The organism is Streptomyces marianii, assembly GCF_005795905.1.
In the GTDB taxonomy this organism is placed as follows: Bacteria; Actinomycetota; Actinomycetes; order Streptomycetales; family Streptomycetaceae; genus Streptomyces; species Streptomyces marianii.
Window position 1 is genome coordinate 4,323,936 of sequence record NZ_VAWE01000001.1, and the last position, 112,968, is coordinate 4,436,903.

Genomic DNA, 112,968 nt, shown 5'->3' on the forward strand with positions numbered 1-112,968 from the left:
TTGCGGACATCACCAGGGCGGAGCTCGTCGAAGTCGTTGGCCGACTCCTCGCGGGTGACCTGGAGAGTGACTACTACCTGCGTCTCCTTGAAGTGAACGTGACGCATCCCGGAGTCAGCGGCTCGGTCTTCCGCCCCTCGGCCGACGGTGTATCGGCGGAGGAGATCGTCGACGAGGCCCTGCGGTACGGCCGATCGCGCTCTGAGTGGTCCCTACTTCGGCTTCGCGTAGTCCTTCGCCGTCTGACCGGCGAAGTCGTAGGCCACACACGGCTCGTCGCCGACCGTCCAGGCATCGTGCCCGGGGGAACACACGAAGACCTCCCCGGGACCGACCTCGGTCTCCGCTCCGTCGTCCATGCGGATGTGCAGCCGCCCCTGCACCACCATCCCGTTGTGATGGAACTGGCAGCTCTCGGTCCCGGCGATCGGTGCGACGTCCTGTGACCACCGCCAGCCGGGATCGAAGGTCGCCACCGAGAAGTCCAGCCCCGACAGGTGAACGGCCTCGAGGTGGCCATGGGGGAATTCCCGCTTCTCGTCCGGCCTACTGGGGGCCTTGACCTCCAACATGACGATGCCTCCTTCACTGGGCCGCATCTCCATCGTGCGCCGTCCATCACCTGTTGCGCCACACAGACGGTCGCCTCGGCCACTGCCCGCCTGGAAGTCCCGGACTCGGCGATGGACGGGCACAGGCGCCGGTCTGGCCGGCACGGTCGTAGGGACCCTGTGACCAAAGGTGATCGCGGTCGGCCGGTGCAGAATCGGCGCTCCACCGGTGACGACACGCGGGAACCGGTGCCGGGCGGCCGGAGCCGGACGTACGGAGGGGTCAGACGCCCGATGAGCGCGCGGCGGCCTCCTTGTGCCAGTCCGAGGTGCCGCCGAGGAGGTGAGCCAGGACCAGTCCGTCGTCGTCGGCTTCGGCGGAGACGTCGTTGTACGTCGCCTCCCAGAACGGGGCGAGCTGCAGGGGCCACGGCAGTGGTACCGATGTGTGAACCGATCCTTGCCGGTCTGCTCGACGGTGAGCGTCATCCACGGCGCATGCTGCTTGTGCCGCACCGCAGCAGCGGGGCCGATCACGGTCTCCCAGCCGCCGACGGTGAGCAGATCTCTCCCGTCGGCCCGGACCAGGGAGCACGGAGTGCGGCCCAGACGCCCCTTCCAGCAAACCTCCCACCGAAGCGTCCCGGAGGTCTCCGGGACATCGGCAGCAGCGGCCGCATCGGTGCCGCGGGAGGAGGTGAGGCCGGGCGGAGAAGCCGTGGCGTCCACGAGGTCCGGCCCGACCGCCGGCTCCCCCTGTGACGCCGGTCAGGCCGGCGCCCTGCCTTCCCCGCGCCGGAGACTCCACACCCGACACAGCGCCGCGGCACGGGGCGCCTGCCGGCGACGCCGTCTCCTGCCCGTCGGCGAGAGGGCGCCTTTACGGCTTTCCGCTCCGGACGCACATGGCGGCGGTGCGCTGCTGAGGGCGGCGCGGCACGGGATCGCCGTGCCGGTGGCGACCGGTCTGGTGGACGAGCTGACAACCAGCTGACGGTCGAGAAGTCGCACGGGGAACGACGGCGGTTGCGCGACGGCGGACGATCAAGGACGGGCGTCCCGCCGGCGGCACGGGGCGGGAGGAGCCGCCCCCGGCGCGCCGGCCGTCCCGCTGCGGCGGTGCTCCGGGCCCGCCGCCACGGGGCGCGGCGCGCCCCGTACCCGGCCGACGGGTACGGGCACGGCGCGGGGACGCGGCGTTGCGCCCGGGATCGCCGAACCCCAAGGTGGAGGGGTCAGGAGGGCGGCGCGGCCCGCGGGCCGGAGGGCGCCGTACCGGCCGCAGGACGCGGTACCGAGCGGAGGATGAGGCCATGGCCGTACCCGGGAGCACGTCCGGGACCGCACCGGTGGTCCGGCGCCGTCCCGACCCGGCGGACAGTCTGGTCTGGGAGCCCAGTGAACGCTGGGTCCGGGGGACGAAGGGCGGCGTCACCGTCGTCGACAGCCGCCGGCCGGTGCTGGTGTGGGAGCCGGGCGTTCCCGTGCCGGTCTACGCGTTCCCGGTCGGGGACGTCCGGATGGATCTGCTGCGGAGGTTCGAGCGGCCCCCCGGGCGGAGGCACGCCGGGGCGACCGACTTCTACGACCTCGTGGTGGGCGACGAGGTCGTGCGTTCCGCGGCCTGGGGCTGCCCCGGCGAGGAGCTGGCCGGGTATGTCTGCTTCGCCTGGTTCGGCCGCGAGGTCCTCGACCACTGGTACGAAGAGGAGGAGGAGATCTTCGTGCACCCACGTGATCCCCACAAGCGCGTCGACGCACTGCCCAGCACTCGCCGTGTCCAGGTCGAGATCGAGGGCACGGTCGTCGCGGACACGCGGTCCCCGGTGCTGCTGTTCGAGACGGATCTGCCGGTGCGCTACTACTTCCCGCGCGAGGACGTGCGCCTCGACCTGTTCACCCCGACCGACTCGAGCACCCGATGCCCGTACAAGGGCGTGGCGACCGAGTACTGGTCGTGGGCGGGGCAGGGCGACGTGCCGCCCGACATCGCCTGGAGCTATCCCGATCCGCTGCCGGCGGTGAGCGTCATCAAGGACCGTGTCGCCTTCTACGACGAGTACGTCGACGTCATCGTCGACGGCGAGCGGCAGGAGCGCCCGGTCAGCGTCTTCAGCAGGCGCTGACGGCACGCCCGGAAGGGCGCCCCCTGGAGACCGTCCGGCGGGAGCGCCCCTCCGCCGTGTCCGCGTCGCCCGAGGGCTGTCCGCAGTCCCTGGGGACCGGCGTGCGGCGGAGGATTCGACAACGCGGCGAGGTGCCGTAGCTGTCGTCGCGCGCCCGCCGGGGATTGCGGGGACAGCCCTTGGGGTCAGGACGCGGAGTCCGCCTTCCGGCGGCGCGTCGCGAAGACCGCGCCGGCGCCGAGCGCCACGGCCGCGCCGGCCGCGGCGAGCTGCGGCAGGGCCGCGGAGGAGCCGGTGCTGGCGAGGCTGGCGCTCGTGGTGGTGAGCGGCTGCGTGGTCGTGGTCTGGGTCTGCGTGCCCGTGGTGGCGCCCGGCGACGGGGAGGCGGACGGGGCGGGCTTGGCGGTGACCTCGAAGTCGTACGGGGTCAGCTTCGGTGAACCGCCGCAGGTGCCGTCCTCGTTCACGTAGTCGGCGGCGATGAACGCGGCGCCTGCGGCGTCGGGCGTGCCGGCGTCGACCGTCAGTCGCAGCTTGATGTCGGCGTGGCCACCGGCCTTCAGCGAGGCGACGGAACCGGCGGTGTAGTCGTCGCCCGCGTCCGTCCAGGTCTGGGTGGGCGTCGACCACTGCAGGTGCATGCGGTCGTTGACCGGTTCGTAGCCGCCCTTCTCGATCCCGTGGACGTAGACGAAGGGCCAGACCTCGTCGAGCGTCCTGTCCGTGCCGTTGGTGATGCGGAGCTTCGTCTCGACGGTCGAACCGGCGGCGATCCTGGTGGGCAGACCGGAGAGGGTCGCGGTGAGCTCGCTCTCGGGCCGGCACGGGACCGGCTCCGGCTCCTTCAGGGCGTCCTCGAGGGCCTTGTCGGCGGCCTTCTTGGCCTCCAGGGCCTTCTTCACGGCCTCCTGGGCCTTGCCCAACTCCCGTACGGACGCGACGCGGGCGTCGCCCAGGTCGGTGGCGGCCCGCTTCGCCTTCTCGTCGGCTGCGGTCTTGGCGTCCGCGGCGGTCCCGGCCGCGGTGGCGGCGTCCGCGACGGCCTTCTCGGCGGCGTCCTTCTCCTCCGGGCCGGCGGTCTCGGGCAGCGCGGCGAGGGCGGCCTCGGCATCGGCCAGGGCCTTGTCGGCGCTGGTCTTGGCGGTGGCCGCCTCGGCCGCCGCCTTCGCCGCCGCCTCGGCCACGACGGCGAGCGGGAAGTCGTCGGAGTGCGCGGCCTCCACGGCGGCCAGCGCGGCCTTCTCCGCGGCGACGGCGTCGTCGTACGCCTTCCGGGCCTGTGCGGCGGCCTTCTCGAGCTCCTCGACGGAGGGCTCGGCGGCCTGCGGCCCGGTGGCGTTCTCACCGGCGTCGATCCTGCCGGCCAGTGCGCCGCCGCGCAGCACGCCGGCGCGCTGCGCGGCGTCCTCGGCGGCGACCGGGGTGGTGACGGAGGCGGTCGGAGTGTCGTCGGCGAACGCGGGAGTGGCGCCGAACAGTACGGCGGGCGTGGTCACGGCAGCGGCGACGGCCGTTGCCACGGTTCGGCGGAGTGTCACGAGCACCCTTCTCTGGGGTCCGGTGTCTGGGCTACGGGAGCACGGGCAGCCGCTGCGGTTTCCCTCGCGCAGGGCGACTGGTCGCTGGTGATCGTATGACCGCCGCCGGTGCCGCGGAAGCAAGTTGTGCGGGCCGTAAGGCGACTGACGACGCCTCATACGGCGGGTGAATCACCCAAGCCGGACAGGTGCCCTCGATTGGCGGCATTCTCATGTGAGGCATATCACGGCCGATCCAGGGCCGGGGCGTCCCGGTCCGGTGCCGCCGGACGCCCGGATCCGACGCACCGGAGGTCGCGGCGCTCCGGCGGTCCCGGTGTGCCGGTGGCTCAACGGCTCGTCAGTCGTGCGGCCGACGCGATCGTCGCCCGGGCCTCGCGCTCGGTCAGTCCTGCACGCACGGCGGCTTCCGTCAGTGCGTCCGCGAGGCTCTCGCCGATGCCGTTCTCGTACGCCCGGCAGGCGGCCCAGAACAGCCGGGTGTTGCGCTGTCCCTCGTGGGCGGCGAGCACGAAGTGGATCAGGCCCTGGCCGTGCGGGGCCCGGGCGGGCGCGGGGTGGCGGGTGGCTGCGGGGGGTGCGATCAGAGTCAGCAGGGCGTCGGGGCACGGGGCGGGCGGCAGTTCCGCCGAGCCCGGTGCGAGCCGGTACGCGCCGTGCGCCGACACCGATCCCGGGCCGACGAGGTAGCCGCCGGCGCCGCGGATGTCGATTCCGGGGGCGAGGCGGCTCGCCGAGTTCGGCACCACCACGTCGGGTGGGCCGGTCAGCCACAGATGGCGGCCGCCGCTCGGGGTGATGACGGTGACCGTCTCCGGGATCGTGAACAGGTGCCGGAGCGCCAGCTGCCGCAGGGCCGCGGCCGAGTCCGTGGCGCCGCCGGCGGCCGTCCTGGTGTCCAGGTCGACGCCGATCAGATGGTGCGGCGGGCGTCCGCAGGCGATGCCGTACCCGGTGGCCCAGGGTGCGGCGGAGAAGAGTGCGCGGACGGCGGCGGGGTCGGCCGTCGCGTCGTGCACGCCGTGCCCTGGCAGGCCGCACTCGCCCCGGCAGCGGGCCGGCTCCGGGTCCAGGCGGTGCGGTGACGGCAGGGCGGGGAGCTTCGTGGGGGACAAGGGGAGCACGGGGAGTCCGCGCTCGGCGGCGGAGAGCGCGTGGGCTAGGGCCAGAGTGGCGGTGTGCCCGTCTGTGGTGGCCATGGCTCCATGTTCGTACGAATGTTCGAGTAAGGGAAGGGGGGGGAATGGTCGAGAATGCGCCGTAATGCTTTTCCTTCCGGGGTCGACGGACCCAGCCCTGCTCGAGCTGTGAGGTTCGCGGCCGGGTGGGGGTTTATCGACATGTCCTCACGCTTGAGGGCGAATCACCCCCTCCGGGGTGGTTCGCCGGAGAACCGCTGGGCAACTCTGGATGCGCGACGTCGTGAAGATCGACCGGAGCGGTCGGCCAACCGCTCTGTTTCCAGCCGTAGTTCCGCACGTTCGGTGCGCCGCTGCCCGGTGCACTTCCAGTACTTCGGAGGAATCGACATGGCAAGCATCCGTACCGCCCGCGCCCTGGCCGCCGTCGCCGCGCTGCCCCTGGCCGCCGCCCTCTTCGCCGGTGTGGCGCACGCCGGCAACGGAGCCTTCGCGGGCGACGGATCCAACGCCGCCGTGGCCACCATCAGCGGCAGTGGCGTGGGTGGTCACAACCTCGGCAACTCGACGACCACCCAGCAGGTGGCCACCGGTGCCGGTGCGTCCAACCAGAACAACACGGCCTCCGTGGACGGCTCGGCCTTCACGGCGATCGACCAGTCGAACGAGAACATCGCGATCACCTTCCTTCCGCTCTGGTAGGGGTGCCGCCCGGGGAGGGGTGAGCGGGGGGAGGGCGACGGTCTGTGCGGCGGTGCTCCGGCATCGGCGCACAGACCGTTCGCCGTTGCGGGGTGGGGGTGTGTTCCTGTGCGGCGCCGGAAGGGGCGTGGCGCGTGGTCCCAAGCGGCCGCGGTGATGCCCTTGTCCTTGACAGGGAAAGCTATCTGACGGACAGTCAGAAACCTTGCACCTGCGCCAGATCCCACCCTGCGCCGCCCGGGAGGACGCCGCCGTGCACCTCGCCCCGACAGAGCGCCAGCAGCGGCTGCGCGCCGAACTCCGCGCGTACTTCCGCGCTCTCATGCCGGACGGTCCCCCGGCCGCCGACGACCCCGCCGAACGGCGCAGGCTGCTCCGACGCATCGGTAGCGACGGACTCCTCGGCCTCGGATGGCCCGTCGAGTACGGAGGGCAGGGCCGTGGCGCGGACGAGCAGTTCGTCTTCTTCGACGAGGCGTACCGCGCGGGTGCGCCCGTCTCCATGGTCACGCTGAACACGGTCGGCCCGACGCTGATGGCCCACGGGACGGACGAGCAGAAGGCGTTCTTCCTCCCCGGGATCCTGCGCGGCGAGCTCGTCTTCGCCATCGGCTACAGCGAGCCCGGGGCCGGGACCGATCTCGCGGCGCTGCGCACGAAGGCGGTGCGCGACGGCGGCGACTGGGTCGTCAGCGGTCAGAAGGTCTTCACCTCCAACGCCCAGAACGCCGACTGGATCTGGCTCGCCTGCCGCACCGGTCCCGAGGCGCCCCGGCACCGGGGCATCTCGGTCGTCCTGGTGCCCACCGACGCGCCGGGCTTCTCCTGGACCCCGATCAGGACGGTCGGCGGGCTCATGTCGACGGCGACGTACTACGACGGCATCCGGGTGCCCGCGACGAACCTGGTCGGCGAGGAGAACGGCGGCTGGGGGCTGATCACCAGCCAGCTCAACCACGAGCGGGTGGCACTCGCCGCGATGGGCATGCAGGCGGAGGACTTCGCGGCGGCGGCCCTGCGACGGGCCCGCACACCCGATCCGGTGACGGGTGTGCGCGCGATCGACGAGCCCTGGGTGCGTTCGAGGCTGGCCGAGGTGCATGCCCGGCTCGCGGCCACGCGTCTGCTCAGCTGGCGCCTGGTGGGGGACGTGGGGAGCGGCCGGCTCGCCCCCGGGGACGCGAGCGGCGTGAAGTTCACGGGAACCGAGTCGGCCGTCGAGGTGTATCGGATGTGCCAGGAGATCACGGGCGAGGCGGGGCTGGTGAGGGCCGGTTCACCGGGCGCCGTGGGGGACGGGGAGCTGGAGCGGATGAACCGTGCGGCACAGATCAACACGTTCGGGGGCGGGGTGAGCGAGGTGCAGCGGGAGATCGTCGCGACGATGCGGCTCGGCATGCGGAGGGGGAAGCGGTGAGCGAGGACGAGCTGTATCCGCTGCTGAAGGTGTACGAGGGGCGCGGCGCCTCGGCCTCCGGCGTCGGCAAGGACCTGGTGAACACGCCGATGATCAGGCATTGGTGCGAGGCGATGGGCGACCGGAACCCGGCCTACGAGGGACCGGACGCGATCGCTCCGCCGACGATGCTCCAGGCGTGGACGATGGGCGGCCTGTCCGGGCACACCGGCCGCACCGGAGCACACGACGAGTTGTTCGCGCTGCTCGACGGCGCCGGGTTCGCCGCGGTGGTGGCGACCGACTGCGAGCAGGAGTATCTGCGCCCGCTGCGGCCCGGGCACCGGATCACCTACGACTCCGTGATCGAGACGGTCTCGCCGCGCAAGACGACCAAACTGGGCGCGGGCTACTTCGTCACGACCAGGATGGACGTCCGGGCGGACGGGGAACCTGCCGGGACGCACCGCTTCCGCATCCTCAAGTACGCGCCGGCGGCCGCGCGGCGGCCCCGGCGCCCCCGCCCGGTGGTCAACCGGGACAACGCGGCGTTCTGGGAAGGCGTCGCCCGGCACAGGCTGCTGATCCAGCGCTGTGCGTCCTGCGCGACGCTGCGCTTCCCGTGGCTGCCGGGGTGCGGGGCGTGCGGCTCCGCGGAGTGGGACGCGGTCGAGGCCGACGGCGCGGGGACGGTCTACTCGTACGTGGTGGTGCACCACCCGCGCTTTCCCGCCTTCGGCGGCTTTGACGGCGCCTCCCGGGAGGCGCCGGACGCGGAAGGACCGGGTCCGTACGCGGTGGGACTGATCGAGCTGGCCGAGGGCGTGCGCATGGTCAGCAATGTGATCGGGGTGCCGTACGACGAGGTGCGCATCGGGATGCCCGTTCGGCTGGAGTTCATGCGGGCCGACGAGGAACTGGAACTGCCGGTGTTCCGGGCCCTCGAGGAAGGGGCGGGATGACATGGACTTCACTCCGACCGACGGGCAGACGGCGGCCCGTGATCTGGCCGCGCGGATCTTCACCGACCTCTCCACGCCGGAACGGCTCGCCGCGGCCGGGGCGGGCACGGACGCCGAGCTGTGGAAGGCCCTGGGCGAGGCCGGACTCATCGCGGCGGTGGAGGACGTCGGACTGCTCGGTCTGGTCCTGCTGCTGGAGGAACAGGGCCGCACGACCGCGCAGGTGCCGTTCGCGGTGAGCTGTGTCTACGGCCTGCTGGCTCTGGGCCGGCACGGCACGGAGGAGCAGCGGGCACGCCTGCTGCCGGCGCTCGGGGACGGCTCGGCCGTGGCGACCGGCGCCTTTCCGGAGGGAGGCGCGGTGCGGGCCGACGCCCTGCGGGGCGGGGGAGCGGTGCGGGCCGGTGGCGACGGCCGGCTGACCGGGACGACGGGGTGGGTGCCGTGGCTACGGGACGCCACGCACGTCCTGGTGCCGGACTCGGACCGGAGCCTCTGGCTGGTCCGGGTGGCGGACGCGGAGACCGTCCCGGTGGAGACGACCGCCCCCTGGTCCGCGGCCGTGCTCCGGCTGGACGGCACACCCGCCGAACGGATCGGGAGCGGTGGGGCGTACCGGGATGTGCTCGCCGCGGCCAGAGTCGCCTTCGCCGGTCTCCAGGCCGGGGTCTGCGCGGGCTCGCTCGCCCGGGCGGTCGCCCACACGTCCGTGCGGGAGCAGTTCGGGCGCCCGCTCTCCACCCGGCAGGCGGTCCAGCTCCGGGCGGCCGACGCCCATATGGACACGGAGGCGATCCGGGTCACCGCGTACGAGGCGGCATGGCGGTTCGACGAAGGGCTGTCCTGCGCCGCCCAGGCGCTCACGGCGGGGTGGTGGGCGTCCGAGGCCGGACGAAGGGTCGTCCACACCGGTCAGCATCTGCACGGCGGTGTCGGCGCCGATCTGGACCACCCCGTCCACCGGCACTTCCTGTGGGGCCGCCAGATCGACGCCCATCTGGGCTGCGGCGCCCGGCTGCTGGACGAACTCGGCGCGTTGCTCGCCGGTCGGGAGCGAGTGCGGTGCGAGGGGCGCGGGGAGCGAGCGGCACACGAGGAGAAGGAGACCACGGCATGAGCGCGAGCGGTACCGCGGCCCGCGGCCCGCGTGCGGGCGACGAACTGTCCCCGCTGACCGTTCCGATCACCCGCACGCTGATCGTCGCGGGGGCCATCGCCTCCCGGGACTACCAGGACGTGCACCATGACGCTGAGCTCGCCCGGGAGAAGGGCTCGCCGGACATCTTCATGAACATCCTGACGACCAACGGTCTCGTCGGGCGGTACATCACGGACCGCTTCGGTCCGGAGGCCGTGCTCCGGAAAGTGGTGATACGCCTCGGTGCGCCCAACCACCCTGGCGACACGATGACGTTGACCGGGACGGTCACCGAAGTCGACGGGAACACGGCCGTGGTGCGGGTGGTCGGGTCGAACGGGCTCGGCCATCACGTCACCGGCACGGTGACCGTCGGCCTGCCCGGAGAGGAGGCGGCATGAGCCTGCACCGGGCCGACTCGCTCGGCGGCCGTGCCGCCGTCGTCGGTATCGGCGCGACGGAGTTCTCCAAGGACTCCGGGCGCAGTGAGCTGAGGCTGGCCGCCGAGGCGGTGCGGGCCGCGCTCGACGACGCCGGCCTCTCCCCCGCCGACGTGGACGGCATGGTCACGTTCACCATGGACACCAGTCCCGAGATCACCGTCGCCCAGGCGGCCGGGATCGGTGAGCTGTCGTTCTTCTCCCGCGTCCACTACGGCGGCGGCGCGGCGTGTGCGACCGTGCAGCAGGCGGCCCTCGCCGTGGCCGCAGGGGTCGCCGAAGTCGTCGTCTGCTACCGGGCGTTCAACGAGCGGTCGGGCCGCAGGTTCGGATCGGGGGTGCAGCGGCGTGAGCCCTCTGCGGAGGGGGCGGCCCTCGGCTGGAACCTCCCGTTCGGGCTGCTGACGCCTGCGTCCTGGGTGGCCATGACGGCCCAGCGCTACCTCCACGCCCACGGGCTGACGCCGGAGGCGTTCGGGCCGGTGGCCGTGACCGGTCGGCGGTACGCGGCCCGCAACCCGGCGGCGTACTTCCACGGAAGGCCCATCACCCTCGAGGACCACGCGGCCTCGCGCTGGATCGTCGAGCCGCTGCGGCTGCTGGACTGCTGCCAGGAGACCGACGGCGGCCAGGCTCTCGTCGTGACCTCCGTCGAGCGGGCGAGGGACCTTCCGCACCCGCCCGCGGTCGTGGTCGCCGCGGCCCAGGGCGCGGGCCGCGCCCAGGAGCAGATGACCAGCTACTACCGCGACGATCTCACCGGACTCCCCGAGATGGGCGTCGTCGCCCGGCAGCTCTGGCGGACCACGGGAATGGGACCCGCCGACATCGACGTGGCCATCCTCTATGACCATTTCACCCCTTATGTACTGATGCAGTTGGAGGAGTTCGGCTTCTGTGGACGAGGTGAGGCGGCGGCGTTCGTCGCGGCGGACGCGCTCCCCCTCAACACGCACGGGGGCCAGTTGGGTGAGGCGTATCTGCACGGCATGAACGGCATCGCGGAAGCGGTCAGGCAGCTGCGGGGCACGTCCGTGAACCAGATCGCCGGCGCGGCCCGCGCCCTGGTCACGGCCGGTACGGGCGTCCCGACCTCGGCACTGGTACTCGAGACGGACGGTTGAGCCGGTGACCCGCGGGACCCTGAGGCGGAGCAGCGATCTCCTCCACCCACAGGAGGTGGGGCCCGCTTCACCGCTACAACCTGAGGCGGATCCGGGTTCGGGACCTGGGGCCGATCCGGGTGGGAGGCCCCGCTCCTAGCGTGGAGCCATGACCACGCCAGTCTGCACGAACGCTTCCAGCGCCGCCGTGCCACCGACCTCCTACACGTCGTTCTCGTCGTACGTACGGGCGCGGGGGCCCGTGCTGCTGCGGACCGCCCGCTCCCTCACGGCCAACCCGAGCGACGCCGAGGACCTGTTGCAGACCGCGCTCGCCAAGACCTACGTCGCCTGGGAGCGCATCGAGGACCACCGCGCCCTCGACGGATACGTCCGCCGCGCGCTCCTCAACACCCGCACGTCGCAGTGGCGCAAGCGCAAGGTGGACGAGTTCCCCTGCGACGAGCTGCCCGAGCCCTCCGGGGCGTCCCCGGTCGACCCGGCAGAACGGCAGGTGCTGCACGACGCGATGTGGCGTGCGGTGATGCGCCTCCCGGACCGGCAGCGCGCGATGGTCGTCCTCAGGTACTACGAGGATCTCAGCGAGGCACAGACCGCCGAGGTGCTCGGTGTCTCCGTGGGCACGGTCAAGAGCGCGGTCTCCCGCGCGCTCGGGAAGCTCCGTGAAGACCCGGAGCTGTCCCCGGTCCGCTGAGCTTTCTTACCCGGGGGTAGTGACATACCGATCGGTATGTGCGCAGAATCTGCACACACCTAGGAGCTGTGCGCCCACCGGGAGGACGCCGTGCTGAGCACCATGCAGGACGTACCACTGACCGTCACCCGCATCCTGAAGCACGGGATGACGATCCACGGAAGTTCACAGGTCACCACATGGACGGGCGAGAGCGAGCCGCAGCGCCGCAGCTACCGTGAGATCGGCGAGCGCTCGGCCCGGCTGGCCCATGCCCTGCGCGACGACCTGGGCGTCACCGGCGACGAGCGGGTCGCGACCCTCATGTGGAACAACGCCGAGCACGTCGAGGCCTACTACGCGATTCCCTGTATGGGCGCGGTCCTCCACACGCTCAACCTGCGACTGCCCGTCGAGCAGCTGGTGTTCATCGTCAACCACGCCGCGGACCGGGTCGTGATCGTCAACGGTTCGCTGCTTCCCCTGCTCGCACCCCTGCTGCCGCATCTGCCGACCGTCGAGCACGTGGTGGTCTCGGGCCCCGGCGACCGCTCGGTCCTGGACGGCGCCACCGCCCGGGTCCACGAGTACGAGGAACTGCTCGCCGGGAAGCCGGCCACGTACGACTGGCCGGAGCTGGACGAGCGCTCGGCGGCCGCCATGTGCTACACCTCCGGCACCACCGGCGACCCCAAGGGCGTGTTGTACTCGCACCGCTCGATCTATCTGCACTCCATGCAGGTCAACATGGCCGAGTCGATGGGTGTGACGGACGCCGACACGAGCCTCGTCGTCGTCCCCCAGTTCCATGTGAACGCCTGGGGCCTGCCGCACGCGGTGCTGATGACCGGTGTGAACATGCTGATGCCGGACCGCTTCCTGCAGCCGGGCCCGCTCGCCGAGATGATCGAGTCCGAGCGCCCCACCCACGCCGCGGCCGTACCCACCATCTGGCAGGGCCTCCTCGCCGAGCTCACCGCCAAGCCGCGGGACGTGAGCTCCCTCACCCAGGTCACCATCGGCGGCTCGGCCTGCCCGCCGTCGCTGATGGAGGCGTTCGACGCGCTCGGCATGCGCGTCTGCCACGCCTGGGGCATGACCGAGACCTCGCCGCTGGGCACCGTCGCCCGGCCGCCTGCCCACGCGGTCGGCACGGAGGCCGAGTTCGGCTACCGGCTCACCCAGGGCCGCTTCCCGGCGGGCGTCGAGGCGCGGCTGCGCGGGCCGGGCGGGGAGTTCCTGCCGTGGGACGGCGAGTCCGCGGGCGAGCTGGAGGTGCGCGGTCCGTGGATCGCGGGCGCCTACTACGGCGGCGCGGCCGGCGAGCCGCTCCGGCCGGCCGACAAGTTCAGCGAGGACGGCTGGCTGAAGACCGGTGACGTCGGTGTCATCGGCCCGGACGGCTTCCTCACGCTCACCGACCGGGCCAAGGACGTCATCAAGTCCGGCGGCGAGTGGATCTCGTCAGTCGAGCTGGAGAACGCGCTGATGGCGCACCCGGAGGTGGCCGAGGCCGCCGTCGTGGCCGTACCGGACGAGAAGTGGGGCGAGCGCCCGCTGGCGACGGTGGTGCTGAAGGACGGCTCGACCGCCGACTACGCGTCGCTGAAGGAGTTCCTGGCCGGGCGCGTCGCGAAGTGGCAGTTGCCGGAGCGCTGGGCGATCATCCCGTCCGTGCCGAAGACCAGCGTCGGCAAGTTCGACAAGAAGGTCATCCGCCGGCAGTACGCGGACGGCGAGTTGCAGGTCACCGAAGTGCGCTAGGCGTACTGTCCCGGTTGGTCGCGAAAGCAGCTCCGTCCGCCCGCAGGTCAGGAGGGACTTTCGGAACACGTCCCGGGCCGTCACGGTGTTCGGGCACGGCCCGGTGCGCGACGCGTACCGGGCCGTGCCGCGTCCGCTCCGTGTGGTGTGTCCACCCGGTGCTCCGGCGGGTCCGCGCGCGAGCGGATCGGTGCGGAACCCGGGCGTCTCCGGTTCCGCGGCGGTCGCGAAGCCCCTGCCCCGGGCGACGAGATCGGCGACCGCCGCGCCGCGTCGGACGGTGGTCAGGTCACCGCACTGGTTCCAGAGGCGTCCTGAAGATCTTGAAACTGCGCCCGGTCTGCTCCGGTCTGCTCCGGTTCGCAGCGGTTGACATTTACGGGCAACCGGGGTGAGCCGGGCGGCCAGAGCAAGATCTTCAGCGGTCTTCTAGTTCAACACCGTTGCGTTAGCGCTGTGAGCGGCTGTTGAGGCCGTGGGCGAAGAACGCGACGGTGGTGTGGACGGTGTAGTTCTGGGCCTTCTGGGGGTGCTGTCCGGCGTTCGGTCCGTACTTGCTGGTGGGGTTCTTGCGGGTGCGGGCCTTCACTCGTTGCCGTCGGTGGGCGGGCAGGAGGTCGCTCAGGGCGGCGTGGCCGATCGTGCCGACCAGGTCGATGGGGGTGCCGGGGAAGATTCCATGGCCGGCGGTGACGGTGTCGGTTGCGGCGGCCAGCAGGACGGTGAAACTGATCCGTTCCCTGGGTACTTCCGGCCGCCTGGTCAGGGCGTCGTCGCCGGCGCGGATCAGAGCCTGGTAGGCGGTGAGCAGGGCGTAGACCTCCTGGTCGAGGCCGTCGGTGCTGCGGGAGCGCAGGACACGGCCGTCGAGCATCGTGGCCTTGATCGAAAAATACGTGGTTTCCGCCTGCCACCTGCGGTGATAGAGCTCAACGAGCTCGGCGGACGGATAACGGACGGGGTCCAGCAGGTTGGTGATCAGCCGCCATTGCTCGGTGCGGACGGTGCCATCGGCCAGGGTGACGGTGAGGGCCGCCTCGATTATGCGCACCGGCAGCAGCACCGGCAGGACGCCGTAGCCGATGCGGGCGATGTAGGAGCCGTCGCCCAGGTGCTCGGCGGGGGTGGGGACGCGGCGGGCCCCGGAGCGCACCAGGAACCGGGCCCCGCTCTGATGGACGGCATCAAGGAACTCGTTGCCGTCGAAGGCCGTGTCGGCGAGTAGGAGCATTGTCTGGTCCAGGGAGGTCAGAAGCCGCTTGGCGTAGGGGAGTTCGCCCTGGGACTCCGGTCCGAAGGCGGCGGCTATGAGCGCGCGGGTGCCGCACTCGACCAGGGTCAGCAGCCGCAGGAGCGGATAGCCGAACTCCAGACCCTCCCCGGCCCGTTTGGGGTAGTGCCAGGTGAGCGTCTCGTCGTCGGGGGTGTGCAGCAGGGTCCCGTCGACGGCCACCGTGCGCAGGCCCCGGTAGAAGGACCCCTCCTGCCCGGGGCGGGCGACGGGCCCGGCAAGCGTCTCGAACAGACGCCGCAGAGGTGCGGCCCCCACCCTGCGCCTGGCCCGCGTCAGCGAGGAGACCGCAGGACGCACCAGGGCCAGCGGGGTCAGGGCGGCAGTCAGTTGGGACCACACCGTGCGGTACGAGCGGTGTTCGAACAGCGCGAGAGCGAGCACGAAGTACACCACCACCCGAGAAGGCAGCAGCCGCAGGCGCTTCTCGCGCCGGCCGGTCTCCTCCAGCACCGCGTCCACCAGCGCGAAGTCCACGACCTGGGTCAACTCCCCCAGATGACCCGGCGCGAACACACCCCGGGCTGTCTCGATCGTGGACGTGATGACAGACTTCTCCTGCAACGGGACCCCTGACCTTGATCGACTCTCTTCGCCGATCGTTGATCTATCAGGTGGTCCCGTCGCGCTGTTCAGCAGGGCTTGACTTACAACTCAAAGACCAAACGCAACGGTGTTGTCTTCTAGTTGGTTCCGATCTTCGCCAGCAGGTCGACGATCCGGCCCTGGACCTCGGGGTTCGTGGAACGCTCGGCCAGGAAGAGCACGGTCTCGCCCGAGGAGAGCTTCGGCAGCTCCGCCTGGTCGAGTCCGGCCGAGGTGTAGACGACGAGCGGGGTGCGGTTCAACTGCCCGTTCGCGCGCAGCCAGTCGATGATCCCGGCGCGGCGGCGGCGCACCTGCATCAGGTCCATCACCACCAGGTTCGGCCGCGTCTGCTGGGCGAGCGCCACCGCGTCCGCGTCGGTCGCGGCCCGCGCGACCTGCATCCCACGCCGCTCCAGCGTGGTCGTCAGGGCGGCCGCGATGTCGGCGTGCTGTTCGATCAGCAGCACCCGGGACGGATGCTGTTCGCTGTCGCGCGGCGCCAGGGCCTTCAGCAACACGGCAGGGTCCGCTCCGTACGCGGCCTCGCGCGTGGCCTGGCCCAGTCCGGCGGCCAGCAGCACGGGGACCTCGGCGGCCACCGCGGCCTGGCGGAGCGACTGCAGCGCGGTACGGGTGATCGGCCCGGTCAGCGGATCGACGAAGAGCGCGGCCGGGAAGGCGGCGATCTGTGCGTCGACCTCCTCCCGCGAGTACACGATCACCGGCCGGTAGCCGCGGTCGCTCAGCGCCTGCTGCGTGGCGACGTCGGGCGCCGGCCACACCAGCAGCCGACGCGGGTTGTCCAGCGGCTCGGGGGGAAGCTCGTCGTCCTGGGGCAGCGGTGCCGGCCGGTTGGCGACCTCGACCGCGCCTCCGGGGCCGTCCAGCGGTTCCGGGCCCTCCGCACCCTCGTCCGGGGCGCCGATCGCGTACGCCCGCCCCTCGGTGGGCGCACCGAGCCGCTGCGACGGGCCCGGGGCGGTGGCGGGTCCCGGCAGCGGCTGCTGCGGATGGGGTCGCGCGCCCGTCTCGGACACCTGGTGCTCGGCCTCCTGCCGGGTGGCCAGCTTGCGGCGTCGGCCCGAGCCCGGCGTCTGGTTCTGGGCCGCGGCCTGCGGCAGCGCCGCGGCCGGCGCGGCCTGCCGGTTCTGCTGCTGTGCGATCTTCTGGGCGAACGGCACGCCCTGACCGAGCGTACGCACGCTGAACGCCCTGCCCTGCGAGGCGTCGGGGTCGACCGGCTCGGCAACGGGTGCCGGTGCGGCGGTCCCCTGCGCCGGTGTCGCCGTTCCGGCCACCGGAGCCTCGGCGGGCAGCGGCTGGGCGGCCCGACGGGACTGGGCGGGCGGCTCGGCCGGGGTCGCCGGGGGCAGCGGTACGGAACCGGTGTCACCGGAGGGCGCGGCGTTCGCGGCGGGATCCTGGTCGGCGCCGGGCGGTACCGGTACCGGGCCTGGTGCGGCGGGTACGACGGGACCCGTGGGCGGGGTCGTGGGACCGGTCTGTGCGGGGAGGGCGGGCGGTACTGGTACCGGGCCTGGTGCGGTGGGTGCCATGGGACCCGTGGGCGGGGTCGTGGGACCGGTCTGTGTGGGGAGGGCGGGCGGTACTGGTACCGGGCCTGGTGCGGTGGGTGCCATGGGACCCGTGGGCGGGGTCGTGGGACCGGTCTGTGTGGGGAGGGCGGGCGGTACTGGTACCGGGCCTGGTGCGGCGGGTACCACGGGACCCGTGGGCGGGGTCGCGGGAACGCCCTGCCCGGCCGTCTCGCCCTCGGCCGGGCGCGCAGCACGCCGACGTCCGGTCGGTACGGGATGCGGCTGCGGGGGGGTGTGGTCGGCGTCCGGCTCGGGACGCCCCTGGTCGTGGCGGCCCTCGTCCGCGGGTGCGGCCACGGGTGCGGCCGCGGGAGCGCGGTCGGCCTCGGCGGGCGGCAGCGCGAACGGGCCTCGCGGCTCCTCGGCGGGTGCCGGCCGGTCGTTGCCGGTCGCGAGCGCCCGCCGCGCCCGCCGGCCGCCCTGCTGCGCTCCGGACGCGGTTCCCGTGGCGGCGGGTTCCAGTGCTGCGACGCCCTGACCGGCGGACTGGCCGCCGTGCGAATCCGCGGTCTGCCCCGTGGCCGCCGGGCCGTCCGGGGCCGTGCCGCCCGTCGGCAGCGCGGGAAGCGCCGCCCGGGCCCGCCGGGCCCGCCGACCGGTGCCCTGCTGGGCCGCGGCTTCGGGGCTCACCCCCTGGGGCGGAACGGTGTCGCCCAGCGCGGGGCGGCCCGCACCGGCCTCCGCCGCGGTCACGACGGAGCCGCCCTGCGCGTCCGGGAGGGCCGCCAGCTCGGCCTCGGCCGGGCTCGGCCGACCACGACGACGGCCCGTGCCGCCGCCCGCCGCCGTGGGCTCGCGGCCGGTGCCCGCGCCCGTGTCGCCTTCCGCACGTGCCCGGCGCCGCCCGGAGGGCTCGGCGGGGGTGGGTGCGCCGTCGGGGCCCACCGGGCTCTCCAGGAAAGCGTCCGTCGAGGCCCGGCGCGCGCGCCGCCGCCCGCCACCGGACGTGGCCTGTGCCGGGAGGGCGGACGGCGCCTGCTCCGGGGCCGCCGCGGGGGCCACCGTTCCGGCCCCCTTGCCGAGCGGCACCTCCAGGACGTAGGCGCTGCCGCTCATGCCCGGTACCTCGTGCGTCTGCAGCACGCCGCCGTGCGCGGTCACGATGCCGCGGACGATGGGCTCGTGCACCGGATCGCCGCCGGAGTACGGACCGCGCACCTCGATCCGTACGACGTCGCCGCGTTGCGCCGCCGCGACCACGATGGTCGAGTCGACGTGACCGGCGCCCGGCACCACCCTGGCCTTGCCCGTCGAGTCGATGCCCGCGACGTCGGCGACCAGATGGGCCAGCGCCGTCGCCAGCCGTGCGCCGTCCACCTCGGCCTCGATCGGCGGGGCGTGGACCGCGAACTGCGCCCGCCCGGGGCCGATCAGCTCGACCGCGCCCTCGACACCGGCTGCCACGACCGCGTCGAGCAGGACGACGGCCTTGTCCAGCCGTTCCGCGCCGGCGTCCAGCCGCTGGAAGCCCAGGACGTTGTCGACCAGGGTCGTCATCCGTGCGTAGCCCGCGGACAGGTGGTGCAGGATCTGGTTGGCCTCCGGCCACAGCTGGCCCGCCGGGTCGGCGGCCAGCTTCCCGAGCTCGCCGCGCAGCTCCTCCAGAGGACCGCGCAGTGCCTCGCCGAGGACCGCGGCCAGCTGGGCGTGCCGGGCGGCCAGTGCGGCCTCCCGCTCGTCCCGGCTCTCGATCTCCGCGGCGTACTGCTCGGTCCTGTCCGCGATCTCCGCGGTGTGCTTCTCGGTCAGCTCCGCCAGTTCGGCGGCGTGCCGCTCGTCCCGCTGGGCCATGTCGGTCGCGTACTTCTCGTCGCGCTCCGCGATGTCCGTGCTGTACTTCTCGTCCCGTTCGGCGAGCTCCGCGGCGTGCCGCTCCGCCTGCTCCTCGTAGGGCCGCCGGTCGGTGAAGGTCATGACCGCGCCGACCAGCTGCTCGCCGTCCCGCACCGGCGCGGTGGTCAGGTCGACGGGCACGCGCTTGCCGTCCTTGGCCCACAGCGTCTGGCCGCGGACCCGGTGCTTGCGCCCGGACTTGAGAGTGTCGGCGAGCGGGGACTCCTCGTACGGGAACGGCTCGCCGTCCGGGCGGGAGTGCAGGATCAGCGGGTGCAGTTCCTTGCCGCCGAGGTCGCTGGCGCGGAAGCCGAGGATCTGGGCGGCGGCCGGGTTGACGAGGACGACGCGGCCGTCGGTGTCCGTGCCGACGACGCCCTCGGCGGCGGCGCGCAGGATCATCTCGGTCTGCCGCTGGGAGCGCGCGAGTTCGGCCTCGGTGTCGACCGTGCCGGAGAGATCGCGGACGACGAGCATCAGCAGTTCGTCGCCGGTGTAGCCGCCTCCGACGCCGGGAGAGTCGTACGCCTCACGGCCGTCCTCGAGGCTGGCGCTGGTCACCTCCACCGGGAACTCGCTGCCGTCCGTGCGGCGCGCGACCATCCGGGTCGGCTTCGTGCGGCCGAGTTCGTCGGCGGAGTCGGGGCGGCGCATCGAGCCGGGGATGAGCTTGGAGTCGAACGCCGGCAGCAGGTCCAGGAGCCCGCGACCGACGAGCGCGGTGCCGGGGGTCTCGAACATCTCGAGGGCGATGGTGTTGGCGTTGACGACCGTGCCGTTGCAGTTGACGAGGACGAGCCCGTCCGGGAGGGCGTCGAGTATGGCGGCGAGGCGAGCAGCGCCTCGGGATGGCCTGCTGCTCACGACGACGCTTCCTCCCTGACCTACAGCATCTTGCGGCGGACGGCCGGGGTCATCTTGCCCTCGCGGCCGCAGCCTGTCACTGGAGGGAGTCTAAGGGCTGGGCATGCGGCCGCGGCGGTGGATGAGGGGGAGCTCTCACTAAGGTTCTGTGTACACACAGTCGGCCTGGGCCCTCTCGGGCACGCCCTGACCTGCGCATGGCGTGACCGCCCCGGGCACTGGGCGCCACCGTGGGGCGTCAAGCGGGCGTGGGCGGGGGCGCTGGTCGAAACCCCGGGACGGGTTACGCCGGGACTCGGGACGGAGGCCCGTCCGGGTGGGGCGGGGCGTCATACCGGGGTGGTGCGGGCTTCGTCCTGGCGGGCGGTCGGCAGAACCGGTTCGAGGGTCTCCCAGCGGCGGATCTCGCAGCCGTTGGTGCGATCGAAGGTGGCGTCGACGTCGTGGCCGTGCCAGGTCCCGGTGATCCGCGCGGTGGCGGGGCCGCCGTGCTGCATCGTGCACATGGTGTCCGCGCCGACCGGACCGAACGGGTCCTGCTGGTCCGTCGCGAACTCGGCCAGCCGCTCGCAGGCGGCCTCCGCCTCGGGGTGCGAGCCGCCCGCCGGACCGCCCGCCGCGCCGCACCTCAGCTGGTACGTGCCGTCGGCCTGGGGGTTCCCGGTCTCCGAAGTGGTCACGGTGAGGCGGTCACCGGGCGCGGACCGGTCCGCCGGCTCCTGCTGACCGGGTTCGAGCAACGGCAGCGGGATCGGCGTGTGCGGGACGGCGCCGGCGGGGGGCGCGGCGGCGGTCAGCGCGGCGACGGAGGCTGTGGCCGTCGCGGCGACGGTGAGGACGAGGCGGCGCAGCATGGCGTACTCCTGGAAGCGATGGTCAGGGGGCGGAGCCCCGCTTCGGGGGACGGCGTCCCGGCATCTCTAACGCTCCGCGCGCCGGGGCGTTGCGCAACCCTGGCGGGGCCGATCGGGGTGTGAGCGCGTCTTTGCCCAGGAGCCCACGCGCCTAGTACCGTGGGAGCGATTGGTGACACCCCACCCGGCTGTGTCATCATCTGCACGCACCACCCGCGACCGCGCGGGTGTGCTGGAGGCGTCGCCTAGTCCGGTCTATGGCGCCGCACTGCTAATGCGGTTTGGGTCTTAAAGCCCATCGAGGGTTCAAATCCCTCCGCCTCCGCACCATCACCGAAGCCCCGGCCCGACGGCCGGGGCTTCGGTCGTTCCCGGTGTGTGTCCGGCGGTACCGCGAACGTCCCGGCCGTGGTCCCTGAGTCCGGTGTCCCCTGCTCCTCCGTGTCGCACCGGGCTCGCGCGATCTCCCGCTCCCGGCACCCGTGGGTCCGCCTCGGAGGCTCCGGGGCGGCACCCGGGTGATCCGCGCGCTTCCGCGTCGCTGCGGACGGCGGTCCCCAGCGGTGGGCGTCCGTACGGCCGTCCGGGTGTTTACGCAGGTCAGGTGGGGTGCGGCTAATGGATTTCGCCTGACGGCGCAGGTCATGTAATGTTGTTCCCGCAACGCCGACCGGGCCGAAGAGCCTAGGCAGACAAGCACTCGTAGCTTAACGGATAGAGCATCTGACTACGGATCAGAAGGTTGCAGGTTCGAATCCTGCCGAGTGCACACAGATCAGAAGCCCCGGATCATTCCGGGGTTTCTGGCGTTTCATGGGCGTACAGCAGCGAAGTACAGCAACCGCGTCAGTCCTAGGGGACCCGTGACCGAGAGCGCCATCATCCGCTTGGACGACGGTGTGCAGAGCGTCGCCGTCCGAGTGCTCTCCCGGGAGGAGGGGAACTACTACGACGCGGAGATCGTCATCGAGAGTGACTCGTCAACGCCACCGTCTGGACGGGATTCGACGCCGACGACATCCGGGCATGGGGTTCGCTACTGGAGCGCCGTCGAGGAAGACGAATACGACGAAGAAGACGACTCGGTGTTCGCCGGAGACTGGCCGCAGGAAGGCCGTACCGCGTACCCCGCCTTCGTGGCCGATGACCCGTACGTTGTCGAGGTTCGCGATGCGCCCAGCACCCAGATATGTGTCCGCGTGCCCTTGGATCTCGATGGTGACCGGATCACCGAGGCGCGAGAGCGGCACGCGGCCGCCAGGCAGGCGCTCGGCATGTAGTCGATCTGTCACACGTGGCCCATCGCGTCGGACAGCTTGCCGATCGGGGCGCCCATCTCTTCCTCGCTCGCCTCGGCATAGCCCTCCATCGTCATGGCGATCTGGGAGTTCCGGAGGATCCGCTGCGCCACCTCCGGATGGACCTTGAGAGCGACCAGGAGCGAGCTGCAGGTGTGCCGGATGTTCCGGAGCGGGATGGACCGGAGGCCGGCCGGCGAGCCCGCAGCGCGAACATGCGGGTGAGGTCGCCCGGCTTGATCGGGGTGCCGTACTTCGTGGTGAAGATCAAGTCATGACCGTCCTGCCAGAGGCCCCAGGCGGCCTTCCGGTCGCCGAGCTGCTGGGCAGGGCGCATGCGCAGGGCCTTGAGGCAGAGTGTCGGCAGAGACAGGAAGTCGTCCGAGTCCTCGGTCTTCGTCTCGCGGTGGAGGATCCGGCGCCCGGCCGTTGGATCTGGTGATCCACCTACAGCTCGCCGGTCTCGAAGCCGACGGACTTCCACGTCAGGCCGAGGACCTCGCCGAGGCGCAGGCCGAGGCAGAGGACGAAGACCCAGGCCGCGAAAAGATGGTCATCGCGGGCGGCAGTGTCAGCGAGGAACTGGCCTGCCTCGGCGACGGACCACGGCTCGATCCGGTGGCGCCGGGGCTTGGCACCTTCACGAGCGAGGCGACGTTCTTGCTGATCTCCTCCTCGGTGACGGCGTGGGTGAGAGCAGCCCGCAGGGCATCGCGGGAACCCTGGATCACCCGGCGCGATGGGAACGACTCGCAGCACTCCCCGACCGCGCAGTACTTTCGGCGGCCTTGCTCGCGCTTGGCGTCCTTGCCTTGGGCGCAGCACTGGCAGGTGGTCGTCAGCCTGGTCAGCCACTCCCGCACGTCCCGGACCGTCAGCTTGTCAAACCGCTTCGTGCCCAGATGCGCCCCCTGGTAGATGGGTTCTCGACCAAGAGAACCGTCTCCACCAGAGGCTCCGCATGCTCGTTTACCCTTCGGGCGTCGACGTGTCCAGCTCTGATTCGGCGTTCGGTGCGGGTCGGTGTCCGCCGTGGGCTGTGGTGCGGGCGGGAGGAGCGGTCGCTCATGCCGGCCTCGCCCAGGGCCCGGTAGCGGCGGCCCACCGCTGGGCGGTTGTTGGCGAGACCTGGAAGCGTTCGGCGACCCGGCGAAGCGGCCAGCCGTCCTCGACCACGCAGCGGGCCAGGCGCAGCCGTCCGGTCTCGGTCAGGGGTGCATTACGGTGGGGCACGAGGGCCTTTCTGGTCGCCGGCACAGATGTCGCAATCCACACCAGGCCAGAAGGCCCTCACCCATTTCAAGATCCCTCAGCCGAGATCCGCCTCACGGTTCACAACCTCCCGGGACAGCCCTTAGGTCGTGGCGCCCTGTGCAGCAAGTTCGATAGTCGCTTTGGGGCTGAATTAGAAAGATGGATCGTCTGTCGCGGCTTCACGTAGCAGTGTCTCAAAATGCGAGCCTCCGGTCTGAGTGAATAGCGAGATGTAAGCCTCGCGGTTCTCGCTGCTGACCGCCCGAGCAATTTTGGTGAGTGTTTCGGTCGAGGCCGAGTGCTCTTCGAAATCTGACACTATTAGCAGTAGTTTATTTTCATCGCATTTCTCTCCGATTGCCTTGAGTACTATATCGGCGTCCGAAGTTCGTGAATTGGTTTGGAGAAAGTCTACAACCTCGAAAATTCGGTCGCTACTGCGGTCGGAAGTCGCGGTGAGGACGTCTTTCGCATCTCGATAAAGTGATGCTGAGCGCAGATGGTCTACCGCCTTGGCGATTTTTTCTGCCAGGAACCAAGTTCCAACCCTTGATAGAAATGATTCTGCGTAGAAGCCCAGACTGGCCCTTCTGAGAGCCACAACGACGGCAGGCGAAGCATCAGCCCCATGCTTCCTCGCCGCGAATTCTATAAGCAATCCTACTGTGGCTTCGTTTGCGGCACTTCGGCGTCGGTCCCATCCACTCTGGAACGGATCTTCCGTATCTACATATGGAAACTCGGCATCGAGTGCTTTAAGGGTCTGAGCGATCGCTTGCGGGGTGTCCTCTGCGGCTTGACGCAGAAAATTGGTGGTTGCCATTTGTGCCTGCATGATGCCCGCAAGGAATTTGGGGAGCCAGTCCGCAACGGCATTGAAGCGGTTCTCCTGGATCATTTCTACGAGATCATCCATTTGCGCTGCGTGTAGTGGCGCAATGTCCCACTTGATCTCGCTTGGTGCTGAGGTTGTTTCCTTGCGGTGTGAAGTGTTCGGCTGGGTTTTTGTGTACGCCGCAACCCTGTCCTGCCACACCTCTCTATTGATTTCCTTGTCCGGGAGAGGGGTGCCGTTGCTCTGGGCGTATTCTGCAAGGGCGTCAACGATGGAGAGCGCTTGAGTGAGATTTACCTTACTCTTTCCGCGCAGTTTTTCCTGAATTGTGGAGCGCGCCATATTTTGTGGCCTTCGCTGTTGCCCGATGAGTCGCTCCAGCACGCGATATGACGGGTCGCCTGCACGTGCGCGGAGCTCTCGAAGGTGACTCGCTAGGTCCATTGGCCCCCCTGGGGTGCTCTTGCGTGCGAGCGTCCGTGTCTGTCTGGAAGCGTCTGCGGGTGTCCGGGCATGGCTGAGTGATTCTAGGTCAACTGGGCGTATGCCGTCCGGTAGTTGCCGGGTACTGCCGGGACGACGATGGTGCGTTGATCGGACAGGTTGCATGGGTGCAGAAGAAGGCATGCCCTGCTCCTCACGGAACGAGGAGCAGGGCGTGGTCGATCGAGCCTGATGGTGGCTACCCAACGGGCCCGTCCGGATTGGAGAACGCAGCAGATGCCAACCCAACGTCCCCCAGGAGGGGAGCCTAGTGAAGTCCAGCCCCCCGCCGTAGAGGATTCCAGGGAAGTCAGTACGCGATGGAGTAGCCGCGTCTTGGTAGTCCTGACGCCCGTTGCCACCTTGATCGGGGCTGTGGCGGCCCTGATCACGGCCATCCGTTCGTAGCGCAAGCTCAGTCTGACCGAGCACCGCTGACATCAACGGTTGACATCAACGTTGGCGCACACGAGGTGACAACGGCTGCTGTAGGCGCGATGCCACGCGTGGCGGACTGTGGCTCGGGACTGGGGCAAGGCGGTCAGGTTGAGCTACTGCACCCGCCTACCGACCGGAAGGTTGCAGGATCGAATCCTGCCGAGTGCACAGCAGACCAGAGGCCCTGTGGAGTCATCCACAGGGCCTCTGGCTTGTGCCTTGACGGCAGTGTTGGCAGCAACCGTCGCAGGAGGCGAGTAGTGCTCCAGCCGGGCGTTGTCTGAAGAAGCGGGACCATTGCGCCCGGCCGAGCGTGTGCGTCAGACGGTCGCGGCGAGCCAACCGATGGTTTCGGTGGTGTGCTTGCCGTCGCTCTTGGTGGCGCCGGCGTACACCTCGTTCAGGCGGATGAGGAAGCCCGTGTTGGTGACGTCATGGACGCGGATGCCCGGCGTCTCCGGACCGTTGAAGGTCTGAGTCAGCGGGAAGACGACGACGTTGGCACCCGGCGGGAACGGGCTGGGGAACGTGACGCGTGTGAACGTCGAAGTGTTGCCGCCGCTCGTCTCGATAGGGTTGTCAGACCGCAGGTCGATCTTGCCGGTCTGGATGAAGCTCATGGTCGAATTCCTCCGTGTGAGGGGTGGGATTGCCTGCCGTCTGCGACGGCCGACGGGAGGCTTGTCACCGAATCGACCCTTTATGCCGGAGTCCCGCGAACGAGTGATCGCATTTCGGACAGCAGCAGGCTGTGCGTTTCCTCGCCGGCCCACGGACCCGAGGCGGCTGGACAGCTACGAGGGCACCGGCCGCGCCGTCGTCATCGTCCGGATCTTTGCCATCGCTTCTCAGTGCGTCCCCGACACGGTCGAAGGCGGACCGCTGGGGGTCGAGCCGGACGGAGGCGCAACGGAGGTGTAGATGTCCATGGTCACTCGGATCGAGCTGTGGCCGAGGACTTCCGTGATCATGCGAGTGTCGGCGCCCCGCTCGTGGAGGAGGGACGCGCAGGTCCTTCACTCCTTCGGTCGCCACGCGCACGGGCCCGTCGGGGGGCGGTGGCCCGCCCGGGGAAGCCGGCCAGGCCCAGGTCGGCATCCCCCCGTCCGGTAGCGTCCCCGTGGGGTTTCGAGGCGGCCGGTGCGGACGTTGACGACCGACCGGGCCCGATACGGATCGGAAGGCCGCAGGTGCGAATCCTGCCGAGTGCACACCGCCGGGGGGCCCCGCGAGATGGCGAATTCGGGGGCCTCTCGCGTGGGACGTGCTGGAGGAGTGCGGGGCATGGGCGGCGAGCGGTGGCGGTGCCGGGGGTTGAGCTGGGGGCGGGGGATCCCCGAGCTGCGGTGGGTGCGCGGTGCGGAGACGCGGACGAGCCGGCTCGCCCCCGGACGGGAGATCGGCTTCCGGGCCGTCGGAGTGCGGCACTGCGCCGGGGCGCGGGGCCATGTCTGCCCGCTCGGGGCCGTGGTGCCCGGCAGGAGCACCGGCGGGCAGTGCCCGGAGTGTGCGCGCCTGGACCGGGCGCATTCGGTGGCCGCCGACACCGTCGCCGACGATCCGCAGACGTTCCGGGTCTATCTGGCCTGGTTCGGACCCGGGGTGGCGAAGGTCGGGATCACCGCCGAGGAGCGCGGCACGACGCGCCTGCTGGAGCAGGGCGCGGTGGCGTTCTGCTGGCTGGGCCGCGGGCCCCTGATGGCCGCGCGGCGCACGGAGGAACTGCTGCGGGCGGCGCTCGGCGTGCCGGACCGGGTGCCCTACGCCCGGAAGCGGGCGATGCGTCCCCTGCTTCCGGCTGCCACGGACGAGCGGGCCGCCGAGGTCGTGGAACTGTACACGCGGGCCGTGTCGCTTCCGGGGTGGCCCGAGGCGCTGGAACGGACCGGGTTCGAGGTGGTCGACCACGCCCGGGAGTTCGGGTTGGAGCACATGGTGCCGCCCGGCGCGGCGGCCGGGGGTCCGGCGGTCCTGCGGGTGGTGCGGGAGCTGGCGGACGGCGGGGGCGTGGCCGGGCGGCTCGTCGCGGCCGCGGGTCCCGATCTGCACCTGGGCACCGACGACGGTCGGGTGACGGTCCTCGACACCCGGTTGATGTCCGGCTGGGAGCTCGTCGCGGCCGATCCCCGCTCCGTGGCGTCCGTGCCCGTGGACGAGCTGCCGACGGGTGTCCAGGACGGGCTCTTCTGAGCGGTCCGGGTCCCGGTGCCGGTCCGGTGCGGATCCGATGGGATCCGGCCGGAGCCGACGGGGGATCCGGTCCGGCCCCAGGCACGTCCGCCCGGTGCGGGGATCCGGTCCGGGCCCGGCACGCGGCGTCCGCCGGCGATCGCGTCCGGAACCGGGGCCTGGACAGTCCCTCGGTGCACGTCGGAGGGTGTGCGCATGAGCGATCACCCGGTGACGGAACGGAACCGCCCCGCCTCCCCCTGCTGTTCGCCGGATGCGGAGGGAGCGGCCGGGGGCGCGGCGGCCTCCGGCAGCCCGGGCCCGGACGGGACCGAGGCCCTGGCGGTACGGGCGTTCTGGCAGCGGCTGGGGCTGCCCGGACTCATCGACGTGCACACCCACTTCATGCCCGAGCGGGTCCTGGACAAGGTGTGGGCGTACTTCGATTCCGCCGGACCGCTGACGGGCATGGCATGGCCCATCACCTACCGCGCGGAGGAAGGCCGACGGCTCGCGCTGCTCCGGGAGTTCGGGGTGAAGCACTTCACGTCCATGCTGTACCCCCACAAGCCGGACATGGCGGAGTGGCTGAACGGGTGGGCCGCGGGTTTCGCCGCCCGGACACCCGACTGTCTGCGGACGGCGACGCTGTACCCAGAGGAGGGCGTCGAGCGCTATGCCCGGGCGGCCGTGGAGAGCGGGGCCCGGGTGTTCAAGGCACACGTCCAGGTCGGTGCGTACGACCCCAACGACGCCCTCCTCGACCCGGTGTGGGGCCTGCTCGCCGAGACGTGCGTGCCGGTGGTGATGCACTGCGGGTCCGGGCCGGCGCCCGGCAAGTACACCGGGCCGGAGCCGGTGGGCCGCCTCCTCGCCCGCCATCCCCGACTGCGGCTGATCGTCGCCCACATGGGGATGCCGGAGTACACGGACTTCCTGGACCTCGCCGAGCGCCACCAGGAGGTGCGCCTGGACACGACGATGGCGTTCACCGACTTCAGCGAGCGGTTGAGCCCGTTCCCGGCGGCCGAGCGCGTGCGGCTCGCGGACCTGGGGGACCGCGTGCTGCTCGGGACGGACTTCCCCAACATCCCGTACCCCTACCTCCACCAGCTCCGTGCGCTCGAGCGGCTGGATCTCGGCGACGACTGGCTGCGCGCGGTCTGCCACGGGAACGCCGCCGCGCTGTTCTCCGTCGGGCCGTGACCCCGGTCGGGCCGTGATCCCCGTTGGTCCCGTCCCCGCCCGTCCCCGTCCGTCCCGTCCCCGTTGGTCCCGTCCTGCCCCCGTCCCCGCCCGTCCCGTCCCCGTCGGTCCCGTCCTGCCCCCGTCGGTCCGCGGCGTCGTGGACCCGTGGCGCCGTCCGTGGCGGTCTTCGTCGTCGCCCACCCGTGAGCCGCGCATCGGTGCCGATCGCCCACCCCGGTCCGTGACGGTTCTCAGGGAATTCACAGGGAAGCGCAAGGTCCCTCTCACCGCGGCGCTCCAGAGTGACCGTATGACGACGACCACGGCCCGGGGACGGTCCGGACTGCGCAGGACCGACGGCGGCCCCGTACGGGTCCTTGTCGTGGACGACGAGTCCTCCCTCACCGAGCTGCTCTCGATGGCCCTGCGCTACGAGGGGTGGGAGGTGCGCAGCGCGGGCGACGGGGCCGGCGCGGTGCGCGCGGCCCGCGCCTTCCGGCCCGACGCCGTCGTCCTCGACGTGATGCTGCCCGACATGGACGGGCTGACCGTCCTCGGCAGGCTCCGGAGCGAACTCCCCGACGTACCGGTGCTGTTCCTGACGGCCCGGGACGCCGTCGAGGACCGGATCGCAGGCCTCACGGCAGGTGGTGACGACTACGTGACCAAGCCGTTCAGTCTGGAGGAGGTCGTGGCACGGCTTCGCGGGCTGATCCGGCGGTCCGCGACGGCGGCCGCCGCGCGGGACGAGTCGCTGCTCGTCGTCGGTGACCTGACGCTCGACGAGGACAGCCACGAGGTGACCCGTGGCGGTACGCCGATCCACCTCACGGCGACGGAGTTCGAGCTGCTGCGCTATCTGATGCGCAACCCCCGGCGGGTGCTCAGCAAGGCGCAGATCCTGGACCGGGTGTGGTCGTACGACTTCGGCGGCCAGGCCAACGTGGTCGAGCTCTACATCTCCTATCTGCGGCGCAAGATCGACGCGGGACGCACCCCGATGATCCACACCCGGCGCGGTGCGGGATATCTGATCAAGTCCGGTGACTAGATGAGCGGTGGCTCGCGCGGCGGATGGTCGCTGCGGACCCGGCTCGTGGTGTCCGCGGTGGCGCTCATCGCGGTGGTCGCGGCGGTCATCGGCACCGTGACGACGCTCGCGCTGCGCACATACCTGTACGGGCAGAAGGACGAGCAGCTCCACGGTGTCGTACTGCGGGCGGCCGGTCCGCCTCCGGGTTCCAAGGGCGGCGGCCCGCGGGGGCAGAAGCCGCTTGGATTCGTCACCGGCGGCGGCGCGCCGCTCGGGACCGTCGGCGCGCAGGTCGCGGCGGACGGTGTCCTCGGCGGCGGGGTCGTCTCCACCCAGCAGAACTCGGACGTACTGGGCCCACGGGTAACGGCCCGGGCCCTGACCGGGGCGGAGAAGGCCGTGCTCACGGCCGTACCGCGGGACGAACGGCCGCACACCGTGGAACTGCCGGGTCTCGGCGACTACCGCGTCGAGTACCGTGCGGGCGGCAACGGCGCGTTCCTCGTCGGCGTCCCCCTGTCCGAGGTCCACAGCACCCTGGCCACGCTCGTCGTCGTCGAGATCTGTGTGACCGCCGCCGGACTGGCTGCCGCCGGACTGGCCGGCGGCGCTCTCGTCGGGGTCGCGCTCCGCCCGCTGCGGAGGGTCGCGGCGACCGCCACCCGGGTCTCCGAACTGCCCCTGCACAGAGGCGAGGTGGCGCTGCACGAGCGGGTGCCCGAGGCGGAGGCCGACCCAGGCACCGAGGTCGGCCGGGTCGGCGCCGCGCTCAACCGGATGCTCGACCACGTTCACTCCGCCCTGCACGCGCGGCAGGAGAGCGAGACGCGGGTGCGGCAGTTCGTGGCGGACGCCGGCCATGAGCTGCGCACCCCGCTCGCTTCCATCCGCGGTTACGCCGAGCTGACCCGGCGCGGCCGCGAGCGGCCCGGGCCCGACACCCGGCACGCGCTCGCCCGGATCGAGTCGGAGGCCACCCGGATGACGGGGCTGGTGGAGGATCTCCTGTTGCTGGCACGGCTCGACGCGGGGCGGCCCCTGGCGTACCGGAGCACCGATCTGTCGCCGCTCGTCGTCGACGCGGTGAGCGACGCCCGGGCCGCCGGACCGGAGCACGTCTGGCGTCTGGACCTGCCGGACGACCCCGCCGTGGTGTGGGCCGATCCGGAGCGGCTGCAGCAGGTGCTGGTCAATCTGCTGGCCAACGCGCGTACGCACACTCCGCCGGGCACCACCGTCACCGCGGCCGTGCGGCCGCTGGAGTGCCGGACGGCGGTGGCGCTGGAGGTCCGGGACGACGGTCCGGGCATTCCGCCCGCCCTGCTTCCGCACGTCTTCGAGCGCTTCGCGCGCGGCGACGCCTCCCGTTCCCGGCACGCGGGCAGCACCGGCCTCGGGCTCGCGATCGTGCACGCCGTGGCCACGGCGCACGGGGGAACGGTCGCCGCGGCGAGCGCGCCGGGACGTACCGTCTTCACCGTGCGGCTGCCGCTCGCACGGGAATCCGGGCACTCACAGACGGCGCACAGCCTCGGCACACGGCGGTGACAGCGGCTCCGTCGAGAGTCGGACCATGCGAACCGACACCCCGGCGGGCACCACCGCCATGGGCACCCTGCCGGCACGGGAGCATCTGCCCGTGGGCGCGGCGGGCCCGCCCGTGCTCGATGTGGTCATCCCCGTCTTCAACGAGGAGAAGGACCTGGAGCGGTGCGTACGCCGGCTCCACGACCATCTCGCCGGCACCTTTCCGTACGGCTTCCGGATCACCGTCGCGGACAACGCCAGCACCGACCGCACCCCCCTGGTGGCGGTGGCGCTCGCGGCCTCGGTCCCGGAAGTCCGGTCCCTCCGACTGGAGCAGAAGGGACGCGGCCGTGCGCTGCGGGCCGTGTGGGCGGCGTCCGACGCGCCCGTGCTGGCGTACATGGACGTCGATCTGTCCACCGACCTCAACGCGCTGCTGCCCCTGGTCGCCCCGCTGATCTCCGGGCACTCGGACCTGGCGATCGGCTCGCGGCTCACGCGGTCGTCGCGGGTGGTGCGCGGGGCGAAGCGGGAGTTCGTCTCCCGTACGTACAACCTGATCCTGCGCGGTTCGCTGGCCGCACGGTTCTCCGACGCGCAGTGCGGGTTCAAGGCGATACGGCGCGAGGTGGCCGAGCGCCTGCTGCCGATGGTCGAGGACACCGGCTGGTTCTTCGACACGGAGCTGCTGGTGCTTGCCGAGCGAGCGGGACTGCGGATCCACGAGGTACCCGTGGACTGGGTCGACGACCCGGACTCCACCGTGCACATCGTGCGCACGGCCGTCGACGACCTGAAGGGCGTGCTGCGGGTCGGACGGGCGCTGGCGGTCGGGGCGCTCCCCCTGGACCGGCTCGCACGCCCGTTCGGCGACGACCCGAGGGACGGCCGGATCGACGGAGTCCCCGGTGGGCTGGCCCGGCAACTGGTCGGCTTCTGCGCGGTCGGCGCGCTCTCGACGCTCTGCTACCTCCTGCTGTACTCGGTGTTCCGCGCCGGTGCGGGGCCGCAGACGGCGAACGCCGCCGCGCTGCTGCTCTCGGCCGTCGCCAACACGGCGGCGAACCGGCGACTGACCTTCGGTGTGCGCGGGCGCGAGCGGGTGGTGCGCCACCAGGCCCAGGGGCTGGTGGTCTTCGGTATCGGACTCGCCCTCACCAGCGGTTCCCTCGCCGCGCTGGACGCCGCGGCCGGCAGTCCCTCCCACGGCACCGAGCTGGCCGTCCTGGTCGTGGCGAACCTCGCGGCCACCGTGCTGCGCTTCCTGCTCTTCCGCGCCTGGGTCTTTCCCGACCGCCGTGCCCTGCCGCGCCCGCGCCCGACGTCCGTCATGGCTCCGGATGCCCCCACGCCCGTCACAGCGCCCGCTGCCCGTACCGCCGGCACGACCACGGGAGGTCGACGATGAAGCCCGCACCGCACGACGCGTACGCGGCCACCGCGAGCGCGGCTCCGGGACCGCGCCGGACCTCGCCGCGACCCGGCCGGGCCGCCCGTCTGTGGCGCGGCCGTGCCGAGGACCCGGTCTGGGCGCGGCCCGCCCTGCTCGCCCTGCTGGCGCTGACCGGCGCGCTGTACCTGTACAACCTGAGCGCCTCCGGCTACGCCAACTCCTTCTACTCCGCCGCCGTCCAGGCGGGCGGCGAGAGCTGGAAGGCGTTCTTCTTCGGCTCGTCCGACGCCGCCAACTCCATCACCGTCGACAAACCGCCCGCCGCACTCTGGCCGATGGCGCTGTCGGTCCGGCTGTTCGGGCTCGGGTCATGGCAGATCCTGGTGCCCGAGGTGCTGATGGGCGTGGCGGCGGTGGCCGTCGTCCATGCGGCCGTCCGCCGGCGCTTCAGCGCGGCGGCGGGGCTGATCGCGGGCGCGGTGCTGGCACTGACGCCGGTCGCCGCGCTGATGTTCCGCTTCAACAACCCCGACGCGCTGCTGGCGCTGCTGACGACCGTGGCCGTGTACTGCGTGCTGCGCGCACTGGAGGCCGCCCGTACCGGATGGCTGGTCTGGGCGGGCGTCGCGGTCGGGCTCGCGTTCCTCACCAAGACCCTGCAGGCGTTCCTCGTCCTGCCGCCGCTCGCGCTCGTGTACGCGGTGTGCGCACCCGCTCCCGTGCGGCGCAGGATCGGCCAACTCGCTCTCGCGGGAGTGGCGCTGATCGTCTCCGGAGGCTGGTGGGTGGCGATCGTCGAGCTGTGGCCGGCGTCCTCGCGCCCGTACATCGGTGGTTCCCAGAACAACAGCTTCCTCGAACTCACCTTCGGCTACAACGGTCTCGGCCGCATCAGCGGAAACGAGGTCGGCAGCGTCGGCGGCGGTGGAGGGGGTGGCCGACCGGGCGGCTGGGGGGAGACCGGCATCGGGCGGATGTTCGGCGACAGCGTCGGAGGCCAGATCTCCTGGCTGCTGCCCGCCGCACTCGTCCTGCTCGTCGCGGGCCTCGTCGTGACCCGGCGCGGCGGTAGGACCGACACCGCGAGGGCGGCCTTCCTCGCCTGGGGCGGGGCGCTGCTGACGACCCTCCTGGTCTTCAGTTTCATGGCCGGGATCTTCCACGAGTACTACACGGTGGCGCTCGCCCCGTACATCGCGGCGCTCGTGGGCATGGGCACCACCGTGCTGTGGGAGGAGCGCGGGCACCCCGCGGCCCGTGCGGCGCTGGCCGGTGCGCTGGCGGTGACGGCGGTGTGGGCCTGGGTCCTGCTCGGCCGCACCGCGGACTTCGTGCCGTGGCTGCGCACGGCGGTGCTGGTGGGCGGTCTCCTGGCCGCGGCGGGACTGCTCTTCGCCGGGCGGCTCGGGCGCGCGCTCGCGCTGGGCGCGGCGGGCCTCGGACTCGCGGCGTCGCTGGCCGGGCCGGTGGCGTACACGCTGTCCACTCTGGGCAGCGGCCACCAGGGATCGATCGTGATGGCGGGGCCGGCGTCCGCGCGTGGCGGGCCCGGGGGCGGCCCCGGCGCCCGCGGATACGGCGGTCCCGCGGCGGACGGCGGCGGGATGCCGCTGGGTGCGGCGGACGGAGGGGGCCGCGGTCAGGGACCGGGCCAGGGCGCGCCGCCCGGCCCCGGCCCCGGCCCCGGCCAGGGCCAGAACCAGGGCCAGAACCAGAACCAGGGCAAGGGCCAGAACCAGGGCCAGAACCAGAACCAGGGCAAGGGCCAGCACCAGGGCCGTCAGGCGTGGGGCGAAGGGCGCGCCGGTGCCGGCAGGGCGGGCGGTCTGCTCGACGGGCCGGACGTCGGTTCCGCCGTCGTCGCCAGGCTGACGGAGAACGCCTCCGCCCACACCTGGGTGGCTGCCGCGGTCGGCTCCCAGAACGCGGCCGCGTACCAACTCGCCACCGAGGAGCCGGTCATGGCGATCGGAGGCTTCAACGGCAGCGATCCGTCGCCGACGCTCGCGCGATTCCAGCAGTACGTGGCCGCCGGCAGCATCCACTGGTTCATCGACGGCGGAGCCCGGGGCGGCGCCAGGGGAGGAGGCCCGGGCGGCGGAAGCAGCGCCGAGATCCAGGAGTGGGTCCAGGCGAACTTCCCGCAGATCACCGTAGGGGGCACCACCCTGTACGACCTCACCTCGGCGCAGTAGCGCAGTACGGCGTCAGGGAACACCTCGCGCGGTGTACGGGAAGCCGTCTCGTGCACCGCGCAGGGAGCAGCCGCGACCGTCACGGCCACGGAATCGCCGACGGACCGGCCGGCCGTGCAGCGCGGACGCCTTCGCGTCGAGCCTGCGCGGGCGCCGCGGGTCCGGCGGGCCGCGCCACCGGGCGCCGCCGGCCCAGACCAGCCGGCTCGTCGGAGCGGTGGCGGTGCCGGCGGGCGGCCTGCTCGCCGGCACCGCCGCGGTCCCGGGGGCCGACTCCGCTGGGAGCGCCGCCCGGAGGTCCGGTCACTCGCCCGCGTGGGCGAGTGCGATGTCGTGGCCGTCCGCACCTCCGCCGGTCACGGTGACCGTGCGCGCCACCGGCGGGTAGCCGGTCGCGATGACCGTGTACTCGCCCGTGTCGAGGTCGGCGAAGGCATACGCGCCGTCGTCGGCGGTGGTCGCGGTCGCGACCATGTTCCCCGCCGCGTCGATGAGCGTCACCCGGGCGTCGGTCAGCGGGCTCCCGGCGTCCCCGGCCCGGACGGTACCGCGGACCACAGCGCCCGCGTGCAGGGCCACCTCGAGCCGGGTGACGCCCTGGCCGCCGATCTCCACGGGAAGGGCCAGCGGCCGGAAGCCGGGGGCGCTCACGGCGACGGTCACCCCGCCCGGAACCAGCTCGGTGAAGGCGAAGCCCCCGTCCGGGCCGGAGGCGCCGGTGGCCAGCACATCTCCCCGCACATCGGTGACGACGACCATGGCGCCCTCGACCGCCGCGCCACCCTCGGCCGCGACCACGGCGCCGTTCAGCCCGCTCGTACCGGCGAGGAGGATGTCGTGGGCCAGGGGCTCGTCCCCGACGACCACCGTGGACGCCTGCGGCTGGAAACCGTCGGCCGAGGTGATCAGGACGTACGGGCCGGAGCCCGGCGCGTCCAGGGCGTACGAGCCGTCCGCCTGCGCCACCGCGCGGCCCAACTGGCGGCCCGCAGGCGAGATCAGTGTGACGGCGGCCCGTCCGACGGGTGCGCCCTCCGAGCCGCGCACCACACCGCGCACGGCGGTCCCGGCGGCCACGGCGACGGGCATGTCCACGGGGGTGCTGTCACCGGTGTCCCGTGAGGCCGCGTCCGGGGTGGCGGCCGAGGCGCCCCTGAGCGCCACCTCCTTGATGAACAGGGTCACCAGGAACGCCAGCAGTGCGAACGGGGCCGAGTACAGGAACACGTCCGCGACACCGTGCCCGTACGCGCTCTCGATCACGGTGCGGACCGGGGCGGGAAGCGCGTCCAGGTCGGGGATGCCCCCGCCGCCGGTGCCGCCGTGGCCCATCGACGCGCCGCGCGGGCCGAGTTCGGCGAGGCCGTCCTCGACGTAGTGGGTGACGCGGTTGGCGAGCACCGCGCCCAGTGCGGAGACACCGACGGCACCGCCCAGCGACCGGAAGAAGGTGACGACCGACGAGGCCGCGCCCAGGTCCTGCGGGGCCACCTGGTTCTGGGTGCACAGCACCAGGTTCTGCATCATCATGCCGAGGCCGAGGCCCATCACGGCCATGAAGACCGCGATGCGCCAGTACTCGGTGTCGTAGCGGATCAGGCCCAGCAGGCCGAGGCCACCGGTGACCAGGACACCGCCGCTGACCAGCCATGCCTTCCACTTGCCGGTCTTGGTGATGATCAGGCCGCTGACCGTCGAGGAGACGAACAGACCCGCGATCATCGGGATGGTCATGACGCCGGACATCGTGGGCGACTCGCCCCGGGCCAGCTGGAAGTACTGGCTGAAGAAGACCGTGCCGGCGAACATCGCGACACCCACGAAGAGCGACGCGAGGGAGGCCAGCGTGATGGTCCGGTTGCGGAACAGCCGCAGCGGGACGATCGGGTCGCCCGCCCGGGACTCGACGAGCAGGAAGACCAGGCCCAGGGCCACCGCGCCGCCGGTCATGGCGTACGTCTGCCAGGACAGCCACGCGTACTTGTCACCTGCGAAGGTGACCCAGATCAGCAGCAGCGAGACCGCGGCGCTGACGAAGAGGGCGCCCGCCCAGTCGACCTCGACGTCCCGCTTCACCACGGGAAGCTTGAGGGTCTTCTGCAGCACGAGCAGCGCGATGAGCGCGAACGGTACACCGACGTAGAAGCACCAGCGCCAGCCGAGCCACTCGGTGTCGGTGATGACGCCGCCGAGCAGCGGGCCGCCGACCGTTGCGACGGCGAACGTCGCTCCGAGGTAGCCGCTGTAGCGGCCGCGCTCCCGTGGGGAGATCATCGCGGCCATGATCACCTGTGCCAGGGCGGTGAGGCCGCCTACGCCGATGCCCTGCACCACGCGGCAGGCGATGAGCGTGCCGGTGTTCTGCGCGAGCCCGGCGACCACCGAGCCCGCCACATAGATGATCAGGGCTATCTGGACCAGCAGCTTCTTGCTGAAGAGGTCGGCGAGCTTGCCCCAGAGCGGGGTGGTCGCTGTCATCGCCAGCAGGGCCGCCGTGACCACCCACGTGTAGGCGGACTGGCCGCCGCCCAGGTCGTTGATGATCTCGGGCAGGGCGTTGGAGACGATGGTCGAGGACAGGATGGCGACGAACATGCCGAGCAGCAGCCCGGACAGCGCCTCCATGATCTGCCGGTGCGTCATCGGCGCGCCGCCCTCGGAGGCAGAGGTCCCCCCATGCTTGGCGTGGCCGCCCCGCACACCGGTCGGTGTGGTCGTAGCCATGTACTTCCTTGTCTCTTACGTGGGTGTGCGGGCGGTCCGGCAGTCCCCGACGGATGCGCGGAGGCGGGCCAGCAGCGCGTTGAGCCGTCCGACGTCGTCGTCGGACCAGTCCTCGAGGTAGTGGGCGAACAGATCGGTCGTGCGCCGGCCGAGGTCGTCGAGCCGGGCCACCCCCGCGGGGGTGAGCCGCAGGATGCGCGAGCGACCGTCGTCCGGGTCGGGCGACCGCTCTATCCAGCCGCGTTCGGCGACGTGAGCCACATGGCGGCTGGTGACGGACATGTCGACGGCGAGGAGTTCCGCGAGTCGGCTGATCCGCATCTCCCCGTACCGGTCGAGGAGGGCCAGCACGGCGGCGGACCCGGAGGGGCACTCCGCGGGCAGCAGGCGCGCGATGCTCCTCTTCACGGCGCCCATGGCGCTGATCTGGCGGGCCAGCTCCTCGTACTGACTCCGTTCGGCCACGGATGCCCCTCCCATCTTGTTGCTTAAGGCAACCATAAAACGGTTGGTAGTTGCAGGCAAATGAAAAGGGGCCCTTCGGGGTAAAGGAACACCAAAGCCTTTGCATGTGCGAGGTCATGGTCCGGCCGTTTCGACGGGCAACGTGCGGACGACGTGCGGGTATACCGCAGGGCGGCCGACCGGGGTTGGGTGGGTCACCCGCGTTCGCTAGGGTCCTGACCCATGGCACACAACCCCCAAGCGCCCCAGGGTCCCGAGGGCTACGACCCCGCGGGCAGCACGCAGATGTTCCGCGCCTTCGTCGACGAGGGCGGTCCGCAGCAGGGCGGCCGCGCTGCGGCGGCGCCCGCGCAGGCCGGTCCGCGGGTAGGACTGATCGTCGGGATCGTGGCGGCCGTCGCGATCGTCGGCGCGGTCGTCTGGCTCGCGCTCGGCTGATTCCGCCGGAACGGACCTCCGTGAGGTCCGGCCGCTCAGGACGGATGCTCCGTGCGTACGTCCTGCGTCTCCACGCGCATGCCCAACGGCACGCGCCAGGAGTCCACGCACACCCGGTACGCCGTCGTCCTGGCCGCGCCCGCGGCGATGGGCGTCGGCAGCGCCTGGGCCGAATCGATCGTCGCCCAGTCGACGCCGAGCGCTCCGATGATGTGCGTGCCGAACACGACGGTGCCCGAACGCACCGCTGAGCCACCGGTGTTGCGGAACTCCACGGTGACGTCCTCGCACCACCGCCTGTCCGCGGGTGCCCTCCGCACCTCCGCGACCACCAGCACGGCCGGCCCCGGCGGCGAAGGCGGCGGTTCCGTTGGCGGGGGAGCCGGCGGGCTGGTGCCCGGGGCCGGGGGAGAGCTCGCCGGTTCCGACGGCCCAGGCCCTGAGTCGCCGCCCGATTCCCCTCCCGCAGGCCGTTCGGCCGGCGCCCCGGGCGCGGCGTGGCCGCCCGAGGCATCCGGTGCCGCCCCCGCAAGCGACGCGCCCGCGCTCGGGGCCGTTCTCCCGGCGGGTCCGCCTCCCGGTCCGGGTGCCGCACCGGGAGGCCGGGCGGGAGATCGGCCGTCGAGGGGCACGAGTACGACGTCTCCGGACGGCGGCACGGCGCCTTCCGGCCCGTTCCCGCCGGCTCCGACAGCGGCGTACCCGTCGTGTCGGCCGTCGGCCCCGGAGGCGGCGAGCACCCCGCCGAGGCAGAGTGCGACCACTGCCAGACCGTATCCGACCCGTCGCCGCCGCATCGGCCCAGTTTGTCTGACGCACCGTCAAAGAAAAACCCCGCGCCGGGAAGTGATGCCCGACCGTTCGGCACGCCATGGAGGCGTTGCGACCGGCCGGGCGGCGTCAGTCGGCGATCAGGCCCTCGCGCAGCTGCGCCAACGTCCGTGTGAGCAGCCGCGAGACGTGCATCTGGGAGATGCCGACCTCCTCACCGATCTGCGACTGCGTCATGTTGGCGAAGAACCGCAGCATGATGATCTGTCGCTCGCGTGGCGGGAGTTTGGCCAGCAGCGGCTTCAGGGACTCGCGGTACTCGACGCCCTCCAGCGCACCGTCCTCGTAGCCGAGCCGGTCCGCGAGGGAGCCCTCGCCGCCGTCGTCCTCCGGCGACGGGGAGTCCAGCGAGGACGCCGTGTACGCGTTGCCCACGGCGAGGCCGTCGACCACGTCCTCCTCCGACACGCCCAGTACCGCGGCGAGTTCGGGCACCGTCGGGGAGCGGTCCAGCTTCTGGGCCAGCTCGTCGCTCGCCTTCGTCAGCGCGAGGCGCAGTTCCTGGAGCCGTCGCGGAACCCGCACCGACCAACTCGTGTCCCGGAAGAAGCGCTTGATCTCGCCGACGACGGTCGGCATGGCGAACGTCGGGAACTCCACGCCCCGTTCGCAGTCGAAGCGGTCGATGGCCTTGATGAGGCCGATCGTGCCGACCTGGACGATGTCCTCCATCGGCTCGTTGCGGCTGCGGAAGCGGGCCGCCGCGTAGCGCACCAGCGGCAGGTTGAGCTCGATGAGGGTGTCGCGCACGTACGTGCGTTCGGGGCTGTCCTGATCGAGCGTCGCCAGCCGCAGGAAGAGCGAGCGCGAGAGCGTGCGGGTGTCGAGGGCTTCGGGGGCCTCGGTCGGCAGATCCACGGCCACGTCCACGGACATGGATGCGGACATGGGTGCGGATACCGGGTCGGGCGCCGGGGGCGCGTCGGGCGAGGGAGCGCTCTGCGTGAGCGTGAGCACCTTCGAGCTGCCCTGTTCTGCGGACATGCCACCCCCTGGAGGTCGCGGACGGTCGCGTCGGCCACGACCATCGGAGGAACGCAGCCTCCACCTGAATACCGGAGGCGGGGCCGCGGCAAACGCGGTTTCCGCAGAATGTCACATGTCGGCAACGCGCTGTAGTGACATGTCGACAACGGAGCGTCAGATGAGCGCAGGAAAAGAGGTGTATGTGGCTTTCGTGTCGCTCGAAATGGGCTGAAAGGGGTCTACCCGATTCGGTTACGCCTCGATTCTGTTTGCGGATCTCAGTCGTGCGAAGCTTCGGGCGAGGAGCCTTGACACATGCATCTGAGAGACCCCCAGTTCGGCGCTGATCTGGGACTGCGTCAGATTGTTGTAGTAGCGCAGCAGCAGGATCCGCTGTTCGCGCTCGGGCAGTTGTACGAGGAGATGGCGTACGAGGTCGCGGTGTTCGACTCCGGCGAGCGCGGGGTCCTCGTAGCCCAGCCGGTCCAGCAGCCCGGGCAGTCCGTCGCCCTCCTGTGCGGCCTCCAGTGACGTCGCGTGGTACGACCGGCCCGCCTCGATGCAGGCGAGGACCTCGTCCTCGGAGATCTTCAGCCGCTCCGCGATCTCGGCCGTCGTCGGGGACCGCCCGTGTGCCGTCGTCAGGTCCTCCGTGGCGCCGTTGACCTGTACCCACAACTCGTGCAGCCGGCGCGGCACGTGCACGGTCCGCACGTTGTCGCGGAAGTATCGTTTGATCTCGCCGACCACGGTGGGCATGGCGAACGTCGGGAACTGCACGCCCCGCTCGGGGTCGAAGCGGTCGATCGCGTTGATCAGGCCGATCGTGCCGACCTGGACCACGTCCTCCATCGGCTCGTTGCGGCTGCGGAAACGTGCCGCCGCGTAGCGGACCAGGGGCAGGTTCGCCTCGATGAGCGCGGCCCGGACGCGGGTGTGCTCGGGTGTGCCGGGCTCCAGGTCCTTCAGCTGGGCGAAGAGTACCTGGGTCAGCGCCCTGGTGTCCGCACCCCGGCTCTGCTTGGCCCGGCCCTCGCTCTCGTTCTGGGGCGGCACTTGAGGTGCAGTACTGGCCGGCACGGTCACGCCACCCCTTCACGGGTCGAACGGCGTCAACCCCAGGCGTCAACGCCGGGTCAACTCATCCATCAAAAGCGGTCATAGCATCACAACACAGATCCACCGTGTTCAAGCACTCCATGACGCCGTGTTGAGGGCAAGTTGGTGCATAAGTGAAGAAAGCCCCGCACCTCTACGGTGGGGGCTGAAGGGCGTGGGCGGGCGGGCGGCTCGGTGGTCGCGTTCGGTGATCACCCGCGTGGTGACACCTCGCACCGCCGACCGGCTGCGTCCGGGCGGGGCACCACGTCCGGGGGGTCTAGTCGACGAGCTCCGTCATGAACTCGCCGACGCCCTGTGCGGCACTCGATATGCCCTCGAAGCCCACCTCGACGAGCTCGGCGGCCCGGGCCGGCGAATTGATGATCGTGTACAGCACGAAGACGACGACCACATAGAGAGCGATCTTCTTCGTTTGCACCACTGGTCCCTGCCTCCCCTGTGGCCCCTGTGCGGACGCGTGAGTCTAACCGAGCGTTCAGGGGCCGAGGACCCTGCCGTCGGGGTCCTCCCTCCGGCCGGGAAGGTCCTCCCCACCAGCGGTATCGGGGGTGAACCCGGAGGATCCGGCAGGAATCCGATGGGTGGGGGAACCGTCCCACGCTGCGGGTCCGCGAGCCGCGTGCTCCTCCCGGGCGGCGGGTCGGCGGGCGCGTACCCCTCGGGGAAGCGGTGAGTCCCCCGACCCCGCCTCCCCCGACCGGACGGAAGCCCCGGCCCGATCCCCCGAACGGCCGGGGCCTCCCCCTGCGTGCGCCGTGCCCGCGCCGTGGGGTCGCCCGCGTCCGGGCGCCCGTACGCGGGGCGCACGCGTACATGATGAAGGGCCCCGGGCTAGAACAAGCACGGGGCCCTTCACAGGAGCGGTAGCGGAGGGATTTGAACCCTCGGTGACTTGCGCCACACTCGCTTTCGAGGCGAGCTCCTTCGGCCGCTCGGACACGCTACCGGGAGAGAGCTTAGCCCAAGGTGGGCCGTGCTCTGAAATCGATATCGATCAGCGGCCGGAAAGGCCGTCCCGCAGCCCCTCCCCGGCATCCCCGCGAGGGCCCCGGAAGAACGCCGTGAGCTGCTGGGCGCACTCGGCCTCCAGCACTCCGTGGATCACCTCCGGGCGGTGGTTGAGCCGCCGGTCCCGTACGACGTCCCAGAGCGAGCCCGCCGCACCCGCCTTCTCGTCGCGGGCGCCGTAGACCACCCGGTCCACCCTGGAGAGCACCAGGGCGCCCGCGCACATCGTGCACGGCTCCAGCGTGACGACGAGCGTGCAGCCGGTCAGCCGCCAGCTCCCGCGCACCGCGGCCGCCCGCCGGAGCGCGAGGACCTCGGCGTGCCCGGTGGGGTCGCCGGTCAGCTCGCGTTCGTTGTGGCCCGCCGCCAGGACCGTGCCGTCCTCGGCCAGCACGACGGCGCCGACCGGGACGTCCCCGGCCAGCGGCGCACGCGCGGCCTCGTCGAGCGCGAGCCGCATGGGCGCCTCCCACGGCGCCCTGACGGGGTCCGTCACTAGCGGACGGCCTCCAGCATCTCGGAGGTGCCGAGCGTGTCGGCGATCTCGGTCAGCGCGTCCGAGTTGAGCGCACAGAGCTCCTTGGCGGACATCCCGAGGTCGGCGAGCAGACCGGAGTCGCCGAGCGGCCCGACCGGGACCGCGTCGGAGTCGTCGGCCGTGTCCTCCTCGGCCTCCGGTTCGCCGTCCTCCGTGCCGTCGAGGTCGAGCGAGTCCAGCTCGTCATCCTCCTCGTCCTTGCCGAGCAGCTCGTCCGTGAGCATCGCCCCGTAGGAGGAGCGTGCTGCCGAGGCAGCGTCCGAGACGAAGACACGAGGATCGTCCTCGCCGTCCACCCGAACGATGCCGAACCATGTGTCTTCCTGCTCGATGAAGGCGAGCACCGTGTCCTCGTTCACCGAGGCATCGCGGGCAAGGTCGGCCAGATCCGACAGGGTCTCCACATCGTCGAGCTCTGTGTCGCTCGCTACCCACCCGTCTTCGGTGCGCGCGAGCAGTGCGGCGAAGTACACCGTGACTCTCCCACTGATCAGAGTTGTGACGACCGGCGGAGCGCTGCTCGTGCCCCGCCCACTCGGAATCGTGGCAGAAACAACGGCTTCGCGAGAGGTCTTCCGGCGTTGCGTCGTGCACGCGTTCAGCGAGAGGGCCCGCCGAACGGCGGCGCAGGGGGGCCGTCCAGGGGACACCGAGGCTCACCAGCGGAAGGAGCGCATGCGCATCGCCTGGCGCATCCGCGCCGAGCGGGCACGCCGGGGCTGGACGCGGTCGCGCAAGGCCTTCGCCTCGTGCAGGTCGCGGAGGAACTGGGCACGCCGGCGCCTGCGCTCGGCGTCGGTCTCCTCCTGTTCCTGCCGCGGTTCCCGCCGCTGCTCCCGGTCTTGCAGATCCCGCTCCGGCATCGGCCACACCACCTCGGCGCTGGAAGGCTATGTCCCACCTTCCCGCCGGAGGCCGCGCCCACGCCAGCCCCGGCTACTGTTGGGTCCATGCGGATCCACGTCGTCGACCACCCCCTGGTGGCGCACAAACTCACCACCCTGCGCGACCGGCGCACCGACTCCCCCACCTTCCGGCGCCTCGCCGACGAGCTGGTGACCCTGCTCGCGTACGAGGCCACGCGTGATGTGCGCACCGAGCAGATCGACATCGAAACGCCGGTGTCGGCGACCACGGGAGTGAAACTCTCCCGTCCGCGGCCCCTGGTGGTGCCGATCCTGCGGGCCGGCCTCGGCATGCTCGACGGCATGGTGCGGTTGCTGCCGACCGCAGAGGTGGGATTCCTCGGCATGATCCGCAACGAGGAGACCCTGGAGGCGTCGACGTACGCGACGCGCATGCCGGAGGACCTCTCCGGCCGCCAGGTGTACGTCCTCGACCCCATGCTGGCCACGGGCGGCACCCTGGTCGCGGCGATCCAGGAGCTGATCAAGCGCGGTGCCGACGACGTGACGGCTGTCGTGCTGCTGGCGGCGCCGGAGGGCGTCGAGGTGATGGAGCGCGAACTCGCGGGCACGCCGGTGACGGTCGTGACGGCCTCCGTCGACGAGCGGCTCAACGAGCACGGCTACATCGTTCCGGGCCTGGGCGACGCGGGCGACCGGATGTACGGCGCGGCCGAGTAGCACTCGCCGTCCGGGCCCCGGACCGCCGGGACTCCCGGCCCGTCGGGCTCCCGGCGCCGGTCCTCGCGCGCCCCGGAGCGGGCGCACGAGGCGCGCGGCGGGCCGGACGGCCGCGGGGGAGCGAGGCGTTCAGCCGCACTCGCCCGGCGCGGGCTCGGGCTCGGCCAGTGCGGCCAGCGCCCTGTCCGCGACGGGTTTGGCGTTCAGCGTCTTGAAGGCCGTGCCGATGATCAGGTCGACGTCCGCGGAGGTGCGGGCGTCGGCCTTGACCTGGGCGCCGGCGAGCTGGGTGCCCAGCACTCCGAACGACCCGTCGTAGGCGCCCGGTGCGCCCAGCAGCAGTCCGGCGCCGGGCACCCTCTTGTCGTACTCCGCCGGGGCGTTGCCCACCTTGCCGATGTTGAAGCCGCGCTTCTGCAGCTCGTCGGCGGTGGCCTTGGCCAGTCCGCTGCGCGGCGTGGCGTTGTAGACGTTGACGGTGATCTGGGCCGGCCTCGGCGGTGTCGGCGCGGCGGACGGCGCGGACCGGGGCTTGCACGCCGCGGACCGGCTCTTGGCGCCGGTCTTCTTCGCGTCGTCCGAGAAGGCGTCGATGAGCTGCAGCGTTCCCCACCCGCCGAGGCCGATGACGGCCACGGCTGCGACGACTGCGAGCACGACCTTGCGGCGGCGACGGGGGCGGCGCATACGTGGATAGGCGTTGCCCGTAATGCGGTACTTTCCGCCCATGCCTGGGGGAGTGAGCATGCTCATGGGCGCAGCGTAATGCGGTCCGGTGGCTATGCCTACTTAACGATCATCTGCTTGCGTCCGTTTGGACGCGAAGCTGCGCCTTACGGGTCGCGAGGCTGCGCCCGACGGGGGCACGGGGGGCGGCCGTCGGCGGCGCGGCGGGCGGCCCGGGTCAGTCCAGTTCGAGCACGCGGGCGTGCAGCACCTGGCGCTGCTGGAGCGCCGCGCGCACGGCGCGGTGCAGCCCGTCCTCGAGGTAGAGGTCGCCCTGCCACTTCACGACATGCGCGAAGAGGTCGCCGTAGAAGGTCGAATCCTCGGCGAGGAGGGTCTCGAGGTCCAGCTGGCCCTTGGTGGTCACGAGCTGATCGAGGCGGACCGGGCGCGGCGCGACATCCGCCCACTGCCGGGTGCTTTCCCGGCCGTGGTCGGGATACGGCCGCCCGTTTCCGATGCGCTTGAAGATCACACGGAAAGCCTACCGGGCGAGCGGCGGTCGGCGCAGCCAGGCAGCGCCGGTGGGATGCTGAGCAAAAACCCCGCGAAAGCCTCGCAAACCAGGAAGTAGGGGCCGTGTCATGACTGGGCCCGGGCAACCGATCTCGTCCGCGGGCCCGTCCGGGGTGGCGGATCTCTCCGCCGAGGCGCGAAAGATCGCCTCCGGCTCACGCCCTTTCCGGGGTGCCCCCGAACCGGGCGCCCCGCTCCACGACGGCCGGTGCCTGCCCGGGGCGCCCGCCCGGATCCCAGCGCCCTGCGGGCCTTCACCGCGGACGGCGCCAAGGCGCCGCAGACGACGGTGCGGACGTTCCCGGACTCCCCCGACGACCTGGAGGCGGTCCTTCACCGCGCCGGGCACGGGGAGGCGGTCGTCACCGTGCTGAGCGAGCCGCGCGCGCCGACCACCGCCGCGGCGCGGTTACGGGCGCCCCGGTCGCTGATGGGCCCGGTCGGTGAAACGCGGCTCGGCGGTCGGAGGCCCGCGGTGGCGGCGCGGCGGGCCGGCGCTTCGGGTCAGCGCCGCCGGCGTCGGGAGCGAGGACCCGTCCCGCGGTTCGCACGGGACGGGTCCGGGAGCTCGGTCCCCGCTGCTACTCGGTGATCTCGTGGTCGTCGTGCAGACCGCCGCCGCTGCCCGTGTCGCCGTCCGTCGGAACGGTGACGATCGGCTTGCGCAGCGAGCTCAGGTCGTGCGCGTACGTGCCGGCGGCGTTGGCGATGACGTCGATGTTGACGTCGAACGCCTTCATGCTGACGTTCTTGATGTCGTCGCACTTGGCGTGGTAGCACGCGTCGTACGCGACGCCCGCCGTGCCGCCGAACTTCTCGGCCTGCGCGGCGGACTTGATGCCCTCGGCGCCGGTGAAGGTGCCGCCGGACGGGATGCCGGCCTCGACGAACGGGCCGTAGTCGGAGCGGCCCGTGAAGTCCGTCCCCTCGTGGGGCGCGCCGACGCGGTCCATGAACTCGTTGATGTCGCGCTCCAGCTGGGCCGAGCCCGCCGGACCCGCCGGCGCGCCGACACCGTCGGAGTTGTCGCCGTCGTACACGAACAGGCCGTAGTTCGGGGACGCGATCATGTCGAAGTTCAGGTAGAGCTTGATCTCCTTCTTGCCCAGGTCGCTCAGGTTCGCGACGTAGTGCTCGGAGCCCAGCAGACCGTTCTCCTCGGCGCCCCACCAGGCGAACCGCAGCTTGTTGGCGGGCCGCTTCTCCGCCTTGGCGAGCTCCAGTGCGACCTCGAGCAGTCCGGCCGAGCCGGAGCCGTTGTCGTTGATGCCGGGGCCGGCGGTCACGGAGTCGAGGTGGGAGCCCAGCATCACGGTGTTGGCGGCGTTCCCGTGCCGCGTCTCCGCGATGACGTTGCGAGTGGTCCGCTTCTCCTGGAGCTGGCGGATCTCGAAGTCGATGCTCACGGGGCCCTTGGCCAGGTCCTCGGCGAGCTTGGTGCCCTCGGCCTGGGTGATGCCGCCGGTCGGGATCTTCCCGGACTCGGGGCCGCCGAGAGTGCCGGAGAGGGCCCCCTCGGTGTTGTTGTAGATGACCGCGCCGATCGCGCCGGCGGCGGCGGCGTTCTCCTGCTTGGCGGCGAACGTGCAGCCGCCGCGCTTGATCAGCGCCACCTTGCCGGTGAAGGTCCCGGAGCCGAAGTCCGCGGGCTCGCAGCCCGTGGTGCCGTCGGCGTCGACGGGGACGGCGGCCAGATCGGCCTTCACCCCGCCCACGGGGGTCGACTTGGTGTACGTCATCGCCGATATCGCGATGTCGCGCGGCGCGGGGGAGACCACCGACAGCTTCTCGGCCTGGGTCTCGGTGTAGATGAAGTCGAAGTTCTGGTAGGAGACTTCGTACCCGGCCTTCTTCAGCTGCTGGTAGACGTACGCGGCGGAGGCGTCGTAACCCAGCGAACCGGCGGCACGGTGACCGCCGGTGCTGTCGGCTATCTGCTGGAACTTCTGCAAGTGCTTGAAGGCGTCCTCGGCGGACGACTTGCGGACCAGCTTCTTGGAGAGCTTGGCCGCTTCCTTCGCCGCTCTCTCGGCGGGGTCGTGCCGGTGAGCGGTTGCGGGCGAGGCGGATGCCAGCAGGAGCGGGGTCGCGAGTGCGGCTGCGGCCACGGTGGCCACTGCTCTGCGATGGGTTGCGTTCACAGAGGTCCTTCCCGGTGCGAACGAGGTTGAGGGGAAGCTAGCGATCTCTGATGTGTTCTGTGAACACATGTGCCGCAACTCACGCGTTATTTAGCGACATTGACATCAACTGGTACGTCTTCGGGCGTACTTATGGGTCATTTGGCCGCCTTCGCCGCGCGCTTCAGCTCCTGCTTGTGCGCACGGACCTTGGCCAGCGACTCCGGACCGGTGATGTCCGCAGCCGAGCGGTGGGCGCGCTCCTCGCCGTACGGCCCCGCGGCCTCCCGCCAGCCCTCCGGGGTCACCCCGCACTGCTTGCCCAGCAGGGCGAGGAAGATCTGAGCCTTCTGCTTGCCGAAGCCGGGCAGGGCCAGGAGCCGGCCGAGCACCTCCTTGCCCGGCGGAGCGTCCTTCCACAGCGCCGTCGGGTCGCCGTCGTACTCGTCCACCAGGTACTGGCACAGCTGGTGGATCCGTTTCGCCATCGACCCCGGATAACGGTGCACCGCGGGCTTCCGCGACAGCAGCGCGGCGAACGCCTCTGGGTCCTGGGCGGCGATCTCGTGGGCGTCGAGATCGTCCCTTCCGAGGCGCTCGGCGATCGTGAAGGGGCCCGTGAAGGCCCATTCCATCGGGACCTGCTGGTCCAGCAGCATGCCGATCATCAGGGCGAGCGGGCTGCGCCCGAGCAGCTCGTCGGCCTCGGGCTGCTGGGCGAGGTGGATCTCGGGACTCATTCCCCGATGATCCCTCCCGTGCGAACGCGACGCACCCCCGACGCGGCCCTTCGGGGCGTCGCGGGGGCCTGTCGCCGGATCCCGGCGGGTGCCGTCAGCCGGGCTTCGGCGCCTCGATCGGGAAGCGCGTCGTCCGGGCCACGAACGGGCCCTCCGCCTCGATGCCTTCGTTCGGCTCGCGGAGCGGAGGCCCGCCGCCCTTTCCCCGGGTGCCGGCCGTGCGTGGTCCGAGGTCCCGCGCCGAGGCGGCCGCGGGCGGGGACTACCCGCGCGCGGCCGACGGGCCCGTCCAGTCCGCCGCCACCTTGCCGAGCCGTACGCGCTGGGGATGGTCCCCGACCGGCACGCTCGCCACCTTACGGCCGGTGGCGAAGTCGATCGCGGTGACCGAGTCCGATCCGCTCTCGGAGACCACACAGGACTTCCCGTCCCCGCTCACCGTGGCCCAGTACGGCTTCGAGGCCGTGATCAGCGGACCCTCCTCGAGGGTGGCCCGGTCGACGACCGTGGCGTAGTCGTCCATCGTCCCCGCGACGCAGATCTTGTCGCCCGCGGGGCTCATCGAGATCCCGTGGTGGCGGGAGTCGTTGACCCAGGTGGTGCGGTCCTCGCTGGTCGCCGGATTCTTCGGGAGGGTCTTCCCGCGGGTGATGCGGTCGGCGGCGACGTCGTACTCCAGGAAGCCGTTGAAGAACGACACCTGGAAGTAGAGCTTCGACTCGTCGGGGGTGAAGGCCACGGGCCGGACCGCGTCCGAGAGGTCCTTGCGGCCGAAGTCGTCCAGCCGCTGACGCATGTCGACGACCTTCACCGTGCGGTAGGTCTCGGCGTCGACTACGGTGATCTTGCGGTCGCCCTTGGTGAAGTCCCAGAAGGGGTCGTCCAGCGCGGTGTTGACCTCGCCGATCGCGCTGTTCCAGATCCGCTTGCCGCCGTCGGTGAAGACGTTCTCGTGCGGCTTGTCCCCAGTGGTGAACGAGCCCGTCTCCCGGCCGGTCCGGATGTCGAGGACGTGCACGGTGTCGGACGTCGACGCGGAGACCGCGACACGGGCTCCGTCCGGAGAGACGGCCATGTGGTCGGAGCGGTAACCCGACACCGGGAAGCGCCAGTTGAGCTTGCCGGTGGCCACGTCGACGGAGACGACGTCGGCGAAGCTCGGGCGGGACACCACGACGGCCGACCCGTCCGGCGTCGAGTACATGTCGTCGACGAACTGGTCGTGCCCCTCGCCGACGGACATCCGGATGCCGAGGAAGTAGGCGAGCTTCACCGGGTTGAGGTAGATCTCCAGCATCCGCTGGTCCTTGTCCGGGATCACGTTGATCCGGCCGATCCTGGCGAGGGACCCGGAGGCTTCGAGGACGTCGGCGGTGCCGTCCCAGTTGTTGCCGACGAACAGCACCTCGCGCAGGCCGCCGGTGCCGGAGGCGGCGGTGGTCGTGGCCGCCGCGGCCGCCGGGGCGGAGGCGGCGGTGACCGCGAGGGCGACGGCGAGACCGGTCAGAGCCGGGGGAAGTGCTGTCTTCACGGTGCGCTCCTGGGGTGTGGGACAGGAGGGAGGCAGGGGATTACCGGCGGTAAGGTACTGGTGGGGCACATGAAAGACCAGAGGTCCGGCAGGACTTCCCGCGGCGGCCGCCGGGAACCACCCCGGGAGCACGCGCCACACGTTCCCTGCCCGGGATCCCCGCGCCCGGCCCCGCGCGTCCGCGTGTCGAGCGGGACCAGCTCTCCGTGCGGACCGGTGCGCGACGCGCTGCGGGCGTCGGTGAGCAGCATCAGCGCCAGCAGTCCGGTCGCCCGCCCCTCCCGAGACAGCAGCCGGCGCACCGCGCGAGTCAGCCGGATCGCCTCCCGGGCGAAGTCGGCGCGGTGCAGCGCGGCGCCGGAGGTCGCGGTGCAACCCTCGTTGAAGATCAGGAGAGCACCTGGAGGACGGCCGACAGCCGCTTGTCACGGTCCTCGGGCACCGGCGGGCGGAAGGGCACACCCGTGATCCTCGCCTTGGCGCGGCTGATCCGCTGTGCCGTCGTCGCCTCCGGGACCAGCAGGGCACGGGCGATCTCCGCCGTGGTCAGACCGCCGACCTCCCGCAGGGTCAGCGCGATCTGCGCTGTCGGCGTGAGCACCGGGTGGCAGTACAGGAACGGCAGGGTGGCAGCACAGGAACAGCAGGGTGAGTGTGTCGTCCTCGGACGGGGCGCGGCCCTGAGAACACCGCCCGCAGGCCCTTCTCGCTCCATGCGGGGCGGTGGGAGGACGCCCGCCCGGTCATCGCCTCGTAGTCGGCCTGCGAGCCCTGGACCATCACCAGATACTTCAGGACTTCGCTCCTCGGCTGCGCCGTCGTCGCCCCTCGCGGGCAACTCTCACAGGGGACGTCGGAGCCCGTCACGCGCTTCTCGACACCTCGCGCGGATTGTCCTCGGCCCTCGCTCTCCTGCCGTTCCCCCGCTGCCGCTCATCGCCGGCGCCCGCCCTCCGCCGACCCCGGGGCCGGGTACGGCGAAGGCCCCGACCGAGCACGGCGGTTTCTAGCGGTCGGGGCCCTTTCGCAGGCCGCGGTGGGGGTCCGTTCGCGGGGGCGGCGAACGGCCGCGGTCATGGTCAGCGGGCGGTGCCGAAGTCCTGGGTCCAGTAGTTCCCGGGCTGCGCGAGGCCGACGCCGATCTCCTTGAACTCGCAGTTCAGGATGTTCTTCTTGTGGCCCGGGCTGGACATCCAGCCCGCCATGACCTTCTCGGGCGTCTCGTAGCCGTAGGCGACGTTCTCGCCGTACGTGCTCCAGTTGTACCCGGCACGGGTGATCCGGGTGCCCGGGTCGGAGCCGTCGGAGCCCGTGTGGGACATGTTGCGGTGGGCGGCCATGTCCTGGCTGTGGTCCTGGGCGGCCTTGGTCAGCTTCGCGTTGACCGTAACCGGGGAGCATCCGGCCTTGCTGCGCTCGCTGTTGACGAGCTGCACGACGCGCGCCACGGCGCCGGAGGCGGGAGAGGAGGACGCTGGCGTGCTCGGGGAGGCGGTGGGCTTCGGCGCCGAGGGCTCGGCGGGTGCGGGAGCCTGCGGCGCCGGCTCGGCCGGGGCGGAACCACCGGGCTCGGCCGCACCCGGCTCCGAACCGGGCCGCTCGGCGCCGCCGGGCTCACCGCCGTACTTCTTCTTCCAGTCCCAGCCGCCCTGCTGCCAGGGATTCCCCGACGAGGTGTTCTTCCAGTTCCCCCAGGACCGGCTGTCCCGGCTTTCCGGGCGGTTCTGACCGTCAGGCTGGTCCATACAGGCCATGGCGACGGAAGGCACAGCCACGGCGCCCAGGGCGACGGCGGCGATCGTTATCTTCCGGTAGTGCGTCTTTCTGCGGTGCTTCCTCATGCATGACCTCACTCGGTTTTCGCGGAGCGCCCCCGGGGAACGGTCGACCCGGCACTGGTCCTGTGCTGAGCTGCGGAGACGCCTTGCGGGCCGCCATTCTTAGAAGCGCCGCGCGGGGTGAGCAATGAGCGCTGTTACTACCTCGGCTCGTAGGGCGGGACGCCTCTTGAAATGGGCTCCCAGGCGTGCTGGCCCCGATTCCGGACCGGGCGCGCGCTTCTGCTGATCCGTCAGAAACCCCTGGGTAACCCACAAACGGGCGGAACCGGCGAGCCGGTCGAATAGCCCCATGATGACCGCGGGACGTGTCTCCCTTAAAATGGACAAGTCTCATTTGTCCACTCCTGGGCTCTCTACTATTCGGCCGCCCTAGTGGCGAAATCGGCGTGACGGATGTCACGGAATGGCTTGGGAGTTCGTGGAACCGCGACGATCCGGGCGGGGTGGACGCGGGGTCGAGGCGCTCGGTGCGGCCGGTGCCGGCCGTGGAGGAACCGACCCGCGTCACGAACTGGATCCGCTCCCTCCGCTTCGCGCACGGGGAGATGACCCAGGCGGAGCTGGCCGACCGGATCGGGGTGACCCGCCGGACCGGCATCGCCATCGAGAAGGGCCGGTACTCGCCCTCGCTCGAGATGGCGTTCCGGATCGCCCATGTCTTCGGAGTCCCGTTCGAGCGGGTCTTCCAGCACCCGGTCGGCGAACCCGGCAGCGGGAGTGGCGGGAGTGAGGGGGAAGCACGTGAAAGCAGTCGCACACGACACCTACGGCTCCGTCGAGGCGCTGGAGCTGAGGGACGTCCCCGGGCCCGTGGCGGGGGACGGCGAGGCGCTCGTACGAGTACGCGCGGCCGGCGTGGACGCGGGCGTCTGGCGTCTGGCGTCTGATGACGGGGCTGCCGTACCTCCTGCGCCTCATGGGCTACGGCCTCCGGGCGCCCAAGGTCCCCGTCCGCGGCCGGGAGTTTTGGCGGGCCGGGTGGAGGCGACCGGCGCCGGTGTGACCCCGCTTCCGGCCCGGAGGCGAGGTGCTCGGCTTCTGCGAGGGGGCCTTCGCCGAGTACGCGACCGCCGGAGAGGACCGGTTCGTGTCGCGGCCCGGCCCGCGAACCTCACGGTCGACCAGGCGGCGGCCGTGCCCCTCTCCGCGGTCACCGCACTCCAGGCGCTGCGCGACACGGGCCGGGTGCGGGCCGGGCAGCGCGTGCTGGTCATCGGGGCCGCGGGCGGGGCCGGGACGTTCGCCGTACAGCTCGGCAAGGCCCTCGGAGCGCATGTCACGGGCGTCTGCAGTACGACGAAGACGGACCTGGTCCGCGCCCTCGGCACCGACGAGGTCCTCGACTGCACCCGTGAGGACTACGCGGACGGCTCCCGTCGCTTCGACCTCGTCGTCGACACCGCGGGCAACGCTCCGCTCGCACGGCTCCGGCGGGCGCTGACCCGGAGGGGAACACTGGTCCTCGACGGCGAGGAGGGCGGGGGACGCTGGTTCGGCGGCACGGACCGGGTGCTGCGGGCGCTGCTGCTGTCCCCGTTCGTAGGGCAGCGGCTGTGCGGGCTGATCTCGGCGGAGCGGGGAGAGGACCTGGAATCGCTGAAGGAGCTGATCGAGGCCGGCGGCGTCACCCCGGTCGTCGACAGGGCCTATCGGCTGAGCGAGCTGCCCGAGGCCATCCGGTACCTCAGGGAGAGCGGGGCCCGCGGCAAGGTCGTGGTCACGATGTGACGCGACGACCCGCCTTTTCCCTCCCCTGCCCCTTACCGCCTCGTCTTCGGCCTCCGACCCGCTCAGGGCGGAGGTCGAAGACATGTGCACACGCCCGTACCCGGGCGCCCTGACCTGTCAAGTCCCGAAATGCAGCGGCATGACGTGCATGCGGCGACCGGGCTTTCCTGGGACCGGGTCGGCGGAAAGCACCGCGCTTCCGCGTCGAACGCGCCGCTTGCACTGCGGGACGGCAGGCGCAGCGGGAGATTTCCAAGATCCACAATTCCCGGACCAGAAGCCCATAATGACGATAGGGAGGGCAAATGAGGACCACTGCCATTTCCCCGATGTCCCCGATGTCCCCGATTCTGGGGAGAATGCCGTGACGTCAGAGCTTCCTCCGTCCGAGCGCCCCACACGCCCCACGGGCCCCCCGTCCGGTCCGCTGACCGGCCGGTCCTCCGACGAGCGGGAACAACCCCCGCCCCCGCCTGGGCCTCCGCCCCCGCCTGGCCCTCCGCCCCCGCCTGGGCCTCCGCAGGAGCCGCCCGCCGCGGGCGGATCCGGAGAGCCGGGCCCTGGCCACGGAAAGCCGCCGCTCTGGCGGCGGAGCCGACTCACATTGGTGAGTGCCGGCACGGCCGTCGTGGTGGCGTTGGCGGTGATCCTCGCGTTCTCCGTCATGGGCGGGGGATCCCAGCCGGGCGGGGAGATCTTCCTCCAGACCGCCTCGGCGGCCGGCCGTGACCCGTTCACCCCGTCTGTCGCCACGGACACCCGGGACGCCGAGGCTCCGTCCGGTTCCGACACGTCGAGGATCGGCTCACGCACCGTCGCCGTCAGCGGCGCGCATCCCGGTCTGTACGGGGGTACGCAGAACGTCGCGAGCTGCGATGTCGAGAAACAGATCACGTATCTCGTGCAGAACGAGAACAAGGGCAGCGCCTTCGCGGGAGCCCTGCGCATCCAGAAGGCCGAAGTGCCCGCCTACCTGCGGTCGCTGACACCGGTTCGGCTGACCTGGGACACCCGGGTCACCAATCACGGATACCGGGACGGCAGCGCCACCGAGTACCAGGCGGTCCTTCAGGCCGGTACGGCAGTGCTCGTCGACGACCGCGGCGTCCCGCGCGTGCGCTGCGCGTGCGGCAACCCGCTGGCCCCTGCCGTCGCGGTCCAGGGCGAGCAGAAGTACTCGGGCAAGAAGTGGGCGTCCTTCCGCTCGTCCACCGTCGTCGCGGTCGTCCCGGCGCCCAAGCCGATGAAGGCCGTCACGATGTTCGACCCGGATTCCAAGGCATGGTTCGAGCGCCCGAGCGGAGACGCCCGGGGCCGGAGCGACCACCGGATTCCCGCTCCGAAGGGCCAGCCGCCGGACGCGGCATTCCCGGTCCTGCCCGAGCCTTCGAAGGACTCCACGGACGTGTTCCCGGAAGGCGAGCCCGAGAGGGAGGACCAGGACACGCCGGACGGCGGGACGGACGAGGACAAGGACACGGACAAGGAGAAGGGCAAGGACGAGAAGAAGGAGAAGGAAGACAAACAGCAGAAGGAGGACGAGCCGTCGCGCAAGGACGAGGAGACGGGCAAGCCGTCGGACGAGGAGCAGAAGAAGAAGGAGGAGAAGCAGAAGAAGGACGAGGAGGAGAAGGACGACCAGCGGCAGAAGGACGATGAGAAGAAGAAGGAGGACGAGAAGAAGAAGGAACAGCCCGTGGCGCCGGACTCGGAAGAGCCGCCATCGCCGGATGAGCCTGAGAAGCCCGTGGCGCCGGAGACGGAACGGGAGCAGCCCCCGCAGGAACAGGACCAGCCGGTCGCGCCCGAGCAGCCACAGCCCCCCTCGCCTCAGGAGCCAGCCGAGCCACAGCGGCCGGAACAGTCGGAGCAGCAGCTTCCCGAGTCACCCCCGGCGGAGCAGCCGCAGCAGCCCGACCAGCAGGAGCAACCGCAGCAGCCTGCTGAGGGACAGCCTCGACAGGAGCCGCAGTACTCGTAGCGCCGTGGTCCCGAGCCCTCGGTCCAAGGGCTCGGGATTCCCGTAGCCCGTAGCCCGTAGCCCGTCGATGCGCGGATTGCGCCCACTCCATGTCGTTGGCCACGTTCGCATCCTGTGCATCGGCGTGCGGACTCGGCGCTGGCGACCGACCCTGGAGAAGGGCGCGGCGGAGGAGGAGGCATCCGTCCGTGTCCCAGTGACCACGCCCGAACGAGCCCGGACCCAACTGGAAGGTGGACGTCGCCATGGAGAAGCCCCCGGTCGTCTCAGCGCAGGAGTGGGAGTCCGCGCGGCAGGAACTGCTCTTGGAGGAGAAGCGGTTGACCCGCGCTCGTGACGAACTGGCCGCCAAGCGCCGCAGGATGCCGTGGCTGGCGGTGGAGAAGGACTACGCATTCGAGGGTCCGGAGGGCAAGGTGAGCCTGCCCGACCTGTTCGAGGGTCGTCGGCAGCTGGTCGTGTACCGCGCCTTCTTCGAGCCCGGTGTCTTCGGCTGGCCCGCCCACGCCTGCCGTGGCTGCTCCATGGTGGCCGACCACGTCGGCGACCTCGCTCATCTGAACGCTCGCGACACGACTCTCGTCTTCGTCTCGCGTGCGCCGCAGCCGGACATCGAGCGGGTGAAGGCCCGGATGGGCTGGACGATGCCCTGGTACACGATCGCAGGCGACTTCGACGCCGACTTCGGGGTGGACGAGTGGCACGGCACGAACGCTTTCATCCGCGACGGCGACAGCGTGTTCCGCACCTACTTCATCAACAACCGCGGTGACGAGGCGCTGGGGAGCACCTGGAGCTACCTCGACATGACCGCTCTCGGGCGGCAGGAGACGTGGGAGGACTCGCCCGAGGGCTATCCCCAGACCCCGCCGTACGAATGGTGGAACTGGCACGACGAGTACGGCGACGACGTCGAACCGGCGCCGGAGTGGCTGGCCAAGACCCGCGAGGCCGGCTGAGCCCCTCCTCATCCGGGCGGGGGCGTCTCACCGGCTCAGTCCGCGGCGGTACAGCCGCGAGCGGTCGCCGGGCACGCCGCCCGGCCGCCTACCCCGCGATCGCCGCGCATCACATACGTCTCGTTCTGCCTGTTCAGGCAGCTGCGGGGATACGGGACTCGAACTTGTGAAGGGTTTCCCCCAACATGCTTTCCCCATGTTCGTACGGGGTCCGGTGGGAGCCGTACCCGTCCTGAACCGCGGCGGAGCGTTCTGATGGCCTCGGTCCGGATGGCCCCGAACAGAGGCGGAACGCAACCAGAACCGCGACCACAGGAGTCCGCGCTTGATCACACCCGGCGCCAGGCGCCGAGTAGTTCTCCGGGCCCGTAAGCCGCTCGGAGCCCGGAACAGGTGATCCCGTTGCGCGAGACCGCCACGAGCGGTACCGGCTCGTCTGTGATCGCGGCCCGGTGCTTCTGCAACGCGGCCAGATCGTGGCCGTCGAACGCGGAGTTCTCCAGCCACTCGACCGAACCGAGGAAGAGCAGTTCCTTGGCCACCGGCTGTCGGTCGGCGCCCACCAGGTCGATTTCGACGTCATTGCTGCGCGTCCAGTATCCGCCGATCGCGGGGGCGGCGGGCAGGAGCCCGTCCGGCAGGAGGCGGGCGAGGGATTCCCTGACGAGAGGTTCGATCGCACGCCCCCGCCAGCTCGTCCACTGCTCCTGGATCCGGCTCAGGGTGAGATCCCCCGCATCCGCTCGATCTCCGCCATGTGCGGCCCCAGGAACTTTTTGTTCCACACCTCAGCGGAGCTGCTCAAGGCCTGTCTCGAAGTCGGGTGGGAGCTTGTGACAAGATCGCGCGATGCTGCGACTCACCGATTTCATTATCGACTGTCCGGACACGATGAAGCTGGCGGCCTTCTACTCCGAGGTGACGGGCCGTCCGATCAAGAAAGGCAGCTCCGAGGACTGGGCCGGCATCCAGTTCGGCGAGATCGAGCTGGCATTCATCCGGGTGGACGACTACCGCGCTCCGCAGTGGCCCGACAGCAAGCACCCCAAGCAGTTCCACCTCGACTTCGAAGTGGACGAGATCGAGTCCGAGCAGCGCCGCGTCCTCGACCTCGGCGCGACGCTGAGGCAGGACTTCATCGGCCCCAACGGCTACGGCTGGCAGGTCTACACCGATCCGATCGGCCACCCCTTCTGCCTGTGCCGCAACAAGGGCGTCACCTGGACCGACCAGGGCCCGATCTGGCCCAAGCGCGACTAATGAGCCGCCCACTTCCTCCCCCAGCACTCTCCCCAGCTCCCGCCCCGTCCGCCGTCGCCCCACACGCATGTGGACCGTGTCTGCTCGGCTTCGCCTGGGTCGACGGTGGACGGGACGGGAGCCCCCCGCGCACGCCCCTGCAGACCCGCGGGCGGAAACGGCGCCCCCTCCATCCCGGTGCCGGCCGGTTCCCCGCCGGTCACCTCCTGGTCCGCTGCAACAACCGCCGCGCCCCCGCTGCCCGGCCTGCGCAGAGGTCTACCGCCGCGACACGTTCCACCTGATCACCGCCGGACTCCGCGGCGGCAAGAACACCCCGGACCGCGTCGCCACACACCCCCTCGCCTTCGCCACCTCCGCCGCCCCCGGCTTCGGCTCCGTCCACAACCGCCGCACCGACAGCCGCCCCTGCCGCTGCGGCACCGACCACGACTCCGCCGACTTCGACAACGACCAGGAACCGAGCGAGCGGGCCGTAGCCTCCTACACCGCCAAGTACGCCACCGAGGGTGCCGAAACCGCGACCGGCACCCGGGGCCGTCCGCTCCTGGAAGCGGCTCCTGCGGGACGCGGGCGTACGGGGCGGTCGTCTCCATGACGCTCGCCACACGGCCGCGACCGTGCTTCTGATCCTCGGTGTCCCGGACGTCGTGGTCGACGCGATCATGGGCTGGGAGCGCGGGGAGCGGCACGTATGCGGGCCCGGTGCGTGCACGTGACCGGGACGCTGCTGCGGAAGGTCGCGCGGCAGGTCGGGGACGCCCTCTGGGAGCCGCCCGGAGACGACGGGAAACCCGACTGAGACGGAAACCGAGACGGACGAACGCCAGAGGGCCGGACCGCTTTCGCGATCCGGCCCTCTGAGCTGGCGGAGGATACGAGATTCGAACTCGTGAGGGGTTGCCCCCCACACGCTTTCCACATGTTCGCCTGAGGGTTCGGAGGTGGTCGTGGGTGTCCTGACCGGCCGTGGAGCGGACTGTCCAGTGGCGTCCGGACATAGCTGAACGTAACGGTGAATGAGACCAGAACTGAGGCCACGAGGTGACCGGTGGGCGGCCCGCGTCGTTCGGCGTGTGCTGCATCCCGGTCGGATTCCTACTTGTTTGATAATCTTGGCCCCATGAGCGAGATTCCTTACAGCGTCGGCGAAGGGCCGGCCACCAGGGTCAGCCTCTCCCTCCCCGAAGGGACGGCGGAGGCGATCCGCCGACGGGTCGGCAAGCGTGAGTTCTCCGCGTTCATCACCGAAGCGGTGGAGCGCGAGCTGCGCGGCCAGATCTTGGATGAGTACCTGGCCGACTACGAACGCCGCCAGGGGCCGATCTCCGAGCACGAGCAGGAGCGGGCACGCCGGGTCTTCGACGAGGTGTTCGCCGAGGGGGGGCAGTGGCCCGCCGCAAGCTGAGCCACGAAGGCACCCTCGTTCTCGACTGCGAGGGTCTGTCGAAGTTCGCCAGTGATCAGGAGCCCGTCGTCGCTCTCATCGCCGAAGCCCGCAGTCGGGGCATGGAGGTGGTCATCAGCGCACTCACCATCATCGAAGCTGTGCATCGCCGGACCGACAGGGCGCGGCTCGCGTGGGTCCTGTCCGGCGTGCGGATCGTGCACATCGGCGATGAGGAGGCCAAGGCCGCCTCAGCCATGCTGATCAACGCCGGGCTGCATGGTCACAAATACGCCATCGACGCCGCCGTGGCCGAGATGGCTCTGCGTCAGCGCCGCCCGGTCGTCATGCTCACCTCGGACATCGACGACATGACGAAGCTCTGCGGCGACAGAGTGCGCCTCGTCGCCGTGTAGTCGACGCCCGAGACCCGAACGCCGGGGATGTGAGGTCGGCCCGTACGTCCTTGTCCGAGCGGGGCGGGGCCGGTGGACCAGTCGTGGCATCCAGGGCCGTGAACGGCTGCATGGCCTGACGGCTCGTCTTCATGGTGCCGTGAGGCGCAGCAGCCGCGCGTTGGCCTCGTCCGGTGTGAAACGGTCAGGGGCGAATTCCGCGGCGGACCGAAGTCCGAGCCACACCAGCATGGCGTGGTGTTCCTCATGCGCCGGGTCGGCGAGGATCAGTTTGAGATCGCTGTAGCCGGGGGCGCCGCCGCAGTCCTCGGGCGGGCATGTCCCGGCACCGCCCACGCAGTGCGGATAGTGAAGCCCGGCTGAGGCTGTCTGGAACTCCTCCACGGTGATGAGGTGTTCCCAGGAGTCCCCGAAGTCGTACGTGTACAGGAAGTGGGCACCGGGTTCGAGCAGGGCGGCCAGTGTGGCTGTGCGCTCGTCGCGGAATCCGAGTTCGCCGTCGGGACGACCGTACTGGACGCCGTCGATGGTGAACGCGTGCATGTGGCAGTTCTGCCAGCCCATCGCGTCCTGGATCACGGAGTGAAGCCGGTCCAGGCGGATCGAGGCGGGCACCAGCAGCTGCCGCCAAACCCGGGGGTCGTCCACGTCGGTGAGCTCGACGAGGATCTGCATCACCGCGTCGCCGGGCTCGGGCTCGCCGCGCATCCGGGCCGTCTCGATGTGGCCGCCGGCCGTCAACTCGGCGGTGTGCTCCGTGAGATGGACAGCGCCCAGGGAGGCGAGGGCCTTCAGGACCCGTCGGACGTCGTGGTCGTTGGCGGTGCGCAGATGCCCCAGACGGTCGGGGGACAGGTCGTCGAGCACGTACAGCGGGCTGACCGCCTCCCATGCCACCTCGTACAGGTCACCGAGCGGCACCGGGGCCGTGGCCGTGTGCAGCCGCTGCAGCAGCGCATGCAGACCACGCTCGTACTCGTGCGAGAAGAGCGACTCCAGCCAGCCGGACGCCGTTACGGCCGGCCCGATGCGCGGCAGCGCGGCGAACAGGGCGCCACGCAGTTCGTCGGGGTGGTCCAGCAGCCTGGCGTTCTTCTTCACCGGCAGCAGGCGCCCGCCCGCGACTCGTAGCAGCCGCGCTGCCTTCGCCCACTCGACCAGCAGCGTGAGGTGGTACAGCTCCTCACTGGACTTCGTCTTGAACGTACGGTCCCCGATCACCGGGTCCATCCGGTCGCCGGTGTCCAGAGCCTCCACCAGTGCTCGCGCGTCGGCGAGCGTCACACGGCCGGTCTGTGTGAGCCTGCGGCCCGCGCCGACCCAACCGACCAGCGCTCGTACCTTCTCGACGGTCCTGCCCACTGTCTCGCCCATGCCGACCTGCCCGTTCCGGTTCGTCTCCCGTATCACCCGAACCCAGGATGGCAGCACCACCGGCGCACCCTGTGCCTGGCACGGGGCGACACGGAAGCGGCAGACTGTGACGGTGACAACGCGCGACGAGGAACTACTGGCCCGGGTCCGGGAGATGAGAGAGCGCGGCAGCGCGCCGAAGCAGATCGCGAAGGCGCTGGGGCTGCGCCCGGCCCAGGCCACCGCGCTGATCAGACGGGCCGCCGAGGCGGCACAGGCGAATATCGCGCCGGATCAGCGACCGGTGGTGGGCTGCTGGGTCAACGCCGGCTGGAGCGCGGGGCTGGACATGGCCAAAGCCCCCGGCTGGGCGGCGACCGACCCCCTCGGCCAGGAGCCGGACCCGGGCACGGGCGGCTTCGCCCAGATTCTCCTGGCCCGCCAGGAACGTGCCAGCAGGGTGACCGTCACCGGGTTCCTGGTGGACGTGTACTGCCTGGGAGTCAAGAACGTCACCGACCCCGAGGTGATGGGGTCCGGATCCCTGACCACTTACGTACCGATGTACTACTCGGCCTTCGATCATCGGCCGCTGCCGATCGGCGTGGAGCAGGCACAGACGATCGTGCACGATGCGGTCGCCTACGCCCGCCGCCTCGGCTTCGAACCCGCGGACGGCTTCGCCGACGGCGCAGTGCACCTGGGTGCCCCGCCCGGCGACCGGCCCGTCATCGGCTTCGGCCGGGACGGCAAGCCGTTCTACTTCTCCGGCCCCTACGACGACCCGCGCAAGGTGGTCGAGAATCTAGAGCGCACCTGCGGTCCGGGCAACTACGACTACGTTGCCCAGCTGTAGGAACGGGACGCGAGCGGCACGAAGCGGGGAACACGAGCAGTGATACCGGTCGAACAGCAGCAGGAGCCCAATGGCGCCCCACGGGTCCGGTACACCGAGCACGAGGCGCAGGCCAACCTGCTGACGGTGCTGCGCCTGTGCATGACGGGGAAGCTGCGGTGCAGCGAGAAGACCCGCCGCCCCAGCACCGCCACCGTCGCGGCGATCGCCGAGGTCCTGGACGGCGGCGACTTCTATCCGCACGACGCCATCGCCGCCTTCGCCTGGCCGATGCTGCTCCAGGCAGGCGGCCTCGCCCAGCTCACCGGCGGTCGGCTGACGCTGACCACACGCGGACGGGCCGCGCTGACCCGGCCACCGCACCTGACCATTGCTCAGCTGTGGCAACGCTGGTTGAACAACGGCCTCCTGGACGAGTTCTCCCGCGTCGAGGAGATCAAGGGTCAGCGCTCGGCGAACGTCCTGACCGCGGCCAAACCGCGCCGCAAGCTTGTCGGCCAGGCGCTGGCGGGCCTCACCCCGAGTGAGTGGACGTCCATCGACGGCCTGTTCACCGACATGCGCGCGGCCCGTCTTGATCCAGTCGTCCACCGCAGTGAACGCGCCCTGTGGAAGCTGTACCTGGAGGATCCGCAATACGGCAGCCTCGGCTACGACGGCCACCACGGCTGGTCCCTCCTCCAGGGTCGGTACACCCTGGCGGTGTTCTTCGAGTACGCGGCCACGCTCGGCCTCATCGACATCGCGTACGTCCCCCCGGTGGGCGCCCGCGACGACTACCAGGCCAACTGGGGTGCCGACTACCTCGACCAGCTCAGCCGCTACGACGGCCTGTCCGCACTGCGGCTCAATCCCCTGGGCGCCCACGCTGTCGGCCTCACGGACGACTACACGCCCGCCCAGGCCCCCGCATCGGCGGTCCCGACGGGCAGGGTCACCGTCCTGGCGAACTTCGACATCGTCGCCCTCGACGGGCTGCCCTCCGCCGACACACTCCTCCTGGACGCCTTCTGCGACCGGAAAACCGACCGGGTCTGGACCCTCACCACCGCTTCTCTTCTGCACGCCATCGACCGCGGGCACACCCCCGACGAGCTCCGCGGCTACCTGAACCAGGCCGCCTCGCACTCCGTGCCCCAGACCGTCACCACCCTGCTCGACGACACCGGCCGCCGCGTCGGCCGGCTCCGCGATACAGGGCAGACCCATCTCATCGAGTGCGCGGACGGGGCACTGGCGGCCCTCGTCATCAGCGACCGCCGCCTGCGCCTGCTGTGTACCCGAATCGGCGAGCGCCACCTCGCGGTCTCCCCCGACCGTCTGCCGGCGTTCCGCAAGGCCGCCCTGGCCCTGGGCTACCCGCTGGCCTGATGGCACGAGGGGAGCCGCCTCGGGGCATCTCGGGCCGGGGCCGGGGCGCACTCGATGCGTGACCTCTGAGGACCGGCAGAGGGCACGTTCGCCGTATGCCTGAAATGTATTGAATGTCGGAAATGAATGAGACCAAAACCGAGACCAGAGCACGCCAGGGCGTCGGACCGCGATCAGCGGTCCGACGCCCTGTTTCGCCTGTTCAGGCGGCTGCGGAGGATACGAGATTCGAACTCGTGAGGGGTTGCCCCCAACACGCTCTCCACATGTTCGTACGCCCGTCCGGCGGGGGTCGTACCCGTTCTGACCTGTGGCGGAGTGGTCGGGCTGGCCCCGTCCGAACGTCCTCGGACGGGGGTGAATGAGACCAGAACTGAGACCAGGCGGGGGCGCGAGCCGGGCGCCCACGCGCTCCACGCCGTCAGTCGGCGCTCAGAACCGTCGCCACCGCCTGGAACCACGCTCCGTACGAGAACGGCTCGGGCGGGTTGACCTCCATGCCGAGTTCCGCGGCGGCCAGGGCGTAGTCGCCCTCGTCCAGCGGGAGGGCGATCAGTTCGTGGAGCTCACCGACGAGGCGGGCGACGAGCTGGGGGTCGGTGGTGGCGGCGTAGTCCGCGACCGCCGCCTCGTGATCGGGGAACTCGTCGACGATGTCCTGCGAGAACCAGCCGCCCAGCAGCTGCGCGGTCTCCGGGAACCGTGCGTGCCACTCCCAGTGCGTCTGCGGGTTCGCCGGCGGCGGCACCTCGCCGTCCTCGATGCTCTGCTTGAGGTGGTCGGCGAGCAGGAGCAGCCAGTCGCCGATCGCGGACTGGGGGATCCCCACGTCGGGGACGGCGTAGAACTCGCCGAGGTCGATCCGCAGGCGCCCTGGGGGGTTGCGGCCGTACTCGCGCAGCTGGCGCTCCGCCTCCGCGATGGCCCAGGGGCGGGTGTGCCAGGTGTGGCGCAGATAGGCGTCCAGCGCGCGGCTGCGCTGCTCCGCTGTGTCGTCGGCGCTCTGGCCGAGGTAGGCGCGCAGCACCTGATCGAGCTCTCCGTAGCGCCGGTCGTGTTCGAGGGGCTTCATGGACACGGTCGGTTGCCTCTACGGGTAGAACGGGACGGTGGTCAGGACGACGAATCCGTGCGGGCTGGCGGGCTCGCGGCGCAGGATGACCCGGGCGGCGCGGACGTCGACGGGTTCCTGTCCGGCGAGCAGCATCGCCTCGAGCTGCACCCGGCCGACGGGCTCCTCACGGGATGGCCAGGCGGCCTCGATGGTGAGGCGGGCCCGCGTTCCCTGGGCGAGCCAGCGGTGGATGACCTGCTCATTGGCGGTCACCACCTGCTGCGTGGCCCACTGGGCGGTCTCCCGGTTGGGGTAGGTGGCGGATCGGGTCAGCATGGATTCATCCTCTCAGGGCTCAGATGTCGCCGAATGCCCAGAACAGCCCGACCTCGGTGTCGGAGACGACGACCAGGCCGCAGTCCTCCCCGTAGAAGGTCATCGGCGTCCAGCCCGGGGAACTCCCCCGGAAGTCCAGCGTGCCGTCGTGCGGGCCCGTGCTGACGTTGGTGTGGCAGGTGAACGTGTCCCCGTAGCGGGCGAGGACGGTGCGGGCCATCTTCTGCAGCTCCTCGAAGCTCTCGGTGAACCGTTCGAGGTTCCGCAGGGTGCAGCCGTCGTCGGTGAGTGCGAGCAGGAGGTTCTCGGCGCTCGCACGGTCGATCTCCCAGAGCCGCTCCCCGACGTCGGCCGGGGTGATCGGACGGAGGGGATCGGCCTTGAAGGGCGGGCGGAAGGGATAGGCGGGCCGTTCCTCCCGACCGGGGTCGTCCGCGTCGTCGTCGAGCCCGGCCCAACCGCGGGGGTCGGGGACGGCGCGTTCCATGACGGCGACCACGTCGATCCGCCAGTCCTCGTGCGTGCGCGGACCGGTGGCGGTGTACCCGTACGCGTCTTCGTACAGGTGACGTACCGCCGCTTCCCAGGACGCCTGGTCGATGGACATCTTCGAAGGGCCTTTCTCACTTGCTGGGCATGGACGTCATGACGGTGAACGGAGGGTTGCGGCTGCTGTCGTACTTGATCCTTGTGTCGATGCCCTTCACATCCTGCGCCTCGGCCCTGATACCGCCGGTCTTGTATCCGGACAGCGGATCCTTCAGGTCGGTCGGCTGCTTGCTCACGCTGCGGCCGCTGACCTCACCATTGGGCGCCGTCCCCTTGAGGTCCTTCACGTCACCTTCACCCGGTGGCGGTGGGCCCTTGATCCAGGCCTCGATCACCGCGGCGTTCTCGTTGAGGTTGTGTTGGGTGAGTTCCTGCGCCCGCTGGTAGTTCGGGAAGGCCGAGGAGGCGCTCGGCTTCGGTTTGCCGAACGGCCAGGCCTGGGTCGGGCCGTTCGCCTGCTGGTCGCGCAGGCGCTGCGCTAGCTGCTCGTCCGTCTTGCCCACGTGCTTGTCCAGCGTGTGGCCGTCCGCCATGTACTCGTTGGCGGCCAGGTCCAGCGTGTACTTGCCGGTGACCGAGTCGATCTTCAGCCAGGTCTGCGAGGTGCTCTTGAAGTCCTCCAGGGACCGCGCGCCGAAGCCGTGGGCGCGGGCGACACCGGCCTCGAACTTCGGGGCGCTCCGGTGCGCTTCGTCCAGGACGTCCTTGAGCGCTTCCATGCGCGTGGTGAGGCCGTCCACGATGCCGGTGTACTTGTCCACGATCCGGTTGAGCTTGGCCTTGTCCAGCTTCAGGACCGTGTTGACGTCGAACTTCAGGAGGAGACCGGTGGCCCCGCCGATCCCGCTGGCCACGCTGGTGACCGCGCCGGCGATTGACTTGAGGCTGGGCTTGTCCTTGGCCTTCTCCAGGTCGTCGAGGATGCTCGTGGCGGCCTCCTTCATCGCCCGCTTGAGCTCTTCGAAGACGTCGTGGTTCAGCTCGACGGCGGCTTCCGCGTACTCGCGCAGGCAGTCGCTGATCTTGATCGCCACGGTGTTCAGGACGGTCATCACCGGCTGACTGCCCGTGGCCGCCTGCGCCCCGTACGGACCCGTGGTGTGCGCCCACTGGACGCCGTGCCGGGTCTGGCCCCATGCCGTACCACCCCACAGCGCACTGCAGAACGTGCGCATGGCGTTCTCCCAGTCGGCCTTCTGGTGGTTGGTGATGGTGGCGATGATCATCGTCAGCTCGGCCGCCGTGTTGCTCGGGACGACCGAGGCGTTCATCCAGCTGTGGCAGTGCGAGTTGAGGTAGTGCTGCTGCGGGAAGGGGTGTACGTCCGCCACCTTGCCGACCCGGAAGACGTGCTTCGCGACGGGCTGAAGGACGTCCCGGACGATCTCCGGTATGCCCTCCATCGCACCGCGGATCAGGTCATCTCCGCCGTCGTCGTCACCCCACTTGATGTCGGGGACGCTGGCGAACCTGGGGTCCTTGTCGATGACCGTCGGCAGCGGGCGCTGCTCCGGGGCCTGTCCGGGCTTGGGGTGGGCCGCCGCATCGGCCTTGGTGTAGGCGTTGGCGGTCTCCGTGAATCCAACGGCGACACCGCCGATGCTGACCACGCTCTTGCCCAGCACCTCCAGCCAGCGGTTGCCGATCTTCTTGTAGGCCTTGGCGAAAGCCTCGGCGCTCGTGCCCGCCCCGCCGGCGTCCGGGTACTTCTGCAGCTCCTGCAGGAGCGTGTTCGCACCGCGCATCATGGGGTCCTGCTCCTTGGCGATCCGGCCCGAGACGCTCCAGAGCTGCGGCGGCTTGACGTCGATGTTGCCGCCCCCCGGCGGGCGGCTGCGCCGGGCCGGGGCCCGGGGTGGGTCCGGCCATCAGGCACCGCCTCCCCAGCCCTGGAGCACGGACTTGTTCGCCGCGGCGTAGTTGAGGTGGCCCTTGACCACGACCTCATGGAGCCAGGCCTGCGCGGCCCTGAGGTCCTGGGCCGAGCGGTCCCACTTGTCCAGCTCGTCGATGAAGGCCTCCCGGGCCTCGCCGTCCCAGCTCAGAACGGCCTTCTTGGCGCGCTCGTAGAGCAGGTCCAGCTTCTCGTTGAGGGCCTTGAGGATCTCCTCCAGGGCTCCCGACAGGCGCTGCAGGGTGGCGAAATCGACGGTTATCCGGTCGTCGTCCGACATGGGGTTGTTGTTCCTCGCTGCTCTCAGATGCCCTGCAGGCGGCTGTGCGGAGCCGCCGGAGCCTGGTCGGGCACGGTCAACGCCTCGGCGGACGCGCCCACGTCCTCCTGGCTCTGTACGCGCTTGAACGCGGCCAGGATCTCCAGTTCCTGGGCCGTGAAGCCGTCACGGGAGGCCCGGGTGGCCTGTTCGAGGAGGGAGAGCACCTGCCGGATCCGCACGGCGTCCTCGGCGGCGCCCCGGTGCAGGGCGCGGTACGCCGCGGCCGTGGGCCCCTGCCAGCCCGCCGCGATACTGTCGACCACCCGGTCCATGTCGCGGATCTGACGCTCCAGATGACCCTGCATCTGATCGAGGTCGTCCGCGAGCTTCGTGAGGTTGTCCTCCGAAACATTGAGATCGCCGTCCGTCATGTCCACCCCCTCTTCGGCGCCGCCGCACCACATACGTACGTACGCCTAGGAGTTTCGCAGGTCAGCAAGGCGGTCACATGAGTGCGCGCACTCATGTTCCAGCTCTTTCCCCGGACACCTCGCCCCCGTGCGTTCTTCGCGCCACTCGTCTCCACCCTGAGGACCATCCCGCCCTCTCCGACCGCCTCGGGGATGCCGCCCCGGGACGAGTCGATCGTGGGGACGCCGGGGAGCCCGGCTTCCACGATCAACGGGCCCTAATCAACCCGATCTGGCCAGCGACTTCCGGACTGCTTCGGTCAGCAAAGCCGCGCGCGCATCGTCCGCGCCGCTGACGATGTGGTTCATGACGTAGCCGAAGGCGATGCCTGTGCGGGGTCGGCGAAGCCGAGCGAGCCACCGCGGCCGGTGTGGCCGAAGGCATTCGGGCCGGTCATGAGTGAACCGCCCCTGGTTCCGTAGAGAGCTCAGACTGTGGTTGTGACCTGGGGTTTCGTGAGTTCCGTGTAGGTCGTGCCGTCGACGCCTACCAAGCCTCGGTCACATCGTTCATCGAGGCAGCCCGGAACGCTTCTCGGCCGGCGTCCAAGCCTGCACCCCGTAACCAGACGGACGTTCGGCAGGGTCGTCGCGGGCGCTGGGAACGGACTTGTTGTCGTGCTGCTGCAGGTCGGCGAGGGCTGACGGGAACGACTGGCAGCATGACCACCGCTTTGTAAGCCTGGCGACGATTATCAGTGCGTCTCCGCAGACCACGACGCATGTACCAGTGCGGCGGCTTCTGGCAGTTCGCCAGGCTGTCGGTCATTCTCATTGCCCGTGGATGCCCCCTAGTTCTGGCAGGGATCTGGCACGCTCCGTGCGCCGGTGTCCTCGTGCGCACCACACAGACTCAACGCACGGTCTTGCGTGTTGTGCTCGGCGCTTCGGTGCCCATCAGGGGGAGGCGGTATCCGTGAGGTCAGCCAGCGGGTGGGCACGTGCAATCTTCTGCGTTGCTGACGAGTTGGTGGACATGATCCTCGGTCGATCCGCCAGGACTTTAGATATGGCATGCCGCGTTCGACGAGTGCGCGGGGGATAGCAGCACCCGGTTGACCGTTAACCGAGTCGCGGATAGTTCGCCGCCAGACCATCGTCTGCGTCCGGGATCGCGCGAACGGGAGGGGGGCACGCCGACGCGATAGGTAAATCCGACCGTTAGGTATTGGTCAACCTTCAGCACTGAAGGCGACGGATGACTGAGGTGTCGGATTGGATGGCTTTATCGAGATTATCGCCTTAAGGTAGGCGGCGAGAAATGTTGAAATGTCCAGATGGTGACACAAGGGTCGATCAAGGGAGTCTTGAGCCAGGAGGCTCGATTTACCTTTGCCGGCGGGTGTGGATCTATGAAGGATCTCCCCCGTTCCCAACAAGGGGAATCAGGGGAGGGAATCTCGTGAAGATTGCCGGAAGATCCGTCGCTTTCGCCATCGTGGGGGCAGCCATTGCGGGTGTAGGCCTCGCGGCGCCAGCCGCCGCGGACGCGTCTACAACCGCCAGCGCCTCCGGAGCCATCGTAACCGTTCACCACCGCGGGGACGGCACCCAGCCTCCTGCAGATCTGGGCAACCCCTCTGAATGGGGTGTGGTGACGTTCAAGATGGACGCTTCGGCGGATTCCGTTGGTGCGCTGTCGGAGGCGTGCGTCAACCCGTCCAGCGGTGGCACCTGGTGTTACGGCTGGTACACAACAGAGGTCAGCCCCGGGGTATTCAATAAGCGCTGCTACTCGAATTATTACCACCTGACGAAGGGGCACTCGTCCACGGTGAAGATCGCGGGCGGTACACATCGCGCTTGGGCTGCAGCCCGCAGCACCTCTCAGGCGAGCCTCACTGGGGGGCACGGATACACCTGCTACACCTACTACAGCGTCGACTAGGTTCTGGCTGCCGAACCGAGCGGTGGATCCTCGGAAGGTGAGATAGGTTGGTGAGTCGTTCTTGGGCTGTTCGGCGGCCCGCACAGCCCAAGAACGGCACCACCTTCAACTCGGACTTTCGTCACTGAACGGGGAAGAGACATCATACGCTTTACGTGTGCTCGCGTTGTGTCGGCCACCGTGTCTCTCGCGGCGGGTGTGTTACTTGGTCTAGTGGGTCCCGTTGCCGGAAAATGGGATAATCCCGTTTGTGTCGCCCTGAGTATTGTTTTTTCTAGCGGTTGGCCATGGGCCTGCTATGCATTACTGGTGGGCTATTTTAGCCGATCCAAAATCGAGTCGGCATTGCTCGCATCTTTGGGATTGACTGTCGGCGTAGTCGCGTACTACCTGTTCAAGGATGCGAGCCCCTCTATTCCGGCCGGAACGGAGTTCGCCACCTCCATTCCGGAGGGAATGGAATCTGGTTCCTCCAGTGGGGGGCAAATACTCGTGTGGGGAATAGCGGCTTTCGTATTTGGTGCGCCTGTGGGGCTCGTGGGGAAAGTGGCACGAACACCCGGAGTTGGCGGCCTTTTGTTCCGTCTGCTTGTCCCGTTAATCGCCTTTTTTGAAGCGACTCAGCGATTGAGTGTAGAGGCGGACTCGCAGGGTCCGGTTTTCGCCATGACCTGGAACGCAACTCGCGCCGCAGCATGCGTCGTCGCCGTGGCACTCATAGGACACACGGTGTGGAGTTGGCACCTTCGGCGTAGCCGAACTGACGGGCGAACGGAAGCTCCCGCGTCTGCACGGCGTCGCTGACGCCTCGTTCTGACGCTATCCATAGAGTCCGAAAATTCAGTGCTGATACGTCGCACGTTTCTGCCCTCACAAGCACGAAGCGTACGGGCATCGAGGTCGGTGGAGCGGCTTTGGTGGCTGCGTAAAGCCGTGGAGCCGACCGCCCCAGCCCCGTGCCAGGGATCCTCTCTTCGTTGGCTCGCGTCGCGCGCGTCCGGCGGCCGGGCGGAGCGGGGCGGAGACAAGAGCGTCGCCCGGCGCCGAGCCGGGCGCGCGGCGAGCGGAGCGAGCCCTTGAACCCGTGAAGAAGATTGTTACTCAGCGGCTATTGGGATGCGCCACAGTGGCGCGTCGTACTGCCCCGGCCGGCCGTTGATGAGGAGCCGTCGCAGGTCATCGAGTTGAGAGCCGCTGAGGTTTAGGGCCTCGGTGATGCGGCGGAATGTCGTGTGGGTGATGCCGCGGGCGCGGGCTTCGGCCTCGAACTGGTCGAGCTGGGGCCAGATGGCGGACGGGTCCAGAGTCGCGGGCTGCTGATCCTTGAGCCACAGGGCCTTGTTGCGCTCGTAGTCGATTTCCGAGTAGCCGCAGATTTCGCGGCTGTAGGCCTCGGCCTCGTCCAGGTGCTCTGTCGCCATGATGGCTCGGGCCAACTGGTTGCGGCTGACGGCGTCGTCCAGGTCGACCTCGTGCACTGTGGGGCTGTCGTCCGTGAGCGGTACGGGGAGCCCTGCGTCTCGGATCTCGCAGGTGCCTCGTGCACCCCTGGCCGTTGCCGCGAGGACCCCGGTCGCTTCGGACGGGTGCCACTCCAGGACCGAGCTGATTGCCTCCGCGTCGCTGGCGGTGAAGGTGTGGACGGCGGAGCCAAGCATGTCGCTCAGGTCGGCCGGCAGGAGTTCGCCGTCCAAGCCTGGCCCTGCGACCAGCAGTCGGACAGGTGCGTTCACCTGGCAGCAGGCTGCCAGGGCGAGGGAGTCGGCGAGTGGGCTCCTCAGCGTCGCTTCGTCGCCGCGAGCGAGGATGTCGCCACCCACGTCCAAGAGATCGATTGACTCGGGCTCCAAACGACTGACCAGATCCTCGAGTTGGTGGGTGAGTCCTTCGGTTCCCTGGTAAGGGTCGAGCAGGGCGAAGGTGTGCGGGAGCTCCGCTGCCAGTCGGGGGAGTGTGGAACCTGCCGGTGCGATCGGCTGGGCCTGCGCTGGCACTCTCCACACGGCCGGGGTGAGGCGCTCCAGGCCGGTGAAGTCGGCGGGGCGCCGCGGACCCGGTAGCGGGTCGATCAGGAGGCGGTCCCATGCGTACGTGAGGATTACCGCTTGGTCCCGGTCGCCGTAGAGGGCGGCGTGGAGCATGGCGGCGGCGACTGCGTCGCCCCCTCCTCCTGCTGCGACGATCAACCGCGTCATGCGATCAGACTACGGGTTCGCAGGTTGGCCACTCACCCTATAGTGGCCAAAGGCCATAGCCACTTGGACAAGGAGGGGAGATGCCTCAGATCGAAGAGGCTCAGCCGAAGTATCTCCAGATCGCTCACCACATCCGTGATCAGATCCTTCGGGGAGACCTGCGGCCGGGGGACGAGGTTCCTTCGGAACGGCAGCTCGCCGCGGACTGGAAGGTGTCCCGACCCACGGCTGCACGGTCGCTGGAAGCGCTGAGCCATCAGGGCCTGGTCGAGAAGCGTCAGGGCTCGGGGACGTACGTGCGCAGCCTCGAAGTGAACCGGCGGGCGCGGGAGTTGTACGGGCGTGCTCGGCAGACCGGGAAGATCTACACGCCCGGCGAGTACGCGGTGATCACTTCCGCCGGCTGGCTGGAGGCTCCGGACCACGTCGCCGAGGCGCTGGGCCTGGTGAAGGATCGTCGAGCCGTGCACCGCCGGCGCGTGACCAACAACCAGGACGGCCCGATCACGCTGTCCACCTCGTGGTTCGCGCCGGACGTCGGCGAGCGGGCGCCCAAGCTGACGGATCCCGAGCGGATCCAGGAAGGGACGCTGATGTACGTCGAGCGGATGACGGGGCGTCAAGGGAGCTACTCGGAGGATCGCATGTGCGCTCGGGACGCCTCCGACGAGGAGGCCACCGACCTGCGGCTGGAGCGGGGATCCGCGGTCCTCATCGTCCATCACGTGGTCTTCGACCTCCAGGACCGGCCTCTGGAGTTCGCCGAAGCCACCTACCCGCCGCACCGTTGGGCCTTCGAGCAGGGTTACCCGCTGACCTGACGACTCGCCAATTACGCCGAACCGCTTGCGCCTTCGAAGTGGCTAATGCCACTATCCAGAAAGTGGCTAAGGCCACTTGGAGGAGAAGGGGGCACGACGTGGTGAGTCGGCGGCCGGAGCCGGATGCGCGGTTAGCTTGCCGGGGGTGTCGGGGGCGTGGCTGGAAGCGCGTTGGCTCCCGGACGGTGCTGGCGCTCTCCACGGCCAATGACGGCGACCGTGCCATGTCGAAGCGGCGCTGCCTCGACTGCGACGGCAGCGGCAAGGAGTGAGCGCGCATGGCGTACACGATCGACCGCTACCCATGCCAGGACTCGCCGCGGCTCGGAGCGATGACCCTGCATCCGGAACCCGAGTCGGTGCCCCGTGCCCGGCGCTGGTTCCGGAAGTTCATCGCTCCGTACAACCCGGCCTGCTCCGTCGACGACTGCACTCTGATGATCTCGGAGTTGGTGACCAACGCCATCCTCTACGGGCAGGCGGACGACCCCTGGCTGGTGCGGGTCGAGTGGTACCGCGAGGGAACCGCGCTCCGCGTCGACGTGCACAACCCGGGCTTCCCCGTGAACGTGCGGGTGCGGCACCCCGAAGCGAACGACGCTCACGGACGGGGACTGCTCCTTGTCGACTCCATCGCCGACTCCTGGCGCTCCGGTCCCAGCCGGCACGGCGGCACGGTCGTCTCCTTCGTGGTCGCCGATGCCTGGCCGGCGTGACGGGACGGTCCACCCCTTCTACTGCCGGTGTGAAAGTGTCGCTAGGCTGGTTGACCAGTTGACTTGGCCAATCTCGACAGGCGGCGCTCGTGACCTATGAAGTGGAGCCACCGAAGTACGTGCGCCTTGCGCAGACGCTTCAGCGTCGCATCGAAGACGGCACGTACGCGCCCGGCACCCGAGTGCCCAGCGAGAACCAGCTGGTGCAGACGTTCGGGATGTCCCGTCCGACCGTCGTCCGGGCCCTGGAGCTCCTGAAGCGGGACGGCTGGCTGGAGTCCCGGCAGGGATACGGGACGACCGTCCGGGGTCGCCCGGAAGTCGTCGAGCAGAAGGACCGGCGGGGGCGTGGGGCGCTTGAGCGCGACGAGTCGCACGCCGCGGGCCGCCTGATCGAAGTCGGGTATGTGCCTGTCCCACCGCGAGTCGCCTCGGCGCTCGGCCTGCCGAAGAGGACCGAGGTCCTCCTGCGCCGCTTCCTGGTGGAAGAGGACGGCGAGGCGGTTGAGCTGGTCTCGTCGTACTTTCCCGCCGGCCTGGCGGAAGGCACTGAGCTGGGGTCCGGCGAACCCCTGAGCGGGAGTGCGCGCGAACACCTCGAAGCCCGGAAGAAGATCCGCTTCGACCATGTCGTCGAGCGCGTGTCCGCTCGGCTGCCCGACGCGGGTGAGGCCGCCGTACTGGATCTGCCGGACGGTGTTCCCGTGCTGAGCGTGCTGGTCGTGGCGTGCGACGCGTCGGGTCGGTCGTTGCAGGTCTCCGAGCTTCTGCTGCCGGCTGACCGGCAGGAACTCGAAGACACGTACCGCCTGAACTGACCGCGGTCGAAAGCGAGTTGCCAGCGATTGCGACTTGACAAGTCAACCTGTCAGGTAGGCGGGTTGATCGACTCTCAGAAGGAGCAATCCCTGTGCGTGTGATCCGTGTTGACGCCTCGACCGCCACCATCCTGCTCACCGAGGCTCCGGCGCCGAAGGTGGTGACCGGCAGACCGGTGAGATCGCCAAGGACGCGGTGTCCGGCGAGGTGCTGATGACGGTCGGCGTCGTCTACATCGACGAGGGGGAGTCGTCGCTGATCCAGGTGGCGGTCCCGGAGAGCGGCGTGACCGAGGGCCTGACCGTCGGCGCCCCGGTGTCCCTTCCGGGCCTGGTGGCACGGCCGTGGCAGAGCGTGTTCAACGGTCAGGAGCGCCACGGCATCGCCTACCGGGCGACCGCCGTCGCGCCGGGAGCCTTCCCCATGGCTGAAGCGGGCTGATCGCCGTGACGGACCTGGTGACGTGGGCCGAGCTGGGCGGTTCGCTCGCTGTGATAGGCGGCGCCGCCTAGGCGGCCGAGCTGCTTCCCGTGCTGGTGAAGGAGATGGAAGACCGGTACGACCTGATCAAGGCCCGGCAGGGCATCGCACCCGGCACGCCCGAGGAGCTGATCACCTCGGACATCTGGGGCCTGCCGGAAAACGAACGCCCCTCCCCAATAGTGCTGTTCATCGACGAGGTGGCCGAACTCTTCCTCGTGGCCACCAGGAAGGAGGAGGAACGGCGGGACGAGATGGTCACCCAGCTCATCCGGCTCGCCCAACTCGGCCGAGTCGCCGGGATCTACCTCGAAGTCTGCGGGCAGCGCTTCGGCGCCGAGCTGGGCAAGGGCGCGACTATGCTCCGCGCCCAGCTCACCGGCCGCGTCTGCCACCGCGTGAACGACGAAGCCTCGGCGAAGATGGCGCTCGGCGACATCGCCCCGGAAGCCGTCCTCGAGGCGTGCGCCATCGCACCCGAACTGCCCGGCCTCGCCGTCGTCGGCGACACCTCCGGCGGCTGGTCCCGCATCCGCACCCCCTATCTCTCGCTCGCCGACACCGCGGCCATCTGCCGCGCTACGGCCGACCTCGCCCCCGACGTACCGGCCCTCGATCCCTTCCGCCCGTACCTACCGCCGATGCCGGTCGATGCGTCCGGGCCCGCGGCCGCTCCTCGCCCGGTCACCGAATAGGCGCACCCGCCCATGGCCGGCACGGCCGATCCGTGCCACACCCCTACCCCTCCATGCCCGGAACCGGAAGGAGCTGTCCCGTGCGTGCCCTGCCCGTCCGTATCGACGCCGTACTCGTCCAGGCACTGATCGCCGCTGCACTGTCCTTCGCCCACCTGCACGATCTGGCGCTGGCTGCGGGACAGGACGGCTGGAAGGCCTGGGCCTACCCGGTGTCCGTCGACCTGCTGTTGGTCGCGGCCTGGCGGCGGCTTCGCACCGGCGGACCGAAAGCGGCTGGATGGTGCTGGTTCCTCGTCGCACTGACCGCCTCGCTCGGCGCCAACGTCGCCACAGCCGGGCTGCTCGACCTCGACGACGTACCGGACTGGCTGCGGATCCTCGTCGCCGGCTGGCCCGCAGTCGCGTTCCTCGGCGGGACGCTCCTCGCTCACGGAGCAACCGCAGATGCCCGAGCGGACGAGCACGAGTCGGCCCCGGCGCCGGACGCGTCCGAAGAACCTATCCCGGTAGCCGAGTTGACCGCTGCGGAGTCGACATCGGCTCCGCCCTCCACGCCCCCGGTGCCACCGGCGCTCGTCACGCTCGCGCGCAAGATCGCCGACGAGCACCGCGCCCGGACCGGAACGTCCATCGACACCTCGACCCTTCGCGCCCGGCTCGGCGTGCCGCTGCCCCTGGCCGAAGCCATCTCCACCCACCTGACCTGACCCGGAGGACATCCCCTCGTGCGCCCGTCCACGCTCCGCGCGCTCAAGCGCGCCGCAGAGCTGACCCGACAGAACCGCCTGACCGAAGCCGTGCTCGTCGCCGAGCCCGTGATCCTCACCGCCGACAGCTACGAGGGCGACGAGATCTTGCGCTGGCTCGCCGACCACGTCACCGACTTCACCGGCGAAGACCCGAAGGAGACCCGCCGTTGACCACCAACCGCCGCTTCCGCCGCGTCGTCCGCATCGGCCCCGTCCAAGTCGCCACCTACTACGACGGCCGGGGCCGGGAGAAGCACACCGCCGCCTGCACGGCCCCGCGCTGCGGCTTCGCCACGGACTACGACAGCCGCGCCGCCGCCGAGCTGGCCGCCCGTACCCACCGCTGCGCCGTCCGCTGAAGGAGCTCCCGTGACCGTCTCGCTGCCGCTCGTCGCCGTCCTGGGCGTCATCGCCTGGGCCGCGATCAAGTTCCTCGGCGTCCGGCTCTGGATCGCCGTGGTGATCGCCCTGTTCGGCTTCTGGCTCTCCCACACCTTCCTCGCCCCCGCCATCGAGTCCGGCACCCGTACCGGTGTCGACGTCGTCAACGGCAACCACGAGTGACAAGGAGGACCACCGTGTTCCGCCCCAAACTGCCCGACATCCCGACTCCGCCGCCGACGGTCGCGCCTCAGCAGCCGCAGGTTTCGGCCGCCGCGGGAGGCCGATCGGTCGCCCCGTACCTGGGCGTCGGTGCCGGTGCGGTCGCCGCCGTGGTCGTCGTCGGAGTCGTGCTCACCGCGCTCCTGGCGGCGGTCGCCGTCTCGGCCGTGTCCGTGGCCATCGCCGCCGTGGTCCTGCGCTCCCTCGTCACCAGCGCGCACAAGCGCTGACCGGCCGCCGGGGCGGCAAACGCCGCCAAGCATCCCGCCGTCCCGCCGACCGCCCCTCCCAACCGTCGCAACAGCCGAAAGGAACTCCCATCATCACCCGGCAGACTCCGCCCCCGCTGGCGGAACTCTCCACGTTGGCCTCTCTCGGCACTCTGTCCGAGTTGGCCCGCCAGCTGTCCGGCCTGGGCGGCTGCACCCGCCCCGTACGTCTCGACGGCCACCGCACCGAGCTCGCGGTGGACCGGACGACCGGCGAGATCGGCCGTGTCCTGCACCACCTGGACTCGTCGGCCCTGCCCGCCGGTCAGCTCCTCGTCCGCTGCAACAACCGCCGTGCAACCCGGTGCGCGGCCTGCGCCGAGACCTACCGCCGCGACACCTACCACCTGATCACCGCCGGACTCCGCGGCGGCAAGGGCACTCCCGAACAGGTCTCCACACACCCGCGCGTCTTCGCCACCTTCACCGCCCCCGGCTTCGGCCCGGTCCACAACCAACCCTCCAGCGGCCGGCCCTGCCGCTGCGGTGTCCGGCACGATGACGCAGACCCCGCCCTGGGCACGCCCCTCGACCCCGACACCTACGACTACGAAGCGGCCGTGCTGTGGAACGCGCACGCCGGTGCCCTGTGGCGGCGCTTCACGATCTACCTCCGCCGGGAGGTCGCCAAGCGCGTCGGCCTCACTCAGCGCGCCTTCCGGGACCATGCCCGGATCTCCTTCGCGAAAGTCGCCGAGTAACCAGAAGCGAGGCGCGGTCCACTTCCACGCCGTGATCCGCCTCGACGGCCCGGAGGGCGGTGACTCACCGGCGCCCACCTGGGCCACCGCCGAGCTGCTGACAGATGCCATCCGGGCCGCGGCAGCCACCGCTCGCGTCAACGGCCCGACGGTCGACGGCCGGTCGCACACCTTCGTCTTCGGCCGACAGCTCGACGTCCGCACGGTCCGCACCGCCGACTTCGACGGCGGCCAGGAGCTGACCGAGCGAGCCGTGGCGGCGTACATCGCCAAGTACGCCACCAAGGGCGCCGAGACGGCGACCGGAACCCTGGATCGACCGCTGAAGTTCCTCGCCGAGCTGGCCCAAGCCCAGATCACCGACCACGCCCGGCGCGTGATCCGCACCGCCTGGTCCCTCGGCGCCCGCCCCGCACTGGCAGACCTCCGGCTGCGGTCCTGGGCCCACATGCTCGGCTTCCGCGGCCACTTCTCCACCAAGTCCCGCCGCTACTCCACCACTCTCGGCGCGCTGCGCGACGCTCGCGCCGAATGGCGCCGTGCCCAAGCGGCTGCGCCTGCCACGCAGGACGGCGAATCCACGCTCGTCCTCGCTCACTGGGTGTTCGCCGGTACCGGCCTGTCCCACGGCGAAGCCTGGCTCGCCGCATCCCTCGAACCCGCCCCCGGAACGGAAGGAGAACCAACCCATGGCTGAGCCCCGGGACGCTGACGCGCCCGAGTCCTTCGACCCGTCCTTAGTCCTTCTGACCGTCGAGGAGGCGGCCCGGCGGCTCCGTATCGGCCGTACGACGTGCTTCCGGCTCGTCCTCGCCGGAGGGATCGAGTCGGTCACGGTCGGGCGGTTGCGCCGAGTCCCCGCCGACGCCGTGCCTGCCTACGTGGCCAGGTTGCGCCATCGACCCGTCGAAGCGGCCTGAGGGGGAGGGTATGACGGAGAAGAAGCGCACGCGACAGCCCAACGGGGCTTCGTCCATCTACCTTGGCAAGGACGGGAAGTGGCACGGGCGGGTGACGGTCGGTGTCCGCGACGACGGCAAGCCGGACCGCCGCCACATCGAGCGAAAGACCAAAGCCGAGGTGACCAAGGCCGTCCGCGAGATGGAGCGGGCGCGCGACGAGAAGAAGCTCAGGAAGCCGGGGCAGAGCTGGACTGTGCAAGCGTGGCTTGAGCACTGGGTCGAGAACATCGCCAAGCCGTACGTGTCGGAGAACACGTACGACGGCTACGAGGTGGACGTACGCGTCCACCTGGTGCCCGGCCTCGGCGCCCACAAGCTCGCTCGCCTGGAGCCGGAACACCTGGAGCGCTTCTACCGGAATATGCAGGACTCCGGCAGCTCCGCCGGCACCGCCCACCACGTCCACCGCACGGTCCGGGTCGCCCTCGGCGAGGCGGTACGGCGCGGGCACGTCCCCACCAACGCGGCCGAGATCGCCAAGGCGCCCCGGCTCGAAGAGGCGGACATCGAGCCGTACACGATCGAGGAGGTTCAGAGTCTCCTCGTCAAAGCGGCCAACCTCCGCAACAGCGCGCGCTGGGTCGTCGCCTTGGCGCTCGGGCTGCGCCAGGGCGAAGCGCTCGGGCTCCACTGGGAGGACCTCGACCTCGACGCGGGATACGTCCGCATCCGCAAGAACCGGCTCCGGCCGAAGTACGCCCATGGCTGCGGAGACGATCCCTGCGGCCGGAAGGCGGGTTACTGCCCTAAGCGGGAGCAGATCCGTCGCGAGCACAAGTTCACCAAGTCCCGAGCCGGGCGCCGCACGGTCGACCTCCCTGGTCCTTTGATCAAGTTCCTGCGCCAGCACCGGGAGGAGCAGGAGCGGGAGAGGATCGCCGCCGGCATCGACTGGGAGGACAAGGGATACGTCTTCGCCTCGCCGACCGGCGGGCCGCTCAGCCTGAACACCGACTTCCACGTCTGGAAGCGACTGCTGCGGGACGCGGGCGTGCGAGACGGTCGTCTCCGTGACGCTCGCCACACCGCCGCGACCGTCCTTCTGATCCTCGGTGTCCCGGACGTCGTGGTCGACGCGATCATGGGCTGGGAACCCGGGGGAGCGGAACGTGTGCGCGCTCGGTACATGCACGTCACCGGAACGATGCTGCGGAAGGTCGCCCAGCAAGTCGGCGATGCGCTCTGGGAGCCGCCGAAGACCAACTGAGACGGAAACTGAGACGGACAACGTCGAAGGGCCCCACCGCGAACGGTGGGGCCCTTCGACATCGTGCCCGGTGAGGCACTGGCGGAGGATACGAGATTCGAACTCGTGAGGGGTTGCCCCCAACACGCTTTCCAAGCGTGCGCCCTAGGCCTCTAGGCGAATCCTCCGCCGGAAACATTACATGACGCGGAGGAGTGCTCGCGAACTCGTTCCCCGCCCCCACCATCGGGTACTCTGTGCGCAGCCCCTCACGTGGCGCTATCTGACTGAACTCCCCCAGGGCCGGAAGGCAGCAAGGGTAGGTCGGCTCTGGCGGGTGCGTGGGGGGCCCTTGCGTTTGCGGTTGTCGCCGTCGGGCGCGACGTCCGGATCCCGGCCCGGTCCTCAGTCCGGATCCGGTCCGTCGTCCGGGCTCCGGTCCGGCGGCGCGGTCGCGGATCCTCCGGGCCCGGCCGCGCCTGCTGCCCGCTGCCCCGGACGCCCGATCCCCGGTGGCCGCCGTGATTGTCGGTGCGCCCCGATAACCTCGTATGCGTGTCGTCCCTTGCGCTGTACCGCCGCTACCGACCCGAGTCCTTCGCCGAGGTCATCGGGCAGGAGCATGTCACCGACCCGCTGCAGCAGGCGCTGCGGAACAACCGGGTCAATCACGCGTACCTGTTCAGCGGGCCGCGCGGATGTGGAAAGACGACCAGTGCCCGCATCCTCGCGCGGTGTCTGAACTGTGAGCAGGGTCCCACTCCCACCCCCTGCGGCGAGTGCCAGTCCTGCCGGGACCTCGCGCGCAACGGGCCCGGGTCGATCGACGTCATCGAGATCGACGCCGCGTCGCACGGCGGTGTGGACGACGCCCGCGAGCTGCGGGAGAAGGCGTTCTTCGGGCCCGCGTCCAGCCGTTACAAGATCTACATCATCGACGAGGCCCACATGGTCACCTCGGCGGGCTTCAACGCCCTGCTGAAGGTGGTCGAGGAGCCGCCGGAGCACCTCAAGTTCATCTTCGCGACGACCGAACCCGAGAAGGTCATCGGGACGATCCGGTCGCGCACGCACCACTATCCGTTCCGCCTCGTGCCGCCCGGGACCCTCAGGGAGTATCTGGGAGAGGTGTGCGGCAGGGAGCGGATCCCCGTCGAGGACGGGGTCCTCCCCCTGGTCGTCCGGGCCGGGGCGGGTTCGGTCCGCGACTCGATGTCGGTCATGGACCAGCTGCTGGCCGGCGCCGCGGACGACGGTGTGACGTACGCCATGGCGACGGCCCTCCTGGGCTACACCGACGGATCATTGCTGGACTTGGTCGTGGACGCCTTCGCGTCGGGCGACGGTGCCGCGGCGTTCGAGGTCGTCGACCGGGTGATCGAGGGCGGCAACGACCCGCGCCGTTTCGTCGCGGATCTGCTGGAGCGGCTGCGGGACCTGGTGATCCTCGCCGCGGTGCCGGACGCGGCCGAGAAGGGGCTCATCGACGGGCCCGCGGACGTGGTCGAGCGCATGCAGGCGCAGGCCCAGGTGTTCGGGGCAGCCGAGCTCAGCCGGGCCGCCGACCTGGTCAACACAGGGCTGACGGAGATGCGGGGTGCCACCTCGCCCCGGCTGCAGCTGGAGTTGATCTGCGCCCGGGTGCTGCTGCCCGCCGCCTTCGACGACGAGCGGTCCCTGCAGGCCAGGCTCGACCGGCTGGAGCGCGGTGCCGCCGCGTTCACGGCGCAGGGTTCCGGGCCGGCGATGGGATACGTACCGGGGCCGGAGGCGCATGCGCCGATGGTTCCGGGTGGTGGGCCCGCCGCCGCGCGTGCGGCGGTACGGGGCGGGGGAGCGGCACCCGACCAGGCCCAGCCGCAAGCGGCCCCGCCGCGCCCCGCCCCGCCCGAGCCGGCCCAGCCCGCCCGGCCTGAAACCCTGGAGCCCGGGCCGGCGCAGGCCCCCCGGCAGTCCGTCGAGGAGGAACCCGCCGGGTCCGCGGTCCCGCAGTCCCGGACGGACCCGTCCCCGGCTCCCGCCGAGGAGTCCACCGCACCGCGCCCCGGCGCGTGGCCGGGTGCCGCGGCACCCGGATCCGGTGGTGGTGCCGCCGCACGTCCGGGCGCCTGGCCTTCGGCCACGGCGCCCGGCCAGGGCGCCCGCCCTCCGGCGGTCCCCGCGGCCCCCGCCCCCGCACAGGCTCCCGCCGCTCCCGCCCAGCCGCCACCGGTCGCGCCCGCCGCGGCCCAGGGAGCCGCCCAGGTGCGCAACATGTGGCCGGGCATCCTGGAGGCGGTGAAGAACCGCCGCCGCTTCACCTGGATCCTTCTCAGCCAGAACGCCCAGGTGGCCGGCTTCGACGGCACCACCCTCCAGCTCGGTTTCATCAACGCCGGAGCACGTGACAACTTCGCGAGCAGCGGCAGTGAGGACGTGCTGCGGCAGGCGCTCGCCGAGCAGTTCAACGTCCAGTGGAAGATCGAGGCGATCATCGACCCGTCGGGCGGTACGGGTCAGCCCCCGTCCGGCCCTGGCGGATCGTCCGGCGGCTACGGGGGATACGGCGGTCGGCCCGCCCAGTCCCCGCCCGCCTCGCCCTCACCGCAGCCTTCGCAGGCACCGCGGGCGCCCCAGCAGCCGGCGGCGCCTTCCTCACCGTCACCGGGTGGGGGAGGCGGTCCGGCTCCGCAGCCGGGCCCGTCCGCTGCGGAGCCGGCAGGGGCCGCGGCTCTGCAGGCCCCGCCGCGGCAGCCCGTCGCGCTCGAGGACGATATCCCGGAAGAGGACGATCCGGATCTCGTGGACTCGGCCCTGTCCGGTCACGACCTGATCGTGAGGGAGCTCGGTGCCACCGTTGTGGAGGAATACACAAACGAGTAGGCGGTGCCGCTTCGGCGGCCCGCACAAGATCACCGGTGGCGAGCGGGCTACCCTGGCTGCCGTGAAGGTCCTCGTCATCGGCGGCGGCGCCCGCGAACATGCCCTGTGCCGCGCTCTCTCCCTCGACCCCGACGTATCCGCTCTGCACTGCGCGCCCGGCAACGCCGGAATCGCGGACGTCGCCGAGCTGCACACGGTGGACGCCCTCGATGGCGACGCCGTGGCCGCACTTGCCGGGAGGCTCGAGGCCGATCTGGTCGTCGTCGGCCCCGAGGCGCCGCTCGTGGCCGGTGTCGCCGACGCCGTACGGGCCGCGGGCATCCCCTGCTTCGGCCCCTCCCGTGAGGCGGCCCGGCTCGAGGGCTCCAAGGCCTTCGCCAAGGAAGTGATGGCCGCGGCGAACGTCCCCACGGCGCGCAGCTACGTCTGCACCACCCCGGAGGAGGTCGACGAGGCCCTGGACGCCTTCGGCGCGCCGTACGTCGTCAAGGACGACGGGCTCGCCGCTGGCAAGGGCGTCGTCGTGACCGCCGATCTGGAGCAGGCCCGGGAGCACGCGCTGGCCTGCGGCCGCGTGGTCATCGAGGAGTACCTCGACGGACCCGAGGTCTCGCTCTTCGCCATCACCGACGGCGAGACGGTGCTTCCGCTTCAGCCGGCGCAGGACTTCAAGCGTGCGCTGGACGGCGACGAGGGGCCGAACACGGGTGGCATGGGCGCGTACTCGCCACTTCCGTGGGCCGATCCGAAGCTGGTCGACGAGGTCGTGGAGACCGTGCTCCAGCCCACCGTGGACGAGCTCCGCCGCCGTGGCACACCGTTCGCGGGCCTGCTGTACGCAGGTCTCGCGATCACCGGCCGCGGCGTGCGCGTGATCGAGTTCAACGCCCGTTTCGGCGACCCCGAGACCCAGGTGGTGCTCGCCAGGCTCAAGACCCCGCTCGCGGGTGTCCTCCTGCACGCGGCCCGCGGCACTCTCGCCGACGAGGCGCCGCTGACCTGGCGCGGCGACTCCGCCGTGACCGTCGTCATCGCCTCCCACAACTATCCGGCCAAGCCCCGCACCGGCGACCCGATCGGCGGCCTTGACGAGATCGCCGTGCAGGACGCGCCGCACGCCTACGTCCTGCACGCCGGGACCAGGCGGGAGGGCGAGGCGATCGTCAGCGCGGGCGGCCGGGTGCTGTCGGTGACCGCGACCGGCGAGGACCTGACCGAGGCCCGCGAGCGCGCGTACGCCGCGGTGGAGCGCATCCACCTGGACGGTTCGCACCACCGCAGGGACATCGCCGAGAAGGCAGCGTCCCACCCCTGACGCCCACCGGGCTCCACCGCCCCCGCCCACCGGGCTCCACCACCCACGGACGGGCGGGGGCGGCAGCCGCTCCCCGGTCCGGTGAGCGGGTTCCCCTGCCCGCTCCCCCAGAGCCTCGGGGCGGGGCACCCGGGCCCGCTCGTGGCGGGTTCGGAGACCCGTCCGGCCCACCGCCCCCTCCGGCCTGTTCGTCTGACCGCCGCGCGGCCGTCCCCCAGAGGACGGCGCCCTGGCCCGCGTACGGCTGCGGCCCGCCCGTTCGGCGAGGTCCGAGGGTCTGCGAGGCCCCGGTCACAATGTCAGCAGCTTTGCCCAAAGGCATTCCATCGAGTGACCGCTGCCCCATCCGGATGACGGCCGGGAAAGGCCCAACTAGGGTGCGGCGCAAGCGTTCCGGCACTTGGCCCACCGACATTGCGATGTCTGTGACGGGTGCCACAGTGGGGGAGTGAGCAACACCGCCGCAGGGCAGAGGGGGTGAGTCCGGCCGTGTCCGGAACCGTCGTCGGTGAGGAGGCGGGCGCGCTGACCGCGCGTTCCCGTGCCCTCGCCGTGCTGCGGGTGCGCAGCAGGGCGCTGGCCCTGGTGCTGCTGCCCGCCGCCGTCGCCGTCGTGCTGTTCGTCGGCGGGGTCACCGGCCGGATCGGCGGCGCCCACTGGGACCTCGCGCGCTGGGTGGTCACCTGCGCCGCCGTCCTCGTGCTGCTGGCCGCCGCCGTGGTCGCCGCCGTCATAGCCCGCGCCAGGCCCGCCGTCAGTCCGACGGTGCCGCTGGCCCCGGCCGCGGCCCCCGATCTGTACCGGCTGGTCGAGGACCTGGCCGAACGGATGGACGTGCCCGCCCCGTCGGCCATAGCCCTCACCCCGGACTGCGACAGCTGGCTGGAGGACCGCACGCACCGGGCGCACGGCCCTCGCCGCGCGTCCCGGGACGCGCCCCGGGGCGACGCACCCGTCCTGGTCATCGGCTCCCCGTTCCTGTGGTGGATGCGGGTCGCCGAGCTGCGCGCGGTGCTCGCGCCGGTCGTCGCCGGCACGGGCCCCTCGGCGCATCCCGACATAGCGGCTGCGCGCCGCTTCGTGCGCGGCCTGGACGCCGCGGCCGGGCTCGCGGCCCGTCCAGGCCTCGGGCCGGTGCGAAGGCTCGCGTGCGGTGCCGTGGGCCGGGTCGCCCGGGTGCTGCTGCGCGGTTGCCGCGGTCATGCAACGGAGATGGAGCGCGGAGTCGCCGCAGCCGCCTCCGAGCGTGCGCAGGCGGTGGACTACGGGCTGAGGATCGTGGCCCAGGAGCAGGTCGGCCTCGCGTACGCGGGATGGGACCGCCTGCTGACCCGCGTGGCGCTGCCCGCCTGGCGGATGGGTCGGTGGCCGAGCCGCCTCGACGCGGGAGTGGTCTCGGCGCTCACCGAGCTCTCCCGCCGCGACCGGCTGGCGGAGGGCTTCGCCTCCCGGCTCGGGGAGCGTCCGGCCTGCGATCTGCTGGAGGAGCCGGGGGCGGTGGACGAGGCCGCGTCGCTACTGGCCGCTCGGCTGTTCCACGGCGGGCCCGCCGAGATCGGGCCGGACTGGTCGCCGGTGGACTGGCAGCAGTACCCGGAAGAGGTCGTCGACCGGAAGTGGCGCACGGAGGCCGCCCGGCTGCACCGGGTCCTCGACGCGATGGGCGTGCGGCCGTCCGCGGGTGTTCCCGCGGGCCCCACGCTGGCCCGCGTCATGGAGCACCTCGCCGGCCGCTCCGAGCCGCCGCCGGCCGACGGCCCGGCCCAGGTCCCGCCCGTGCCCGGGGCGCCGGACACCGAGGGGCCCGGCGCCGCGCTCGCCGCCGGGATCAGCGCCGACGTGGCCCGTGAGGAGGCCGCGCGCGAGCGTTCGGCCACACCACCGGGGGCCGCGGACCGCACGGGCGACGCCCCGGACCCCTGGGGCAACGACCCGCTGCCCCTCGTCCCCCTCCAGCCGCCGCGCACCGCACGGGAGCTGCTCGCCGACCATGTGACGGCCATGGTGTGCTGCGCGGCCGTGGACACCGCCGGCGCCGCTCCCGGCATGGACTGGCTGGACGGACCGGCCCTGCTCATCAACGGTGAGCGCCGTGCGGACGTGGGTACCCGGGTGCTCAGCCTGGTCGAGGACGGGGACCCGGAGCCGCTGCGTTCCTGGCTGGCGACGGCAGGCGTCCGGGTCGAGAAGCCGGTCCGGCTGGTGTGAGGGAAGCCCGGTCGGTTTCCGCCACCCTCGGCGGGAATGTTGCGTTCCGTTCACGTCAATTCACGACGAACGGTGACGGAGTGCGTGCGTTATGTGATGTGCTGGGATCGGCGCTGACGGTCAGCGCGCCGGCACCGGTCTCGGGGGACGAGGGAGGGGCGCACGATGGGGGCGGAGGAGATTCGTAGGGCGGAGCCGATCCGGCGCTGGGAATCGGGTGCCCTCGCCCATGCCGTCACGGATCCGTTCGGCCAGGGGCCGCTGCCCTGGCTGCGCGGCAGCGAGTACTACCTCGACGACACCGGTCAGGTCGTGCCCTGGTACGCGGACCCGGACGCGGCGGTCGGCCGCGGCGGGCGCTCACGCGGTCTGCGCACCGCCGACGACGTGCACCGCCAGATCAAGGGCTTCGCGTCCAACGGCGCGGTCGCCCCCGGTGAGGCGATCGACTTCCACGTGACGGTCGACCCGCCCCAGCGGTTCTCGGTCGACGTGTACCGCATCGGCCACTACGGCGGCGACGGAGCCTCCAAGATCATCACCAGCCCCCGTCTCGCCGGGATCGTCCAGCCGCCGCCGCTCGCCGCCGACCGCACGGTCTCCTGCCACCACTGGTGGCTCTCCTGGCGGCTGCAGGTGCCGTCGTTCTGGTCCGTCGGGGCCCATGTAGCCGTCCTCACCACCGAGGACGGCTACCGCTCGCACATCCCCTTCACGGTCCGCGACAGCCGCCCCGCCGATCTGCTGCTGTTCATGCCCGACATCACGTGGCAGGCGTACAACCTCTACCCGGAGGACGGGCGGACCGGCGCCAGCCTCTATCACGCCTGGGACGACCACGGCCGGCTACTCGGGGAGAACGACGCCGCGACCACGGTCTCCTTCGACCGCCCCTACGCCGGGGCGGGCCTGCCGCTGCACGTCGGGCATGCGTACGACTTCATCCGCTGGGCCGAGCGGTACGGCTACGACCTCGCGTACGCCGACACCCGTGATCTGCACGCCGGGCGGGTCGACCCGGGCCGCTACCGCGGCCTGGTCTTCCCCGGCCACGACGAGTACTGGTCGGCGCCCATGCGCCGGAACGCCGAACTGGCCCGCGAGCAGGGCACGTCCCTCGTGTTCCTGTCGGCCAACACCCTGTACTGGCGGGTGGAGCTCGGCCCGTCCCCGTCCGGCGTCGCCGACCGGCTGCTGACCTGCCGCAAGCGACGCGGCCCCGGCCGCTCCGCCCTCTGGCGCGAGATCGACCGCGCCGAGCAGCAGCTGCTCGGCATCCAGTACGCGGGCCGGGTGCCCGAGCCCCACCCGATGGTGGTGCGCAACGCCGACCACTGGCTGTGGGAGGCGACGGGCGCCGGGGACGGCGACGAGATCCCCGGGCTGGTCGCGGGGGAGGCCGACCGCTACTTCCCCCGGACCCCGCTGCCCGACCACGAGGGCAGGATCCTGCTGGCCCACTCCCCGTACACCGACGGTGACGGCGCCACCCGTCATCAGGAGACCTCGCTCTACCGGGCCCCGTCCGGCGCGCTCGTCTTCGCCTCCGGCACCTTCGCCTGGTCGCCGGCGCTCGACCGGCCGGGCCATGTGGACGAGCGGATCCAGCGCGCCACCGCCAACCTCCTCGACCGGATCTGCAAACGCGACTGAGTCCCCCGGCCGTGCCCCGGGCCGAGTCCCTCCGGAGCGGGCCCGGGAAGGGGAGTCCCCCACGGAGGGGACGGACGCACGGACCCTCCGGCCCCCGCGGTCCCCGGGTGCGAGAGAATCGGAAGCGCTCCTGGATCAACCTACGCGGAGGAACCGTGTCCGGATTCGTAGAAAAGCCCGAGCCGATTCAGGTCACGGGCCTCACCCACCTCCACACGGGCAAGGTGCGCGATCTCTACGAGAACGAGGCCGGGGACCTCGTGATGGTGGCGAGCGACCGCATCTCCGCGTACGACTGGGTGCTGCCCACCGAGATCCCGGACAAGGGGCGGGTGCTCACCCGGCTCTCCCTCTGGTGGTTCGACCGTCTGTCGGACCTCGTCCCCAACCATGTGATCTCCACCGACCTCCCGGCCGGCGCCCCAGCCGACTGGGCCGGTCGCACGCTCATCTGCAAAGCCCTCGACATGGTCCCGGTCGAGTGCGTCGCCCGCGGCTACCTCACCGGCTCCGGCCTCGCCGAGTACGACGAGAGCCGTACGGTCTGCGGGCTGGCCCTGCCCGAGGGGCTCGTGGACGGTTCCGAGCTGCCCGCCCCGATCTTCACCCCCGCCACCAAGGCCGCCGTCGGCGACCACGACGAGAACGTGCCGTTCGAGGAGGTCGCCCGCCAGGTCGGTGCGGAGACGGCCGCGCTGCTGCGCCGGACGACGCTCGACGTCTATGCCCGCGCCCGGGACATCGCCCGTGAGCGCGGCATCATCCTCGCCGACACCAAGTTCGAGTTCGGCTTCGACGGCGAGCGGCTGGTCATCGCGGACGAGGTGCTGACCCCGGACTCCTCGCGCTTCTGGCCCGCCGACCAGTGGCGGCCGGGCCGCGCCCAGCCGTCGTACGACAAGCAGTACGTGCGCGACTGGCTGACCTCGCCGGCCTCCGGCTGGGACCGCAGGAGCGAGCAGCCCCCGCCGGCCCTTCCGCAGGAAGTCGTGGCGGCGACCCGCGCCCGGTACCTGGAGGCGTATGAGCTGCTGACCGGTGTCGCCTGGTCGTGACGCGAAGAAGCCCCCGGCCTCAGGGCCGGGGGCTTCTCGACTGGAGCGGACGACGAGGCTCGAACTCGCGACCTCAACCTTGGCAAGGTTGCGCTCTACCAACTGAGCTACGTCCGCATGCGCCGTGGCGCGGAGCCCACTATACCCAACCTCGCTCGCGTGCGAGGCGCACTGCGGTGTGCCGGTTCTCCGCACCCAGTTTCGCCGCCGCCGCCGAGAGGTAGTTGCGGACCGTGCCCGGTGACAGCGAGGCCCGCTCGGCGATCTCCGCGACCGGTGCCCCGTCCTCGGCGAGTTCCAGCACCTCCGCCTCGCGCGCGGTGAGCGGGGAGTCCCCGGCGGAGATGGCGTCGGCGGCCAACTCGGGGTCGACGTAACGGTTTCCCTCGTGCACCGTACGGATGATCTCGGCGAGGCGCCGGGCGCTGACCGTCTTGGGCACGAAGCCGCGCACCCCGGCGGCGAGCGCTCGCTTGAGATGGCCGGGACGGCCGTGACTGGTCACGATCATCGTCCGGCAGCCGGGCAACTCGGCCGTCAGTGATGTGGCGACCTTCACACCGTCGCCGCCGGGCATCCGGAGATCCAGGACGGCCACGTCCGGCCGGTGCGAGCGGGCCATCGCCAGCGCCTCCGTACCGGATGCGGCCTCCGCGACGACGAGCAGATCGTCCTCGAGCGCGAGCAGCGCGGCGAGCGCGCCACGGATCAGATGCTCGTCGTCGGCCAGCAGCACCCGTACGCGATCCTGCGTCACGCCCAGTCCCTCCTCGCGTTCTCGCTCTCCGTTCCGCTTGTCCCGTACGTCACACCACGGCGCCCCGTTCCGTTCCGCCGGGTTCCCCGCCAGGCGCGCGTTCGTCCGTCGTGCTCCCGCCCGTGGCGGGTTCGTCCGCCGCGCCTCCGGCCTCCGCGGGTTCGTCCGTCCCGCCGGGCGGTGCGGGCGGCTCCTGCCTCGGCACGTCGGGCGTGCCCCCCGCTGGGACCGGCACCCGTGCGGTGAGGCGGAAGCGGGCGCCCGGGGCGGGGCCCGCGGTCAGCGTGCCGCCCAGTGCGGCCAGACGCTCCCGCAGCCCGGTGAGACCGGTCCCGGGGGCGCCGGGGGCGGCCGGAGCCCGGACACCGTCGTTCTCCACGGTCAGGACCGCGGCGCCGAACGTCGTCGTGAGCCCGATGGCGCACTGCGCGGCGTCCCCGTGGCGCAGTACGTTCGTCGTGGCCTCGCGGACGACCCAGGCGAGCGCGGACTGGATCTCCACCGGAAGGTCGTCGGCCGTCCGCCCGTCCTCCGGCGATCCGATCGTGCAGCTGATTCCCGCGGCACCCAACACCCCTCGGGCCCCGTCCAGTTCGGTCCGCAGATCCGCGCCCCGGTAGCCGCGTACGACGTCCCGGACCTCGCGCTGGGACTCCCGGGCGATGCGCTGCACTTCGGTCATCTGCTCCAGCGCCCGGTGCTCGCCGCCGCGTTGCGCGAGCTGTACGGCGAGTTCGCTCTTCAGCGCGATCACCGCGAGACTGCGGCCCAGTACGTCGTGCAGGTCCCGGCCGAACCGCAGCCGCTCCTCCGCGACCGCGAGTCGCGCCTGCACGTCGCGGGCCTCGCGCAGCTCCCACATCACCCCGAGGACCCACATCGAGACCCGGGCGGTGAAGGCGAGCCAGCCGATGGTGAAGGCTACGGTCCCGAGGGTGACCAGGGACTCCGCGGCGCCCCGGCCGGTCAGCGGCACCAGCACGCCCAGCAGGGCCAGCACGCCCCCGTGGATCAGTACCGTGGTGCGTCGCCGCACGATCAGGCAGTGCGCCGTCGCGAACGGGACGAGGGCGGTCGACAGCGCCATGGGCAGCATCCCCTTCATCCCGACCGTCGCCGCCAGCCACAGCACCGTGCCGGTCGCCAGGGCCGTCATGAACGCGGCCCGGCCCACCAGCCTCCGGGGGACCGGCCCCTGTCCCAGATAGGCGTCCATCGCCTGACGCGCCAGCAGGGTGGAGACCACGCCGTTCGCCACCGCGAGCAGCGGGGCGCCGACGGCCGCCACGGGGTGTGCGCCGGTGCGGACGGGCCGGGTCAGCATGAGCAGCGTCAGCGCGAGCAGCGCCACCCAGACGAGGAGGTACACGGTGCCGCGTGTGTAGAGGTCCACCTTGGCGAGCCCGCTGCGCCCGCTCCAGTCCCGTACCCGCACCCGGGACACCCCCGATCTTCCCGTCCTCAGCGCCGCGGCTCCCAGCGGAACCACCGTCGCACAGCAAACACCGAGATCGCGGTCCAGGCCAGCGCGTTGAGCGCCGCCCCGGTGAGCTGTGCCGCGTCCGCACCGCCGCCGACGCCGGCCTCCACCAGGCGCATCACTCCGGTCATCGGCAGCAGTTCGCACACCGAGGCGACCCGGTCCGGCAGCACGTCGAGCGGGATGAACAGCCCGGAGCCGCCCGCCGAGACCATGAACAGCGGAAGGGTGGTGATCTGCGCACTCTCCACGGTCCGGGTGATCGCGGAGGTCGCGGCGGCCAGGGCCGTCATCACGACGGTGCCCAGCAGCGCTCCGACGACGAGGAGTTCGGGCCGCCGGGGGGCGTCCGCGCCGAGGAGCACGACCCCGGCGGCGACCACCAGGACGCTCTGCGCAAGTGCGAGCGCGGCCGCGGGCAGCGCCGTCCCGGCCAGGATCTCCGTGTCGGACACCTCGCCGGTCCGCAGCCGCTTGAGCACCAGCTCCTCGCGCCGGGCGACGAAGGCCGAGGTGAGATTGAGGTACACGACCAGGATCAGCACCATGCCGACTCCCCCGGTCATGAGGGCTTCCGCGATGCTCAGGCCGGCTCCCGCGAGATCCATCCCGCCGAGCGTCCCGCGCAGGGCGCCCACCATCGCGACGGGCATGAGCAGTGCGACGAACAGGGCGGTCCGGTTCCTCACGAGGAGTATCAGCTCGGCCCGGCCCAGGGCGCCCAGCCGTCCGGCGGCCGTGGTCCCGGCTCCGGACCCGCCCGGGGCCCTCGTCCCCCGACTCGCCCTGCTCTGGCCCGCCGTCTTGGTCGGTGCGGTGTCCGCATGCGTGGTGTTCGTGTGCGTGGTGTTCGTGTTCACAGGGCACCTGCCAGTTCCGTGTCCGTGCCCGGCCGGGCGATCTCCAGGAACGCCTCCTCGAGCGAGGCGGAGCGGGCGTCGAGGCGGTCGAGTCGTACGCCGGACTCGTCCGCCCAGCGCAGCAGTTCGCCGAGCGAGCGCTGCAGTTCACGGGTGCGGATCTCGACCCGCTGCCCGTCCGCGGCGGCCCGCAGTGTGAGCGGCAGCCGGGAGGCGGGCACCTCCCGCGGCAGGACGAAGCGGATGCGCGACGGCCGCGAGGCGGTCACCTCGTCCGGGGTGCCGGTGGCGACGATCCGCCCGGCGTGCATGATCGCCAGCCGGTCGGCCAGGCTTTCCGCCTCCTCCAGGTAGTGCGTGGTCAGCACCACGGTCGTGCCGGCGTCCCGCAGTTCCCGCACCAACTGCCAGGTGTCGCGGCGCCCTTCGGCGTCGAGGCCGGTCGTCGGCTCGTCGAGGAAGAGGACCTCGGGCCGGCCGAGCAGGGCCAGCGCGAGGTCGAGCCTGCGCCGTTCGCCGCCGGACAGTTGCTTGACCCGGACGCCGGACCGCCGCCCGAGACCCACGAGCTCCAGCGCCTCCCCCGCGGGGCGGGCATGGCTGGTGCAGCCGGCCCACATCCGCACCGTCTCGGCGGCCGTCAGGTCGGAGGGGAATCCACCCTCCTGGAGCATGACCCCGATCCGGGGCCGTACGGCGGCCCGTTCGCGGTACGGATCGCGGCCGAGGACGTGCACGGTGCCGGCGCTCGGGAGGGCGAGTCCCTCCAGCAGTTCGACCGTGGAGGTCTTGCCGGCGCCGTTCGTCCCGAGCAGCGCGAACAGTTCGCCGCGCCCCACTGAGAAGGTGATTCCGCTCACGGCCTCGAACCCACCGCGGTAACCGCGGCGCAGTCCGGCTGCCTCGATCACGTGCCCATCGCTGTTCATGGATCCAGCGTTCCGCCGGACCCCGGCCGTCGGCAGTGCGCCCTGTCATCGGCGCGCATGACAAATGTCAGAACCGGTGGGCGGCACGGGGAAGGAAAGAGGCGGAGGGGGATACGACGAAGGCCCCGGTCGAGATGACCGGGGCCTTCTTACTGGAGCGGACGACGAGATTCGAACTCGCGACCCTCACCTTGGCAAGGTGATGCTCTACCAACTGAGCCACGTCCGCATGCTCCCGCTCAGCTCTCACTGGCGGTGCGTCCACCACTCTACCTGATCCACCGAGGTGGTCGGTACGTGATGCGGAGCGGGTGACAGGAATTGCACACTGCGCCTTCCCTCTGGAAGAGGGCTGTTCTACTACTGAACTACACCCGCACGCTCCGTGAGGTCCGGCCCTCCGGCCTCGCCCCTCGGCGTGATCCAGACTCTAGCCCACCTGCGGGGGTGCGGCGCAACTCGGTTCTCGCCGGTGCCGGTCCGGGGTGTCTTCTCCCGCCGTGCGGGCGGGTGTTCAGCTCGCCTCCCGGAAGGCCTCGTACACGCGCTTGGGGATCCGGCCGCGCGCCGGCACGTCCATCTTGTTGGACTGCGCCCAGGCCCGGACCGCGGCCGGGGCGGGGGCGAGGTCGGTGCGCCGGTACTCCCTGCGCGTCCGACCGGCGTGCCGGGCCGCCTTGCGTCCCGCCGCCATGTAGGGCGCGAGGGCGGTGCGAAGTTTCTCTGCATTGGCGGGATTGAGGTCGATCTCGTACGACTTCCCGTCCAGTCCGAACGAAACCGTTTCCGCCGCTGCTCCGCCGTCGATGTCGTCGAAGAGCGTCACCACTACGCGCTGCGCCACGGATATCGGTCCTTTCCTGCGGTCCGCCGTGCGGGTCAGTACAGGTCAGTGCTGACACGGGGCGAATCCGGTATTCCGGCTGTTGCGGGGCAATGCTGCTTTCCGCTGTATTCCTTTGTACAGCGGGCGGCATCGCATTGGGAAGCCCAGCCAATTGCATCCGCGTGTCCTCCGCAATGGGCCGGCTCGGTTTTTCCCCGGATTTTTCCTTGGCGTTCTCCGCATATCTATGCGCGTAGATTTTTCGGGCGGGTACGCTGAGGGAACCGCCTTCAGCACCACACCACCGGGAGTGCCAGTGGCACGCGTCGTAGTCGACGTCATGCTCAAGCCGGAGATCCTCGACCCGCAGGGCCAGGCGGTGCAGCGCGCACTGCCCCGCCTGGGCTTCGAGGGGATCGCGGACGTACGTCAGGGAAAGCGCTTCGAACTCGAGGTCGACGGGCCGGTCGACGAGGCCGCCCTCGCCCGTATCCATGAGATGGCGGAAACGTTCCTCGCGAACACCGTCATCGAGGACTTCGTCGTCAAGGTGGAGTCGTGACGGCTCGTATCGGCGTCGTCACATTTCCTGGGACGCTCGACGACCAGGACGCACTGCGCGCCGTCCGCCTCGCGGGCGCCGAGCCCGTTTCGCTGTGGCACCGCGACAAGGACCTCAGGCAGGTGGACGCGGTCGTCCTCGCGGGCGGCTTCTCCTACGGCGACTATCTCCGGGCGGGCGCCATCTCCCGCTTCTCACCGGTGATGGAAACGATCATCGACCAGGCGAAGTCCGGGATGCCGGTCCTCGGTATCTGCAACGGCTTCCAGATCCTCACCGAAGCCCATCTGCTGCCGGGCGCGATGCTCCAGAACAACCATCTGCACTTCATCTGCCGCGACCAGAAGCTGCGGGTGGAGAACGCGGAGACGGCCTGGACCGCCGACTACGAGCAGGGCCGGGAGATCTCCGTTCCGCTGAAGAACATGGACGGCCGCTACGTCGCCGACGAGCGCGTCCTCGACGAGCTCGAGGCCGAGGGCCGGGTCGCGTTCCGCTATCTGGACCTGAACCCGAACGGCTCGCTGCGCGACATCGCCGGCATCACCAACGCCGCGGGCAACGTCGTCGGGCTGATGCCCCACCCCGAGCACGCCGTGGAGCCGCTCGTCGGCACCGGCGGCACGGACGGCCTCGGGTTCTTCACCTCGATCGTCAAGAGGCTGGTCGCCGCATGAGACTCGACACCGGAGCAGTCGAGGGAGTCACCGAGCGCCCCGCCCGCGTCTGCAGCACCGTCCGCACGCGAAGGAGCGACCGAGGGTGACCCTCGACACCGTCAAGCACGCCACCGAGACCCCCGAGACCGAGCAGCCCTGGAAGGACCTCGGCCTCAAGGAGGACGAGTACGCGCGCATCCGCGAGATCCTCGGCCGCCGCCCGACCGGCGCCGAGCTCGCCATGTACTCCGTCATGTGGTCCGAGCACTGCTCGTACAAGAGCAGCAAGGTCCATCTGAAGCAGTTCGGCGAGAAGGCCCCCGAGAACGACGCCCTGCTCGTCGGCATCGGCGAGAACGCGGGCGTCGTCGACGTCGGCCAGGGCTACGCGGTCACCTTCAAGGTCGAGTCGCACAACCACCCCAGCTACATCGAGCCCTACCAGGGCGCGGCCACCGGTGTCGGCGGCATCGTCCGGGACATCCTCGCGATGGGCGCCCGGCCGGTGGCGGTCATGGACCCGCTGCGCTTCGGGGCCGCGGACCACCCCGACACCAAGCGCGTGCTGCCCGGTGTCGTGGCGGGCATCGGCGGCTACGGCAACTGCCTTGGCTTGCCCAACATCGGCGGCGAGGTCGTCTTCGACTCCTGCTACCAGGGCAACCCGCTGGTCAACGCGCTGTGTGTGGGCGTCATGAAGCACGAGGACATCCACCTGGCCAAGGCGTCCGGCGCGGGCAACAAGGTCATCCTGTACGGCGCCCGTACCGGCGGGGACGGCATCGGCGGCGTCTCCGTGCTCGCCTCCGAGACCTTCGACGACACGAAGCCCGCCAAGCGGCCCGCAGTCCAGGTCGGCGACCCTTTCCAGGAGAAGCTCCTCATCGAGTGCACCCTGGAGGTCTTCCGGGAGAAGCTGGTCGCCGGCATCCAGGACCTCGGTGGCGCCGGTCTCTCCTGTGCCACCTCCGAGCTGGCCTCCGCGGGCTCCGGCGGTATGCGCGTCGAGCTCGACACCGTGCCGCTGCGCGACGCGACCCTCTCGCCCGAGGAGATCCTCATGAGCGAGTCGCAGGAGCGGATGTGCGCGATCGTCGAGCCGCGGCACGTCGACCGTTTCATGGAGATCTGCGAGAAGTGGGACGTCATCGCCACCGTGATCGGTGAGGTGACGGAAGGCGAGCGGCTGGAGATCTTCTGGCACGGCGAGCAGATCGTGGACGTGCCGCCGGGCACCGTCGCGCACGAGGGCCCGACGTACCACCGCCCGTACGCCCGTCCCGAGTGGCAGGACGCGCTCCAGGCGGACGACGCGGGCGAGCTGCCCCGTCCGGCCTCGTCCGAGGAACTGCGCGAGCAGGTCCTGAAGCTGGTCGCGTCGCCGAACCAGGCCGCCAAGTCCTGGATCACGGACCAGTACGACCGCTTCGTGCAGGGCAACACCGTGCTCGCCCAGCCCGAGGACGCCGGCATGGTCCGCATCGACCCGGACACCAACCTGGGTGTGGCGGTCGCGACGGACGGCAACGGCCGCTACGCGAAGCTCGACCCGTACACGGGCGCGCAGCTCGCGTTGGCCGAGGCGTACCGCAACGTCGCCGCGTCGGGTGCCAGGCCGCTCGCCATCTCCGACTGCCTGAACTTCGGTTCGCCCGAGGACCCGGCCGTCATGTGGCAGTTCGCCGAGGCCACCCGAGGCCTGGCGGACGGCTGCCGGCTGCTCGGCACCCCGGTGACCGGCGGCAACGTCTCGCTCTACAACCAGACGGGCGAGACGGCGATCCACCCGACACCGGTCGTGGCCGTGCTCGGTGTGATCGACGACGTGACGCGCCGTACGCCCATCGCGTTCGCCGAGGAGGGCCAGCTGCTCTACCTGCTGGGCGACACGCGCGAGGAGTTCGGCGGTTCGGCCTGGTCCCAGGTGGTCCACGACCACCTGGGCGGTCTGCCGCCGAAGGTGGACCTGGAACGGGAGAAGCTGCTCGCCGAGATCCTGATCTCGGGTTCCCGCGACGGGATGATCGACGCGGCGCACGACCTCAGCGACGGCGGTCTGATCCAGGCGGTCACCGAGTCCTGCCTGCGCGGCGGGCGGGGCGCCCGGCTGGTCGTGCCGGACGGTCTCGACGCCTTCACGTTCCTCTTCTCCGAGTCCGCGGGCCGCGCGGTCGTCGCGGTGCCGCGCAGCGAGGAGCTCCGCTTCACCGACATGTGCGGTGCGCGGGGGCTCCCGGCCCGCCGCATCGGCGTGGTCGACGGGGACGCGGTGGAGGTGCAGGGGGAGTTCACCGTCCCGCTGAGCGAGCTGCGCACCGCACACGAGGAGACCGTGCCGGCCCTGTTCGCCTGAGTCGCCGCACACGACGGAGTCCCCGCCCGGGCCTGGTCCGGGCGGGGACTCCGTCGTGTCCGGGGAGGGACTCGGTTGCCAAGAATTACGTAACTACGTACTTTGTGAGGCATGGGTCTGGAGGAGCGGGTCGCCGAGCTGGAACGGCGGATGGCGGCGCTGGAGCGGTCGGAGCCCCGTGCGCCGGTGGCCGCCGAAGGCGACTTCTGGGCCCTCGAAGGACTCAGGGGCCGGCTCGCGCGGGCGGGCGCGGAGGCCGGCGGGGTGCTGTTCACCGGCGCCGTGAGGCAGCCGACGGGGGAGCGGTACGAGTGGCAGATCGGCGCGCTCACCGAGGAACTGCTGGCCGGCGACTGGTCGGACCTGGCCGACTCCTTCGCGGCCCTGGGCAATCCGGTGCGGCTGCGCCTGCTGCGCGAGATCGTCGGCGGCCGCCGCACCGCGGCCGAGCTCGCCGAGCTCGAAGGGCTCGGCACGACCGGGCAGATCTACCACCATCTGCGCCAGCTGACCGCCGCGGGCTGGCTGCACACCGCGGGCCGCGGCCGGTACGAGGTGCCGGGCGTCCGCGTGGTCCCGCTGCTGGTGGCACTCTCCGCGGCACGTCCCTAGAAGAGGAACGGTCATATGTCCGTACGGAAGACGGCGACGGTCGGCGTCCGCGTGCTGTGGGCGGCCTTCTTCGCCCTGGCCGTCCTGACCCGCTTACTGGATCTGCGGTACCCCGACTGGCTGCGCTTCCTGCCGGCGGCCGCCGCGATCGCGCTGAGCGTCGCCCTGGGACGGGCCGCCCGGCGCCGCATCGACGCCCGGGGCGCGGCTCCCGTGGAGACCGCCTCCCCGGTCGCCGGGCGCTGGACCGCGCTGAACAGCCCGGCCGACAAGGTACCCAGCCACGGCACCCACGAAGCCGCCCAGAGCTTCGCGATCGACATCGTCGCCGAGTGCGAGGAGCACCCGCGGCCGCGTTTCGCCTCGCTGTGGCCGCTCACTCGCCGGAACCGGGAGTTCCCCGCCTTCAACGCCCCGCTGTACGCGGTCGCCGACGCCACCGTCGTCCGCGCCACCGACCGTCAGCGCGACCACATGAGCCGGAACTCGCTGCCCGCGCTGCTCTGGCTCCTTGCGGAGGGCGTGGTCAGGATGCTCGGCGGCACGGACCGGATCTTCGGCAACCACCTCGTGCTCGACCTCGGGGACGGCACCTGGGCGGTCTACGCCCATCTCCGGCGGGGTTCGCTCGCTGTGCGCGAGGGCGAGCAGGTGACTGCGGGGCAGCTCCTCGCCCGCTGCGGGAACTCGGGCAACTCCACCGAGCCGCATCTGCACTTCCAGCTGATGGACGGGCCCGACCTGGAGGCGGCGCACGGCGTCCCGTTCACCTGGCGCGGGGTCGGCGTACCGCGCAACAAGGAGACGTTCACCGCTCAGCCGGCGGCGCCCCAGAACGCGTCCGCCTCGTCGACGTCCTGAACGCACTCGTCGATGTCGGAGATCTTGCCGCCGACGATCGTGAACCAGAGCCCGCCGGGCATCTCGATCCCGCGGTCGCCGCGGTCGGCGTAGTACGTGTGGACGGCCATCACATGCCCGCGGCCGTCGGGGTAGGCGCCCCTGAGCTCGACCCGGAGGGTGCCGCCCGTGAGCTCGCCGAGCTCCCGGTACAGATCCAGGACGTTGTCCTGGCCCTTGTAGTGCCCCGAGATCCGGCTGCCACCGGGCACGTGGCGCACGCAGTCCGCCGTCAGCAGGGAGCGGAGGGTCTCCATGTCACCCCTGCCGAACGCCTCGTAGCCCCGGCGGACCAGGGCGCTGTGCGGGTGCTCGGACATGTCCGCCACACTCCTTTTCCTCGCCGTCGCGGCCCCCCTCCATCGTCCGCCGGGCTCGGGCCGGTCGCCAGGCAGCGGCAGCGGCCTCGGCGCGGTTCGGTGTCCGTGGGGCGCGTTACCCTCGGCCCCATGCCACCGGCCAGGAAGCGCGCCCGCAGTTACGACCCCGCCAGGATCCGCACCGCCGTCCTCGCGCAGTTCGGACATGTCCGGGGGGCCGTGGGGGGCCTGACGGCCGAGCAGTTGGCACTGCCGACCCGGCTCGGGGACTGGACCGTCCGCGAACTGGCGGCGCACATCGCGCAGTCGTTCGGCTCCGTCGCCAGGGCCCTCGACCATCCGGAGCCGGCGAAGGCCGATGTGGCCCTCCCGGACTGGCTTCTCTCGACCGCCGGGTGTGCCTGCGCCGTCGACGGGGGTACGCGCGTGGCGGCGGCAGCCGCCGAGGAACTCCCGGCCCTCTACGGGCGGACGGCCGGGGAGGTCGAGTCCGCGCTGGCGGGGGTCTCCGGCGAGCGGCTCGTCCAGACCGGGTCCGGTGCCATGCGGCTCGCCGACCACCTCGTCACCCGCGCCGTGGCGCTGGTCGTCCACACCGACGACCTGGCCGACGCCACCGGCCTCGACCTCCCGTACGAACGCCAGGCGCTCGCCGCCTGTGTGCGGCTGCTCGCCGACGCGCTCGCGGTGAAGGCCCCCGGCGGCTCGGTGGAGCTGAGGATCCCGCCGTACGCCGTGGTGCAGTGCGTCGAGGGGCCCCGGCACACCCGCGGCACGCCCCCGAACGTCGTCGAGACCGACCCGCTGACCTGGGTCCGGCTCGCCACGGGACGCGAGGACTGGGCGGCGGCGTGGGAGGCGGCGAGGGTGAGCGCGAGCGGTGAGCGTTCCGACCTCTCGGCGCTGCTGCCCGTGACGGCCTGACTGCTCCCGGGGAACCGCAGCCCCGCCCGCACCGTCAGAACGGCATGCGTACTCAACTGATCGTTCCCGCGGTGGCCACGCTGGCGGCCACGATCACGCTGACGGCCTGCGGCTCCGAGAAGGGCCCGGGCCAGGGTGCGGGGGACGACGCGGGCGGCTCCGTGCGGCCCGTGGCCCCCGTCACCGGCGTGCACTGGACCGTCCAGAACGTGACCGTCGACGGCAAGCGGACCGATGCCCCGGCCGGAGCCCATGTGGAGTTCACGACCGGGGAAGCGGGCGAGGACGGCGCGAAGGGCCGCGCCGAGGGCAACTACGGCTGCAACCACTTCGGAGCCGATGTGACCATCAAGGGCGACACCATCACCGTCGGGCGCGGCCAGATGACGGAGATGGGCTGCCCGCAGGGCGTCGCGGGCTTCGAGGAGGCCCTGCGCACGGCCTTCTCCGGTGAGCTGAAGGCGAAGGTGTCGGAGAAGAACCTGACCCTGGCCACCGCCGAGGGCGACTCCATCGCGCTGAGCGCGCAGCCCGCCGCCCCGCTCACGGGCACCAAGTGGACCGTCACCTCCCTGCTCGACGGGGAGACGGCAGCCTCGCTGCCGCCCGGCACCGAGGGCAAGGCCCACTTCGTCATCGGCAAGGACGGCTCGCTGAGCGGCAACCTCGGCTGCAACGACTTCCGCGCCGAGGCGAAGACGTCCGGGTCGACGCTCACCGTCGGCCGGCTGTCCAGCACCCGCAAGATGTGCGCGGGCACCGCCGGAATGCTCGAGAAGGCCGTGGCCGAGGCCCTCAGGGGCACGGTGTCGTACGAGCTGGACCACCGCAGCCTGACCCTCACCTCCGCGGACAGCGGCAAGGGAGTGGCGGCGACGGCCGGGTGACGCGGACGGGAGGACCGAGCCGGTGAGGTGACCCCGCAGGGTGACGGCCGCGGCCCGGCCCGGCCCCGCTCGGGTGGTGCGGAGAGTGATGTGCGGCACGCCGCCCCGCCGCCCTTACCAGCCCGTAGGACCCCCCAAAGGCTTGATTACGCGGCTTTTGTGTGAACCTCTGACCCGGTGGGGGCGGTTCTGCGCCGCATCCCCAATTCGGACCAGTGGTCGATCTCGCCTACACTCGGTGCCGTGCCACGTGGTGACGGACGACTCAGCCACGACCTGCTCCCCGGCGAGAAGGGCCCCCAGGACGCTTGCGGCGTCTTCGGTGTCTGGGCTCCGGGTGAAGAGGTCGCCAAGCTCACTTACTTCGGGCTCTACGCCCTCCAACACCGGGGTCAGGAATCCGCGGGCATCGCGGTCAGCAACGGCTCCCAGATCCTCGTCTTCAAGGACATGGGCCTCGTGTCCCAGGTCTTCGACGAGACCTCACTCGGTTCCCTGCAGGGTCATATCGCGGTCGGTCACGCCCGCTACTCGACCACGGGCGCCTCCGTGTGGGAGAACGCGCAGCCGACCTTCCGGGCGACCGCCCACGGCTCCATCGCGCTCGGCCACAACGGCAACCTGGTGAACACGGCCCGGCTCGCCGAGATGGTCGCCGACCTGCCCCGCCAGGACGGCCGCGCCACCCAGGTCGCCGCCACCAACGACACCGACCTCGTCACCGCGCTGCTCGCCGGGCAGACCGACGACGACGGCAAGCCCCTCACGGTCGAGCAGGCGGCCGCCAAGGTCCTCCCCGACGTCCGGGGCGCCTTCTCGCTCGTCTTCATGGACGAGGACACGCTCTACGCCGCGCGCGACCCCCAGGGCATCCGCCCGCTGGTCCTCGGCCGGCTCGAGCGTGGCTGGGTGGTCGCCTCCGAGTCCGCCGCCCTGGACATCTGCGGTGCGAGCTTCGTCCGCGAGATCGAGCCGGGCGAGCTCATCGCGATCGACGAGAACGGCATCCGCACCTCACGCTTCGCAGAAGCGAAGCCCAAGGGCTGTGTCTTCGAGTACGTCTACCTCGCCCGCCCCGACACCGACATCGCCGGCCGGAACGTCTACCTCTCCCGCGTGGAGATGGGCCGCCGCCTGGCGAAGGAAGCTCCCGTCGAGGCCGATCTCGTCATAGCGACGCCGGAGTCCGGCACCCCCGCGGCCATCGGCTACGCGGAGGCGTCGGGCATCCCCTACGGCTCGGGCCTGGTCAAGAACGCCTACGTGGGCCGGACCTTCATCCAGCCGTCCCAGACGATCCGCCAGCTGGGCATCCGCCTCAAGCTGAACCCCCTCAAGGAAGTCATCAAGGGCAAGCGGCTCGTGGTGGTCGACGACTCGATCGTCCGCGGCAACACCCAGCGCGCCCTGGTGAGGATGCTCCGCGAGGCCGGCGCCGCCGAGGTCCACATCCGGATCTCGTCCCCGCCCGTGAAGTGGCCGTGCTTCTTCGGCATCGACTTCGCGACCCGTGCCGAGCTGATCGCCAACGGCATGACGATCGACGAGATCGGTACTTCGCTGGGCGCCGACTCGCTCGCGTACATCTCCATCGACGGCATGATCGAGGCCACGACCATCGACAAGCCGAACCTGTGCCGCGCCTGCTTCGACGGCGAGTACCCGATGGAACTGCCCGACCCCGAGCTGCTCGGCAAGCAGCTGCTGGAGACCGAGCTTGCGGGCGGCGCGGACGCCGCCGACGCGCTCCGTCGTCCGTGACCAGGTCCCGTCATCCCAACCGAAAGATCCCAGGCAATGTCTGAGACAGGTGCTTCCTACGCTGCCGCGGGCGTCGACATCGAGGCGGGCGACCGCGCCGTCGAACTGATGAAGGAGTGGGTGAAGAAGACCCGCCGCCCCGAGGTACTCGGCGGCATCGGCGGCTTCGCCGGCCTCTTCGACGCCTCCGCCCTCAAGCGGTACGAGCGCCCGCTGCTCGCCTCCGCCACCGACGGCGTCGGCACCAAAGTCGACCTCGCGCGCCAGATGGGCGTGTACGACTCGATCGGCCACGACCTCGTCGCGATGGTCATGGACGACATCGTCGTGTGCGGCGCCGAACCGCTGTTCATGACCGACTACATCTGCGTCGGCAAGGTGCACCCGGAGCGGGTGGCCGCGATCGTCAAGGGCATCGCCGAGGGCTGCGTCCTCGCCGGCTGCGCCCTGGTGGGCGGCGAGACGGCCGAACACCCGGGTCTGCTGGGCCCGGACGACTTCGACGTCGCCGGCGCCGGTACGGGCGTCGTGGAGGCCGACCGGCTGCTGGGTGCCGATCGCATCCGTACGGGGGACGCGGTGATCGCGATGGCGTCCTCGGGCCTTCACTCGAACGGGTACTCGCTTGTGCGGCACGTGGTCTTCGACCGGGCGGGCTGGACGCTCGACCGGGAGATCCCGGAGTTCGGCCGCACCCTCGGTGAGGAACTGCTCGAGCCCACCAGGATCTACTCGCTGGACTGCCTGGCCCTGACCCGGACCACCGAGGTGCACGCCTTCAGCCACATCACCGGCGGCGGACTCGCCGCCAACCTGGCGCGCGTGGTGCCGGACGGCCTGCACGCGGTCGTCGACCGGTCGACATGGACGCCGGGCGCGGTCTTCGACCTCGTCGGCAGCGCCGGCCGGGTGGAGCGCGCCGAGTTGGAGAAGACCCTCAACATGGGCGTGGGGATGATGGCGGTCGTTCCGCAGGAGTCGGTCGACGTCGCCCTGGCGACCCTCGCCGACCGCGGTGTCGACGCGTGGATCGCCGGTGGGATCACCGAGCGCGGGGAGCACACCGACGGCGCCGGGATGGTCGGCGACTACGCGAGCTGAACAGCACAGAACCCGGTCCGGGGATGGGCCCCGGACCGGGTCTGAAGAATGCAGGTGCAGGCGTCAAGCACCGCGACGCTGTGACGACGGACCGGACTCCTCGTCCTCGTCCTCGTCGTCGTTGTACATATCCGCGTAGCGGGCGTACGGGTCGTCGTCCTCGTCGTCCTCGAACGGCTCCGCGTTCGGCGGTTGACTCGAAGTCGATGCGCCCAGCTCGCTGGCCAGACGTGAGAGATCCGTCCCACCGCTGTTGTACTTCAGCTGGCGGGCGACCTTCGTCTGCTTGGCCTTGGCCCGGCCGCGCCCCATGGCTCGACCCCCTCGGTGACGGGGCTCGACGGCCCCAGAGTCTTGACACGCGTTCATGGTTCGGAGCGGGCTCTCCGTGGAGAGACCGGTCCGTAGGGCTTCAACGGTACCTGCTTCCGCGGCCATACGGTACGCCGCCCGCATCACGTGCCACCTCGCAGGACCCGCGAGGCGCCCCGTCCTCGCTGGTCAACCGCGATTTTAACCTCTTCTCGGCGGGCGGCTCGCCGACCGGCGTGAGTCTTGTCTCCCCGGTCGGCGAGGAACACCCGCGGGGTGCTATCGGCGACGCGCCTCCGCCATCCGCTGCTCCGCGATACGGTCCGCGGCCGCGGCCGGCGGAATACCATCTTCCTTCGCACGTGCGAATATCGCCAGTGTGGTCTCGAAGATCTTCGACGCCTTCGCCTTGCACCGGTCGAAGTCGAAGCCGTGCAGCTCGTCGGCGACCTGGATCACCCCGCCCGCGTTCACGACGTAGTCGGGTGCGTAGAGGATGTGGCGGTCGGCGAGGTCCTTCTCGACGCCCGGGTGCGCGAGCTGGTTGTTGGCGGCGCCGCACACGATCCGGGCCGTCAGCACGGGAACCGTCTCGTCGTTCAGCGCGCCACCCATGGCGCAGGGGGCGTAGATGTCGAGACCCCCCAGGGATTCCGCACGGATCAGCTCGTCCGTGTCCCGGGCCACCCGCACCTGCGGGAACTTGTCCGTGATCCGGCGCACCGACTCCTCGCGCACATCGGTGACGACGACCTCGGCTCCGTCCTCCAGCAGGTGCTCGACCAGGTAGTGGCCGACCTTGCCGACGCCCGCGACGCCCACCTTGCGGCCGCGCAGCGTGGGGTCGCCCCACTCGGCTTGCGCGGAGGCCCGCATGCCCTGGAAGACGCCGTAGGCGGTGAGCACGGACGAGTCGCCGGCGCCGCCGTTCTCGGGGGAGCGGCCGGTGGTCCAGCGGCACTCGCGGGCCACGACGTCCATGTCGGCCACGTAGGTGCCGACGTCGCAGGCGGTGACGTAACGGCCGCCCAGGGACGCGACGAACCGGCCGTAGGCCAGCAGCAGCTCCTCGGACTTGATCCGCTCCGGGTCCCCGATGATCACGGCCTTGCCGCCGCCGTGGCCGAGGCCGGCCATGGCGTTCTTGTACGACATCCCCCGGGAGAGGTTCAGCGCGTCGGCGACGGCGGCTTCCTCGGAGGCGTACGGGTAGAAGCGGGTGCCGCCGAGGGCAGGGCCCAAGGCGGTGGAGTGGATGGCGATGACGGCCTTCAAACCACTGGCGCGGTCCTGGCAGAGCACGACTTGCTCATGTCCGCCCTGGTCCGAGTGGAACAGGGTGTGCAGGACGCCGTCGGTCACATCGGTCACGGTGGTGACTCCCAAGTACGAAGCGGCGAATGAGGGCCCTCCTGTGGGTGGGGAGGGACCCGATGGGCAAGAGAGTAAGTCCTACGGAGGGGTAGATCGGCCCCAGTGCTCAGGATCACCCTCTCCCGGAGTACGTGCGTGGAAGGATCTGTGACATGACGGCCGCGACTTCTGTGCTCGTCCCGTACGCGTCCTACCTGCGGGTGTACGAGCCCTTGGCGGCGTTCCCGGAGCCCGAGCGGAGTCACTGGTCCCGTTATGCCCGCTCCGGGCGGACCCCCACCGCCCAGGACGAGCTCAGGCGGTCCCTGGCGGACCTGCTGCCGACCCCTCCCGTACCGGTGCCGGTCCACGAGAGCGCCGACGCCTTCGTCACGGAGGACGACGGCGTCGTCCGGATCTGCCCCTGGCGCACCAGGCTGCGCGGCTGGCTGGCCCTGGAGGAGCTGACCGGGCTCTTCCCTCCCCTGGTGCTGGACGCGGTGCTGCCGCCCGTGGTGCGCGGCCAGGCCGCCGCCGACTACGAGGCGTGGCGGGAGCGCAACCCGGACGCCCGCCCCTGGATCAGGACCGCGGTCTGGCAGGTGCCGGTGCGCTGGTTCGTCCTGTTCGCGGACGACGAGCGCGAGTACGAGCCGGGCGAGGTGCCGGGGGTGCCGCCCGTGCTGCGTTACCGCACGCCGATGGTCCAGGCCAGACGCAGGCTGGCACGGGCCCTGAAGACCCTGCGGGACAGGATCGAGGAGGGTCCGCTCACGGAGGGGCTGGTGGATGTGGGGCGATGGCTGGAGGAGTTCCACCCGCGCTCCCTGGTCGAGCTCGACTACGGCGGCCTCGTCCACGCACTGTCGCCGGACCGGCTGGCCGAGGACCGGTCCGCCGCCGATGTGGCCGCGGGCATCGCGGCGCTGCGGGAAGGCGACGGAGAGGCCGCGGGTGCGGCCTACGGCCGGCTCACGGACCGCTGGCGGGCGGTCCGCGACCGTCAGTTCGCGAACTGACGGTCGGGACGTGGCGTACCCTTCCCGGAACCGAACCGGACATGTAGGGGACGTAGGTCTCGATCCGGGCCTTTGGTTCAAGCGTGACGGACAGCACTAAGTCGTCTCTTGCAACCCTCGCCCACCCTCGTGCCAAAATAGGACAAGGAGTCCGGGGAGGGTTCCTTCCGCCTACCTGAGGGCGGAAATCTCAGCATTGCACTCTATGGGGGGTCTGATGACTCCTGATCGCTCTGTGACTGATCGTCACTGTGGCGTGACTGTCCGTTATGGCATGAAGCATCGGCTTCCGCCGCTGATGAACACCTGAGAGGGCAATTCCATCGGTTTGGCCGACGTGGCTGGACAGATGGTGTAGTTGTAGTGCCGAGGACAAGCCGTTCGTCCTATAACCGACTCGGCCCGCGTCCGCCATTTCGGGCAACGCGGGTCAAGGTGCAGAATTTAGAGGAAAGAACCGAGAAGGTTCGGTTCTCCCGAGGAGGCCGCTCATGACCGCTCGCACCCCTGATGCCGAGCCGCTGCTGACCCCGGCTGAGGTTGCCACGATGTTCCGCGTGGACCCGAAGACGGTCACGCGCTGGGCCAAGGCAGGCAAGCTCACGTCCATCCGTACGCTCGGTGGACACCGCCGGTACCGCGAGGCAGAGGTCCGCGCACTGCTGGCGGGTATTCCGCAGCAGCGCAGCGAGGCCTGACACCCCGATCAAGGGCATCTCCGGACCCCCAACCCGGTAGCCCTGCACAGAGCTCGACACGGCGGGCGCCTGCCCCAACAGGTTTCGTCGTCGATCGCGCTGGACTCCGCCGGGTCCAGCGCGATCTTTTTGTGTGCCGGGCCGTTCGGGCCGTGGTGTGCGGCCGTTCGGCGAGAGGGGCGGGCGGGACCTGCGGCGTGCGTCCCGTAGGGGGGCCAGGGAGCCCCTGGGGAGTCGTGCGGGGCTGCTCAGCCGGGGGTGCAATTGCACGCATTTGATTTTTCGCTTGTAGGGAGGGGGTAAAGTCGCCTGTCTCACAAACTCGTTCGGTGACTCCCGTCACACGCCGAAGGTCTTGCCGCGCGTGGTCTGTCCTCCCTCTGCGAGTCTGCCGCCCGTCCGCGGTGGGACAAGGCGCCATTGGTCATGCACGGGTGGGACCTTCGTCCCTGGAATCGGAGCCGGAATCGGAGCCGGAGCCGGGGCCGGAGCCGGAGCCGGAGCCACGCTCGGCGCCCGCCGTGCCGGCTGCTTCCGCGGGGCCCGCCGGGCCCACCGGGCGCACGGCGTTCCGCGGACTCTCGGGGCGCACCACGGCCGGGGAGGGTGCGGGAGCCTGACGGCCCCCCAGGAGCGCGGAAGGCGGCGGACCGGGCTCCTCCGGCACTGCCTCCGAGGGGTCCATGGCGAGGCGCAGCAGCCGATGGCAGACCGGACACCGCCGGGTGAGGTGGCGATAGCCGGAGGCGGCCGCCAGATGGGCGCGCAGCAGCGCCCTGGTCTCGTGTCTCGCTGTGGATGCCGCCATCGCGCCACCTCCCGCGGATCGGGGGCCCCGCAACCCCTGTCCTGACTGGGTACCGGCGGCGCAAGCTCCAGTCAATACGCCAGAAGGCCCGCACCACTTGGCGCGGGCCTTCCGTTCACTGCGGTCCTGACGGGATTTGAACCCGCGGCCTCCACCTTGACAGGGTGGCGAGCACTCCAAACTGCTCCACAGGACCAGGTTTCGCAGCCCGATCGCTCGTTGGCTGCGAGAGAGACTGTACAGCAGGTCAGAGGGTCCGGTCGAACTCACTCAAGGCAACGGCCGCGTCACGGTGCCGCCGCGTCGATCGCCTTGACGATGCGCTTGTCGGAGACGGGGTACGCGGTGCCCAGCGCGTGGGCGAAGTAGCTCACCCGCAGCTCCTCGATCATCCAGCGGATGTCCCGGACCTCCTGCGGCACCGGCCGGCCCTTGGGCAGCTGCTCCAGGAGCCAGGCGTACTCGTCCTGCATCTCGTGGACCTTCTCCATACGCGTCGTGTCGCGCTGGACGGAGGTCGGCATCTGCTGTAGCCGGCGGTCCACCGCGACCAGGTAGCGCATCAGGTCGGGGAGCCGGCGAAGGCCCGTCCGCGTCACGAAGCCCGCCGGCACGAGCCACGTCAGCTGCTCGCGCACGTCCTTGGCGTTGCCGGCGAGCGCCGGGCTGGTCGTGCTCTTGAGGCGGCGGTCACAGGCCTGCCAGGCGGCCAGGATCTGCCCCACTTGGTCGACGGTCCGCACGGTCGCGTCCACCAGGTCGGCGCGGACCTTGTCGTAGAGCTTCCGGAACGATTCCTCGTCCCAGGCCGGTCCGCCGTGGTCCGCGATCAGCTTGTCCGCGGCGGCCGTCGCGCAGTCGTCGAAGAGGGCCTGGACCGAGCCGTGCGGGTTGGCGGACAGGGCCAGCTTCTGCTGGTTGGACATCCGGTCGGAGGCGAACTTCGCGGGGTTCACCGGGATGTTCAGCATGATCAGCCGACGGGTGCCCCGCCACATCGCCTCCGCCTGCTCGGCCTCGGTGTCGAAGAGGCGTACCGAGACCGACTCGCCGTCGTCCACCAGCGCCGGGTAGGCCTTGACCGGCTGGCCGGCACGGCGGGTCTCGAAGACCCGCGTCAGGGTGCCGATCGTCCAGGTCTTCAGCCCCGTCCGTTCGACGGCGTCGCCGCCGGACCGGCCGGCCGTGGCCGCGACGGCCTCCGAAAGCGCCTTGCGGGCCTTCGGCTTCAGCCGCAGGCGCAGTGCCTCCAGGTCCTTGTCCTCGGCCAGCTTGCGGCGCCGCTCGTCGACGATCCGGAAGGTGACCTTCAGATGGTCCGGGACTCTCGCCAGGTCGAAGTCGTCCGCCGAGACCGGCACCCCGACCAATTGCTGGAGCTCCCGTGCCAGCGTGACCGGCAGCGGCTCCTGCAGTGGGACGGCCCTCTCCAGGAACGCCTTCGCGAAGTCCGGCGCCGGCACGTAGTTCCGGCGGATCGGCTTCGGCAGGGAGCGGATCAGTTCCGTCACGACCTCGTTGCGCAGACCCGGGATCTGCCAGTCGAAGCCCTCGGCCGTGACCTGGTTGAGCACCTGGAGCGGAATGTGCACGGTCACGCCGTCGGCGTCCGCGCCCGGCTCGAACTGGTACGTGACGCGGAACTTCAGCCGCCCCTGCCGCCACGAGTCCGGGTAGTCGTCCTTGGTGACCGCCCCGGCCTTCTCGTTGATGAGCATCTCGCGCTCGAAGTCGAGCAGCTCGGGCTGCTCACGGCGCTTGTGCTTCCACCACGAGTCGAAGTGGGCCCCGGACACCACGTGCTCCGGCACCCGCTGGTCGTAGAAGTCGAACAGGGTCTCGTCGTCGACGAGGATGTCGCGGCGACGGGCCCGGTGCTCCAGCTCCTCCACCTCGGTGAGGAGCCTGCGGTTGTCCGCGAAGAACTTGTGGTGCGTACGCCAGTCGCCCTCGACCAGGGCGTTGCGGATGAAGAGATCACGGCTGACCCCGGGGTCGATGCGCCCGTAGTTCACCTTGCGCTGGGCGACGATCGGCACGCCGTACAGAGTGACCTTCTCGTACGCCATCACCGCCGCCTGGTCCTTCTCCCAGTGCGGCTCGCTGTAGGTGCGCTTTACCAGATGCTCGGCGAGCGGCTCGATCCACTCGGGCTCGATCCTCGCGTTGACCCGCGCCCACAGCCGGGACGTCTCGACCAGCTCGGCGGACATGACGAAGCGCGGCGGCTTCCTGAACAGCGCAGAGCCGGGGAAGACGGCGAACTTGGCGTTGCGGGCACCCAGGTACTCGTTCTTCGCGCCGTCCTTCACGTCCTTCATCCCGATGTGGGACAGGAGGCCGGCGAGGAGCGAGACGTGCACGGACTGCTCGGGCGCGCCGGCCTCCGCCGCGGGCTCCTCGAAGTGGATGCCCATCTGCTTGGCCACCGTGCGCAGCTGCGCGTAGATGTCCTGCCACTCGCGGATGCGCAGGAAGTTCAGGTACTCCTGCTTGCACATCCGGCGGAAGCTGGACGAGCCGCGTTCCTTCTGCTGCTCGCGGATGTAGCGCCAGAGGTTGAGGAAGGCGAGGAAGTCGCTCGTCTCGTCCTTGAAGCGGGCGTGCTGCTGGTCCGCCTGGGCCTGCTTGTCGGCGGGGCGCTCCCGAGGGTCCTGGATGGAGAGCGCGGCCGCGATGACCATGACCTCGCGCACGCAGCCGTTCTTCTCGGCCTCGATCACCATCCGGGCGAGGCGCGGGTCGACGGGCAGCTGGGCGAGCTTGCGGCCCGTCGGCGTCAGCCGCTGCACCTTCCTCCCCTCCTGGGGGGACTTCTGCGCCAGGTCGAGTGCGCCCAGCTCCTGGAGGAGCTGTACGCCGTCGCGGATGTTGCGGTGGTCCGGCGGGTCGATGAAGGGGAACCGCTCGATGTCGCCGAGGCCGGCCGCGGTCATCTGGAGGATGACGGACGCCAGGTTCGTGCGGAGGATCTCGGCGTCGGTGAACTCCGGCCGGGACAGGAAGTCGTCCTCGCTGTAGAGCCGGATGCAGATGCCGTCCGAGGTACGGCCGCAGCGGCCCTTGCGCTGGTTGGCGCTGGCCTGGCTGACCGCCTCGATGGGCAGGCGCTGGACCTTGGTGCGGTGGCTGTAGCGGGAGATGCGGGCGGTGCCCGGGTCGATGACGTACTTGATGCCCGGCACCGTCAGGGACGTCTCGGCCACGTTCGTCGCGAGGACGATGCGGCGGCCCGAGTGCGGCTGGAAGACGCGGTGCTGCTCGGCGTGCGAGAGCCGGGCGTAGAGGGGGAGGACCTCGGTGTGGCGGAGGTTCTTCTTGTTCAGCGCGTCCGCGGTGTCTCGGATCTCCCGCTCACCGGAGAGGAAGACCAGGACGTCGCCCGGCCCTTCCTTCTGGAGTTCGTCGACCGCCTCGCAGATCGCGGTGATCTGGTCGCGGTCGGACTCGTCGCTCTCCTCCTCCAGGAGGGGGCGGTAGCGGACCTCGACGGGGTAGGTCCGGCCGGAGACCTCGACGATCGGCGCGTTCCCGAAGTGCCGGGAGAACCGTTCGGGGTCGATGGTCGCGGAGGTGATCACGACTTTGAGGTCGGGACGCCTCGGCAGCAGCTGGGCCAGATAGCCGAGCAGGAAGTCGATGTTGAGCGACCGCTCGTGCGCCTCGTCGATGATGATCGTGTCGTAGGCGCGCAGCTCGCGGTCCGTCTGGATCTCCGCGAGCAGGATGCCGTCCGTCATGAGCTTGACGAAGGTCGCGTCCTGGTTCACCTGGTCGGTGAAGCGGACCTTCCAGCCCACCGCCTCGCCGAGCGGGGTGCGCAACTCCTCGGCCACGCGCTCGGCGACCGTCCGCGCGGCGATCCGGCGCGGCTGGGTGTGCCCGATCATGCCGCGTACTCCGCGGCCGAGCTCGAGACAGATCTTGGGGATCTGCGTCGTCTTGCCGGAGCCGGTCTCTCCCGCGACGATCACGACCTGGTGGTCCCGTATCGCCGCGAGGATCTCGTCCTTCTTCTGGCTGACCGGGAGCTGTTCGGGATACGTGACCCCAGGCACCCGTGCCGCGCGCGCGGCGGTCCGCGCGGCGGCCTTGCCGGCCTCGGCCGCGATCTCGTCGAGCACGGCCTGCCGGGCCTCGGGTTTGCGGATGCGGCGGGTGCCCTCGAGGCGCCGCCCGAGCCGGTGCGCGTCGCGCAGCGAGATCTCGGCCAGCTGCTTCTGGAGATCGGCGAAGGAAGTAGACATACGGGATCCAGGATCGCACCCGTGCGAGCGGACTGGCGAACCCATTTCCGGTGGGGCGGGTGCGGGATCAACGGCCGGCTGCGGCGAGCGGTTCCGGTGGGCGGGCAGGCGGAGGAACGGCCGGCGCTTTCCGGGTGGCGTCTGCCGTCGACGGGTGCCGTGCTTCGCGGCGGCGTTGGAGAACGCCGGTCGGTGGGTGGTGGTCGTGGGGCGCGGTCGGTGGGCCCGGGGCGCGGTCGGTGCGGTGGCGGGTCCGGCCGAGGGAAGCGGTGCGGGCGGGTGTCGTCCTGCGCGGCGGAGTTGGCGGTCGGTGTGGGTGGTGGTCGTGGGGCGTGGTCGGTGCGGTGGCGGGTCCGGCCGAGGGAGGCGGTGCGGCAGGCGGGTGCCGTGCTTCGCGGCGGCGTTGGAGAACGCCGGTCGGTGGGTGGTGGTCGCGGGGCGCGGGCGACGGGCCCGGGGCGCGGTCGGTGCGGTGGCGGGTCCGGCCGAGGGAGGCGGTGCGGCAGGCGGGTGCCGTGCTTCGCGGCGGCGTTGGAGAACGCCGGTCGGTGGGTGGTGGTCGCGGGGCGCGGGCGACGGGCCCGGGGCGCGGTCGGTGCGGTGGCGGGTCCGGCCGGGGGTGGCTCTGCCGTCGGCGGGTGCCCTGGCCGCGGTGACGGGTGGCGCAGGGGCCCGCGCCCCGCGGCCCCGACCGGCGCGACCGCCCGTACACGGGGTCGCGCGGGTACGGGCGGGGGCCACGGACGGCCGGTGCGGGGCAGGGCGTACCGGCCGAGGGAGCGGCCGAGCCGTACGATTACGGGCACGTCGACTCCAGGAGCCCCCGTCCATGCCAAGCCCCAGCACCCGTTGGCACCGCGCCCTCGCGGCCGTGGCGGCGCTCACGGCGGTGCTGGCGGGGGCACTTCTCTGCGTGGGGACGAGTACGGCCGCGGACACCGGCGGCACGGCCGGGGCCGGTCGGCCGCAGGTCGCCGTGGCCGGGTCCGGTGCGGTGG

Annotated in this window: 98 protein-coding genes, 8 tRNA genes, 1 other RNA gene and 12 pseudogenes (1 of these 119 cut by a window edge); 64 read left to right on the forward strand and 55 right to left on the reverse strand. The window is 70.9% G+C overall.

Annotation, left to right across the window (positions count from 1 at the left end; all coding sequences use genetic code 11):
- Nucleotides 1–212 precede the first annotated feature (212 nt).
- The gene (locus FEF34_RS19380) at nt 213–572 is read right to left on the reverse strand and encodes a cupin domain-containing protein (RefSeq protein WP_138057590.1); all 360 of its coding nucleotides are present in this window, start codon (nt 570–572) and stop codon (nt 213–215) included.
- Between the two features lie 262 nt (nt 573–834).
- A complete protein-coding gene (locus FEF34_RS19385; protein WP_138054287.1) occupies nt 835–1,044 on the reverse strand; it encodes a hypothetical protein in 210 nt (69 codons plus the stop codon).
- 820 nt (nt 1,045–1,864) lie between these two features.
- Between FEF34_RS19385 and FEF34_RS19390 the strand changes: the two genes are divergently transcribed.
- On the forward strand, nt 1,865–2,677 hold the full coding sequence (locus tag FEF34_RS19390; RefSeq protein WP_138054288.1) for a DUF427 domain-containing protein: 813 nt from the start codon (nt 1,865–1,867) through the stop codon (nt 2,675–2,677).
- A gap of 185 nt (nt 2,678–2,862) precedes the next feature.
- Here FEF34_RS19390 and FEF34_RS19395 read toward each other — a convergent pair whose 3' ends face one another.
- Entirely contained in the window at nt 2,863–4,215 is a 1,353-nt protein-coding gene (locus tag FEF34_RS19395) for an LPXTG cell wall anchor domain-containing protein (protein ID WP_234042459.1), read from the reverse strand.
- A 329-nt stretch (nt 4,216–4,544) separates the two neighbouring features.
- Entirely contained in the window at nt 4,545–5,414 is an 870-nt protein-coding gene (locus tag FEF34_RS19400) for a bifunctional DNA primase/polymerase (protein ID WP_138054290.1), read from the reverse strand.
- Nucleotides 5,415–5,744: 330 nt separating this feature from the next.
- On the opposite strand from FEF34_RS19400, the gene FEF34_RS19405 reads away from it, so the two are divergent.
- From FEF34_RS19405 to FEF34_RS19440, 8 genes are all read left to right on the forward strand, one after another.
- The gene (locus FEF34_RS19405) at nt 5,745–6,056 is read left to right on the forward strand and encodes a hypothetical protein (protein WP_138054291.1); all 312 of its coding nucleotides are present in this window, start codon (nt 5,745–5,747) and stop codon (nt 6,054–6,056) included.
- 253 nt (nt 6,057–6,309) lie between these two features.
- Nucleotides 6,310–7,473: an acyl-CoA dehydrogenase family protein gene (locus FEF34_RS19410; protein ID WP_138057591.1), complete on the forward strand. Its 1,164-nt coding sequence runs from the start codon at nt 6,310–6,312 to the stop codon at nt 7,471–7,473.
- The gene (locus tag FEF34_RS19415; RefSeq protein WP_138054292.1) at nt 7,470–8,414 is read left to right on the forward strand and encodes a bifunctional MaoC family dehydratase N-terminal/OB-fold nucleic acid binding domain-containing protein; all 945 of its coding nucleotides are present in this window, start codon (nt 7,470–7,472) and stop codon (nt 8,412–8,414) included. The genes FEF34_RS19410 and FEF34_RS19415 overlap by 4 nt, the downstream gene beginning before the upstream one ends.
- Nucleotide 8,415: 1 nt before the next feature.
- Nucleotides 8,416–9,531, forward strand: a complete 1,116-nt coding sequence (locus FEF34_RS19420; RefSeq protein ID WP_138054293.1) for an acyl-CoA dehydrogenase family protein — start codon at nt 8,416–8,418, stop codon at nt 9,529–9,531.
- Nucleotides 9,528–9,953 carry a MaoC family dehydratase gene (locus FEF34_RS19425; RefSeq protein ID WP_138054294.1) on the forward strand — a complete coding sequence of 142 codons (426 nt, stop codon included), beginning with the start codon at nt 9,528–9,530 and terminating at the stop codon, nt 9,951–9,953. Before FEF34_RS19420 ends, FEF34_RS19425 begins: the two co-directional genes overlap by 4 nt.
- Nucleotides 9,950–11,116 (forward strand): lipid-transfer protein, encoded by a 1,167-nt coding sequence (locus FEF34_RS19430; RefSeq protein ID WP_138054295.1) that lies wholly within the window; start codon nt 9,950–9,952, stop codon nt 11,114–11,116. The genes FEF34_RS19425 and FEF34_RS19430 overlap by 4 nt, the downstream gene beginning before the upstream one ends.
- A gap of 148 nt (nt 11,117–11,264) precedes the next feature.
- Nucleotides 11,265–11,810 carry a SigE family RNA polymerase sigma factor gene (locus FEF34_RS19435; RefSeq protein WP_138054296.1) on the forward strand — a complete coding sequence of 182 codons (546 nt, stop codon included), beginning with the start codon at nt 11,265–11,267 and terminating at the stop codon, nt 11,808–11,810.
- A gap of 90 nt (nt 11,811–11,900) precedes the next feature.
- Nucleotides 11,901–13,553 carry a long-chain fatty acid--CoA ligase gene (locus FEF34_RS19440; RefSeq protein ID WP_138054297.1) on the forward strand — a complete coding sequence of 551 codons (1,653 nt, stop codon included), beginning with the start codon at nt 11,901–11,903 and terminating at the stop codon, nt 13,551–13,553.
- A 448-nt stretch (nt 13,554–14,001) separates the two neighbouring features.
- Here the strand turns inward: FEF34_RS19440 and FEF34_RS19445 are convergent, their stop codons facing one another.
- From FEF34_RS19445 to FEF34_RS19455, 3 genes are all read right to left on the reverse strand, one after another.
- Nucleotides 14,002–15,408 (reverse strand): IS4 family transposase, encoded by a 1,407-nt coding sequence (locus FEF34_RS19445; protein ID WP_138052000.1) that lies wholly within the window; start codon nt 15,406–15,408, stop codon nt 14,002–14,004.
- A 119-nt stretch (nt 15,409–15,527) separates the two neighbouring features.
- Complete coding sequence (locus FEF34_RS19450; protein WP_138054298.1) at nt 15,528–19,727, reverse strand: PAS domain-containing protein; 4,200 nt, start codon at nt 19,725–19,727, stop codon at nt 15,528–15,530.
- A gap of 329 nt (nt 19,728–20,056) precedes the next feature.
- On the reverse strand, nt 20,057–20,581 hold the full coding sequence (locus tag FEF34_RS19455) for an SSI family serine proteinase inhibitor (RefSeq protein WP_138054299.1): 525 nt from the start codon (nt 20,579–20,581) through the stop codon (nt 20,057–20,059).
- 234 nt (nt 20,582–20,815) lie between these two features.
- Here FEF34_RS19455 and FEF34_RS19460 point away from each other — a divergent pair.
- The 3 genes from FEF34_RS19460 (at nt 20,816) to FEF34_RS19470 (ending at nt 21,861) form a co-directional block, all read left to right on the forward strand.
- A tRNA-Ser gene (locus tag FEF34_RS19460) sits at nt 20,816–20,906 on the forward strand.
- A gap of 371 nt (nt 20,907–21,277) precedes the next feature.
- Nucleotides 21,278–21,350 (forward strand) — tRNA-Arg (locus FEF34_RS19465).
- A 94-nt stretch (nt 21,351–21,444) separates the two neighbouring features.
- Entirely contained in the window at nt 21,445–21,861 is a 417-nt protein-coding gene (locus FEF34_RS19470) for a DUF5959 family protein (protein ID WP_234042460.1), read from the forward strand.
- A gap of 8 nt (nt 21,862–21,869) precedes the next feature.
- Here FEF34_RS19470 and FEF34_RS19475 read toward each other — a convergent pair.
- From FEF34_RS19475 to FEF34_RS43925, 5 genes and pseudogenes are all read right to left on the reverse strand, one after another.
- Nucleotides 21,870–22,790 (reverse strand): annotated as a pseudogene (locus tag FEF34_RS19475) (site-specific integrase); the annotation flags it as partial.
- An 89-nt stretch (nt 22,791–22,879) separates the two neighbouring features.
- Nucleotides 22,880–23,112: pseudogene (locus FEF34_RS19480) on the reverse strand (helix-turn-helix domain-containing protein); the annotation flags it as partial.
- A gap of 172 nt (nt 23,113–23,284) precedes the next feature.
- The gene (locus FEF34_RS19485) at nt 23,285–24,352 is read right to left on the reverse strand and encodes a hypothetical protein (protein ID WP_138054300.1); all 1,068 of its coding nucleotides are present in this window, start codon (nt 24,350–24,352) and stop codon (nt 23,285–23,287) included.
- A gap of 857 nt (nt 24,353–25,209) precedes the next feature.
- The gene (locus tag FEF34_RS19490; protein WP_138054302.1) at nt 25,210–25,509 is read right to left on the reverse strand and encodes a hypothetical protein; all 300 of its coding nucleotides are present in this window, start codon (nt 25,507–25,509) and stop codon (nt 25,210–25,212) included.
- Nucleotides 25,510–25,737: 228 nt separating this feature from the next.
- On the reverse strand, nt 25,738–25,860 hold the full coding sequence (locus FEF34_RS43925) for a hypothetical protein (RefSeq protein ID WP_325063639.1): 123 nt from the start codon (nt 25,858–25,860) through the stop codon (nt 25,738–25,740).
- A 313-nt stretch (nt 25,861–26,173) separates the two neighbouring features.
- Between FEF34_RS43925 and FEF34_RS19500 the strand changes: the two genes are divergently transcribed.
- The 6 genes from FEF34_RS19500 (at nt 26,174) to FEF34_RS19525 (ending at nt 34,394) form a co-directional block, all read left to right on the forward strand.
- Entirely contained in the window at nt 26,174–27,079 is a 906-nt protein-coding gene (locus FEF34_RS19500; RefSeq protein WP_138054304.1) for a DUF2797 domain-containing protein, read from the forward strand.
- Between the two features lie 195 nt (nt 27,080–27,274).
- Nucleotides 27,275–28,264 (forward strand): amidohydrolase family protein, encoded by a 990-nt coding sequence (locus FEF34_RS19505; protein ID WP_138054305.1) that lies wholly within the window; start codon nt 27,275–27,277, stop codon nt 28,262–28,264.
- A gap of 292 nt (nt 28,265–28,556) precedes the next feature.
- On the forward strand, nt 28,557–29,297 hold the full coding sequence (locus tag FEF34_RS19510) for a response regulator transcription factor (protein ID WP_138054306.1): 741 nt from the start codon (nt 28,557–28,559) through the stop codon (nt 29,295–29,297).
- Complete coding sequence (locus tag FEF34_RS19515) at nt 29,298–30,827, forward strand: sensor histidine kinase (protein WP_138054307.1); 1,530 nt, start codon at nt 29,298–29,300, stop codon at nt 30,825–30,827.
- Nucleotides 30,828–30,852: 25 nt separating this feature from the next.
- On the forward strand, nt 30,853–32,214 hold the full coding sequence (locus tag FEF34_RS19520) for a bifunctional glycosyltransferase family 2/GtrA family protein (RefSeq protein ID WP_234042461.1): 1,362 nt from the start codon (nt 30,853–30,855) through the stop codon (nt 32,212–32,214).
- Nucleotides 32,211–34,394 carry an ArnT family glycosyltransferase gene (locus FEF34_RS19525; protein WP_138054308.1) on the forward strand — a complete coding sequence of 728 codons (2,184 nt, stop codon included), beginning with the start codon at nt 32,211–32,213 and terminating at the stop codon, nt 34,392–34,394. The genes FEF34_RS19520 and FEF34_RS19525 overlap by 4 nt, the downstream gene beginning before the upstream one ends.
- Nucleotides 34,395–34,697: 303 nt before the next feature.
- On the opposite strand, the gene FEF34_RS19530 is transcribed toward FEF34_RS19525, so the two are convergent.
- Both FEF34_RS19530 and FEF34_RS19535 read right to left on the reverse strand, forming a co-directional pair.
- Nucleotides 34,698–37,118 carry an MFS transporter gene (locus FEF34_RS19530; protein ID WP_138054309.1) on the reverse strand — a complete coding sequence of 807 codons (2,421 nt, stop codon included), beginning with the start codon at nt 37,116–37,118 and terminating at the stop codon, nt 34,698–34,700.
- Between the two features lie 15 nt (nt 37,119–37,133).
- Nucleotides 37,134–37,583: a MarR family winged helix-turn-helix transcriptional regulator gene (locus tag FEF34_RS19535; RefSeq protein ID WP_138054311.1), complete on the reverse strand. Its 450-nt coding sequence runs from the start codon at nt 37,581–37,583 to the stop codon at nt 37,134–37,136.
- 222 nt (nt 37,584–37,805) lie between these two features.
- Here FEF34_RS19535 and FEF34_RS19540 point away from each other — a divergent pair, with 222 nt between their 5' ends.
- Entirely contained in the window at nt 37,806–38,021 is a 216-nt protein-coding gene (locus tag FEF34_RS19540; RefSeq protein ID WP_138054312.1) for a hypothetical protein, read from the forward strand.
- Nucleotides 38,022–38,056: 35 nt separating this feature from the next.
- Here FEF34_RS19540 and FEF34_RS42980 read toward each other — a convergent pair whose 3' ends face one another.
- The 8 genes from FEF34_RS42980 to FEF34_RS19575 form a co-directional block, all read right to left on the reverse strand.
- Nucleotides 38,057–38,296: a hypothetical protein gene (locus FEF34_RS42980; RefSeq protein ID WP_234042462.1), complete on the reverse strand. Its 240-nt coding sequence runs from the start codon at nt 38,294–38,296 to the stop codon at nt 38,057–38,059.
- Nucleotides 38,297–38,921: 625 nt separating this feature from the next.
- Nucleotides 38,922–39,836, reverse strand: coding sequence for an RNA polymerase sigma factor SigF (locus tag FEF34_RS19550; RefSeq protein WP_138054315.1), 915 nt, complete (start codon nt 39,834–39,836; stop codon nt 38,922–38,924).
- Nucleotides 39,837–40,070: 234 nt separating this feature from the next.
- Complete coding sequence (locus tag FEF34_RS19555; protein ID WP_407698286.1) at nt 40,071–40,898, reverse strand: RNA polymerase sigma factor SigF; 828 nt, start codon at nt 40,896–40,898, stop codon at nt 40,071–40,073.
- 298 nt (nt 40,899–41,196) lie between these two features.
- Complete coding sequence (locus FEF34_RS41330; protein WP_171052741.1) at nt 41,197–41,358, reverse strand: hypothetical protein; 162 nt, start codon at nt 41,356–41,358, stop codon at nt 41,197–41,199.
- Between the two features lie 443 nt (nt 41,359–41,801).
- Nucleotides 41,802–41,886 (reverse strand) — tRNA-Ser (locus tag FEF34_RS19560).
- 48 nt (nt 41,887–41,934) lie between these two features.
- The gene (gene tadA, locus FEF34_RS19565; RefSeq protein ID WP_234042463.1) at nt 41,935–42,408 is read right to left on the reverse strand and encodes a tRNA adenosine(34) deaminase TadA; all 474 of its coding nucleotides are present in this window, start codon (nt 42,406–42,408) and stop codon (nt 41,935–41,937) included.
- Nucleotides 42,409–42,443: 35 nt separating this feature from the next.
- Nucleotides 42,444–42,959: a tRNA adenosine deaminase-associated protein gene (locus FEF34_RS19570; RefSeq protein ID WP_138054319.1), complete on the reverse strand. Its 516-nt coding sequence runs from the start codon at nt 42,957–42,959 to the stop codon at nt 42,444–42,446.
- A 183-nt stretch (nt 42,960–43,142) separates the two neighbouring features.
- Entirely contained in the window at nt 43,143–43,349 is a 207-nt protein-coding gene (locus tag FEF34_RS19575; RefSeq protein ID WP_171053015.1) for a hypothetical protein, read from the reverse strand.
- Between the two features lie 87 nt (nt 43,350–43,436).
- Between FEF34_RS19575 and upp the strand changes: the two genes are divergently transcribed.
- Nucleotides 43,437–44,072, forward strand: a complete 636-nt coding sequence (gene upp, locus FEF34_RS19580; RefSeq protein ID WP_138054321.1) for a uracil phosphoribosyltransferase — start codon at nt 43,437–43,439, stop codon at nt 44,070–44,072.
- A 129-nt stretch (nt 44,073–44,201) separates the two neighbouring features.
- On the opposite strand, the gene FEF34_RS19585 is transcribed toward upp, so the two are convergent.
- Both FEF34_RS19585 and FEF34_RS19590 read right to left on the reverse strand, forming a co-directional pair.
- On the reverse strand, nt 44,202–44,825 hold the full coding sequence (locus tag FEF34_RS19585; protein WP_234042464.1) for a LytR C-terminal domain-containing protein: 624 nt from the start codon (nt 44,823–44,825) through the stop codon (nt 44,202–44,204).
- A 151-nt stretch (nt 44,826–44,976) separates the two neighbouring features.
- Nucleotides 44,977–45,273 carry a type II toxin-antitoxin system VapB family antitoxin gene (locus FEF34_RS19590; RefSeq protein WP_003999914.1) on the reverse strand — a complete coding sequence of 99 codons (297 nt, stop codon included), beginning with the start codon at nt 45,271–45,273 and terminating at the stop codon, nt 44,977–44,979.
- A 282-nt stretch (nt 45,274–45,555) separates the two neighbouring features.
- Here FEF34_RS19590 and FEF34_RS42985 point away from each other — a divergent pair.
- Nucleotides 45,556–45,771, forward strand: a pseudogene (locus tag FEF34_RS42985) (helicase HerA-like domain-containing protein); the annotation flags it as partial.
- A gap of 124 nt (nt 45,772–45,895) precedes the next feature.
- Here FEF34_RS42985 and FEF34_RS19600 read toward each other — a convergent pair.
- The 6 genes and pseudogenes from FEF34_RS19600 to FEF34_RS19625 form a co-directional block, all read right to left on the reverse strand.
- A complete protein-coding gene (locus FEF34_RS19600; RefSeq protein ID WP_138057594.1) occupies nt 45,896–47,431 on the reverse strand; it encodes a M28 family metallopeptidase in 1,536 nt (511 codons plus the stop codon).
- Between the two features lie 161 nt (nt 47,432–47,592).
- Nucleotides 47,593–48,174, reverse strand: a complete 582-nt coding sequence (locus FEF34_RS19605) for an HhH-GPD-type base excision DNA repair protein (RefSeq protein WP_138054323.1) — start codon at nt 48,172–48,174, stop codon at nt 47,593–47,595.
- Nucleotides 48,175–48,436: 262 nt separating this feature from the next.
- On the reverse strand, nt 48,437–49,705 hold the full coding sequence (locus FEF34_RS19615) for a YncE family protein (protein WP_138054324.1): 1,269 nt from the start codon (nt 49,703–49,705) through the stop codon (nt 48,437–48,439).
- A 173-nt stretch (nt 49,706–49,878) separates the two neighbouring features.
- Nucleotides 49,879–50,388: pseudogene (locus FEF34_RS41335) on the reverse strand (DUF6596 domain-containing protein); the annotation flags it as partial.
- A pseudogene (locus FEF34_RS44490) lies at nt 50,387–50,500 on the reverse strand (YciI family protein); the annotation flags it as partial. The pseudogenes FEF34_RS41335 and FEF34_RS44490, both read right to left, overlap by 2 nt.
- A gap of 284 nt (nt 50,501–50,784) precedes the next feature.
- On the reverse strand, nt 50,785–51,546 hold the full coding sequence (locus FEF34_RS19625; protein ID WP_138054325.1) for a CAP domain-containing protein: 762 nt from the start codon (nt 51,544–51,546) through the stop codon (nt 50,785–50,787).
- Nucleotides 51,547–52,091: 545 nt separating this feature from the next.
- Between FEF34_RS19625 and FEF34_RS44255 the strand changes: the two genes are divergently transcribed.
- The 4 genes from FEF34_RS44255 (at nt 52,092) to FEF34_RS19650 (ending at nt 56,214) form a co-directional block, all read left to right on the forward strand.
- Nucleotides 52,092–52,433: a helix-turn-helix transcriptional regulator gene (locus FEF34_RS44255; protein WP_234043105.1), complete on the forward strand. Its 342-nt coding sequence runs from the start codon at nt 52,092–52,094 to the stop codon at nt 52,431–52,433.
- Nucleotides 52,434–52,680: 247 nt separating this feature from the next.
- Nucleotides 52,681–53,274, forward strand: a complete 594-nt coding sequence (locus tag FEF34_RS42995; RefSeq protein ID WP_234042465.1) for an NAD(P)-dependent alcohol dehydrogenase — start codon at nt 52,681–52,683, stop codon at nt 53,272–53,274.
- A 607-nt stretch (nt 53,275–53,881) separates the two neighbouring features.
- The gene (locus FEF34_RS19645; RefSeq protein WP_171052742.1) at nt 53,882–55,255 is read left to right on the forward strand and encodes a DUF6777 domain-containing protein; all 1,374 of its coding nucleotides are present in this window, start codon (nt 53,882–53,884) and stop codon (nt 55,253–55,255) included.
- 245 nt (nt 55,256–55,500) lie between these two features.
- Complete coding sequence (locus FEF34_RS19650) at nt 55,501–56,214, forward strand: DUF899 domain-containing protein (protein WP_138054329.1); 714 nt, start codon at nt 55,501–55,503, stop codon at nt 56,212–56,214.
- A gap of 329 nt (nt 56,215–56,543) precedes the next feature.
- Here the strand turns inward: FEF34_RS19650 and FEF34_RS19655 are convergent.
- Nucleotides 56,544–56,986: pseudogene (locus FEF34_RS19655) on the reverse strand (DUF234 domain-containing protein); the annotation flags it as partial.
- A gap of 77 nt (nt 56,987–57,063) precedes the next feature.
- Here FEF34_RS19655 and FEF34_RS19660 point away from each other — a divergent pair.
- The 5 genes and pseudogenes from FEF34_RS19660 to FEF34_RS19680 all read left to right on the forward strand — a co-directional run bounded on the left by FEF34_RS19660 (nt 57,064) and on the right by FEF34_RS19680 (nt 59,277).
- Nucleotides 57,064–57,474, forward strand: coding sequence for a VOC family protein (locus FEF34_RS19660; protein WP_138054331.1), 411 nt, complete (start codon nt 57,064–57,066; stop codon nt 57,472–57,474).
- Between the two features lie 80 nt (nt 57,475–57,554).
- Nucleotides 57,555–57,916: pseudogene (locus FEF34_RS43000) on the forward strand (replication initiator); the annotation flags it as partial.
- Between the two features lie 106 nt (nt 57,917–58,022).
- Nucleotides 58,023–58,276: pseudogene (locus tag FEF34_RS19670) on the forward strand (site-specific integrase); the annotation flags it as partial.
- 321 nt (nt 58,277–58,597) lie between these two features.
- Entirely contained in the window at nt 58,598–58,882 is a 285-nt protein-coding gene (locus FEF34_RS19675; protein WP_138054333.1) for a hypothetical protein, read from the forward strand.
- On the forward strand, nt 58,864–59,277 hold the full coding sequence (locus FEF34_RS19680) for a DNA-binding protein (protein ID WP_138054334.1): 414 nt from the start codon (nt 58,864–58,866) through the stop codon (nt 59,275–59,277). The genes FEF34_RS19675 and FEF34_RS19680 overlap by 19 nt, the downstream gene beginning before the upstream one ends.
- Before the next feature lie 129 nt (nt 59,278–59,406).
- On the opposite strand, the gene FEF34_RS19685 is transcribed toward FEF34_RS19680, so the two are convergent.
- The gene (locus FEF34_RS19685) at nt 59,407–60,651 is read right to left on the reverse strand and encodes a plasmid pRiA4b ORF-3 family protein (RefSeq protein ID WP_138054336.1); all 1,245 of its coding nucleotides are present in this window, start codon (nt 60,649–60,651) and stop codon (nt 59,407–59,409) included.
- Nucleotides 60,652–60,763: 112 nt separating this feature from the next.
- Here FEF34_RS19685 and FEF34_RS19690 point away from each other — a divergent pair, with 112 nt between their 5' ends.
- Together FEF34_RS19690 and FEF34_RS19695 are read left to right on the forward strand one after the other, a co-directional pair.
- The gene (locus FEF34_RS19690; RefSeq protein WP_199800680.1) at nt 60,764–61,486 is read left to right on the forward strand and encodes a hypothetical protein; all 723 of its coding nucleotides are present in this window, start codon (nt 60,764–60,766) and stop codon (nt 61,484–61,486) included.
- A 39-nt stretch (nt 61,487–61,525) separates the two neighbouring features.
- Nucleotides 61,526–62,857, forward strand: a complete 1,332-nt coding sequence (locus FEF34_RS19695; protein ID WP_234042466.1) for a helicase-associated domain-containing protein — start codon at nt 61,526–61,528, stop codon at nt 62,855–62,857.
- 421 nt (nt 62,858–63,278) lie between these two features.
- On the opposite strand, the gene FEF34_RS19700 is transcribed toward FEF34_RS19695, so the two are convergent.
- The 7 genes and pseudogenes from FEF34_RS19700 to FEF34_RS43005 all read right to left on the reverse strand — a co-directional run.
- Nucleotides 63,279–63,935 (reverse strand): contact-dependent growth inhibition system immunity protein, encoded by a 657-nt coding sequence (locus FEF34_RS19700; RefSeq protein ID WP_138054338.1) that lies wholly within the window; start codon nt 63,933–63,935, stop codon nt 63,279–63,281.
- A 12-nt stretch (nt 63,936–63,947) separates the two neighbouring features.
- Entirely contained in the window at nt 63,948–64,247 is a 300-nt protein-coding gene (locus tag FEF34_RS19705) for an RNase A-like domain-containing protein (protein WP_138054340.1), read from the reverse strand.
- Between the two features lie 19 nt (nt 64,248–64,266).
- Nucleotides 64,267–64,854, reverse strand: a complete 588-nt coding sequence (locus tag FEF34_RS19710) for a hypothetical protein (RefSeq protein ID WP_138054343.1) — start codon at nt 64,852–64,854, stop codon at nt 64,267–64,269.
- Nucleotides 64,855–64,870: 16 nt separating this feature from the next.
- Nucleotides 64,871–66,544, reverse strand: a complete 1,674-nt coding sequence (locus FEF34_RS19715; protein ID WP_138054345.1) for an RNase A-like domain-containing protein — start codon at nt 66,542–66,544, stop codon at nt 64,871–64,873.
- A gap of 120 nt (nt 66,545–66,664) precedes the next feature.
- Nucleotides 66,665–66,970, reverse strand: a complete 306-nt coding sequence (locus tag FEF34_RS19720; RefSeq protein ID WP_138054347.1) for a WXG100 family type VII secretion target — start codon at nt 66,968–66,970, stop codon at nt 66,665–66,667.
- 23 nt (nt 66,971–66,993) lie between these two features.
- A complete protein-coding gene (locus FEF34_RS19725) occupies nt 66,994–67,383 on the reverse strand; it encodes a WXG100 family type VII secretion target (RefSeq protein WP_138054349.1) in 390 nt (129 codons plus the stop codon).
- Nucleotides 67,384–67,644: 261 nt separating this feature from the next.
- Nucleotides 67,645–67,820, reverse strand: a pseudogene (locus FEF34_RS43005) (esterase); the annotation flags it as partial.
- Nucleotides 67,821–68,824: 1,004 nt separating this feature from the next.
- Here FEF34_RS43005 and FEF34_RS19735 point away from each other — a divergent pair.
- Complete coding sequence (locus tag FEF34_RS19735) at nt 68,825–69,310, forward strand: lactococcin 972 family bacteriocin (protein WP_171053016.1); 486 nt, start codon at nt 68,825–68,827, stop codon at nt 69,308–69,310.
- 1,097 nt (nt 69,311–70,407) lie between these two features.
- Here the strand turns inward: FEF34_RS19735 and FEF34_RS19745 are convergent.
- A complete protein-coding gene (locus FEF34_RS19745; protein WP_138054353.1) occupies nt 70,408–71,505 on the reverse strand; it encodes a DUF1152 domain-containing protein in 1,098 nt (365 codons plus the stop codon).
- Nucleotides 71,506–71,585: 80 nt separating this feature from the next.
- Between FEF34_RS19745 and FEF34_RS19750 the strand changes: the two genes are divergently transcribed.
- The 13 genes and pseudogenes from FEF34_RS19750 (at nt 71,586) to FEF34_RS19810 (ending at nt 79,530) form a co-directional block, all read left to right on the forward strand.
- Nucleotides 71,586–72,326, forward strand: a complete 741-nt coding sequence (locus tag FEF34_RS19750) for a GntR family transcriptional regulator (RefSeq protein ID WP_138054355.1) — start codon at nt 71,586–71,588, stop codon at nt 72,324–72,326.
- 278 nt (nt 72,327–72,604) lie between these two features.
- Nucleotides 72,605–73,042: an ATP-binding protein gene (locus FEF34_RS19755; RefSeq protein WP_116427882.1), complete on the forward strand. Its 438-nt coding sequence runs from the start codon at nt 72,605–72,607 to the stop codon at nt 73,040–73,042.
- Between the two features lie 89 nt (nt 73,043–73,131).
- Nucleotides 73,132–73,860: a GntR family transcriptional regulator gene (locus FEF34_RS19760; protein WP_138054357.1), complete on the forward strand. Its 729-nt coding sequence runs from the start codon at nt 73,132–73,134 to the stop codon at nt 73,858–73,860.
- A 92-nt stretch (nt 73,861–73,952) separates the two neighbouring features.
- A pseudogene (locus FEF34_RS19765) lies at nt 73,953–74,302 on the forward strand (SCO3933 family regulatory protein).
- Nucleotides 74,303–74,373: 71 nt separating this feature from the next.
- Nucleotides 74,374–75,036 (forward strand): annotated as a pseudogene (locus FEF34_RS19770) (FtsK/SpoIIIE domain-containing protein); the annotation flags it as partial.
- Nucleotides 75,037–75,116: 80 nt separating this feature from the next.
- Nucleotides 75,117–75,746, forward strand: a complete 630-nt coding sequence (locus tag FEF34_RS19775; RefSeq protein ID WP_138054359.1) for a DUF2637 domain-containing protein — start codon at nt 75,117–75,119, stop codon at nt 75,744–75,746.
- Nucleotides 75,747–75,764: 18 nt separating this feature from the next.
- A complete protein-coding gene (locus tag FEF34_RS19780; protein WP_017949976.1) occupies nt 75,765–75,959 on the forward strand; it encodes a hypothetical protein in 195 nt (64 codons plus the stop codon).
- Nucleotides 75,956–76,147 (forward strand): mobile element transfer protein, encoded by a 192-nt coding sequence (locus tag FEF34_RS19785; protein ID WP_027734615.1) that lies wholly within the window; start codon nt 75,956–75,958, stop codon nt 76,145–76,147. Before FEF34_RS19780 ends, FEF34_RS19785 begins: the two co-directional genes overlap by 4 nt.
- 10 nt (nt 76,148–76,157) lie before the next feature.
- Nucleotides 76,158–76,352 carry a hypothetical protein gene (locus FEF34_RS19790; RefSeq protein WP_138054361.1) on the forward strand — a complete coding sequence of 65 codons (195 nt, stop codon included), beginning with the start codon at nt 76,158–76,160 and terminating at the stop codon, nt 76,350–76,352.
- Nucleotides 76,353–76,366: 14 nt separating this feature from the next.
- Nucleotides 76,367–76,621: a SpdD protein gene (locus FEF34_RS19795; protein ID WP_138057598.1), complete on the forward strand. Its 255-nt coding sequence runs from the start codon at nt 76,367–76,369 to the stop codon at nt 76,619–76,621.
- Between the two features lie 116 nt (nt 76,622–76,737).
- Nucleotides 76,738–78,058 (forward strand): annotated as a pseudogene (locus FEF34_RS19800) (replication initiator).
- Nucleotides 78,051–78,281: an excisionase family DNA-binding protein gene (locus tag FEF34_RS19805; protein WP_138054363.1), complete on the forward strand. Its 231-nt coding sequence runs from the start codon at nt 78,051–78,053 to the stop codon at nt 78,279–78,281. The pseudogene FEF34_RS19800 and the gene FEF34_RS19805 overlap by 8 nt, the downstream one beginning before the upstream one ends.
- A 10-nt stretch (nt 78,282–78,291) precedes the next feature.
- Complete coding sequence (locus FEF34_RS19810) at nt 78,292–79,530, forward strand: tyrosine-type recombinase/integrase (protein ID WP_138054364.1); 1,239 nt, start codon at nt 78,292–78,294, stop codon at nt 79,528–79,530.
- A gap of 79 nt (nt 79,531–79,609) precedes the next feature.
- Here the strand turns inward: FEF34_RS19810 and FEF34_RS19815 are convergent.
- Nucleotides 79,610–79,697 (reverse strand) — tRNA-Ser (locus tag FEF34_RS19815).
- Between the two features lie 73 nt (nt 79,698–79,770).
- Between FEF34_RS19815 and ffs the strand changes: the two genes are divergently transcribed.
- The 6 genes from ffs to FEF34_RS19845 all read left to right on the forward strand — a co-directional run bounded on the left by ffs (nt 79,771) and on the right by FEF34_RS19845 (nt 88,602).
- An RNA gene (ffs, locus tag FEF34_RS19820) (signal recognition particle sRNA small type) lies at nt 79,771–79,865 on the forward strand.
- A gap of 199 nt (nt 79,866–80,064) precedes the next feature.
- On the forward strand, nt 80,065–82,371 hold the full coding sequence (locus tag FEF34_RS19825) for a DNA polymerase III subunit gamma and tau (RefSeq protein WP_138054365.1): 2,307 nt from the start codon (nt 80,065–80,067) through the stop codon (nt 82,369–82,371).
- Between the two features lie 61 nt (nt 82,372–82,432).
- Nucleotides 82,433–83,686: a phosphoribosylamine--glycine ligase gene (gene purD, locus FEF34_RS19830; protein WP_138054366.1), complete on the forward strand. Its 1,254-nt coding sequence runs from the start codon at nt 82,433–82,435 to the stop codon at nt 83,684–83,686.
- A 489-nt stretch (nt 83,687–84,175) separates the two neighbouring features.
- Complete coding sequence (locus FEF34_RS19835; protein WP_138054367.1) at nt 84,176–85,894, forward strand: M48 family metalloprotease; 1,719 nt, start codon at nt 84,176–84,178, stop codon at nt 85,892–85,894.
- Between the two features lie 165 nt (nt 85,895–86,059).
- Nucleotides 86,060–87,547 (forward strand): N,N-dimethylformamidase beta subunit family domain-containing protein, encoded by a 1,488-nt coding sequence (locus FEF34_RS19840; protein WP_138054368.1) that lies wholly within the window; start codon nt 86,060–86,062, stop codon nt 87,545–87,547.
- Nucleotides 87,548–87,702: 155 nt separating this feature from the next.
- A complete protein-coding gene (locus FEF34_RS19845) occupies nt 87,703–88,602 on the forward strand; it encodes a phosphoribosylaminoimidazolesuccinocarboxamide synthase (RefSeq protein WP_138054369.1) in 900 nt (299 codons plus the stop codon).
- Between the two features lie 41 nt (nt 88,603–88,643).
- Here FEF34_RS19845 and FEF34_RS19850 read toward each other — a convergent pair.
- The 8 genes from FEF34_RS19850 to FEF34_RS19885 form a co-directional block, all read right to left on the reverse strand.
- A tRNA-Gly gene (locus FEF34_RS19850) sits at nt 88,644–88,719 on the reverse strand.
- A gap of 22 nt (nt 88,720–88,741) precedes the next feature.
- The gene (locus FEF34_RS19855; RefSeq protein WP_138054370.1) at nt 88,742–89,359 is read right to left on the reverse strand and encodes a response regulator transcription factor; all 618 of its coding nucleotides are present in this window, start codon (nt 89,357–89,359) and stop codon (nt 88,742–88,744) included.
- 49 nt (nt 89,360–89,408) lie between these two features.
- Nucleotides 89,409–90,803: a sensor histidine kinase gene (locus FEF34_RS19860; RefSeq protein WP_234042467.1), complete on the reverse strand. Its 1,395-nt coding sequence runs from the start codon at nt 90,801–90,803 to the stop codon at nt 89,409–89,411.
- Nucleotides 90,804–90,820: 17 nt separating this feature from the next.
- Nucleotides 90,821–91,699 carry an ABC transporter permease gene (locus FEF34_RS19865; RefSeq protein ID WP_407698287.1) on the reverse strand — a complete coding sequence of 293 codons (879 nt, stop codon included), beginning with the start codon at nt 91,697–91,699 and terminating at the stop codon, nt 90,821–90,823.
- Nucleotides 91,696–92,628 carry an ABC transporter ATP-binding protein gene (locus FEF34_RS19870; RefSeq protein ID WP_138054372.1) on the reverse strand — a complete coding sequence of 311 codons (933 nt, stop codon included), beginning with the start codon at nt 92,626–92,628 and terminating at the stop codon, nt 91,696–91,698. Before FEF34_RS19870 ends, FEF34_RS19865 begins: the two co-directional genes overlap by 4 nt.
- Before the next feature lie 153 nt (nt 92,629–92,781).
- Nucleotides 92,782–92,857, reverse strand: a tRNA-Gly gene (locus tag FEF34_RS19875).
- Between the two features lie 77 nt (nt 92,858–92,934).
- Nucleotides 92,935–93,006 (reverse strand) — tRNA-Gly (locus FEF34_RS19880).
- Between the two features lie 136 nt (nt 93,007–93,142).
- Nucleotides 93,143–93,472 carry a histone-like nucleoid-structuring protein Lsr2 gene (locus FEF34_RS19885; RefSeq protein ID WP_171053017.1) on the reverse strand — a complete coding sequence of 110 codons (330 nt, stop codon included), beginning with the start codon at nt 93,470–93,472 and terminating at the stop codon, nt 93,143–93,145.
- Nucleotides 93,473–93,770: 298 nt separating this feature from the next.
- On the opposite strand from FEF34_RS19885, the gene purS reads away from it, so the two are divergent.
- The 5 genes from purS to FEF34_RS19910 all read left to right on the forward strand — a co-directional run bounded on the left by purS (nt 93,771) and on the right by FEF34_RS19910 (nt 98,501).
- Nucleotides 93,771–94,016, forward strand: coding sequence for a phosphoribosylformylglycinamidine synthase subunit PurS (gene purS, locus FEF34_RS19890; protein WP_017946142.1), 246 nt, complete (start codon nt 93,771–93,773; stop codon nt 94,014–94,016).
- On the forward strand, nt 94,013–94,693 hold the full coding sequence (gene purQ, locus FEF34_RS19895; protein ID WP_138054373.1) for a phosphoribosylformylglycinamidine synthase subunit PurQ: 681 nt from the start codon (nt 94,013–94,015) through the stop codon (nt 94,691–94,693). Before purS ends, purQ begins: the two co-directional genes overlap by 4 nt.
- 85 nt (nt 94,694–94,778) lie before the next feature.
- Nucleotides 94,779–97,028 carry a phosphoribosylformylglycinamidine synthase subunit PurL gene (gene purL / locus FEF34_RS19900; protein WP_138054374.1) on the forward strand — a complete coding sequence of 750 codons (2,250 nt, stop codon included), beginning with the start codon at nt 94,779–94,781 and terminating at the stop codon, nt 97,026–97,028.
- A gap of 111 nt (nt 97,029–97,139) precedes the next feature.
- Complete coding sequence (locus FEF34_RS19905; protein WP_138054375.1) at nt 97,140–97,640, forward strand: ArsR/SmtB family transcription factor; 501 nt, start codon at nt 97,140–97,142, stop codon at nt 97,638–97,640.
- A 15-nt stretch (nt 97,641–97,655) separates the two neighbouring features.
- The gene (locus FEF34_RS19910; RefSeq protein ID WP_138054376.1) at nt 97,656–98,501 is read left to right on the forward strand and encodes a M23 family metallopeptidase; all 846 of its coding nucleotides are present in this window, start codon (nt 97,656–97,658) and stop codon (nt 98,499–98,501) included.
- Here the strand turns inward: FEF34_RS19910 and FEF34_RS19915 are convergent.
- Nucleotides 98,456–98,860 (reverse strand): nuclear transport factor 2 family protein, encoded by a 405-nt coding sequence (locus FEF34_RS19915; protein WP_138054377.1) that lies wholly within the window; start codon nt 98,858–98,860, stop codon nt 98,456–98,458. The two genes, FEF34_RS19910 and FEF34_RS19915, sit on opposite strands and share 46 nt — an antisense overlap.
- A 129-nt stretch (nt 98,861–98,989) precedes the next feature.
- On the opposite strand from FEF34_RS19915, the gene FEF34_RS19920 reads away from it, so the two are divergent.
- The 4 genes from FEF34_RS19920 to purM all read left to right on the forward strand — a co-directional run bounded on the left by FEF34_RS19920 (nt 98,990) and on the right by purM (nt 103,533).
- The gene (locus FEF34_RS19920) at nt 98,990–99,784 is read left to right on the forward strand and encodes a maleylpyruvate isomerase family mycothiol-dependent enzyme (protein ID WP_138054378.1); all 795 of its coding nucleotides are present in this window, start codon (nt 98,990–98,992) and stop codon (nt 99,782–99,784) included.
- 44 nt (nt 99,785–99,828) lie between these two features.
- Nucleotides 99,829–100,671 carry an META domain-containing protein gene (locus FEF34_RS19925; RefSeq protein WP_138054379.1) on the forward strand — a complete coding sequence of 281 codons (843 nt, stop codon included), beginning with the start codon at nt 99,829–99,831 and terminating at the stop codon, nt 100,669–100,671.
- A 243-nt stretch (nt 100,672–100,914) separates the two neighbouring features.
- Nucleotides 100,915–102,432, forward strand: a complete 1,518-nt coding sequence (gene purF, locus FEF34_RS19930; protein ID WP_138054380.1) for an amidophosphoribosyltransferase — start codon at nt 100,915–100,917, stop codon at nt 102,430–102,432.
- A 36-nt stretch (nt 102,433–102,468) separates the two neighbouring features.
- On the forward strand, nt 102,469–103,533 hold the full coding sequence (gene purM / locus FEF34_RS19935; RefSeq protein ID WP_138054381.1) for a phosphoribosylformylglycinamidine cyclo-ligase: 1,065 nt from the start codon (nt 102,469–102,471) through the stop codon (nt 103,531–103,533).
- A gap of 63 nt (nt 103,534–103,596) precedes the next feature.
- Here purM and FEF34_RS19940 read toward each other — a convergent pair whose 3' ends face one another.
- Both FEF34_RS19940 and FEF34_RS19945 read right to left on the reverse strand, forming a co-directional pair.
- The gene (locus FEF34_RS19940; RefSeq protein WP_138054382.1) at nt 103,597–103,845 is read right to left on the reverse strand and encodes a DUF3073 domain-containing protein; all 249 of its coding nucleotides are present in this window, start codon (nt 103,843–103,845) and stop codon (nt 103,597–103,599) included.
- A gap of 279 nt (nt 103,846–104,124) precedes the next feature.
- Nucleotides 104,125–105,216: a Leu/Phe/Val dehydrogenase gene (locus tag FEF34_RS19945; protein WP_138054383.1), complete on the reverse strand. Its 1,092-nt coding sequence runs from the start codon at nt 105,214–105,216 to the stop codon at nt 104,125–104,127.
- Between the two features lie 155 nt (nt 105,217–105,371).
- Between FEF34_RS19945 and FEF34_RS19950 the strand changes: the two genes are divergently transcribed.
- On the forward strand, nt 105,372–106,217 hold the full coding sequence (locus FEF34_RS19950; protein WP_138054384.1) for a hypothetical protein: 846 nt from the start codon (nt 105,372–105,374) through the stop codon (nt 106,215–106,217).
- 491 nt (nt 106,218–106,708) lie between these two features.
- Nucleotides 106,709–106,915 (forward strand): developmental transcriptional regulator BldC, encoded by a 207-nt coding sequence (gene bldC / locus FEF34_RS19955; protein ID WP_003949541.1) that lies wholly within the window; start codon nt 106,709–106,711, stop codon nt 106,913–106,915.
- A 424-nt stretch (nt 106,916–107,339) separates the two neighbouring features.
- Here the strand turns inward: bldC and FEF34_RS19960 are convergent, their stop codons facing one another.
- From FEF34_RS19960 to hrpA, 3 genes are all read right to left on the reverse strand, one after another.
- Nucleotides 107,340–107,723, reverse strand: coding sequence for a DUF6274 family protein (locus FEF34_RS19960; protein WP_138054385.1), 384 nt, complete (start codon nt 107,721–107,723; stop codon nt 107,340–107,342).
- 121 nt (nt 107,724–107,844) lie between these two features.
- Nucleotides 107,845–107,919, reverse strand: a tRNA-Asp gene (locus FEF34_RS19965).
- Between the two features lie 91 nt (nt 107,920–108,010).
- Complete coding sequence (hrpA, locus tag FEF34_RS19970) at nt 108,011–111,970, reverse strand: ATP-dependent RNA helicase HrpA (protein WP_138054386.1); 3,960 nt, start codon at nt 111,968–111,970, stop codon at nt 108,011–108,013.
- An 829-nt stretch (nt 111,971–112,799) separates the two neighbouring features.
- Here hrpA and FEF34_RS41340 point away from each other — a divergent pair.
- A protein-coding gene (locus FEF34_RS41340) for a hypothetical protein (RefSeq protein ID WP_171053018.1) crosses the window boundary here: on the forward strand, nt 112,800–112,968 show its 5' end (the start). It continues 452 nt past the right edge of the window; the window shows 169 of its 621 coding nt (coding positions 1–169); the start codon lies at nt 112,800–112,802; its stop codon lies beyond the right edge, outside the window.

Excerpts from the sequence above, each read along its gene's own strand:
- FEF34_RS19675 (WP_138054333.1), top strand. The coding sequence starts at position 58,598 with ATGAGCGAGATTCCTTACAGCGTCGGCGAAGGGCCGGCCACCAGGGTC.
- FEF34_RS19525 (WP_138054308.1), top strand. The coding sequence starts at position 32,211 with ATGAAGCCCGCACCGCACGACGCGTACGCGGCCACCGCGAGCGCGGCT.
- bldC (WP_003949541.1), top strand. The coding sequence starts at position 106,709 with ATGACCGCTCGCACCCCTGATGCCGAGCCGCTGCTGACCCCGGCTGAG.
- FEF34_RS19400 (WP_138054290.1), bottom strand. The coding sequence starts at position 5,414 with ATGGCCACCACAGACGGGCACACCGCCACTCTGGCCCTAGCCCACGCG.
- FEF34_RS19420 (WP_138054293.1), top strand. The coding sequence starts at position 8,416 with ATGGACTTCACTCCGACCGACGGGCAGACGGCGGCCCGTGATCTGGCC.
- FEF34_RS19805 (WP_138054363.1), top strand. The coding sequence starts at position 78,051 with ATGGCTGAGCCCCGGGACGCTGACGCGCCCGAGTCCTTCGACCCGTCC.
- FEF34_RS19710 (WP_138054343.1), bottom strand. The coding sequence starts at position 64,854 with ATGTCCATCGACCAGGCGTCCTGGGAAGCGGCGGTACGTCACCTGTAC.
- FEF34_RS19380 (WP_138057590.1), bottom strand. The coding sequence starts at position 572 with ATGTTGGAGGTCAAGGCCCCCAGTAGGCCGGACGAGAAGCGGGAATTC.
- FEF34_RS19515 (WP_138054307.1), top strand. The coding sequence starts at position 29,298 with ATGAGCGGTGGCTCGCGCGGCGGATGGTCGCTGCGGACCCGGCTCGTG.
- purM (WP_138054381.1), top strand. The coding sequence starts at position 102,469 with ATGTCTGAGACAGGTGCTTCCTACGCTGCCGCGGGCGTCGACATCGAG.
- FEF34_RS19960 (WP_138054385.1), bottom strand. The coding sequence starts at position 107,723 with ATGGCGGCATCCACAGCGAGACACGAGACCAGGGCGCTGCTGCGCGCC.
- hrpA (WP_138054386.1), bottom strand. The coding sequence starts at position 111,970 with ATGTCTACTTCCTTCGCCGATCTCCAGAAGCAGCTGGCCGAGATCTCG.
- FEF34_RS19750 (WP_138054355.1), top strand. The coding sequence starts at position 71,586 with ATGCCTCAGATCGAAGAGGCTCAGCCGAAGTATCTCCAGATCGCTCAC.
- FEF34_RS19505 (WP_138054305.1), top strand. The coding sequence starts at position 27,275 with ATGAGCGATCACCCGGTGACGGAACGGAACCGCCCCGCCTCCCCCTGC.
- FEF34_RS19870 (WP_138054372.1), bottom strand. The coding sequence starts at position 92,628 with ATGAACAGCGATGGGCACGTGATCGAGGCAGCCGGACTGCGCCGCGGT.
- FEF34_RS19950 (WP_138054384.1), top strand. The coding sequence starts at position 105,372 with ATGACGGCCGCGACTTCTGTGCTCGTCCCGTACGCGTCCTACCTGCGG.
- FEF34_RS19905 (WP_138054375.1), top strand. The coding sequence starts at position 97,140 with ATGGGTCTGGAGGAGCGGGTCGCCGAGCTGGAACGGCGGATGGCGGCG.
- FEF34_RS19810 (WP_138054364.1), top strand. The coding sequence starts at position 78,292 with ATGACGGAGAAGAAGCGCACGCGACAGCCCAACGGGGCTTCGTCCATC.
- FEF34_RS19435 (WP_138054296.1), top strand. The coding sequence starts at position 11,265 with ATGACCACGCCAGTCTGCACGAACGCTTCCAGCGCCGCCGTGCCACCG.
- FEF34_RS19925 (WP_138054379.1), top strand. The coding sequence starts at position 99,829 with ATGCGTACTCAACTGATCGTTCCCGCGGTGGCCACGCTGGCGGCCACG.
- FEF34_RS19725 (WP_138054349.1), bottom strand. The coding sequence starts at position 67,383 with ATGACGGACGGCGATCTCAATGTTTCGGAGGACAACCTCACGAAGCTC.
- FEF34_RS19715 (WP_138054345.1), bottom strand. The coding sequence starts at position 66,544 with ATGATGCGCGGTGCGAACACGCTCCTGCAGGAGCTGCAGAAGTACCCG.
- FEF34_RS19660 (WP_138054331.1), top strand. The coding sequence starts at position 57,064 with ATGCTGCGACTCACCGATTTCATTATCGACTGTCCGGACACGATGAAG.
- FEF34_RS19540 (WP_138054312.1), top strand. The coding sequence starts at position 37,806 with ATGGCACACAACCCCCAAGCGCCCCAGGGTCCCGAGGGCTACGACCCC.
- FEF34_RS19520 (WP_234042461.1), top strand. The coding sequence starts at position 30,853 with ATGCGAACCGACACCCCGGCGGGCACCACCGCCATGGGCACCCTGCCG.
- upp (WP_138054321.1), top strand. The coding sequence starts at position 43,437 with ATGCGGATCCACGTCGTCGACCACCCCCTGGTGGCGCACAAACTCACC.
- FEF34_RS19405 (WP_138054291.1), top strand. The coding sequence starts at position 5,745 with ATGGCAAGCATCCGTACCGCCCGCGCCCTGGCCGCCGTCGCCGCGCTG.
- FEF34_RS19920 (WP_138054378.1), top strand. The coding sequence starts at position 98,990 with ATGCCACCGGCCAGGAAGCGCGCCCGCAGTTACGACCCCGCCAGGATC.
- FEF34_RS19650 (WP_138054329.1), top strand. The coding sequence starts at position 55,501 with ATGGAGAAGCCCCCGGTCGTCTCAGCGCAGGAGTGGGAGTCCGCGCGG.
- FEF34_RS19390 (WP_138054288.1), top strand. The coding sequence starts at position 1,865 with ATGGCCGTACCCGGGAGCACGTCCGGGACCGCACCGGTGGTCCGGCGC.
- FEF34_RS19425 (WP_138054294.1), top strand. The coding sequence starts at position 9,528 with ATGAGCGCGAGCGGTACCGCGGCCCGCGGCCCGCGTGCGGGCGACGAA.
- FEF34_RS19430 (WP_138054295.1), top strand. The coding sequence starts at position 9,950 with ATGAGCCTGCACCGGGCCGACTCGCTCGGCGGCCGTGCCGCCGTCGTC.
- FEF34_RS19575 (WP_171053015.1), bottom strand. The coding sequence starts at position 43,349 with ATGCCGGAGCGGGATCTGCAAGACCGGGAGCAGCGGCGGGAACCGCGG.
- FEF34_RS43925 (WP_325063639.1), bottom strand. The coding sequence starts at position 25,860 with ATGATCACGGAAGTCCTCGGCCACAGCTCGATCCGAGTGACCATGGAC.
- FEF34_RS19625 (WP_138054325.1), bottom strand. The coding sequence starts at position 51,546 with ATGAGGAAGCACCGCAGAAAGACGCACTACCGGAAGATAACGATCGCC.
- FEF34_RS19840 (WP_138054368.1), top strand. The coding sequence starts at position 86,060 with ATGGGGGCGGAGGAGATTCGTAGGGCGGAGCCGATCCGGCGCTGGGAA.
- tadA (WP_234042463.1), bottom strand. The coding sequence starts at position 42,408 with ATGCGGCTCGCGCTCGACGAGGCCGCGCGTGCGCCGCTGGCCGGGGAC.
- FEF34_RS19490 (WP_138054302.1), bottom strand. The coding sequence starts at position 25,509 with ATGAGCTTCATCCAGACCGGCAAGATCGACCTGCGGTCTGACAACCCT.
- FEF34_RS19745 (WP_138054353.1), bottom strand. The coding sequence starts at position 71,505 with ATGACGCGGTTGATCGTCGCAGCAGGAGGAGGGGGCGACGCAGTCGCC.
- FEF34_RS19915 (WP_138054377.1), bottom strand. The coding sequence starts at position 98,860 with ATGTCCGAGCACCCGCACAGCGCCCTGGTCCGCCGGGGCTACGAGGCG.
- FEF34_RS19705 (WP_138054340.1), bottom strand. The coding sequence starts at position 64,247 with ATGCTGACCCGATCCGCCACCTACCCCAACCGGGAGACCGCCCAGTGG.
- FEF34_RS19685 (WP_138054336.1), bottom strand. The coding sequence starts at position 60,651 with ATGGGCGAGACAGTGGGCAGGACCGTCGAGAAGGTACGAGCGCTGGTC.
- FEF34_RS19605 (WP_138054323.1), bottom strand. The coding sequence starts at position 48,174 with ATGAGTCCCGAGATCCACCTCGCCCAGCAGCCCGAGGCCGACGAGCTG.
- FEF34_RS19550 (WP_138054315.1), bottom strand. The coding sequence starts at position 39,836 with ATGTCCGCAGAACAGGGCAGCTCGAAGGTGCTCACGCTCACGCAGAGC.
- FEF34_RS19940 (WP_138054382.1), bottom strand. The coding sequence starts at position 103,845 with ATGGGGCGCGGCCGGGCCAAGGCCAAGCAGACGAAGGTCGCCCGCCAG.
- FEF34_RS19510 (WP_138054306.1), top strand. The coding sequence starts at position 28,557 with ATGACGACGACCACGGCCCGGGGACGGTCCGGACTGCGCAGGACCGAC.
- FEF34_RS19530 (WP_138054309.1), bottom strand. The coding sequence starts at position 37,118 with ATGGCTACGACCACACCGACCGGTGTGCGGGGCGGCCACGCCAAGCAT.
- FEF34_RS19455 (WP_138054299.1), bottom strand. The coding sequence starts at position 20,581 with ATGCTGCGCCGCCTCGTCCTCACCGTCGCCGCGACGGCCACAGCCTCC.
- FEF34_RS19910 (WP_138054376.1), top strand. The coding sequence starts at position 97,656 with ATGTCCGTACGGAAGACGGCGACGGTCGGCGTCCGCGTGCTGTGGGCG.
- FEF34_RS44255 (WP_234043105.1), top strand. The coding sequence starts at position 52,092 with ATGACCCAGGCGGAGCTGGCCGACCGGATCGGGGTGACCCGCCGGACC.
- FEF34_RS19720 (WP_138054347.1), bottom strand. The coding sequence starts at position 66,970 with ATGTCGGACGACGACCGGATAACCGTCGATTTCGCCACCCTGCAGCGC.
- FEF34_RS19755 (WP_116427882.1), top strand. The coding sequence starts at position 72,605 with ATGGCGTACACGATCGACCGCTACCCATGCCAGGACTCGCCGCGGCTC.
- FEF34_RS19585 (WP_234042464.1), bottom strand. The coding sequence starts at position 44,825 with ATGAGCATGCTCACTCCCCCAGGCATGGGCGGAAAGTACCGCATTACG.
- FEF34_RS19500 (WP_138054304.1), top strand. The coding sequence starts at position 26,174 with ATGGGCGGCGAGCGGTGGCGGTGCCGGGGGTTGAGCTGGGGGCGGGGG.